Raw genomic sequence first — 115,343 nt, forward strand, 5'->3', positions numbered from 1 at the left:
ACCATCCATTCATTAATCTATCTAAACCAGCTATATTGCGGTTAGTCTATTAACTATTCTAATAGCTAATTGTAACATGAAAAATGGCGATCCGTGATATATTCATGCTTATCAACTTTACTCATACAATTTTTTATAAAAAAAGTCGAGACAATAGGAACTGGATTGTTCTACTGAGCACCGCTTTTTAGCGTTGCCATGTAAGAATACCATCTCACCTATTGTCTCAAACCTCTAATATTGATCTAATACTATTAATGTTTGTTGTGTGTAGTCAATTAAATCAAGTAAGTCTTCTAATTGATCTTCTGTTATCAGTCTGTCAAAATTGACTACTATCTCTTGCGTCCATTCATTCTCTACCTTTATTAATCGTTGTTGAATGGTACGGCGATTCCCCCATTGTTTAACGACTTGCTCGTAAGCTGATTCTAACTTATTTTTTTCCTGTTTTTGCAGAATAAAAGAGATGGATAGATGAGCACCGATTTCATTTGTGAATGGGTGCGTAGGCTGCAATTCCGCCGTAATTTGTTGCAAATTGGCCTGTAAGGTAATTTTTGCTGATAAAGTGTTAGCAACGGTTGTATCCGTAAATGAGATGTCATAGCGTCGGCTAAATTTCGCTAGATTCATCCAATCATTTCGATCGATTATCTTCATTTCACCCGTTAAATCAAAATCATAAATATGCCCCTCTAAAACAACCTTCATATTATCAAAAGCTATTGGGTCAAACAATGTATCAATTCCCCTTTATATTGATTAAAATAATCCTTTCGCTTGTCCTTGTTGATCCACATCCATTTGCATCGCTGCGGGTACTTTAGGTAACCCAGGCATTGTCATAACAGCTCCTGTTAATGCCACAATAAAACCGGCACCTACAGAGGGCTTTAATTCTCTTATAGTTATTGTGAAGTCAGAAGGAAGACCTAATTTTGCTGCATCATCGGATAATGAGTATTGGGTTTTAGCCATACATATAGGGAGATGAGACCAGCCAAAGCGTTCAAAATCGGCTAATTGTTTCTTTGCTTTCGATGTAAACTCAACTCCGCTTGAACCATACACATTTTTAGCAATTGTTTCAATTTTCTCTTCTAAGCTGTCATGTAAATTGTAAAGTGGCGTAAACGATTGGTCTGTTTTTGCAATTTGCTCTAACACTTTCTCTGCTAACTGTAAGCCACCTGTTCCTCCTTCTGCCCATACTTCTGTTAGTGACCATAGTATATTTTGCTCTTCACACAACTCTTTAAAAGTCTCAATTTCATCTGCGGAATCACCATTAAAGCGATTAAGTGCAATAACGAACGGCAATCCGAAACTCTGAACTGTTTCAACATGCTTTTTCAAATTAGAAAATCCTTTTGCTAGTGCAGCCGTGTTCTCTGAGCTGAGATTTTCCTTAGCGACGCCCCCATGCATCTTAAGTGCACGAATCGTCGCCACAATGACAACTGCATCAGGACTTACACCCATATTTCTCGCTTTTATATGTAAAAATTTCTCTGCTCCTAAATCGGCGCCAAATCCCGCTTCTGTTACAACATAATCAGCTAACTTCAAAGCAGTGTTTGTCGCGATCACACTATTACAACCATGTGCAATATTCGCAAATGGTCCACCGTGTATAAGTGCAGGTGTATGTGCTAAAGTTTGTACTAAATTAGGCTTGATTGCCTCTTTTAATAAAAGGGTTAAAGCACCTTCAGCACCTAAATCAGCCACCGTAACCGGTTGTTTGTTAATATTATAAGCAATAATCATTTTGCCTAATCTTTTCTTCAAATCATGTAGGTCTTTCGCTAAACATAGTACTGCCATTACTTCAGAGGCCACTGTAATATCAAAACCATCTTCTCGCGGAATACCTTGAGCAGGACCTCCCAGACCAACAATGACATTTCTTAACGCACGATCATTTAAATCCATCACTCTTTTCCAAATAATTCTTCTCTGGTCAATTTTAAGATCATTTCCTTGTTGGATATGATTATCGATTAAGGCAGATAAGGCATTATTTGCAGTAGTAATCGCATGAATATCACCTGTAAAATGAAGGTTAATATCTTCCATCGGTACGACTTGTGAATATCCCCCTCCTGTCGCTCCACCTTTAATGCCCATTGTTGGACCTAGAGATGGTTCTCTCATGGCAATCATCGACTTTTTCCCTAACAGATTTAATGCATCACCTAAACCTACAGTAACAGTTGATTTCCCTTCGCCTGCAGGTGTGGGATTAATGGCTGTAACAAGAATTAATTTCCCATTTTCCTTACTCTCCACTCTTTTAAGTGTTTCGGCTGTAAGTTTCGCTTTATATTTACCAAATTGCTCTAAATCATCGGCCGTAAGTCCGAGCTTTTCCCCAATCTGGTGAATTGGTTTCATCGTTGTTTCTTGAGCAATTTCAATATCTGACTTCACATATTTCCCCATCGCTTTTCCTCTCCTCTATACCAGTTGTCATTGCAAGCGTTACTATTGTATCACTTCCTAAATCTAAATAATGATATGTGACAAGAAATTTTCAAATTAATGATAATTTTAAGGTTTTCAGGTTGCTCAATAAGTTAAACGTCTTTATAATAAGTTTATTGAAATTTCACACAGTAGGGGATGATCACTTGCCAATCACCATTCCACAAGGACTTCCAGCACGGGAAATTCTCGAGGAAGAGCAAATATTCATTATGGATGAAGGTCGCGCTAAGGGGCAAGATATTCGCCCATTAAACATACTTATACTTAACCTCATGCCGCAAAAAGAAAAAACAGAAACACATTTATTAAGATTATTAGGTAATACACCGCTTCAAGTCAATATTACCTTGTTGAAAACCGTTACACATCATTCAAAAAATACAAGCCACATCCATCTTGAGCAGTTTTATTCAACATTTTCTGAAATCAAACAAAAAAAGTTTGATGGCATGATTATTACGGGTGCTCCGATTGAATTACTCTCCTTTGAAGAAGTCGATTATTGGGAAGAGTTAAAAGAAATAATGGACTGGACAAAAACCAATGTCACGAGTACACTCCATATTTGTTGGGGAGCACAAGCAGCACTTTACCATCATTTCAATATTGATAAGTTTGAGCTACCGGAAAAATGTTTCGGCGTGTTTGACCATGATGTAGAAAATTGGTCAGAAAACTTATTACGCGGTTTTGATGACTCTTTTGTCGCACCCCATTCAAGGCATACGGATATATCATTAGAAGAGTTAAAGAATCATAGTAAGGTCAAGGTTCTTGCTGCATCACCTCAAGCGGGTGCTTTTATTATGAGCGCCAATGAAGGTAAACAAATTATGATTACCGGTCACCTTGAATATGAAGCAACGACACTTGCTGAAGAATATGAGCGAGATCGGGCAAAAGGATTGCCCATAGCCATTCCGAATCACTATTATCCCAATGATGACCCAACCAAGACACCAAAAAACAAATGGCGTTCGCACGCCCATCTATTATTCTCCAACTGGTTAAATTACTATGTTTATCAACAAACACCCTATGAATGGGATTAAAAATAGCCGATCCGTAGAATATACGGATTGGCTATTTTTTTATTTTGCATACATTGTGAATAGGAATTGATTTTGAAGAACTAGACAGTTGACAATTAAGAGGATTCTACTCGGACAAAAATGGTCACAATAGCAATTTCGGCAATAATTTTGATTACTCCGTTTCGAACAATAGTAGAACTATTATTGAGAGATTCCTTAATTCCTCTCCTTGGGAAACAGTATTTTAAAAACTGAGTTTCATTATTGCATTATGATCAGGTCAGTTTCCATAATCAAAAGCGGTGTTTTCCCCCTTTTTGCACTACTCCCTATAGTCACTTTCATCGCCCATGAGCAGCGCCTCTCTTTTGAGGCCCTTTTAAAAAATTCCGCTATACAAACAACCAATACATGTACACTAATTCTGCTGCACATAGCCACCTTCTTCATACGGTTGGACAACGACAAAACCTTCACCTGAAAATTTCATTTGCACTGAGTCACCGCTACCACGGCCTACAAATGTTTTGAATGAGACATCCGCAACGAATTCCGGTTGCAAATGGCCAGACCAAGCGACCGTTGCATGCGGATCTGTTAATACCGGTTTATCAGGAGTTACCTTTAGTGTTAATGGTTCATAATGAGTCGTTATTGCTGCCATTCCCTCCCCTTCTAAGCGAATATTGAATAGTCCACCTGAAACGATGCCAGCTACTTTTCTCATAAGCTTGACGTCCCACTTCAAACTTGGTTCAAACGCTAATAAATCATTGGCACTCACGCATAATGTATCATTATGAAAGCGGATGATGGAAATCTTCTTTCCTTGATCCGCTAAATAGAGTTTCCCCCTACCTGTTGCCTTCATAAGAGCTGTGCTCTCCCCAGAGAAAGCACGTTTGAACATTTTCCCAATTCCATGTTCTAAAATCCCTTCACGAACAAATTTGATTTGACCTTCATACGCAATCATGGAACCAGCTTTTGCCCAAATCTGCTGTTGTAAGTTCACTTCTAATAACCGGTCCGTTTCTAACTCAAATAGGCCCTGACCCCTATCTTCTTGCTCTGTTTTCTCTACAAACTCTGATAATGAGTACCTACTCATAAGCTCACTCCTTTTGAAAAATAAAAATCCACATAAAAGATAGTGCTTGTTGCAATGGAAGAGGTAATCCTCCTTTAGGTAACGACTCTGCAGCCTTTTTATAAACACCTTGCTCTGCCACTTTTTTCATTGGGAGCCCTTGCATTAGCTGTTCAAACTCCCATGGCATCATCGTGTTGCAAATGACCTTTTCTCCTAGTAATCTAGGAAAACTATTGTTTCTAGGTCCCGCAGTTGGTCCCAGTATCCCAAAACACCCATAACCACCCGGCTTCAATATTCTCACAGCCTCTTTCATTGCATTATACGGATTTTCTGTCCATTCCATAGAATTTATTGCCAACACCCCGTCAAAATGATGCTCAGCAAATGGAAGTTCTGATAAATCCCCTTTGATAAATTGGTTATCATTCGTTTGGTTCACCCGGTTTGCTTTTATAAGCATTTCATCAGATACGTCGACCCCAACTACATTGATGGCATGTGTTGAAAGCTTATAAGCTCCCATTCCATCACCACAACCAAGGTCACATACCTGATTATTCGCCTTTAGGTACTGAAGGAAGAAAGGGATAATTTCCTTGCGGCTTCCTTCATTCCACATACTTTCTGATCTTTCATGCCAACTATCCGACCGCTTATCCCATTCTGTAGCAGATGCCTTTTTCCAATCAAATTCAGCCATCAAATATTCACCTAACCCTCTTTATACCTATTTTTACATTATGTGATATAAAATATTTAATTTTCTGTCTATATTAATGTAAAAAAAGCAGAGTTATCCACCCTCCATAACTCTGCTTTTATTCTTCTTCATTTTTTCGTTGCACCACTCTTAATGACTCTACTCTATCTTTATTCTCTTCGAAAAACTGTACTAAATCACCAATGCGGTCAATAGCATCCCAACTTAAATGATGTTCAATTCCTTCAACATCTTCATATATATGTTCTTCTTTCACACCAATAATTCGAAGCATTTGCTCTAATAACTCATGGCGGTAAACGAGGCGTTTGCCTATTTTCTTTCCTTTTGTCGTTAATACTAAACCACGGTATTTTTCATATACGAGATATTCATCTTTATCTAATTTCTGCACCATTTTAGTGACTGAAGAAGGGTGGACAGATAGTGCTTCTGCGATATCAGAAACGCGTGCATAGCCTTTTTCTTCAATTAATAAATAGATTTGTTCTATATAATCTTCCATACTAGGTGTTGGCATGTGGATCCTCCCAAAAAAGGCTAACATCTATGATAAACGATATTTGTTACATACAGTATAGCCGCTTACTTGATCAAAAAAAGCATAATGATAGTGGTTTCATAAGCTGTTATAACGCAAATGAAAAACCACTACTTAAAATATTACTATAAGAATCCTCATGAAACAAGGAAGATATGGGAATAGACGGAAAGACTTAGGTTGGAAACTTAAATTTAATTTTATTTTCCTTTTTATCCCACACCAATGCTGCTGCAAACAATTTGTCTTTCCCTTGGAAACCCTCCAGCACATCAGTCTCACCACTTTTCAACAGTTGTTTCACTATTTTTTGTGTCATTGACTTACCGAGAATTTTCTTAGATAAGGTAAATGTACAATTCTTTTTCTGATAGTTGCTGCAACCAAAAAATTTACCCTTGTCTACCACTTGACCATCACATAATTGACAATTGCCTAATGGGGATTGTCGCTTTTTCTTAAATGTTTTTGGGATAAATTGTTGTTTATCTTCTTCAGAGAATATCCATTCATTCGTTACTTCCTTCGTAGCGGCAATTAAATGATGGACCATTTGACTTGTTTGATCCATAAATTGTTTAGGCGATGCCTCTCCTTTAGAGATTTGCTTTAAGCGTTGCTCCCATTTCGCCGTCATTTCAGGAGATGCTAATATCTCTTTACCAACCGCGATAATGAGAACCTTAGCTTTTGAAGTAGCATAGACTATATTCTTTTTCACATCAATATAACCACGATCTTTTAGCATCGTAATAATGCCCGCTCTTGTTGCTTCAGTTCCAAGTCCTTCTGTCTGTGTTAATACTTGTTCAAGTTCTTTATCATCGATATGTTTTCCTGCTGTTTTCATCAACGTTATTAATTGACCTTCAGTGTATCTTTTAGGAGGCTGTGTTTTACTCTCCTTTACTTCTGTTTTTTCTGTTATTCCTTTATCTCCTTTATCTAATAAGGGGAGATTCACATCTTTATCTTTCTCAACTGGAGAAATCACTTGGCGATAGCCTTGATCAACAATTACTTTCCCTTTAGAAATGAACATCGCTCGCTCATCAACCAGAGTTCTAATTGTTGAGTACTCGATTATTGCTTTCTTATGGTGGGCAGCGATGACACTTTTCGCAATTAGGTCATAAAGTTTTTTCTCCTCAGAAGCAAGTTTGGAGAAGTCTGGAATTTGCTCAGTCGGAATAATGGCATAATGGTCAGTCACTTTCTTTTCATCCACATAGCGCTTATTCTGAATGATGGAGGAAAACGGTAAAGGAAAGAAATCCTCATAATCCTTTATTTTTTCATAACGAGCCAAAATTTGTGGCAATGTGTTGGCCTCCTCCGTGGTAATATGCCTTGAATCGGAACGAGGATAAGAAACCCACCCTTTTTGGTATAACTTTTGAACAATATCAAGTGTTTTCTTAGGTGAGAATTTATAACGCCGATTTGCTTCTGCCTGAAGTGCTGACAAATTATACAATTGAGGCGGTAGGAATTCTTTCTTTTCCTTTTTTATATCTGCTATTGTTGCTTCCTTCCCTTGGCAAAACAAAGCAATTTTCTCAGCTAATGCGCTGTCCATAATACGACTATTACCCTTATCTTCCCATTTCCCCTTATATTTTTTCCCGGTGATCTTGAAGGTTGCTTCTACTTCCCAAAAAGGTTCAGAAACAAAAGATTCAATTTCAAGCTCCTTTTTTACAATCAATGCTAATGTAGGTGTTTGTACTCTACCAACCGAGAATACATCTGAGAATCCTTTTTGTTGTAATAATAACGTATATAGTCTAGAAGCATTCATTCCGACAATCCAATCGGCACATGACCTTGTATAAGCTTCGAAAAAAAGGTTTCTCGTATCTTCTTCATCTAATAGCTGTTGAAACCCTTTTTTAATGGCATTCGGCGTTAATGAAGAAATCCATAATCTCTTCATTGGCAAATTTGATTTTGCTTGACGCAATATATTTCTTATTATCAGTTCCCCTTCTCTCCCTGCATCTCCCGCATGAATAACTTCATTCACCTCTGGATGTGATAAGAGTTTTTTAATGACCTGGAATTGCTTTATTTTATCTTTGGAGACTTCGTGCTGAAACTGGTTAGGTAGAAGAGGGAGTGTATCTAATGTCCATTTTTTCCAAGTTGTATTATACACTTCAGGAGGAGAGAGTTGACATAAATGCCCGATAGCCCATGTGATAAAGCCACCATCTGTCAAAATAGGATTAGGAAGAATTTCGATATAGCCTTGGTGTTTCTTTTTGGGGAAAACAGAAGCGAGTGTAGCTCCTTGGTCTGGTTTTTCTGCAATAATTAGTTTCATTCTTACTCTCTTTTCTATCAAAATATTATGTTTCTATCTTACTAAAAAATGTGAAGAAAGCAAGAAGTAAGAGGTCGATATCTTAAGATGGATTACTAAAAATGATTTATACATTCCCGTTCGTAAACTTTTATTTAACAAAAGTAGAATAAAGGCTGCTATTTTAAATAACAGCCTTTATTACATATGAACACGATTTAAGGAGCAGTATTTCCTGATCGAAAACGTTTATGATTCAGCTTTTTACCTAACAGTCCTTTTGTTGGTGAAAAGATAAACACGAGAGCGAATAGTACCCCACTCATCATCGCCATTGAACCAGAGATTGAACTGTCAATCCAGGTAGCTACATAATAACCACTAATCGCTGCTATTACTCCGAAGAATGCACTTAAACACAGCATATGACTTAGTTTATTGGTTAATAAATAAGCAGAAGCACCTGGTGCTATTAACATCGCTACGACAAGTATGGCACCGACACTATCAAATGAAGCGACAGTTGATACTGAAACCATGCCCATCAATAAGTAATGAATAAACATAACTGGAATACCGATAGAAGCAGCAAGTGCAGGGTCAAAAGATGTAATTTTTAGTTCTTTATAAAATAACATCATCAAAATAATATTTAATATCAGTATACTCATTAACATGATGAATGCTTTTGGAAGCGGTGGTAAAAAACCGATTTCCACCATGTCGAATGGAACAAAGGCAATTTCACCCATTAAAGCATGGTCGACATCTAAATGAACACTATCAGCAAACACTGTGATAAGTATCACGCCAATAGCAAAAAAGAAGGTAAACACGACGCCAATTGATGCGTCTTCCTGAATGCCCTTATGATTAAGAAATTGGATAAGCATAGCCGTAAATAAACCAACTATTGCAGCACCGATGAGCATATAAATTCCATTCATTGATTGACTGATTAGAAAAGCAAGCACAATCCCCAACAAGACTGTATGACTAATTGCATCAGCAAGCATCGCCAACTTCCGTAAAATGAGGAAACAGCCGATTACACCACAAGTAATGCCCACTAATGATGCGACAATAATAATCCAAATTTCATAACTCATCTACTTCACCTGCCCTTGTTCACGAAGAAGCTTTTGATTGGTCATTCTCCGTTTGATTTTAAGTGTGATGATACCACGGGCAGGTGCAAATAGAATGGATATAAAAAAGATAATCGTAGCAGTTACTACGATAAAGGGGCCAGTTGGAATCCCTCTATCTAGTGAACTAATCAAAGTACCAATCACACCTGATATCGCTCCGAATATGCCAGAAATCATGACCATTTTACTAAGTGAATTCGTCCAATAACGGGCAGATATCGCAGGTGTAATAAGTAATGCCGCCATCAGAATGACACCGACTGCCTGAATACCGATTACAACAACAGCTACTAAAAGGGTCATAAACAAAAAGTTTAACGCGCTAACCGGTAAACCTAAGCCTTTAGCGAATTCCACATCAAAAGTAATTAGTTTAAATTCTTTAAAGAAAATAATGGTCACCATAAGTAATAATGCCGCTGCCCCTGCCATTAATTTCACATCACTACTAACCATTCCTGCTGCCTGACCAAAGATAAAAGAATCTAGACCGCTCTTATTGCCAGAAGGCATTTGCTGTACTTTCGTTAATAAGACAATACCTACGCCGAAAAACGTGGATAGAATTAAACAAATGGCCGTATCTTCTTTTAAAATAGACGCGGAGGCAATGTATTGAATACAATAAGCAGCTAGTAAACCTGTAAGGGTCGCTCCTATTAAAAGGATGATGAGCGACCGCTCTCCTGTTAACATAAACCCTATACATATTCCTGGTAATGCAGCATGTGCAACAGCATCTCCGATTAAGCTTTGTTTTCTTAGTAAGGCAAAACTCCCTAAAATACCGCTAGCTAACCCTAGAAGAAGCGTACCAATTAACACCCACTGCGTATTTGCTGCTAGTAGCATTTGCCCTATTTGTTCCATCACTCATGTCACCTCTTTTGTTCCACCATTACTTTTCCTTTATCTAAAAAAGCTAGCTTGCCCCCGTATGTTTGGTGTAATTGTTCTACTTTAAAAACCTCTTCAGTGACACCAGATGCAATGACTTCTTTATTTAATAAAATACAATGGTCAAAGTATTCTTCAACTGTTTGTAGGTCGTGATGAACAACAATTACCGTTTTCCCTTGATCTTTAAGGTCTGTTAATAATTGTATAATCGCTTTCTCTGTTGCTGCATCCACACCGACAAAGGGTTCATCCATAAAGTAAACTTGTGCATCTTGAACGAGCGCTCTTGCTAAGAATACCCTTTGCTGTTGCCCACCGGATAATTGACTTATTTGCCTATTGGCGTAGGAATCCATTCCCACTTTCTTCAAACTTTCTTTTGCGAGTGCCGTATCCTCTTTACCTGGTCGTTTAAACCAACCGATATGGCCATACCTTCCCATTAAGACAACATCTAATGCACTTGTTGGAAAATCCCAATCCACTGACCCTCGTTGGGGCACATAACCCACCAGACGATCTTTTGCTTTGTAAGGTTTTCCGTATATTTTAATCTCACCTGACACTTTAGGAATTAGGCCCAATATCGCTTTAATCAAAGTAGATTTTCCGGCACCATTTGGTCCAACAATTCCGGTTAAACTGCCTTTTGGTATTGAGAATTGAATATCCTTTAGTACTGCCGTTTTATCATAGGCTACAGTTAAATTTTTTATTTCTATTGGATTTGTCACTATAATCACTCCTATATACACTTACATAAAAACAATCTTTATTTTAATGATTGAACAATCGTATCTACATTATGTTTATACATACCAACATAAGTGCCTAGTTCAGTGCCCTCTTCTCCCATAGCATCAGAGTATAGTTCTCCACCTATACTTACCGTATGGCCCTTTTCCTTCGCTCCTTCAATCACTGCATTAATTGATCGTTCGGATATACTTGACTCTACAAAAACGGCATTGATTTCTCTATCAGCAATTGTATTCACTAAATGTTGCACATCACCTAAACCATATTCAGCGTCTGTACTTAACCCTTGTAAACCCATAACTTCCATATCATAAGCATTACCAAAGTAATTAAACGCGTCATGAGCAGTGACTAGAACACGTTTCTCTTCAGGAATTGAATGAATTTGTTCTGTGGCATATGCTTTTAATTCTCTCAGCTCTGTAAAATAGGCTTCTGCATTCGCTTCATAATCATCTTTATTTTCAGGATCAACTTCAATCAATGCATCCTTTGCTGTAGTCAATGCCTCTATCCACAAATCAATATCGAACCAAATATGTGGGTCTACCGCATTTTGATTATCTTTATCAGCTAGTAAGTTGGATTCTTCTAATGAATCGCCTACTGCCACAACAGTAGTTTTCTCGCCCATTTTCTCTAACACTTCAAGCATCTTGCCTTCTAAGTGCAAGCCATTATACATAATTAAATCCGCATCTTGAAGCAGACTAATATCACTTTGCGTAGCTTTATATAGATGTGGATCTGTGCCTGGTCCCATCAGACTATTTACTTCCACATGTTCACCACCGATATGCTCAATACCATCAGCTATTTGAGCAATAGTCGTTGTTACTTTCAATTGATCATTTTCGGTATTTCCTGCTTCATTACTTGAACAAGCGGCAAGCACCATTAAACTAAACATAGTAACTAATATTCTTTTCATCTCTACCCTTCTCTCCCTTTATATTCCTTATTTGATTATATGCATACTTTTTTAATCGATACACTTTTTTTAACTAAATCTATAAAAGTTTCCTATGTGCAACATTTTAACTCATGGTGAAAAAACCGTCAATAAGTAAACATGACAAAACAGAAAAAACCCGCAAACAGCGGGTTTCTCAATTTCTATTATAAACTGCATCAAACTAAGGTTCGTTTATCAACTTCAGGAACAATTTTTTTCTCATAAGAGACTAAAGAATCACTAATGCTGATCTTTTTTCCTCGAAACGATGCCATTTTTTATTTGGAACCAATCGACTTCATTTATAATGTTAGCAACGGTGAGGATATATGATGGGATCGTCTCAATTGAAAAAATGATCGCACCGATATCTTTGTCAAATAAAATAAAGGAATCCCCATGATTATAGTGTAAAATCTCATGTCCCATTTTAACAATCGATTGAAAAATAATATTCTTTTCTATATCATCAGCATCCACATTAATAGCAAAACGCAAAATCCACTCCCTCTCATTGATGCGAAAACGATACATATGGCCACCTTCTTTGATTGATTTACCTATCATATGAATGCCGCGATTAATTATGACACTTTCTTCCTAATAACCATAATAGAAAAACATGTATCTAAGCTTGTCATTCTTACTTTGAACCAATCATTTAGGATGGTTATATTCTTCTAAATAAAGCTACTTCTATCACCAAAATATCCATTTGATAACCCAACTTAGTAGCGCCACTCCACACCCTGGAGAAAAAACTGAAATTTTTACAATATTTTAAAGAAAAAACTTTCAGATTTCTTGACGGAATTCGATTAGTATTGTATATTTAATACATCATTTAACAGAATATATTTCCTATATTCCATGATAATATTGCAGTATGTTTATGTTGGATGAAAATTTTTTCTGAAGGCTTGGAGCCTTCAAAGTTTTAGGAGGAAAAGTTCACATGCAAAACGGTAAAGTAAAATGGTTTAACAATGAAAAAGGTTTCGGTTTCATCGAAGTTGAAGGTGGAGACGATGTATTCGTACATTTCACAGCTATCACTGGCGAAGGCTTCAAATCTTTAGAAGAAGGTCAAGAAGTTTCTTTCGAAATCGTTGAAGGTAACCGCGGACCTCAAGCTGCTAACGTTGTAAAACTTTAATCTGTATATAATCAAGGCTGGCAAAATTGCCAGCCTTTTATTATGTAAAATTTTTGCCAATACTTTGGATTTTTTCTCCCACAGTACATTTGGTTATACAAAATCGGTGAGCAAAGTTTCGTCCATATTCTTTACGATGATATTTGTATAAGAAACAATCCTCACAATAAAAATCAATGACTTGATCAACCTCTTTTACTAATTTCTTTTTCTCATCCACAATAAACCTTCCTTCCTATAACAACTGCATTTTACTATAGATTCTTTTCCCGTTTAAACTTTGTGTCGCTAACTTATGTGCTTCCTGATTATCTTTTCTTACAATAGGAGTGTACGTTACATTTAATGATAATAGGCTCAGCTTTTCCTCAATCCGATCTAACCAATCATTTAATACTTTCTCATAACAAGGCCATTCGCCAGCTAATTGCATTAATAGTCCTTTTGCATCTCCTCTTATTTCACAACTCTGCCGACTGACATTTAATTCTTCTAATTGTGAAAGAGCAAAGAAAAGGGCAGCATATTCCGCTTCATTATTTGATTCTAACTCGTGAAAACATTCATTGGCTCTTATACGATACTTTTTCTTTCCTTGTCGATAGTAGATAACAGCACCTAAGCCTGAGGTCTTCGTTTCGTCATGAAAGCCACCATCAAAATAAATCACTAAATCATGCGGTTCTTCCTCTACTTCTTCTAATAGCTTATTTAATTCTTTTATGGTCCAAGATGTACCGTTTTCATCCAAACACTTTATTTCTGTCCATTTAGGATGATGAGAAAACTCTTCTCCCATATCAAGAGCAGACTCACCATCTAACCATTCGGAAGAAAATAAATAGCTTTCGTTATTTTTTAGTTTATAAGCTGCAATCAATTGATATTTCATTTATTTTAACACGCCTTTTAATAAAATGATGATTCAAAAATAAGGTGCTTGTATGCTACACTTACTTGTAGTTTGTATTTTTCATCATATGTCTTTCTGTAGCAAAATATCTCTTTAATGTATACGATTATTATGAACATTTCTCCTTCATCGCATTACAAAGAACTCCCACTATTTTATCACAAAAGGAGGAATTGCATTGATTGAAGTATATATAGACGGTGCAAGTGCTGGTAATCCTGGTCCGAGTGGTGCAGGAATATTTATAAAAGCGAACGGAATTGTAGAGAGGCATAGTATTCCACTTGGAAATATGGAGAACCATGAAGCGGAGTTTCAAGCATTGATTTTAGCATTAAGAATTTGCATAGAAAATAATTATCGAACCGTTTCCTTTCGCACGGATTCACAAGTGGTAAATGCGAGTATTGAAAAGGAATTTGCCCGTAATAAAAAGTTTGCTCCACTTCTTGATGAAGCACTTGAATTAAGTAAGCAGTTCGACCTTTTCTTTATGAAGTGGATACCAAGTATACAAAATAAACCTGCGGACGAATTGGCAAGAGCGGCTATTCGAAGAAATAAAAAATAATGTGGCAGTCAACTAAAACGGCAGACTTCTCTCTTCTGCTTGTCGCGTTCATTTGGGGAACTACTTTTGTTCTTGTACAAAATGCTCTCCAATCTCTTAGCGCCTTTTCATTTAATGGTATCCGCTTTCTTATTGCTGCATTTTTCTTAACAATAATGGCGATTATTTTTTATAGGAAGCAGTGGGAAAGACTAACTAAACGTACACTAATGGCAGGTATCTTGTTAGGTTTATGTCTCTTTATCGCCTATACATTTCAGACAATTGGGCTTCATTATACTTCTTCAAGTAAAGCAGGTTTTATTACTGGTTTGAGTGTGATTCTTGTCCCTATATTATCAATTTTTATATTAAACATAAAGATTACTCGTAATGCTTTTATTGGCGTATTTGTCGCTACCTTAGGACTTTACTTACTAACAGCACAAGATATCTCTGCATTTAATAAAGGTGATGGTTTTGTATTCATTTGTGCATTAGGCTTTGCTTTCCATATTATATTAACAAATTTATTTGCACAGGCTCATTCAGCTATTATTTTAACTATTATACAAGTAACAACTGTGGGTTTACTCTCTATTTTATCAGGTTTTGTCTATGAGGGATGGTCTTACGATAGTGAATTATTATTCAGGCAAGAGGTTATATTCGCCTTACTCATTACAAGTATTTTTGCTACAGGGCTGGCCTTTTTAGCACAAACACACTTCCAGCAATTCACCTCTCCAACAAGAGTCGCTGTTATATTTGCAATGGAGCCTGTTTTCGCTGCACTGACAGGCTATATCTTTGCTGGAGACCGTTTATCGATCATCGCCATGTTTGGTTGCCTATTCATTCTACTTGGTATGATATTAGCTGAGTGGCCGCAAAAAAAATCGTTTTACTGAGAATTCAATCGAAAAAAATGAACTGTACCTCCAATTGTTAGCTCATATGTCTAAAATTTGGGGCGCAGTTCAGCCTCTACATCATGCTTGTTCATTTTTTATTTTTTAAATAGATATATGCAAACTCGTTTTCATATAGTTAATTGCTTCCTTGCGGTTCGGTATATTATTTCCCATAAAACGCTCTAACAGTGATAAATAAAAACTGCCATCAAATGTTTTTTGCGCCTTTAATGTCATCTCTATTGCTGTATTAACTAATTCATCTGGTGCATTTGTGTAATGTTTACCGAAGTATATAAAGCCTATACTATCTTCTTCAAGCTGAAATCCTTTACCTTCTAAATGGCATAAATATTCTTCTAACGATTTCAATGGTCGCGCCAGTCCCCTCTTTTTCTCCTACTCAATACCTATATTTTAGCTTATTTTCCGACAAGTTTCTACAATATTAAGTGAAGTATTCTAACTTTGCTTCAGGAAAGAATTTTACCATATATTGATAGAGCGTCTCCTTTATATCTTCCTCTTCTTCTTTTTTATAAACATATTTTCCAATTCCATACTTTCCCCATTTATATCGTCTTTTTTCCTCATCTAGTTCAAGTTTTGTCATTGGATAGTTTTTTTCAATTACTCGTTTCGCCGGCTTAGTAAAACGATGTTGAATAAATTCAAAAGTTAAATCTTTTTTTGCTTCAATCGGCAACTCGGCTTCTAACCGTTCAAACATTTCATAATATCCTTGTTGCCAACCGTCATGTAAATAAATAGGTGCCACAATAAACCCGAGTGGATAACCAGCTCTCGCCACTTTGCCAGCAGCTGCTATACGATCTTTCAATCTTGATGTTCCAGGTTCAAAAAACTTAATTACATAATCAGCATTCACACTAAAGCGAAAACGTGTTTTACCATTATGGTTCGCATCTAATAAATGATCGACATGATGAAACTTTGTCACAAACCGCAATTTACCATATTCTGATTGCCCAAAATGTTCAATCGCTCTTTTTAATGTGTGAGTAATATGGTCAATGCCAACAATATCAGATGTACAAGATGCTTCAAATCTTGTTATTTCTGGTGCTCTTTCCGCCATATATTCATCAGCAGCAGTTAGAATCTCGTCTACATTTACATATGTGCGAATATAAGGTTTACTTCCCATTGTTGTTTGTAGATAACAATAATGGCAATGTCCCATACATCCAGTCGCGAATGGAATCGCATATTCTGCTGAGGGTTTTGATGTATCAAACTTTAACGTTTTCCTTATACCGACAACTAACGTAGATTTAGCAACACGATATTTTTGAAAATCATTGTCCCCTGGTAAATTTCTGACTTGATTATGGGATGTTGTATATCTAATTTCTACATCAGTATTTTCAAACCGCTTCTTTAATTGTTGGCCAAGTGGATAATCCAGCGCGTTCGGTTCAAAATAAACAAGTTTTGGCTCGAATGGCTTCAATCGTCTATCCCTCCTTGAAGGGTATCATCAAAATAGTTTCCATATGTTTCATATGCTTCTGCTTCATTTGAGAAAACAGCCACTTCCTCTGTTAATGGATAATAATTTTCATATAAAAACAATGCTAACTCACCTGGTCGCTCTGGGTTATTGACGACAGCAGCAGCCTGAATATTAGCTACATCTTGTGTATGCGGATTACGATAAAATACATAAACAATATCTCCAGCATTATAATTCATCATAACGTCTCCTTTTAATGAATGATCTATCATACATTTTGTGTTAGTTCCCTAAATACTTGCTATAATAATTTTGGTAAATTTATTGAGAGGAAGTGCAATATACGATGAACTGGAAGGTGTAGTTGGGGAAAACGTAATTTAGTATAACAAAAAAAAGCCATCAGGAATGACCATTCCCAATGACTTAAACGTTATATCACTGCAGGATGACGCAGTAATTTAGCAATACCTCTTAGTTCAATTTCTTCTAGCTTCTGATTAACTTTATTTACGTTATATTTCCATTCAGCTTCTACTAAAGTACATTCAACAGGAACATCACATTTAATTTCTGCTAATTGTCTGCTTAAATGTAGCATGTCCAAATCTTGCTCGATTTTAGTTTTTTGCCCTTTTGTTAGTGCTTCAATGTTCTCTAATACGCCTTCTATGTGCTCGTATGTTTGTAAGAGTTTTAGTGCAGTCTTCTCACCAATCCCCTTTACCCCAGGATAATTATCGCTTGGGTCACCCATAAATGCTTTTAAATCGATTAACTGCCTTGGTTGTATCCCTTTCTCTTCATAAAAGCTATCTGGTGTGTGGACTTCATAATTACCCATCCCCTTTTTCAAAAGGGCAACCGATACATTCTTATCTAATACCTGTAAAATATCACGATCCCCTGTAAGAATCACAACCTCTGCTTCTTCTTTTAAAACCTGTGAAAGCGTGCCGATACAATCATCTGCTTCATAACCTGTAACACCGATATTTGGAATATCAAAGCTCGCTACCATATCTTTCGCCAGCTCAAATTGTGGGACCAATTCAATCGGTGCTTCCGGTCGATTTGATTTATACCCGTTATACATATCTGTTCTGAATGTTTTACTGCCCATATCCCAACAAACGGCAACATGGCTAGGGTTAAAATGGTTCACACCCATTAAGAAATGCTTCATAAATCCATATATGCCATTCGTTGGCGTTCCTTTAGAGTTATACATAAATTGACCAGTTACAGCTGTTGCAAAATAAGCTCGAAATAATAAAGCCATCCCATCTACAAGAAGGAATCGCGGGTTTTGTAGTTGTTGATTTTCGTTCAAAGTTGTTCCTCCTCCATCTAAAGTATCATTATTATAACATAGATATAAAAAATGTATGGTTTTCGCTCTGTAACTGATTTATTGCTGCAAAAAAAAGAGGAAAATCCGTTGTCATCGCAACCAGTTAAGGTGACAAAGAGTTCGGTTTTCCTATAAAATTATTTCTCTTTCGTTGCAACCGAATGCTCCTCATAAGAAATCCAGTCACTAAAGCTACCAGGATAGAGCTTTACATTTTTGTAACCTGCTTCTTTTAATGCTAAATAATTGGGGGAGGCCGTAATCCCTGAACCACAATAAACTATAATCTGCTTGTCTTTCTCAATTTCTGAAAACCGTTGCTTTTGCTCATCAATTGATTTAAACTTGCCTTCACTTAGAGTGTCCATCCAAACTTTATTCATTGCTCCAGGTATATGACCTGCTTTCTTATCAATCGGTTCAATCAAACCGAGATATCTCTTTTCTTCTCTTGAATCAATTAACACCACTTCATTATTCGGATGCCCAATTGCTTCTTTTACTTGTTTGTAATCGGCAACCATGTCCGTTTGAATGGTTGCTGTGAATTCACCGCGTCCAAATGACTGAACCTTGCTTTCAGTAGGATGACCTGAAGCTAGCCATTCTTTAAAGCCGCCATCTAAAATATATACTTTCTCATGACCAAAATAGTGAAACACCCACCAACAACGAGCAGCAAATGACCCTTCCCCGTTGTCATAAACGACAATTTTTGTATCATTCGTTAAACCGACCGCTTCTGCCTTTTCGACAAATTGCTCTGTTAAAGGCAGTGGATGTCTACCCCCATGCTTTTCTACTTTTGATGATAGATCTTGTTCTAGGTGAAAATAAACAGCGCCGGGAATATGACCGGTGCGATACTGCTCAAATCCTTCTTCAGGATTAGCGAGGTTAAATCTACAATCAATTACTCTCACATCATTTAGATGTTGGAAGAGCCATTCTACGTTAACTAAGCTGTTCATCCCCGTCACCCTTTCTTTTTTCAATGAGTCTTTTCACATGATCCTTAGGCTCCCAGCAATTAAACTTGTAATTAGGCTTCGTTTCATAACCTAAACGTTCACAAAAATATCTCATTCCATTTTCATTTTTAACGGCTAAGAAGTTTATACAAGTTGCACATACATGAAAGGTATTTACATCTTTCAAGCATGTCACCTCCAATGCCTTAATAGGCCCTCAGACGTTCTTCTGTTGCAACTAACTGTTCAATTGGGAAGTCTTGAGATAATGTTGCTAACAACCCTTTATAATACTCTTCTGATTCAGCAATTAAATCAGACAGTAGTTGTTGATAAACGGCTGAAAGTTTCTCATCATAATAATCTTTGAGTTGTTTAGATGATTCTTGTAAATATACATCTGTTGGTTCTTGCAAGCTTTCCTCAAGACTTTCTGCCAGTAATTTTCTTTCATTCTTCTCAAAGAAGTTCTTAGGGTTTTTAAAATAACTCATTGCTTTTTTAAATGTAGTGCGATCCACGTTACTGAAAGCAGACTCAAAATTCACCCCTTCAAAAGAAGGATTTTCTGGACGACTAAAGGTTACATCGCGATTCAATTGGTTTACTTGGTTACTTCGTTTCTCGTATGTTTGTTGTAATAACTTTCCTATAAATACTTCTAGACGAATGGTCGTCGCTCGCAATTCTTGGGCAAAGTCAAATCCGAAACTTTGTAAAAAGTCCTCTAAAGCTACTTGGAGCGCTTTTTTCATATCACGGCCATCCTCTTTTAATTGTCCTGGATTAAAAGATTCTTTTAAGAAATCATTAAATCGTAAGAAAACTCTTTGTTTGATATAAAACACTAGTTCGTCCGCTTCTTGATTTAATGCTTGAGTTAATAAATCAAGATCATCTTTAGCAATCTTCTCTTTAATAATCGCTAGTTCATTCGTTAGAAGTTCTCTTTTTGCTAACTTTGCTTCTTTACTTTCTTTAGAAGATTCAATAAATGTACGCAATTGGTTCATTACTCGATTCCACTCAAGTTCAGCAGCAGATAATGAAAGTGACATCAAATCGTGATTAATGAAACGATAGAAACTTTCTTCAAAATCCTTCATTCCAGAAGAATGTTCTTCACCTGATTGTTTTTCGAATAATGCCTGTAAACTCGATAACCCATGTAAGGTTGGTCTTCTAATGCCGTATTGAATGAGCTGATCATGAACATATTGCAAGACATCGTTTTTCTCTTCTTCATCACTTGCAAGGTCAATAGCGTTGACAACAAAGAACATTTTATCAAGTTCAAACGCATCTTTAACCCGGCCCAACTGTATAAGGAACTCACGATCGGCTTTGGAGAAAGCATGATTATAGTACGTCACGAAAAGAATGGCATCTGAGTTTTTAATATAGTCAAAAGCTACTCCTGTATGACGTGCGTTAATGGAATCCGCACCTGGAGTATCAACGAGTGTAATGCCTCTGTCAGTCAATTCACATTGATAAAATACTTCAATCATCTCAACAAAACATGATTTTTCTTCTTTAGCAACATAATCTGCTAGTTCTGTGAGGTCTGTTATCACTTCTTTACCAAACTTTTCTTGAAAATTATTATACCCTTTGGCAAAGGCCGCAAGAAAGGCAAAGTGCGTTTTTTCATGCGCATCAAAATCATGATGCTCTTTTAAAATCACATCTATCTTCCCTATAGCTTCAGTAAATGATTGTGCTTGTTGATTAAAGACTTGTAGCGAACGATTAATATCTGCAAACATGACTTTTTCACTTTTTACAAATACCTTAACGGTACCATGAGGGTACTCTGCAGTAACAGGCATAATTTTATTAATGGCAGCAGTTGTTGGATTTGGCGATACCGGCAAGATTTTTTCACCAATTAATGCGTTGGCAAACGAAGATTTTCCAGCACTAAAGGCACCAAACAAAGCAACAGTGAAACTGCGTGATTGTAGTCGGTCAGCTTTCTCTAATAGCTCTGCTGATATTTTGTGGAAACCTGGGATATCTCGTAACTCTTTTGCGGTATGCTCGAGCTTACTAATTAGAGCCTCGATATCAGCTTCATGATTATTTTCTTGGTTCATTTCTTTTTCAACAATTGAATGAGTACTCACTACTTGTTTAGTATCAACAAACTCTTCTTCACCTTCACGAATAATTTGGACATCTTCATCCTTTGGTCTCATTAACTCTTGGACGGAAGCTGAAACTTTTTTATGGTCTAGCTCTCCTGCCAATAGTTTCTTAATTTCTGCTTTTTGCTCTGATTGTTTTGCTTTAATTTCCTTTAATATACTAAGTGCCTCACCGAAACGAGCATAAGCATCCCATTCATCTTTCATTGCGAGAATTTTTTCATTAGCTAACTCTTCTAACTCTTTCAAATACAACTCTTTCCAGTTAATTATTTGTTTCTTCGTTTCTTTTTTTACAGCATCAGACACATCCCGTGTATATTGCAAAACATAATCACCTGAGAGCCTCGCCCCTTCTTTAATAGCTGTCTTTAACAGGCTTTCTGGTATATTGATATTAATGTTTTGAGCTTGTGACTGTAACTCATTATGATGTATGTGATCATCTTTTAATTTTTTTAAGAATAACTCTTTCACATGCCATTCAATTTGCGATTGGACTTTTTCCTTTAAATCGTTATATAAAAGACTTAGCCTTGTACTTCGTTCTTGTTCAGTTTTAGCCTTCGCAAATAATAGGCCCACTTTAAAGCCAGGTTGCATTGATTCTAAATAATTTTCAGCTAATTCTCTCGTTTGAAACGGCATTAAATAAGCATTATTTAAGATATCTTCCATATCATGATTCAAATCAATTTCTGCCTGATATTTTTTTTGCTGCAATGCTTGTTTATGTGACTGTAATTGTTCAATCTTTTCAAATACGAGCGCTCGTTCATCTTCAGGCAGAGCTGCTAAAATTTCCTCATTAGCTGCTATGTCATGAGCGTCTTTTTCTTCTAAGAAGATAAAATGTTCTTCAGTTAATTTCTGTAATGAGTGAAGAACAGATTGTGGTAAGAGCCTATCTTTTTGGCCAATTTGCTCGTAGATGAATTTCTGAAGAGCAGAAAAATCATTATGTGGTAACTCTGGTTTCTTCAACGATGTATAGAAGATTCTTTCAGGTTGAACGCCCCACGAGGCGAAAGAATCCTTTACACTTTCAGTAAAATGTTGAAAACTTAATTCTTCTTCTCGATGCTTATCTATTTGATTGATAATTAAGTATACTTGTTTACCCGCTGCAGTTAAGTCTTTAGTGAATAAGAAGTTGAGTTCTGATTGCACATGATTATAATCCATCACATAAAAGACCATATCAGCTAAATGTAGAGCCGACTCAGTAGCAATTCTATGCGCATCATCTGTTGAATCAATTCCTGGTGTATCCATAATAACCGTATCTTTTGGCAAATTTGTTTCCGAATGGCTAATTTCTACAGTATGAATGAGGTCTCCATCTTTACTATATTTTTTAATTTTTTCATAATCATAAGGTGCAGGATAGAGCTTTGGCATCCCTTCCTTAAGATACACCTTGGCATAATCCTCTCCAGATTTCACTTTAACTAAATTCGCACTTGTTGGGATAGGGCTGGATGGCAGTAAGTTTTCTCCCACAATTTTATTGATCATGCTCGATTTACCCGCAGAGAAATGTCCACAAAATGCAATCGCGTATTGTGAATCTCGTAATTTATAGACGAGGTCTCTTGCTCTTGAAGCAGAAACATTATCTCCATTTTGTTCAAAAAACAATGATAATGCTGCTATTCTTTCAATTAATTCATTTTGACTAAGTTGTTTACCCACTGTTTGAACCATAATTAATCCCCTTGTCACATCAATTTACTACTATTATAATTGCGCAAGCTTTTTTCCTATATAGGTATTAATATATTATAAATATGGGGTAAAGTGAACCTTTCGTTATGAAAATTGGTATTTTCACCAAAAAAAAGAAGAAGCCTCACTCACTAAGGCTTCTTCCTATATGTAATAAAGGGGTAAACGCTAATTTAAGATTTTGCTTCTGACTTTGTAACACCATTCAACACATATTTCATTACTGCACCATAAACAGCGATAGTGCCAACCACAAAAAGAGCTGTCAAATGTATCACGCCTTTCATTAATTGAGAATAAGTATCATCTTCAATTAATAATTTATCATAATCGAGAATGATTTTCAATACTAAAATAAACCTTTTTCAAATTTTTCCTATTTCTTCATCTCTCTTCATAGGAAACGCTTCTTCATATTTCGTTAATGCTTTTAATGCTTCTTCCTCAACTGGAATACGAATGGCTAAAATAAAGAAATTTAACAGAGTGAAAACCAGGGCAGTATAGTAAGCTTGAAACAATAGAGGCATAATAAGAAACTCCATTGCAACGACTGTATAGTTTGGGTGCTTTAGCCAACGGTATGGTCCTTTAGTTACCACTTTTGCTTTGGGTAAAACAATAATCTTTGTATTCCAGAACCTCCCTAAGGAAGATAACGCCCATATTCTTATCACTTGTGTGAGTATAAATAACGGCAGTAAATAATACCAATAAGGAGATAATCCTTTACCGAACACAATTACCTCAACTGTTAAAACAATAAAAAACAAACTATGTACCATAACGATTAGTGGATAATGACTTTGACCAAATTCAATGCCACCTCTTTTTTTCATCCAATCCTCATTGAATCTTGCGACGATTAACTCGATACACCGTTGAGAAATAACAAATAGAAGAAAATAAAAAAACATTTAATTCACCTCCATTTTAATAAAAGTAATTCCGAGCTAAAACCCGGCCCTAAGGCAGTTGCCAAACCTATATCATCCTTTTTTCCAAGGAGAAAAAACCTTCGCAAAACATATAATATTGTGCTTGATGACATATTGCCGAACTCCCTTAGAACGTCAAGTGAAGTGGCGGTCATCTCAGCAGGAATTTGTAAAGACGCTTGATAAGCATCAATCACTTTTTTTCCACCTGGATGAGCAATAAAATGTTGCAAATCGGTTATTTGTAATGAGAATTGATTTAAGAATGTCTGTACATTTGGCTTCAGCCAGCCTTCAATAATTGTGGGAATATCTCTTGAGAATATGACATATAAACCATCATCCTTTACGTCCCAACCCATTACATCAAGCGAATCCTTTTTTGTCGTTGATTGTGTCCCGTATATATGGGGGATGGCAGGCAATTTCTGATATTTTTGATAACCACTTTCATCACCAGCGATTAATGCACAGGCAACACCATCAGCAAATAAAGAAGTACCAACAAGATTACTCTTAGAGCGATCATTTCTTTGAAAAGTTAAACTGCATAATTCAATTGTTAATACTAAAACCTTTGCTTTTGGATAAGCTAAGCAATATTCATAAGCCCTTGATAAACCCGATGCACCACCTGCACAGCCTAAGCCCCATATTGGGATCCTTTTTGTTTGCTCAGAAAAGGGTAATAGATTCATTATTCTTGCCTCAAGCGATGGTGTAGCTAAACCTGAGCTAGTAATCGTAAAAATCGCATCTATCTCTTGATACTTAATAGGTTGATTTAGAAACTCCCTCGTTGTTAAACACTTTTCAATCGCCTCACACCCAAGTTTTACTCCCGTTTCAATGAAGGCATCATTTTTATCAGCAAAGCTATGGTCCTCTTTAAACCAATCTAGTTCTTTGGCAAAATGACGTTTTTCAATTTGTCCGTTTTGAAATACTTTTAATAAACGATCGATATCTTTGAAAGATTGCCCAAATAAGTGGCGTGCAAATGCTACCACTTCATTTTGAGTAATTTCATTTGATGGGGGTACTTCTGAGATAGATAAAATAGCTGGCATAAGGAACTCCCTTTCTGTCTATGTACGGGTATTTTTTCCTTAATAAGGATATTTATGCATTGATGGTTTTTAATCTTTCTCGTTCATTTTTTGCATAAAAAAAAGCCGAATGAGTTATCTCATTCGGCTCAGAAAGATGTGTTTTGAAGGAGTTGCTGTGCCCTTTTATCATATCTTAAAGTGGCTCTCTTGGCATTACGCAAACTTTACCAATTATAATTGCTTATTTATTGCCTTGCTTATGCACATCAATGATAATCGTTTTATCAATGATTTGACCACAGACACGACAAACTCCTTGTTCTTTATATAGCGTTTTACAATAATCACAATAATATTGCTGCATTTGCTCACATCCAATATCTCTAATAGATTATTTTATGTAAGCTATGATGAATGTGCTTCTATTATGAAGCTTTTTTCAACTGAGATTTTGTTTCATTTTTTGGTTTATAAGAGACAAAGTAAGCTAGGCCAACAAACACAGCCCCTCCAACTACATTACCTAAAAAGGCAGGTATTATATTGCCAATGAAATCTACCCAAGTAAACGAACCTGCAAAAATCGCAGCTGGAATAACGAACATGTTGGCAACAACGTGCTGGAATCCAATCGCAACAAATGCCATCACCGGGAACCAAATAGCCAAAATTTTACCTGCAAAATCATGAGCACCATAAGCTAACCAAACAGCTAGGCATACGAGCCAGTTACAACCAATCGCTGAAACAAATGTTTGTAAGAATGTATCATCAATTTTTGCACCAGCAATCGCTACTGTTTTATCAAGGTATGGACCTGTCTCTGTTAATCCAACGACATGTCCAAAGAAATAAGCAACAAACAGTGCCCCTACAAAATTGGATAATAACACCCAAAACCAATTATTCAATAATTGCCCAAGACTAATTCTCTTTGAGAACAAAGCACTCGCAACTGACATCATGTTACCTGTAATTAATTCAGCCCCAGCCAATACTACTAATACAAGGCCTAAAGGGAAAACTGCTGCACCTAAAAACGATCCGAAACTTCCCCACTCTGCCGGTAAATTCCCAATAACACGAATGTCTAATAAAAATCCTAGTGCAATAAATGCCCCACCTAAAAAGCCTAAAACCAACAGCGACAAAAGTGGTATTTTCGTTTTTGCAACACCTGTTGCAATCGTCTGTTCCATAATTTCTTGCGGTTTACTAAATCCCATTCTAACTACCCCCTAAATAAAAAAGGCAGCATTCAGACATCCCTTACTTTTGTAAAGGATTTCAAAGAATGCTGCCTAACCCTTCTGCAATCCCCTACAGAAGTATCAGTCATCATATTTATATTGTTTGTAAAAAGAAATAAAACAGTGCTTGCCTTACTTCCATTTACCCATTGCAAACTATATGCTACCAAAAAACAAAAAATTTTACTAGACTATTTTTTATTTTTTTCGTGTAGCGAAGTATTTCTTTTTATAATAGGATTCGTTCAGGATAAGTATATATATTCATGTTGCCATTACGAATAAATCCAACAGTCGTAATTCCTAATTCCTCTGCTGAGCGCAAAGCAAACTCTGTTGGTGCAGATTTTGAGAGAATCATTTCACAACCAATTTTTGCTACCTTTAAAAGTATTTCTGAGGAGATTCTTCCTGTGAAAACAATAATCTTCCCTTTCATGCTGATGCCCTCTCTTAAACTATAACCATATATCTTATCAAGCGCATTATGCCTACCAATATCCATTCTGCTTAATAATATCCCATTTTTGTCACAAAGCGCAGCGCTATGTACACCACCTGTTTGTTTAAATGTAGTCGCAGACGCTTGTAATTGTTCCATTAACTGATTACATTCATTGACAGTTAATCGAATATTAACATCTTCCATTTTCTTAGCTGTTAATGCATCATTAACAAAAACAAAGCCTTGTCTACTCATACCACAACAAGAAGTAATATATCTTTTATTTTGGAAGTTTTGTATATAAGGATTTGTACGATCTGTTGTAACATGAACGAACCCTTCCTTTTCTTGTACCCATATATCTTTAATATGCTTGTAAGATCTTATGATACCTTCTGATGCAAGATAACCTATCACCATGTCCTCAATATATTCTGGTGTACATACCATTGTGACTAGCTCTTCTCCATTCAGCTTAACCGTTACTGCATATTCGGTAACAATGGTATCTTCCATTTTTTCAACTTTATTTCCAGTCACTCGTATGATTTTACGACTCGTTTCCACTTGCTTCATCTTTTCTCCTCTTTCTATGAATCTATGATATTTTTATCGAATACAAATACAGATATCGCCATATTCTCTTCCACTTTAATATCAGAAAACAAATGTAACAGCGTCGCACCGACCAATTCTTCCATTCCTTCTGGCGTACCTTCTGCATATACATCTTGAATCATTTTTGTTCTTGCTGAATGCACCATTTCTTTGCCATCTTCTGTACGAGAAATAAATTGTTCTGTCGGTGTGAGATTACCGTATAAAGTCGAAACGGCCATATTCTCTACAAACACTGTGTGGATTTTCTCCGGTCCCTTACCAAATAAGTCTTTTCTTAATTTACGAATGATATCATTAAACTCATGCACCATTTTTGACATCTTCTTTACCCCTTTATATAAGATTCTGTCTCAATTGTATAATCATAGTACATGCTTAAAAAAAATGAAAGGGGCTGCAAATAGGAAAAAAATTGCACGATGATTGCTTCACTGTTTCACAATACCAAAATTACCCTATTGGACTGTAATCGTTATAAGATTAAATTCATTATTGTTAAATTTAATTTTTAGCGCTATAATAACTAGTGGAATTGTTGGAGGGGTAATATTTTCATGTTGTCTCTCTATCAATGGTACTTTCTACATACTAAAAATGGTATGGATTGGTATAATAGCAAGCGTTGTTATTTAACTATTCCACCATGGATTATGCTCGCTTTTTGAAAGCGGTATAGTACATGGTGGTTTTTTTATTGGTTTAAGCAGAAACACTCACTTTATTCTCTTTAAACCATTGTTTGATCAAGTGTAAGGGGGAAACAAAATTGACTTCCAATGTAAACATTACAATTAATGGTGTGGATTATGAGGGGCATGAGGGGCAAACCATTCTCCAAATCATTAATCAAAATCAAATTGAACATCCACAGATTTGTTATTTACCAGAGGTTGACCCAATACAAACATGTGACACATGTATTGTAGAAGTAAATGGTCAACTTATGCGCTCATGCTCGACTGTAGCAGAAAGTGGTATGAGTGTTAGCTTAAGCTCCAACCGTGCCAAAGAGGCACAAACAGAAGCAATGGACCGTATTTTAGAAAACCATTTACTGTATTGTACAGTTTGTGATAATAATAACGGCAACTGTAAAGTCCATAATACAGCTGAATTATTAGAGATTGAGCATCAAAAGTATCCTTATACGCCTAAAGAAGATAAATCGGCTGTCGATATGTCGCATCCTTTCTATCGTTATGATCCAAATCAATGTATTGCCTGTGGACAATGTGTTGAGATTTGTCAAAGTCTACAAGTAAATGAAACACTTTCAATTGATTGGGAAAGAGAAAGACCAAGAGTTATTTGGGACCAAGGTGTATCCATTGATGAATCGTCATGTGTTTCATGCGGACAATGTGTAACGGTTTGTCCATGTAATGCCTTAATGGAAAAATCAATGCTCGGTAATGCAGGTTTCATGACAAAGATTGATGATGAGATCATGACACCAATGATTGACCTTGTAAAAGAAGTAGAACCGAACTATGGCACGATTTTTGCTGTATCAGAAGTTGAAGCTGCGATGCGTGAAGAAAGAATCGAAAAAACAAAAACCGTTTGTACTTTCTGTGGTGTAGGTTGTTCGTTTGAAGTATGGACAAAAGACCGTGAAATTTTGAAAGTGCAACCAAGCCACGATGCACCAGTAAATGCAATTTCCACTTGTGTCAAAGGTAAATTCGGTTGGGATTTTGTTAATTCTGAAGAGAGAATTACAAAACCATTGATTAGAAAAGAAGGTCGCTTTGTAGAAGCTAGTTGGAACGAGGCATTAGACCTTGTAGCTAGTAAACTAGGAAGTATTAAAGAAGAATTCGGCAAAGATTCAATTGGCTTTATTTCTTCTTCAAAAATTACAAATGAAGATAGCTATTCATTACAAAAATTAGCTAGACAAGTATTTGAAACGAATAATATCGATAACTGCTCTCGTTATTGCCAATCACCAGCCACTGATGGCTTATTCAGAACTGTAGGTATGGGCGGTGACGCTGGAACCATTAAAGATATTGCTGAAGCAGGTCTTGTCATTATTGTTGGTGCAAACCCAGCAGAGGGTCACCCTGTTCTTGCTACACGTGTAAAAAGAGCCCATAAATACCACGGTCAAAAGTTAATTGTCGCAGACTTGCGTAAAAATGAGATGGCTGAACGTTCTGATATATTTATAAGTCCGAAACAAGGAACAGACCAAGTTTGGTTAATGGCTGTAACCAAATACATGATCGATCAAGGTTGGCATGATGCTGAATTTATTAAGGAAAATGTCAATTACTTCGATGATTTTAATGAAGTTTTAGAGAAATATACGTTAGCATATGCTGAAGAAACGACTGGTTTATCACAATCACAAATCATCGAAATTGCCGAAATGATTCGTGATGCTGACGGTACTTGTGTCCTTTGGGGTATGGGCGTTACGCAAAATACTGGTGGTTCTGATACTTCAGCTGCTATTTCTAACCTGTTATTAGCAACAGGTAACTATCGTCGCCCAGGTGCTGGAGCTTATCCATTGCGTGGACATAACAATGTACAAGGTGCATGTGATATGGGTACCTTACCTACTTGGTTACCAGGCTATCAACATATTACCGATGATATCGCTCGTGCGAAGTTTGAGAAAGCTTACGGAGTTGAAATCTCAGGTACACCAGGTTTAGATAATATTCAAATGTTACAAGCGATTGAAAAAGATGAAATGAAAGCAATGTACCTTGTTGGTGAAGACATGGCACTTGTTGATTCGGACGCGAACCATGTAGATAAAGTACTTTCTAGTCTTGACTTCTTTGTTGTTCAGGATATATTCTTCTCTCGCACAGCTCAATACGCTGACGTTATTTTACCTGCCGCACCATCACTAGAAAAAACAGGTACATTTACAAATACTGAACGTCGTGTACAAAGATTGTACCAAGCGTTACCAACATTAGGAGACTCTAAACCTGACTGGTGGATTATTCAAGAAGTAGCTAATCGCCTAGGGGCAAATTGGACATATACACACCCTAGTGAAATCTTTGCTGAAATGGCGAGTCTTGCACCACTATTCTCTCAAGCAAGCTATGATGTACTAGAAGGTTGGGGTAGCTTCTTATGGGGAAGTCTTGATGGAGCAAGCACACCATTGTTATATGAAGATGGTTTTAACTTCCCAGACAAAAAAGCGCGTTTCGCCTTATCTGATTGGGCAGAACCTGCATATTTCCCTGAAGAATATGACCTCCATATTAATAATGGGCGTATGCTTGAACACTTCCATGAAGGAAATATGACCAATAAGTCAAGAGGCCTGACTGCAAAAGTACCAGATGTATTTGTGGAAGTATCAGAAGAACTAGCACAAGAAAGAAAACTTTCAGATGGCTCGACAGTAAGACTCGTCTCTCCATTTGGTGCAGTTAAATTGAATGTTCTAATTACAGACCGAGTGAAGAAAAACGAACTGTACTTACCAATGAATTCAGTTGATAAGGATTCTGCTATCAATTTCTTAACTGGTCCTTTATATGATAAACGAACGCGTACACCGGCTTATAAACAAACGAAAGTTCGTATGGAAATTTTAAATAACAAAGCCGGCGACAAACCATTACCAAAAACGAACCCGCGTAATAAAAAACGCAATCCACAAAACGGTGTGGAAGTTCAACGTAAATGGAATCGCGAAGGGTATGTTCATTTAACAGATCAATAAAGATTGGAGAGGTGATTCATTATGGCAGCGCCTATTACTGAAATTCATCGTGAGAGAAATGAAGCACTTGAACAAGAGCAAAAGCTTAACGAATTAAAATCATTACTCACTGAAAATGATCAAGCAGTACAAAGTATCATGGCTCTTATTGGCGAATTACAACAAGCAGGTATGCTTGATGCAGCCAATTCCATGTTAAAAGGGAAAGAACAAATTGCTAAAGTAGCACTTGGTCAAGTCACAAAAGAACCTGTAACCAACTTGATTAACACATTAATGGGTGCAACTGGTGCACTTATGCAAGCTGACCCTGAACAAACAACAAAACTCATTAAAAGTGCAGTATCAGGCATGGACGAAGGAAAAAACTTCTTACATGAAGAAAAGAAAATTGGTATTATGCAATTGGCCAAAGTTTTAAATGACCCTGATATTAATCGCGCTATTGGATTCGGTATTCATTTCCTTAAAGGCATGGGTAGGGAATTAAAAGAAGATAAATAATGCAGTAAACCTCCCACTCGATTGTTGTGGGAGGTTTTTCATTATCATTCACCCTGAGCAATATAAAAGTTATACAAAGAAAGATTCTCCCCCCTCTTCCTCTGGCTACATATAAAACCTAACTTATCGAGATAGAGGACTTCATCATCCTCCTTTCTTTTCTAGTTAATCGTTCACTTCCTAAAGCTATTCTTATACCATGACTTAATCTCATAGATGAGTGTCTATTTTGGTGCTCGATCTTCATTTCTGTTTTTTTCCTAAATGCTGCTAAGATTATCTACCCTATACAGCTTTGATGATCAATCATTAATCAAATACGACCGTTAGTTATCCCCCACGCAACCTCAACAAGCCCGTAAAAAAGGCTAACCCTATCAAGCTTTCAAGCCTGATTCTCTCATATGGAATCAATCCCCTTCAAATGTTTGTCAAGGTCCGTCACAGCAATGGTGGCCTTCTAAAAGGAGGTTTTATACGAAACGGGGTTTGCGCTATTTATCTTGTTGGTTCTTCTCTTTTATAGCGGGAATTGGGTTGCCCTACTTATCTTGTTGGTTCTTCTTTTTTTAGTAGCAGGGGTTAATTTCGCGCTACTCATCTTGTTGATTCTCCTCTTTTTAGTAGCGCATATTGGGATTACCCTACTTATCTTGTCTCTTCTTCTCTTTTTAGTCGCGCATTTTGAGGTTACCCTACTCATCTTGTTGATTCTTCTCTTTTTAGTCGCGCATTTTGATTTTGCCCTACTTATCTTGTTGGTTCTCCTCTTTTTAATCGCGCATTTTGAGGTTACCCTACTCATCTTGTTGATTCTTCTCTTTTTAGTCGCGCTTTTTGATTTACCCTACTCATCTTGTCGCTTCTCCTCCTTTTAGTCGCGCATTTGATTTTGCCCTACTCATCTTGTCGCTTCTCCTCTTTTTAGTAGCGCATTTTGATTTTGCCCTACTCATCTTGTCTCGTGCCCTCTTTTTTTAGTAGTTTTATTGATTTACGCTACACTCACTTTACCCTCACGTTCATTTTAAGTAGCTCAGCTTGATTCTAATTATTGGCTTCCAAATCCAATTTACGAGGCGCTCAACTCTATTTTCTAATTTGAGTGACTTTAAAAGATACACCCATTTTTTATCCCTACTTGGATATAAGAGCAGTTTTGTAACCTTCCATTATCTCTACTATTTTTATATCCACAATTAGTTATTTTTTTATAAAAGGCAAAATTGATAGTCTTAAATTTAGCATATCTCTCTCTTTTTCTTCATAAGCATTTTAATAGAAAGGATGGATGATATGCAAAAATCACAAGGCTATCAGTTATTTCTATTTATTAACACTACTGCTCTCTCCATTACTATTGCTTGCATTTTTTTAGCAAGTACCGTCGCACTCGTCACAATAAAGATGTCTTCTGATATTGCTAGTTCTGTCATCAATGGACCTCAATCGCATTCCATTTATCTACACTTATTAAAAAGTGCTAACCAAAGTTTTATTAGTGAGGATGCGATTGAAGAAGTGGCTATCTCTGACCTTGCTTTTAAGTTTGCAACAAGTATTACACCTGAGGATCCACGAACATTCCTTGGTAGAGAACTTCCTTTATTCTCCTTTTTCGATGGCAAAATTCACATCGCTGGAAAAGGAACAGATTATACAACTTTACCAATTGAGTCAACAAACGTACCAATGGATAAATTAATAAAAGACAAAGAGACTATCGGAAACGATGATGATAATAACGATGACGAGCAGGAAGGAACAACTTCACCTAAAGAAAAAAATGTGTATATTTATCATTCACATAGCTATGAATCTTACCTTCCATTTATAAAAGAAGCACAAACAGCAGACGACGCTGTAAGTAATGATGAAAAGTATAATGTGATCTCAGTTGGTTCTAAACTACAAAAGGATTTACATGCTGAGGGTATCGGCGTTGAACATAACAGAACAAATATGACAGAAGCATTGCATAGTCAAGGATTACAGCATAATGATGCTTATACAAGGGCAAGAGATTTCGTTTCTGAGGCATTGGCTAGTAATAAAAACTTAACTTACATTATTGATATTCATCGAGATTCACAGAGAAAAGATGTCACTACTATTGACATTAATGGTAAAAGTTATGCTCGACTCTTCTTTGTTGTCGGTGCAGAGAGTAAGAATTACGAAAAGAATTTAAAACTGGCAGAAGATCTTAATAAAGCTGTAGAGGAAAAATACCCTGGTCTAAGTAGAGGAGTCTTAAAGAAAGATTACTCAGTAGGCAATGGTGTCTACAACCAAGACTTATCCGATCGCGCCATCCTTCTAGAAGTCGGCGGTGTCGACAATAACCGTGAAGAACTTGATAATAGTACAGATGCCTTTGCCGATATTTTTAGTGAATATTACTGGAAGCAAAAAGAAGTAGAATCTCAGTAATTAAACAGCGACTATTCATTTTGAGTAGTCGCTGTTTACTGGGGATATATTTAACTGTCACATTTCACCCTACTTACAATTGATATAGATAAAGAGATCAAAGGAATTTATAGTAGGGTTGATATAAACTTAATTATTGGGGAGATTATAAGATTCAAGTTCCGATTGGTGCAAGTGGAACGAACTCGAATTTTTAATTAAGTTGGTTAAGTAAATCGCTATTAAGCATTAATTAGTTTCTTTCATTCTTTTTTCTTAATTGACTTCATACTTATTTTAAATTTTACAAATCTGTGATGCAAATCTAATGTAATATCCCTTATAATGATAGTTGGAAACAATCGACTAATTATATTACAGAGGGGCGTATTTGAATGTTTAAAAAAATTGCTTCAGATGCATTAGGCTTATCAGATATCGGAAAAATTATAAAACCAGAGGATTTTGATAAAACACAATCAGATGATTTTGTACGTCATGAAGATAATGAAAAAATCTATTTTCTTATCATGACGAAAAGTGATGAATATTGCTTTACTAACTTAGGTTTAATTCATATTGATGGACAAAACGCAATCTCTTCAAAAAGAGTCATGAAGCGTTATCCTTACTTCCAATTTGACGTCAGTGACGTAAAGTTAGAAACTGCTGGTAAAATTGACTTAGATGTAGAGATTAAATTTAATCTTGGTAGTATCCCATTCAGTATTGATGTTGATAAAAAACAAGTAGATGAATTGAAAGATTTATATAAAGCCTTATTATATATTGCTGAAAAAGTGTATGAAAACAAAATTATGTTAAAAATGGCCAATGATAGTCTTGATAAAGCTGTGCAAGTTCTACATAATTCGAGAATCGGTGAACAAGATCTAGCAAAACAATTCCAAGCACTCACGGAATTTTCATTTAATTGGCTTGACTCAAGTAAAAATCAACTACATGAAAAAGACTTCGGTTCAGTGTTCGAAAAATACATTAATAACTAAACAGAAAAGGTTCTTGCCGATTATAGATGAAACAAAAGGCAAAGGCATGTCGTTTATACTTTCTTATGTATCAGCAGTTCGTAGTACATATCTAATAAAACGAGTTTTGCTCGAATATCTTGCATTTCCTTTAGATGTACGAGCAAATCCCTTTTGACGATTTCTCTCTCGATGAACGAGCAATCCTTTTTTCCTCTGCTATCATCCATTTTTATATCAAAGACGAATAATCAAATCGACTTTTAATGAATCGGATTTGAACCGCCTTTTTTTGAAGAAAAGAAAAGCAGCTGACTTGAATATCAGCTGCTTTCCATTACCTATTAAGAAGCTTTCGCTTGCTCAACTTCCTCTTCATTTACTCCATTCTTTTTGCCAAGCATATTAAAAACGATATTTAAAATAATTGCCGTTAAACTACCAACCACAATTCCGCTTTCAGTAATTATACGGATATTTTCTGGTAGATTCGCAAAGATCGTTGGAACAAATGTAACCCCTACACCTAGCCCAACAGAACAAGCGATAATGAGTAGATTTTCTTGTGAGTTAAAGTCTACTTTGCTTAACATTTTAATTCCTGATGCTATAACCATACCAAACATAGCAAGCATGGCTCCACCCAGCACAGAAGATGGGATAACTGTTGTTAAGGCACCGATTTTAGGTACTAACCCTAAAATGACTAAAAATGCACCAGCAACATAAATAACATTTTTGGTCTTTACACCTGATAATTGAATTAAACCTACATTTTGCGAAAAAGTTGTGTATGGAAATGCGTTAAAAATACCACCAAAGACGATCGCTAATCCTTCTGCACGATAACCGTTTGCTAAGTCTTTATCTTTTAATTTTTTATTCGTAATATCACCTAATGCGAAATATACACCCGTAGATTCGACAAGGCTGACCATTGCCACGAGAATCATTGTAAGAATCGGAATCAAATCAAATGTAGGCATTCCGAAATAAAATGGCTGTGGCATATGGAAGAATGACGCCTCGCCAACCGCTGAAAAATTCACTTTTCCCATGATAGAAGCAATAATCGTTCCGACAATAATACCAATTAAAATCGAAATAGCACGTACAAAGCCTTTTGTAAACTTATACAAAACTAAGATAACAAGAAGCGTTGTAAAAGCTAAGATAACATTTTCCGTTGAACCAAAATCTGGGCTACCTTCCCCGCCAGCCATATTATTCATAGCTACAGGAACTAAAGTTAATCCGATAATTGTCACAACTGATCCTGTTACAACAGGAGGGAAAAATCTAACCAATTTACCAAAGAAAGTAGCAACCAATATTACAAACAATCCAGAAACAAGAATGGCACCATAAATGGATGTAATACCATAGTTTCCGCCGATTGTAATCATCGGCCCTACTGCTGTAAATGTACAACCTAGGACAACAGGCAAACCGATACCAAAAAATTTATTCTTCCAAACTTGCAATAATGTCGCAATCCCACACATCATAATATCAATTGATACAAGATAGGTTAATTGCTCTGCTGTTAAACCTAGGGCACCACCAACAATCAATGGGACAATAACTGCTCCAGCGTACATGGCCAGCACATGTTGTATTCCTAGGGAAGCTAATTTCAACGGATTTTGATTCATTTTGAGGATTCCTCCATCTCTTCAACTTGTGTAAAAGTAACCTTGCTATTCGCAAGTGATTGAACAATTGCTAAAGATTCAACTTTATAACCTTTTTCGCGTAATTGTTTTCCTCCATCTTGGAATCCCTTTTCAATGACAATGCCCATACCAGCGATAGATGCTTTCGCTTGGTCCACGATATCCGCTAAGCCTAGAGCTGCCTGCCCATTTGCTAAGAAGTCATCAATAATTAACAGACGGTCATTTTCACTTATAAATTTTTGCGATACTGAAATCTCATTGGTTTCTTGTTTTGTAAATGAATACACCTCTGCAGTTAACAAATCATTAACCAATGTCAAGGATTTTCTCTTCCTAGCAAAGACAACAGGTACATTCAAATATAATCCAGTCATGACAGCTGGAGCAATTCCTGAAGATTCTAATGTAAGTATCTTCGTCACGCCTTCTTCTTTAAACCGAGCTGCAAATTCTTTGCCTATTTCTAACATAAGCTCAGGATCAATTTGGTGATTAAGAAAAGAATCTACCTTCAAAACAGTATCTGAAAGTACTTTTCCTTCTTGTTTGATTTTTTCTTTAAGCAGCTCCATAATTATCCCCCTTGGCTATAATACAAAAAACCTAAAAGTCATCCGCTTCACTTTCAACTTGAGTGCAGCAAGGACCTTTAGGTTTTAAAGGTGTGGAAACAAGAGCAGATAAAGACTACTCCTCCACTTGCTCACCCATAGTCAAATAATTTACGGTTATTCGGTAGAAACTCGCGGACCATATTTCCGCTATTATATGAATGACAACTATTAAGTTATTTAATTTGAATTACTATCATTATATCATGCGACTTCAAAAATTCAATAGGATAATGATAGAAAAAACGAACAATAGAGAATTTCATGTAATTATCATTCGTATATTATTGGTAATTTTCTAAAATCTCATTTTCCGTTACTCCGTTTATATAAAGAAATAACCATGATAAAAATGTTCCCTTCCCTTAAAATCATCTTTACTCTTGATATTTCTGCAAACAATATCATTTCTAACAAAAAAACATCTAAGCCTACTTCAATGAATAGGTTCAGATGTTTAAATATCTTAATAATCGTCATTATTGGGTGATTTCATCGCTTGTATAGCGCTTCCTTTTCTTTTGCGGTAAGTTCACCACAACAACTGAACTGACAATAAACAGGGCACCCACTACTTGTAACCAAACAAGGCTTTCATTAAATAATAATACACCCATTATTGTAGCAACCACAGGTTCAACTGTGGAAATGACTGCGGCTGTACTTCCTTCTGTTTTCTCTAACCCTTTTGTATAAAGAATATAAGCAAGTACTGTTGGTATAAGCCCTAGGCCAACACTTAAAAGCATGACATCAGTTTGCATGAAGAGTGTACTTTTCTCCCACAAACTTGTTATTGGTATAAGCACAACAGCTGCGATAATAAAAGTAAAAAATGTTACGGCAAACGGAGAATAGCGGTTGAGCGCAAATTTACCAAATATTGTATAAAGCGCATAACCAATACCTGAGCCTAAACCAGTAATTATACCTAAAATGGTTATTTGACTCTCTCCTAAAGCTAAGCCTGCAATTAATATACAACCTGCCATTGTCATAAAAACGGCGATAATTTTATTTATTGTCATTTTCTCTTTTAAAAACATAAATGATAGAATCGTTACAAATGCAGGTGCTGTATAAAGAAATATAACTGCCATGGAAATACTCATCTCACTCATTGTCGTGAAATAACAAAAATTGAATAACACGATGCTACAAATGCCTGTACCCAGGAAGTACCGTACATCACCTACAGCGTGTAACTTCATCTCTTGGCGATAATGGATAACACCTATCAGCAATAAAAATAAAACAGCAAAAATAGCGCGAATCGCTACGATTTCCATTGAAGTGAAACCAGCAGAAGCTAATCCCTTCACAAATAAGCCAATAATTCCCCATAAACTTGCTCCAGCCGCAATCATTATAAAGGGCAGAATACGTTTCATCTTCCACTCCCCGTTTCTAGCGATATCTAGTTTAGTTGATAAATTGCACGATACTTATCTGTTAAATAATCAATAAGATATTGTATATTTAAGCCTTCTCCAGTTGCTGATTGAATGATTTCTAATGGCTCTTTCATACGCCCGTAGCGATGGACATTCTCAGTTAACCACTCTCTAATAGGGGTAAGATTGCCCTCTTCTAACAATTGATCAAACTCAGGTATACTCTTCAACATACTTTGTTTTAATTGTGCTGCGTACATATAGCCTAACGCGTAAGATGGGAAATATCCAAAGCTTCCGCCTGCCCAATGAACGTCCTGCAACACACCCTCAGCATCAGTTTTAGGGGTAACCCCTAAATATTCTTCATATTTTTCATTCCATAGCTGTGGTAAATCCTTCACTTCTATTTCATCATTAAATATTGCCTTTTCTAATTCATAGCGAATCATAATATGAAGTGGGTAGGTTAATTCATCCGCCTCAATACGAATCAAAGATGGCTTAGATTCATTAATTGCACGATAAAATTCATCTAAGGTAATGCGGTCAAATTGGTCTGGGGCATATTGATTGAGCAGTTCAAAATTATGTTCCCAGAACCCTTGATGACGACTAACAAAATTTTCGTAAAACAGTGATTGCGATTCATGGATTCCCATTGATGCGCCATCACAAAGAAGTGTATCTACCAACTCCTTAGAAATATTTTGCTCATATATGGCGTGTCCACCTTCATGAATCGTACCAAATACAGCCATGCGAAAATCATTCTCGTCATATCTCGTTGTAATACGGACATCTCCAGGATTAATACCAGTGGCGAATGGATGTACCGTATCATCTAGACGACCTGCATCAAAATCATAACCCATTTGATCAAGAATTTGCAGTGTGAATTCCTTTTGTTTTGCCTTCGGGAAAGTATCATAAAGGAAATCTGTACTTGGTTTATTCAGTGAGTCAGCGATGTCTTTCACTAATGGAACAATCGATTGACGTAACTTACCAAACACTTCATCTAAGGTTTTTACTGTCATCCCTGGTTCATATTGATCTAATAATGTATCGTATTTATGTTCTTTATATCCCCAGTAACCGATAAAACGTTTATTATAATACACAAGTTTTTCTAAATAGGGTAAAAATATTGCGAAATCAGACTTTTCTCGCGCTTCTTCCCAAATCGTTTCTGCATGTGCTTGAATTGTAACATATTCTTTATATTCATCTGCAGGTATTTTCTTGTTTAAGTCATACTCTTTCTTACATTCTTCTACCAATCTATTTGTCCGTTCTGAAAGACTCTCCTTTGCCTCTTTATTACTTAGTTTTCCTATGTATGCTGCCATCTCCTCGCTCGTTGACATTGCAAATAATTCAGAAGATAACATACTGATCGTTTCAGATCGTTGCTCGGCACCTTTTCTCGGCGCACCGGTTCTTAAATCCCAGTACATGAGTGAAACAGCCTCTTTATAAGCCATCATTTTTTTAACAAACGCTAAAAACTCTTTTTCAATGCTTAACATCGTCGCATTCATCTTCGTCTTTCCCCCTTCTTATTTCTAGGTTTATTTTAGCATATTCCTTTCTATAAAACTTGTTGTTTAATATCACTATATTGGCCTAACAGCGCTTCATTCTCAATTAACCATTTGTTTTTTCGCTTAATTTTAAGAAAAAAACTATTCATATATAATAAAAATCAACCAGTAGAATCAAAAAAAGAGAGACCAGACAAGTCTCTCCTTTTTCATTTTTACCGTATATTCACTTCCACAGGAAGTATTTTAAACACTTTATCTTTCACATCTCCAGGTTGATCATCTTCTAGTAATATATGCACTGTACCATGATCCTCATTTGTACGAATAAGACGGCCAATTCCTTGTCTCATGCGCAACAACATATAAGGCATGTCCACCTCTTCAAAAGCCTTACTTGTTTGTTCTCTTTTTGATTGGAACACTGGGTCATTAGGTGGAAAAGGTAATGAATAGATAAAGACATTTTCAAGCGATTCACCAGGAATATCCAGCCCTTCCCATAAATGAACCGACGCAAGAATGGACTGCTCTTCATTTTGGAATTTTGAAACGAGCGTACTGATTTCTGCTTCACCTTCAAAATAAATCGGGTAGGTAAGTTTTCCTTCTGCATAGTCTTTAAACAATGCTAACTCTTCTTTCTTTGAAAAAAGAAGTAAACTACCACCTTGCACTTTATTTAATTGCGCAATCATATAATCCATTTTTTGTTGATGGTCGCCTGTCTCAAAGAATGGTGCCAAGGCAGTCATATTATTTTCGTAATCAAATGGTGATTCTACTGTGAAGGAAAGAAAATCATCCACACCTAAGCTTTTCGCAATATAGTTAAACGATTGGTCTTCAGATAAAGTTGCTGATGAAAAGATAAAAGGAATGTTCTGAGAGAATACTTCCTCTCTCATAATTTCTTCTACCAATCTCGGCATAATGATCAATGTTCTTTCTTCTTTTTCTTCTTCAAACCAGGCGATACCACTTTGGTCTTTAATAAATAGTGATAAAGAATAGGATATCTGCTCAAGATACTCTTCAACAACCTTTAGTTCGTATTCATTAATGACATACATTTCACTCTCAAACACGAGTTCTTCTTCTAGCTGACTAATATGGGCAAATAGTTTTTTCGCCTCGTCTATTAAAGCTTTCTCTCGTTTAATCATTTGTTTTTCAGAGCCTGTAATTTTCTCAGTCGTTTGTGATAGTATGCGAAAGAACATTTCACTTTGGTAAATTGTATCTTCAATTGTATGCAATGTTTTTTCACGTACATCGTTCGCCATTAATCTCGTTAATAAAGACTCTAAAATTTGTTCAGTTAGTCGATAAGTTAAAGCTTTTTGAGCAGCATATTCTAACAAATGTCCTTCATCAAAGACAACACTTGAAGCTTCTGGCAATAGTGGTAGCTGTCCTTCTCGCTTCCTTGATTCCTTTGTCCAAATATGTTCCATATAAAAATCATGCGAGCAAATAATGATGTCTGTTGATTGGCGATAATGGTCTCGATGCAATGTTTGTCCACAACGGTGACGTTTTTCACAAGTGAAACAATCTTGCAAAGAGTCCCAACCAATCTGCTCCCATTGATCATCAGTCAGCTCCGGATAGCTTTTGCGATCACCATAAGGAGTAAACTTTTTCATCGAGACATTTTCCTCAACAAAAGATGGGAGGCTTTCGTGTACATCCATAAAGATATCATCACTATCAATCGATGCTAGCTGTTTATCCAGCTTATTCAAACATAAATATTGCTCTCTTGATTTAGCTAAACGAACATCGATATTTAAATTTAAAGCTTTCTCTAACTTGGCAATATCTCCTTCTGGCTTTACTAACTGTTCAATTAACGTTTCATCAGCACAAGCAATAATCGCAGGCTGGTGGCGGTACCGCGCGTAACAAAGGGCATATAATAAATAGACTATGGTTTTTCCTGTTCCCACTCCTGCTTCAGCAAATACGACCTTTCGATCTTTCATCGCATTTTCTAATTGGAAGGCCATATAAATTTGTTCATCGCGTATATCAAATCCACTCTCTGGAAGTAGATCATAGAATACATCACCAATCCAATCCCCAAGTTTCTCGTAGAATGATTCTGTTTTTTCAACCGTAAACGGCATCTGACTCTGTTGCATGACGTTCCCCCGTTTTCTTCTTTTATGAACCCTATTGTAGCAAAAAAAAGTCGAAACCCCTCAATCATACAAGGTTTCGATAAGCGATTACTATCTCTTTAATTTATTTTTGATAATGAATACGATAATGCATGCCTAATTTCTTGTTGGGCAGATTGCAATTTTTTTAGTGCATCACTATCTTTCATTTGATCTGTTGATATCGCTTGTATAGATCCATCAATTGCTTGCATTATTTTGTGAAAATCAATTTGCGTATCTTTCATTATCATGACCTCCATGAACCATTCGATATATGTATTCTATTCACTTTTATGGCATCATATACCTGCTTTAAAAAGAGAAATACAATCATAAATCTCATGGAGAGTCCATTAATTATTGCGTGGAGGTCGCTTGCCCCAATATTGATAGTAGTCTGTTTTAATAAACCCATTAAAAAGTTTTCTTTTCTTTGTTGCAGGTTTTCCAAACACTTGTTCAAATTCTTCATCAGAAGTAAGGATATAAATAGACCATGTATCAAGTAAAGACAAAGCTTCACCCATTTCTTTATACATTCTTTGGACTGCTGGTTTATCACCTAACCGCTCACCATATGGCGGATTTCCTACAATGACACCGTAGTCCTTTGTTGTTGTAAAATCACGTACTTGCATCTGTTTAAATTGCACAAGATCGCCAAGTCCCGCTTCAAAAGCATTCTCTTCAGCAATTTTCACCATTCGATGATCGATATCCGTTCCAGTAATGTCTAGTGGTTGATCATAATTAGCAAGATCCTCCGCTTCCATTCTTACCTCATCCCAAACTTTAGTAGGGATAATGCCCCAACCTTCTGAAACAAATTCTCTGTTAAAACCAGGAGCGATATTCTGACCTATTAAAGCAGCTTCAATAGGTATCGTTCCTGACCCGCAAAAAGGATCGACAAATGGTTTGTCTGGATGCCAATTAGTAAGCATGATCAGTGAAGCTGCTAAAGTTTCCTTTATTGGCGCTTCACCTTGTCCAGTTCGATAACCTCTTTTATGCAATCCACTTCCACTCGTATCGATTGTTATTGTTGCTACATCCTTAAGAAGAGCCACTTCAATCTTGTACAATGGGCCATTCTCATCTAACCAACCATTTGTTTTATAATGATGCCTCAATCGTTCGACAATCGCTTTTTTTACAATTCCTTGACAATCAGGAACACTGAATAGTTTGGACTTAACGGATTTACCCGAAACAGGAAACTCTGCATTTTCCGGAAGAAATGCTTCCCATGGTAAAGCCTTTGTTTTCTCAAATAATTCATCAAAAGTTTTTGCTTTAAATTCTCCCACTTTGATTTTGATACGATCAGCAGTTCTTAACCACATATTGCTTCGTGCAATCGCATGCGCATCACCTTCAAAAGTGATTTTTCCATTATCAACTTGACATTCATAGCCAAGCGCACGAACTTCCTTGGCTACAAGTGCCTCTAGCCCCATTGCAGAGGTGGCAATCAATTGAAATTTAGACACAACGTTCATCCTTTTATCTCTTATTCGGTCTCGCTTAACAGCAAGTTTATTAAGTCTAAGCATATAATTTCGTTTATTAAAGTACACCTAATTAACTGATTTCTATTCTTTAATTGAAAGAAAAGCTCTCCTTATAATAGGAGAGCCTATAATTTCTTTTTTTACATTAATTCCGTTCTGTAAGCCATGTTTTGTTCTACGTACTACAAACGGCAATGTATTGCCTCGTACATAGTGGTAATCATCTATCTACAGACGAATACGCCTGTCCTTCCTATCAGTTCATTTCCTTTAGGAAAGTGCCCCTACCATAATTTGGGTTTCTCACTCGCGGGGTTTACCTCGTTCCACTCTTCTCATTTCTGAGAAGACTTCGTCACTGTGGCACTTTTATAGGTATTCATACCCTATCTTTAAAAAGACTTAGGTATTTTCCCTGCCGTCAACTGTTAAAGTTGCCCTAGCTTATGTCTTCGCCAGGCACGAACACTACTGGCATCTCAGCCTGTGTGAGCATGGACTTTCCTCTACAATTTAAAAAATTGCAGCGATTACCCGAACGTTATTAATGATACAACGAATATTATATGTAATATTCTTATGAATAGCAAGGGCTTTTTTGAAAGTCACTAATGTTTAATTAATCGTACAATTTACTCCCAAATACATGCTTCTCTAAATTTGATAACCTTTTAAGGATATCAAAATTTGTTGTACCAGCTGGTTGAGAAGCTGCTTGAGGTCTTTTATTATTAGACTCCTCAAGTTCTTTTCTTAATTTCAAGTTTTCATGTTGTAATTCTTCAATTTCAGTGTGGAAGGTTTCATAATCTTTAATAATTAAATCTAAAAACTTATCTACATCTTCAGGTTTGTAGCCTCTCATGGCGGTTTTAAATTCTTTTTCTAATATATCCTTACTCGTTAATTTTACTTTATCAGATAGCATTATACTCACCTCTAGTATCGCCAATAGTATTCTTTATTTTTTCAAATAACAACACTTTTGTCAATTTAATTTATCGGTTTCACGCGTTAAAATCCATCTTGGGTCATTTGATCTTCTTCTACTATTAATTGTATATCATAAAACGAGATTTGATGTATGGAGTAATTTTTTTTATTTTGATAATTAAGTGCCTCTTCAAATAAATATTTGGGAGACCCTTCTTTTTCCGTATCATAAAAAAGGATAAGACAATCACTCTTCGATAGATGAAAAATGTTTTTCATTTTAAATTGATTAGGATTTTCATAAGGCTTACGCGAAACTGCATCAACATAATCAGCACTTGCTACAATTGATTCATACCATTCCTTATTATCTTCTTTCCAATTCCCCTCTACATTTAAAAAAGGCGTAATCACACCTAACTGTAAGTGTTCAAATCCTTCCTCCTGCAACTCGTACACGACCTCTGCAGCCCATAGCTCCGTTCCAAGCTGTCCACTAATGAGCACCCACTCTAATCCTTCATCAAGTAATGAAAGCAATTGTTTTTTTATGGCTCTTTTAATATACGTCACTGCTTGTTCATCTTTTTTAAAAATTCCTAATTCGAAAGGCTTATAACCTGATACAGTGGTTACTTTTACCAATTTTAACTTCTCCTTGCGTCTATTTCAAATACTTATTAGCCTAATTTTAACATATTCCCTTATTTAAATCGAAAGATTATAAAGAGAGGACAAGATATCTTTAGTTTTAACGTGATGATACCTGGAAATGATAGAGTTTCTCTTCCCTTATATGTCGAACCAATCTTTTCTAATAAGTGAACTTTTTAAACCAGCTTTATTTTTATTCCTACATTAATCGTATATTTACGAGCAAGTTTCTCAGCTTTCTTTCCTCACTTTGCTCATTATTGAGAAAGTTCGGATAGCAAACCGAAATTCAATCATAATATGCCCTTCAAATACATGTTGTATATTCTTTTTCTCACGCTATTAGTGAATAATTAAAAAAGGACCCATACAATATTATGAGCCCTTTAGTGATTCATGTTCAATATCTTCTAAACCTTCTGTTGAAAGGATGAACTGGCAAAGGGCGATACGGTACTTGCCCATGTAAAGCCGGTACTTCTGAAGAAGGATGATTGAAATGTACATGCTGATAATTAATATGTTTCACTGTTGTCGTATGACTGGGATGAAAATGTGGAATAATGATGGTCTCATAAACATGGTTAACATGATGATTAGTTGGATGAACAATCGGTTGCAAGTCATTTGGTTTAGGTGGAAATTGGTGCATAAAAATCTCTCCTCTCAATCGATAAAAAAACCTTTTTTTCATTCTATGAGAAGTTAGGAAATCTGCCCTGAGAAATTCACCTATAATCGCACCCAAATTATTTCATTATATAAATAGTAAACTATAAAAACTATCCTTCATCGTGGTCATAAACACGGCTGTAATAATAACGACAAAAAAGAAAATATATAAAATAGCTCTGTACATTTAAATATCATCCTCGCAATTAGCATTCATTTCATACACGGAATATTGTACAAGGAAATATCTTATAAAACAACTAAGAAAGTTGTCCTTTTTAGTGGTGTTTTTTTACAAATACAAATCCGAATGTCGCAAACGAAGTAAGTCTAAAGTCTTATAAAATTTCAGACAGCAATCTGTCGGCAAAGAACCTTTCCTCTTTCTATAATAGGATTGAAGAAAGAAATGGAGGTTTTCCAATGACAAAGATATGGTCAAACGGCGCAGCTGTTGCTCAAGTAAGAGTCGCACGTCCGACAAATCAACTAACAGAAATAGAACGGTTTTATTGCAGCGGTTTAGGGTTACAAAAGATAGGGTCTTTCCAAGGTCATAGTGGATATCAAGGTATAATGATTGGTTTACCAAATGCTAGTTATCACTTAGAAATAATCCAACACGAATCTGGACAGCCTGTTCCTTCACCTACAAAAGAAGACCTATTAGTTTTTTATATTCCTCAATTATCAGAAATCCTAGAAATAAAAAATAGGTTGCATAGCTTGGGATACCACTCTGTTTTACCAGAGAACCCGTACTGGGAGGAGAAGGGTTTCACATTTGCAGACCCTGATGGCTGGGGAGTCATTTTAATGAATACTTCAGGTATATAAACAAAGCTTTCCACCGGGACAATTACTCATCCTGGTGGATCCTTTTCTGTAATTTCCTTAAGAGTCTTTCACGCCGTTTATACAGACTCTCTTTATGCTTTTTATATTTCTCTTTCGTTTCAATTTGCTTTAACGCCTTATCTGTATATTGTATCGCTCTCATGAGATCAGGCAGCCTGTGTTCATATATTTTTGCCAATTCAACACATGCACTAAATTTTTCTTGGTCATCACCATCAGAGGAAACCATCTGCCATAACTCTGCTGCTTTAACCCATTGCTTTTTCTTTTTTAACTGCCAAGCCAGCTGATGTTTCGCTTTTATACCTGCCACATCATTCATTTGTGCTAATTCTTCATACCCCTCTTGCGCTTTTTTGATTTCACCAATAGAGCTAAACCACCTTGCTGTCTCATAGGCTTCTCTTGTGGTTTGCTCTTTATCTAACCCTAGTAATTGGTTAGACAAGTGGATATATAATGTGATCAGTGAGAGGATGTCTATTTCATTATGTTTCATTATACCTAGCATGCCTTCAGGGTTTTTAGTATCTAAATAATCAAAGTAAATCATCGGCGCAAGATAACCTGGGATATCATCCTCTCTTTTTACTCCTAATACTTCTCTTTCAACAATAGATAACTTCGTCCGCTCAAGTTTATGTTTCCATAACCTTCTTGAAGCATGATATAAATCAAAATGACCGAATGGCGGTAGTTTGGGTAAATGTTCTCGAATTAATGTATGCCGTGTTTGTAACTGGGGCCAATCAAACGCTTTACCGTTATAGGTCACCATGGTTGTATAATCAATTGATTCTAAGAAGCTTTTATATAGAGCGATTTCTCCTCCAGGGTCAGGTAATATATGTTGTTTTAATGTGACGCCTTTTCGACTCACGCTCGCATACCCTAATAAGAAAATCGTATTGCCTACTCCACCTCCAAGCCCTGTCGTTTCAGTATCAAAAAAGAACAAATCCTCTGCTTGATGGCCTCTCGCTGTTAATGGGTGACTCTCGGTAGTTTCGTTCCATTTTTCAATGACCTTATATAATTCTTGAAAGCGGTAATTTCCATGTAAGTAATCTAAGGGATAATGAATTTCTCTAATGAGACAAGTACTACCTTCTATATCATGATAAGGAGAAACATGGTGTTGTTGCCATACGTCTTGGAAAGGGAAAACGGATGGGGATTTCTGCTCTACTTCTACTTTTTTTTCGGTAGTATGAGACATATGTGATTGTAAACGATTCAATTTATTTTTTAATGACACACTTCTCACCTACTCCTTATAGCCATGTTTGAAATAACTTTAACACATCACCTTTAGCCGTCTCAGAAGAAAGATCTGTTCCAATACAAGAAGGACAACCTGAGTCACAAGGGCATCTCTCAATCATTGAGATGGCTTCTCTTATTAGTTGATCAATTTCATCGTAGACTTTCTCACTTAATCCTACACCGCCAGGGTATTTATCGTAGAAAAATAATGTTGGTTTTTCATTATGAATAGCTTTTACTTGCGGAACGACATGAACATCCGTCTGATCACACATAACGAATAATGGCACGATTGCTTTAAGGGCATGAGCGGCACCTATTAAACCTTGCTCCAGTCGTTCTTTTCCGAACATCAATCCTTCTGCAAAAAAGGTCACCCACGTAGCACTTGTATGCAATTCTTCTTCTGGTAAAGAAATGGGTCCAGAGCCGATGTTATCATGCGTATCAAATTTAATTTTTTTGAATATCGTTGCCATTGCCGTTACACTCACATCACCATAGCCAATCTGTTCGTTTCCTATTCGCTTTGTTTTATCTTCCTCTAATACTTTTAATTCGACGGCTAAGTTGGCGTCTGTATAATAATCGACTGCCACTTCTCGTACAAAAGCTTTTTTCTCTTCCCAATCTAAATACTCAACTTGAAATTGAGTACCTTGGTGGAGATAGATGGCTTCATCATGTAACAATGTCATCGCAGAAAAACGGTCCATCTCACCAATCACCTTCACATTCGCCACATCTGATTGATCGATTATGACAACATTCTCTTGCGATGCGGACCGTAAACTGACATTATGAGCTGGAAAAGAATCATTCATCCAATAATACTTGTCTAGATTTTCGTGCAGTACCTGTTCTTCAGATAAATATTCTAATACTTCTTCAGTTTCAAAGCGACCAAATGACTCTCCTTTCTTAAAAGGCAATTCATAGGCAGCACATTTAATATGATCAATGAGAATGATTAAGTTATCTGGATTGATTCTTGCTGTTTCTGGATTTCGTTTAAAGAAATAATCAGGATGATCAATGATATATTGATCTAATGGGTTTGAGCTAGCAACCATAATAACGAGTGATTCACTATGTCTACGCCCAGCTCTACCAGCTTGCTGCCAAGAACTAGAAATTGTCCCTGGATAACCAGTCATAATACAAACTTGCAGCTGACCAATATCGACGCCAAGTTCGAGTGCGTTTGTACTGACAACTCCATATATCTCTCCATGACGCAAACCCTTTTCAATCGATCTTCTCTCAGATGGAAGGTAACCGCCACGATAACCTCTGATTGCTTTCGGTCCAATCTTATGCTTGACTAGCTCTTGTAAATACTTAAGTAATACTTCCACTCTCACACGGCTTTTAGCAAAAATAATCGTTTGTACTTTGTTCATTAGCATTTCACTTGCTAGCCTTCTTACCTCGAGTGTCGCACTTCTCCTTATATTTAATGGCTTATTGACAAGCGGTGGATTATAAAACACAAAATGTTTACGGCCGCTCGGCGCACCATTATTGTCAATTAATTTCATATTTGTTTCTGTTAGCTCCTCTGCAAGTTCAAGGGGATTGGCAATAGTCGCAGAAGTGCATATAAAAACGGGTTTACTTCCATAAAACTCACAGATTCTTAATAACCTCCGTAGAACATTGGCTACATGAGAACCAAATACACCGCGATAAATATGTAATTCATCAATAATAATAAAACGAAGATTTTCAAATAATGATACCCATTTCGTATGATGTGGAAGAATTGCTGAATGAAGCATGTCCGGATTAGTCATAACAATATGGCCAGCTCTTCTCACTTTTTGTCTAATATTTGAAGGCGTGTCACCATCATATGTATAGCTATTAACGGAAAGAGATGACTCTTCAATCAATTCATTGATTTCCATTTTCTGATCCTGAGCAAGTGCTTTTGTAGGAAATAAATATAAGGCCCTTGCTTGTGGATTATTTATGATAGTCTGCAATACTGGCAAATTGTAACATAAGGTCTTTCCCGACGCTGTTGGTGTAACAGCAACAATGGACTGATGAGCCATAACGGCATCGTAACTTGAGCGCTGATGAGTATACAGACGGGATATTCCTCTTTTTTCTAAGGCGCTCATTAAATGAGGATCTAGTCCAATCGGCATATCCGCTACTTGCGCTTCCTTCTCTTCCAATGTATGCCAATACGTTATTTGTTCTCCAAATTTATCGGATTGTTTGAGCTCTTTAATCAGTTCTTGTAAATTCTTTTTCACCTTCACGTTCTTCACCTCATCACTTTATTCTAGCGAATAAACGTTCGCAGAAAAAGGTTTTTTTACGATTTATTTATTAGAATATTATTCCATCTAGCCTATTTGAGTTTTAAAATCACCCAAACTTTATCGAGTGCATAGAATAAAAGGAATGTTTGATTTATTTGGGAGGGAGTTACATGAGTGAAAAAAGAAAGGAGCCGTTCGGAGATTTAATGAAATCCATGAATCAGTTTTTTCATGATAAACCTGTAAAAAACTTCATGCAGACAATGGACGACTTTTTTAAAAATCCGTTTCCTTTCGCTACTTCTTTTCATGTAGAAGTAAATGAAAACGCCGATGATTATATTATAAAAGCGGAACTACCAGGCATAAACCGTGAACAAATTGAATTGAATGCCATTAATAATTATATTAAAATTACGATTCACCGACTCGATATTGAGACAAGTGAAGATGACTTACAACAAATATATCAAAAAAAACAGGCATTCCAACAATCAACTAGGACGATCCCTTTACCTTTTATTATCGATGAAAGCACCATTCAAGCTTCTCACACAAATGGCTTACTCATCGTAAAAGTGCCTAAACCAAAAGGTAAAAGGATCAGCTTACAATAATATAATGACTGTAAAGCAAGTAGTAAATCTATTTTCTACTTGCTTCTGTATTTAACCACTGATTAAAAGCTCCTGAAGGTACACTGAAGTAGTCTCGTGTAAACTGAAGGAAAATTTCAGTATCTACTTCTCTTCCGGCAAACTGTTCGTAAAAGGAAGATAAATATTTCTCACCTACTTCTTCGGGACTAATCCCTCTATAAGCGTAATGTTCTTCGATTAATTCGATTATTTCCCAAGCAGGTTGTGCATTTAATATGGCTTCATGTTCAACCTCATTGATATTGGTATTGGATACTTGGCTTCCATTCACATGCTTTTCTAATGTCCCTAATTCTTCTTGTAAGTAAGCCAAAGCCTGTTGCTTACTTTCCTCACCTTGATCAACGCCGTATTGATAAGCAGCTAAATGCGATAGACCCGATCCAATCCAGCTATCATTTTGAGGATCCTGACTGATAGCCGATGCATAATAGAGAGCAGCCACCTCTTTAGCTAATATATATGGATTCCGAGCTTCTTCTGGATTCAGCATGACCATACCAGGCACACTCTCAGTTTCCAAGGAATCGCTAATAAAAATATCTGCTTGCTTAAATGGTAGAGGTGCTATCGCCTCTTCAAAATAATCAAAAACTGCCATGATCTCTTCTTCAGCTAAGTCCTTCCGTGATGAAGATTGATGCAAAAAGCTAACCTGCGTATCCTTTTGTGTAATCCTTTCACTTTTCTCCCAATTATCAGATACAATAGAAAAGGAGAAATTCTTCACATCATCGATGGAAACCTCTTCCTTGTCATTCTCAATAGCAGAAGATATAAATGTATATCCTGGTTGAAGGTCATAACTCACTTTAAATGAAGACAATAATGCATGATGATGATGAATATATGGATTATCTTTTGTCGCTTCTGCCCATCTTCCGTTTTTATATAGTGCTAAGGTAAAATACCAGTCTTGGAAAATATCAGCATCCTCTATTCCTCTCATTCTATAGTTAAATTGCACATCAAATTGACTCTCGCCTTGCCATTTTTTAGGTAACGTAATGTAATAAACGTCATCCTTTATTTCATATGGTAGATTTTCCTGGTTTACAATGATTTCATTCAGTTCTAATTGAGCTAAATTTCTCGGTGCAAAAAAAATGAGCTCTTTCCATTTATCTTCTGATTCGTTCTTAACTGACACTTCTTCTTTCACTGTAAACTCATTTGCACTTTCCATGGAAAGCTCTAAAGAATAGTCTCCTTTATTTTCATTTGTTACACCAATTTTCGAATCACTATATTGATTAACAAATATACCACCTAAAACAAATAATAGTAAAAGGATAGCAAAACCTACTTTATGTAAACTAAAGTTTAAAAATCGCTTTTCTCCTAATCTTTTTCGTGTTGGTCTCCCTTTTGGTTTAATTCCAGTTTTGATCCAAGGCATTCTAGCATAATCTGTTTGGAATTTATTTTTTAACCCCGCGGTTAATAAGCTAAAAGATATCGTGGTTATTAACAAAATGATAAGTGGCACCATTAAAATATATTGATTGCCCATCAAATTCTCTCTCGCTTGTCCAACAAGACCAGATAATTCTTTTGTAACCGATAAATAGATAACAGGATCATTTCTAACAATCGTTCCACCGATAAAAATATTTAATAAAGCTAACTGTCCCATGATTGTAATCACATAAACAATTTCCATTGTGAACATCACAAGTAAAGATTCTTTTAATTGGGGAAACACGTTACGCCATAACAGCCTCCACCTCTTTGCACCAAGAGTCATTGATGCCAAAACAAAATCTCTTTTATAAATTTCAGCTGTTTTTTGCCGAACAGAAGATACGATACTAGGAGTACCAATAAGTGAGGCAATAACGATGAAATATGCTATAAGAATAGGCGTTTCCAATATAGAACCAAAATTAATAGGCAACAAGCAGAAATATAAAATTAAAAATGCAGGTACATAACTCCAAGCTCCTTCAAAAGCGATAATGAAAGACGGTGTTTTTTTCCATGTACCAATAAACATCCCCAGTACTGTACCGATTATCATCTTTATCGTAGCAACTGCAATGGCAATCCACACCGTATATCGCAAACCATAAAGTATCATTGATAATAAATCGTACCCCCACCGATCAGTCCCTAAAGGGTAAGCCATTGATTCAAATGGTTTTAATGGTGGTGAAATGACATCGCCATCAATATACTTCACCTCTAAGGCCATGAAGATGGAGTGTGGTGCTATTTTCGGACCAAATACCGTAAAAAATAAGACAATCGTTACACTAACTATACCTAAATACAATGCGTAATTTCGATTATATATCTTATTCATAAATAAACCCTCGTTTAAATAAATAAAGTAAAAGTCTAATAACTACAAAGACAAGTAGAGAAATGAATAGCATGCCAAATAGCCCGATGGCAATAGGCTGAGGATCACCAAAACTTTGAAAAACAAACTTGGTTAGACCTGACACGTTGAGCAAATATTCCACAATAAATAAATTACCGATGGCAAGGGATAAAACTTTCACCAAATCAGCTACGAGAAACGGCTCAATATTTTTATACACATGCTGAAAATTAATACGATCAACTTTCAAGCCTTTTGCTACAGCTGTACGAATATAATCTTCTCCAGCTATTAAAAAGTACCTCTCAGAAATCAATTTAAATAGATAAATAGAAGGAGCAATCGCAACAAGAACCATCGGGAACCAAATATTCAATGCACCTCCATTCGGTAAAAAGGAGACGACTCTAAAGCCCGTCCATTTATAAATATTCACCGCAAAGAGTAGAGCAAAAATAATAAAAATAAAATCTGGAATGGTTGAGATAATATTCATCATGACACGGAAAATTTTTGTTAAGTAAAATCGACTTAAGAAAATACCGAATAATAAACTTAATAGAATTGAAAGTAATACACCCACAAAAACAATATAAAAGGAAGTGAAAAAATTATCTCCAATTTCTGAAGCAATCGACCTTTGCTCCATCCCTACATAATATGTACCTAAGCTGCCGGTGCTCAACTCTTTAAAGAAATTTCCTACCATTGATGGAAATTGAGCAAAATTCAAACTAACCGTACCATTAGTAGGGTTAACTAAAACGATTGATGGTAAAGTTGCTAGAAATAAAATAAGAAAGATGACGATAATCATTTGCTGGATATAACGAACCATTTCTTTCCCCCTTCTGCTTCTTTCGTCATGCTAACTATTTTTCATCTTTCCTACATTATTGTCAATATTTTTTTGATAATTCCCCCATTTCCGAATACAGGACCTTTCATTCAGATTTATATTTATTAAATAGCCTTTCAAATGGAAGAAAAAAGGGCGGCCAAATATTACTGTGCATTACCTCTTTTTTATGATGACATGTCTGAAACAAGTCATCATAAAAAGCCATGTGATTTTTTGCGGTCACATGGCCAAAGTAAGTATATGTCTGCATTAATCCAATTAATAATTGCCACCTTAAAGAACATTGCCTTTTACTTATTCATCAATGAACCTTATGATCATCTTATTAGCATTTAAACCCTACACCTTAAAGAAACCACCGACCCCTTTTACCATTGATGACACTTGGTTTACAGCATTCATCATTTGTCCCGCTGTATCCATCATTTTATTAAAATCGAGTGAACCATCTTGTGACTTAAAGCTATTCATAATCGATTGAACATTACTAGGTTGTTTCGCAACAAAAGATTGTTTTGGATAAGGGTTCATGGTGTTATATTGGCTTTGCATATTATAAGATTTATTTACCGGCTGTTCATTGGGCTCGAGTGGATTGTGAAAATAATTCGGACTATCCTGTAAAGGGTAGTTTGGTTGGTGATTATTTACATCATGTTGAGGTGGATACATATTCCCATATGGAATTGTCTGATAGGGATAATTATTCGTGTAAGCATAATTCATTTGAGATTGATTCCATAATGGCTGTTGTTGTCCATTCATTATTGGGTGTGGAACGGACTGCATTACCGGCAGTTGTCTTATTTCAGCAGGGTAGGACATATTAGATTGGTAAGGTGCATAATATGGATTAAAGCTCCATGCAACAGGCATATTTCGTTTACTTTTCTCATTTCTTTTACGGCCAAACATGGGCAAACATCCTCCTTATTCATCATCATTATACTGTATGATGAATAGGCGAATTAGGTGATTATCCTCAATAATATTTCCATTTTAAAAAAGATATCCTTACTTTTCAATCTGTCATTAATTGTTGAACTTTGTCGGAAGTTTAAATTTTTGAAAAATAAACAATCTATTTATTTCGTGTTACTATAAATTTAAAGATTTGTTTTTTCCTACATTTCTTTAAAACTTCATATTTCATCGCATGATTGGATGAGTATCCTTTTAAGATTATTTCATTATTTGGGGGAGGAAGATTCAAATGAATATTCACGAGCTAAAGCAGAAGTTTCAACAAGTGAAGGAAGTTAAGCCAGATCACGCGAACCAACTACTAGATTTCTCTAAACGAGCTTATATCCACAATGAAATTTCCATTTTGGATTATCGAAATCTTGTTCGTGAATTAGAATCATTAGGTGCTGTCATTCCTGAAAGTTTTTTTAAAGACGGATCCCTAATTACTATGAAATAGGAAAAAACATTCATAACTCAGAAGGAAAAAGGAGTCACTTTTTTAGTGACTCCTTTTTCCTTCTATAATTTATACTGAAGCTTGCTCTCCCTTTCCACTCATTCTGTGTAAGAAAAAGTCGCTCAATTATTTCATTCGCCCGAAGTTAGGAGCTTTAAATCCTCTGTCTTAGGCTTGTTCACACTTCACTTTCTTCTACGATTCTTAACAACGTCTCAACAACATATTTTGCAGACTGCAATTGATTTGTAAATCTCGCTTTACTTGTTTCAGGGTAAAAGGCTTGAATGGAGCATGTTTCAATTTGGTCATAGGCGGAATTAATTTGCATCGGCCACAGCTTCTTTGTTGCTTTGGACTGTAAAAAATGAAGTGCTTCTTCCTTCCATACATCCAACTCTTGTTTCACCTTGTCTGCATACGGCTTAACTTCGCCGAAAAAATCCGCTTTTTTATTTTCTTTTCTACCATCTATATAGCGCTTCTCTATCCAATCCAAATGCATTAACATCTCTTTTGAGTGTTTGGCTAGCTTGTTCATCATGTTCATCTCCAGTCATTCTGTAAAAATCATAGATGAGCTAACCTTATTGTAGCTTACGACTATACTACTCGTAAATGATTAGCGATAACCAAGTTTGTATTTCACAAAATGTGAATCCGTCGTATCTTGTTGATGAAGCTCGTCCATCGGAAACTTTTCTAATTCCTCTAACTTTTCATGACACGCTTCTACTTTTTCTATTTGTTCTTCTTGTTGATTGAACTTTAATTGTTGTAGATTCTTTTGCACAGCTGTCTCTAAAGCCTCCAATTGATTATAGATATCCTCTAGCATGAGTAACAATTCTTGTTTTTCTGTCATATTGGGTTTCATTGACAAGTCATGCCTCCTTTAAGGTCGCGTCTTTGATATAATGTACATTCGCTTTCCTATTTCTTTCTCCTTTGCGATTGACAAAACTAGAACTGATTCGGCAAAGAAAGAAGGATTTTTTATATAATGACCTTCTTTCGACAGCATATGAATAAACGTTTGAAAATATGACTAAACGGCAACACTGAAAAGAAAATGAAACATTTTTGCCTTCTATTACGTCAAATATTACAAAACAAGTACACCTTGTTGGATTAGTGCTTTTTGACCACCCGATTACATCTTGCTTCTGGTATGATAAGGTATAGTTTGTGAGGTGAAGTCTATGGCATTTCATTACCCGAACGGGAGGAAATACGTACCTGCAGAAAAAAGCACATTAGAAAAAAGTAAACGCAAGAATCCGTCATATGGTAAAAGAGGTATGACATTGGAGGACGATATTAACGACAGCAACCAATATTACTTAGATAGAGGGATCGCGGTCATACACAAGAAACCAACACCAGTACAGATTGTTCAAGTGGATTATCCTGCAAGAAGTGCAGCCGTTATTAAAGAAGCATACTTTAAACAGGCATCCACAACTGACTATAACGGCATTTATAAGGGTAAGTATATTGATTTCGAAGCAAAGGAAACTAAAAACACTACTTCATTTCCTTTTAATAACTTCCATTTACATCAAATTGAACATATGAGGAACATCATTAAACAAAGGGGCATTTGCTTTGTCATTTTACGCTTTTCGACAACTGACGAGTTATTTTTACTAGAGGCTAAGGAATTACTCGTTTTTTGGGAACGTATGGAAAATGGTGGAAGGAAATCGATGACAAAGGATGAAGTGAGAGAAAAAGGGCATCGCATAATACTTGGCTTTCAACCAAGAATTGATTATATTAAGATATTAGATAACATTTATCAGCTTGATAGCTCAACATAAGGTTTGAGATAGAAAGGAAGGACTTATATGTCAGAACAGTATAAATCTAGGGAGGAGCGCCGAAAACAACAACAGCAATCACCTAAACCGAAGAAGAAAAAATCAGGGAAAACGCTATTCAAGAAGATTTTTCTCACATTAATTGCACTCGGTATTGTTGGGATGATTGCAGGCGCAGCTACATTTGCCTTTATGGTTAAGGATGCTCCCGAGCTAGATCCAGCACTATTAAAGGACCCTATTCCGTCGGTACTTCTCGATATAAATGGAGAAAAAATTACGGAAGTCGGTGCTGGAAATTTAGATTATGTTGAATATGAAGATATACCCGACCTTGTTGAAAATGCTTTTCTAGCAACAGAAGATGTTCGCTTTTATGAACATAATGGCATGGATTTAATTCGATTAGGTGGAGCAGTTATCGCCAACGTAACAAAAGGTTTTGGTTCTGAGGGCGCTAGTACGATTACACAACAGGTCGTAAAGAACTCATTCTTAAATAATGAAAAAACAATTAGCCGTAAAGCACAAGAGGCTTGGCTTTCATTCCAATTGGAACGAAAATATACAAAGCAAGAAATCTTTGAAATGTATGTGAATAAAATTTACATGTCAGAAAATAGTCACGGTGTTTTAACAGCATCACGTTTATATTTTGGTAAAGATTTGGATGAACTGGAGTTACATGAAGCCGCATTACTTGCAGGGATGCCGCAAAGTCCAAACAACTATAACCCGTTTACTCATCCAGAAAATGCTGAAAAACGACGTAACATTGTTTTATCTTTAATGAACCAACATGGATTCATTTCCGAAGAGCAAAAGACTGAAGCACAATCTATTCCTATCACTGAAGGGTTAGTTCCTGAAGGTGAAAGAGAAATAGAAGATGATACACCATATGATTCATTTGTCGATGTTGTCATTGATGAAGTAACTGAAAAATACCCTGACCTCGATATCTTTTCCGATGGTTTAACAATTCATACAACAGCAGACAAAGATATCCAAAAATATGTTTCAAATATCTTAAATAGCGAAGATGTCATACAATATCCAGATGAAGAATTCCAAGCAGGGATTACTTTATTAGATTCAAGTAATGGTGAAGTTCGGGCGATTGGCGGCGGACGGAATCAAGAAGTAAAACGTGGCTTCAACTTTGCCACAGACCAAAAACGTCAAGCAGGTTCAACATTTAAACCGATCGCCGGATATGCACCTGCCATTGAATTTAATCAATGGGGCACTTATCATACACTTGTTGATGAGCCATATAAATACAGTGAAGGAACCGAAGTAAATAACTGGGATAACTCGTTTAAAGGGACGATGACTATGCGCCAAGCATTGGCAGAGTCACGGAATATACCTGCTGTTAAAGCTATTCAAGAAGTGGGCACTGAGCAATCAATGGAATTTGCTAATCGACTAGGCTTTAACTTTAAAGATGAGTATTATGAGTCATCTGTACTTGGTACAAAGGCCGTTTCTCCAATGGAAATGGCAGGTGCTTATAGCGCATTTGCCAATGAAGGTTTCTATACAGATCCTCATACTGTCAAAGCCATTGAAATGCGTGATGGTACGAAGATTGACACCACACCTGAAAGTGAAGCGGTGATGAATGATTACACTGCCTTTATGATTACAGATATGCTGAAGACAGCTATCTCAAGCGGTACCGGTACAACAGCAAATATCCAGGGATTACCTGTAGCTGGAAAAACAGGAACAACAAATTATACAGCAGAAGAAAAACAAAAGTATGATATCCCTAACGGTGCAACACCAGATGCCTGGTTTGCTGGTTATACAACGAATTATACGGCAGCAATTTGGACCGGATATGAAAGTAGGAAGACTTACCTACCATCAAACGGTTACGATCAGAAGATTGCCCAAATGCTCTTTAAAAACATTATGCAATATGCTTCAGAAGGGAAAGAAACAGCTGATTTCAAAATGCCTAACTCTGTTGAAAAAGTGGCGATTGAAAAAGGTAGCAACCCTGCAAAACTAGCAAGTGAATATACACCAAGTGATCAAATTATTACAGAGTACGCTGTCAAAGGAAATGCACCAAAAACAGTCTCTGAAAAGTTCGATAAGCTTGAAGCACCGAATGGTTTCAATGCCAAATATAATAAAGAAGCCAATACGATCGAACTCGTATGGAAACATAAAGACAAAGATAATACTCAGTTTGTGGTAACCGGCGCTATTAATGATGGCGGAGCCCAAGAGCTCACGACAACATCTGAAACATCACTTACGATTGAAAATCCTGAACCTGATAGCACATATACCTTCACTGTAAAAGCGGTTCAAGATGGTAAGGAAAGTGATGCTGCCCAAACATCTGTTAACATACCGGCCAATGAAGAAGAGCCAGAAGAAGTCGAACCACCTGAAGAAGAAACGCCAGGTGATGGACAACAACCACCTGGAGACGAAGAAGGTGGCAATGATAACGAGAATGGCAATGGTGACGGAAATAACAGCGAAAATGGCGATGGTAATGGAAATAACAATGGTGAGGGCAACGATAACAACAATGGTAATGAGAATGGTAATGAGAATGGTAATGAAGATAATAGTGAAGAAGAAAATCAATCACCTGAAGAAGAACCATCACCACCAGATGAAAATCCTGAGGAATAATCGTTATTTTAAAAGCAGAGAAGCTATCTTCTCTGCTTTTATCTTACCTGTGTGATTTTCTTCAAAATATTCAAGCAGGCATTTACTTAAGTTTCTGCATAAGAAAAAAACACTCTTCGCATTTTTATTGCTTCGAGTGTTTTTTTCTTATCCTATTCTTAGCATCTAATTTAATCACTTCATTTATGAGTTCAATTAATTGAATAAAAGCTAAATGAAGTGCAGGTTGCCCCATAATAAATTGTAATCGATCGGCAAAGTTGAATGGGAGATGTACCAAGCCATCACCTATTTGTTGTTCATCCAATGATACTGGTTTTTCATTTAACCAATAAACATATTGAACTAAAAGGGCAACTCCCAAAACCATGAGTTGCTCTGCTTCCTGCTTATTTCTTTGTTGATGGGCTGATTTTAGCCTGATCTTTAATTGATCCCATTCTTTAAGAATCATTGCGATGAATCGCTCTGACTCTTCCCAAGGTTTTTCAGAAGCTATTCCTTGATACAACTTTCTTTCGTAATAAAATGGGACAAACTCTCCTACTTGATCCTGTATATTATTAAAAAAAGGATGTTGTAACCTTTTTAACCGCTCATTCATATTATTTTACGCACCTAAACTTTTCATTCTCTTTTTACCTTCTCTACAAATATCAAGAACGGGACATTCCTGACACTTTGGATTTTGTGCTTTGCAATGGTAGCGCCCAAAGAAAATTAAGCGGTGGTGGGTCACAGACCACTCTTCTTCTGGTATTTTCTTCATAAGTGCTTTTTCGACCTCTAGAACTGAATCCTTCCATCTACAAAAGCCAAGACGTTTACTTACCCTCTCCACATGTGTATCAACAGCTATTGCAGGGACATTAAAAGCCACTGATACAACCACATTCGCTGTCTTCCTTCCGACTCCTGGTAACTTTGTTAATTCATCCCGATCAGCAGGAACCACACCATCATAGTCATCTATTAACATCCGACATAGTTTTTGAATATTTTTTGCCTTATTTCTATATAAACCAATCGAGCGGATATCCTGTTGTAATTCTTCAATGGATACATTTAAATAATCCTCTGGTGTTTTGTACTTTAAAAAAAGCTTGCTCGTCACTTTGTTCACTAATACATCGGTACACTGCGCTGATAATGCCACCGCAATTACAAGTTCAAAAGGATTCTTATGAACGAGCTCGCAGTGAGCATCGGGAAACATTTCTCCCATCTTATCTAAACAATATCTAATGTCTTTCTTATTTAACATATATCATCACCATTCATACTATTGTTCTAACCAATTATAAAAAGGTAGCGACTCATTTCTCTTATCACTATTCTCTACACTTTTCATTCTCTTCACTTGGTTTTGTCTAAATTTCTTCCCTTGATTCGTTGCTTGTTCTACTGTTTTTATACCATTCTTTTTCCATTCAAACAAGATACGATCAATATAGCGGAAATTCAATTTACCAGATATGACCGCTTCTTTTAATGCTGCCTTAATGATTTTCACCTCATGATGGTCATCATCTAACCAAAGCGCTAGAGTTTCACATTCAAAAGGAGAGAGCGGCCTGCCAAATTCACTTTCAAACACTGAATACAAATCAATTTCGTCTTGCTGATTTTCTTTTGCTTCATTTCTTTTATCTGCAATTAAAAAAGCATCTGCTAATTTTTCCCAAAAATTATCTAAACAGTATTTTTCAAAGCGAATACCCTCTTCACTATAACCCTCATTTATAGTGATTAACCCTTTTTGTATTAAACGGCGAAGCATCCCCGCACAGTCCTCTGCTGAATAGGTCATTACTTCTGCAAGTTCAAAAGGTGTCGGGAAGTCATTTCCCTTATCACTAATTGAAATCAAATGGAGGATAAGGACTACTTCCTCTTCTTTTAGGTTCATTGCTTTGTACTGCGTTAATAAAGCTCCAGGAATTGTAATGTCTTTTTCCTGTAACCATTTTAATAATATCTTCTTTGGCATCATACACACCTCCATACAAGTATATCATGAACCCTTTTAAGAAAAGTATAGAAATGTATTCAAATAAAAGGTGTAAAAAAGTGAAAAAGAGCCACAAAATGACTCTTTTTCGTTTGTTATTGTGTGAAAAGCTTAAGGATATAAACGGTTTAGAAGTCTTGGGAATGGAATCGACTCTCTCACATGCTCCACACCACTAATCCAAGCAACTGTTCGCTCTAGACCTAATCCAAAACCAGAATGAGGAACTGAACCGTATTGTCTTAATTCTAAATACCATTTGTATGCATCCATGTCTAATTCATGTTCTGCCAATCTTTGTTTCAATAGCTCGTAATCGTGGATACGCTCTGATCCGCCAATAATTTCTCCATATCCTTCTGGCGCTATTAAATCCGCACAAAGGACAACATCTTCTCTTTCAGCATCTGGCTGCATGTAGAAAGGCTTGATTTTTGTTGGGTAATGTGTAATAAAAACGGGTTTATCATAGCTCTCGGCAATCGCTGTTTCGTGTGGCGCGCCAAAGTCTTCTCCCCATGTAATATCATCAAACCCTTTTTCTTGTAAAAATGTAATGGCTTCATCATATGAAATTCTTGGGAATGGTGCTTGAATTTTCTCCAATTTAGACACATCTCGGTCTAATGTCTTCAATTCAACTTGGCAGTTTTTCACAACAGCTTGGACAATATAGGAGACATATTCTTCTTGCACTTTCAGATTGTCTTCAAACTCATAAAAAGCCATTTCCGGTTCAATCATCCAAAATTCGATTAGATGGCGTCTCGTTTTTGACTTCTCAGCTCGGAATGTTGGCCCAAATGAGAAAACTTTCCCTAAAGCCATCGCCGCAGCTTCCATATATAATTGACCGCTCTGAGATAAGTATGCATCTTCATCGAAATACTTGGTAGCAAATAATTCAGATGTTCCTTCAGGTGCACTACCTGTTAGAATCGGTGGATCAACCTTTGAGAAACCATTTTCATTAAAGAATTCATATGTAGCACGAATGATTTCATTACGAATTTTCATCACAGCATGTTGTTTTCGTGAACGTAACCATAGGTGACGGTGATCCATCAAAAACTCTGTTCCATGATTTTTCGGCGTAATTGGATAATCAGTAGATTCATGAATCACTTCTACATCTGTAACGAGTAATTCATAACCTAAAGGTGAACGATCTTCTTTTTGTACTTTCCCTATTACGTACACACTAGATTCTTGTGTAACCGATTTTGCTGCTTTAAATACTTCTTCAGAAACATCTGCTTTTACAACCACACCTTGGATAAAGCCAGACCCATCACGTAGCTGTAGAAAGGCAATTTTCCCACTGGAGCGTTTATTTGCAATCCATGCACCTATTTTTACTTCTTGATCAACATATTTATACGTTTCAGCAATTGTCGTTTTAATCAATTTAATACCCCTTCCAAAAACATTTACCAATTAGATTCAAGTCGCCTTTATTATACCCTTCTCTGATTCTCGAGGCAACTTTTCATCATACATAACTCTAGCATGAGAAAAGGAAGTGAAGGGCTCCACTTCCTTTAACGATTACTGCAGTTTTTGATTCACAAATTCATGTATTCGACGAACAGCTGCTTCTAATAGGTCAAGTGATGTCGCATACGATAAACGAATATTTTTCGGAGATCCAAAACCAGAACCAGGAATAACAGCTACCTTCGCTTCTTCTAATAATCCTTTTACAAACGCATCAACATCTTCATAACCTGTAAGCTTTGCTGCTTCTTCTACGTTAGGGAATAGATAAAAAGCACCTTGTGGTTTAATACATGTGAAACCTGGAATAGCTACTAATTGTTGATAGATAATATTTAAACGTTCTTCAAACGCATTTTTCATTTCTTCTACAGGTTGCTGTGAACCATTATAAGCTGCAATCGCTCCGTATTGAGAAGGAGTAGTTGGATTAGATGTACTATGACTTGCAAGGTTTGTCATTGCTTTTATAATGGCTGTATTTCCGGCAGCATAACCAATTCTCCACCCTGTCATTGAATGAGACTTTGAAACTCCATTGATGATAATCGTCTGCTCTTTCAATTCTGGACTGATTTGTGCGATCGAAATATGCTGATGTCCATCATAAGTCAACTTTTCATAGATTTCATCAGAAATAATTAAGATATTATGTTTCAAACAAAATTCACCAATCGCTTCTAGTTCCGGTTTGCTATAAAGCATGCCTGTTGGGTTACTAGGTGAATTAATGATGACGGCTTTTGTGCGATCTGTTATAACGGTCTCTAACTGCTGAGGCGTGACCTTATATTCATTTTCTTCAAGACCATCAATAAATACCGGCTTTCCGCCTGCTAGTTTAACTTGCTCTGGATAACTTACCCAATACGGAGTTGGAATAATGACCTCATCACCTTTATTCAAGATGACTTGGAATAAAGTGTATAACGCATGCTTAGCACCACTTGTAACAATAATATCCGACGCTGGAATATCAATCCCTTGATCTTGTTTAAACTTGTTAGAAATGGCTTCTTTGAGTTTAGGAAGTCCTGCAGCTGCAGTATACTTCGTATATCCTTCATTCATAGATTGAACAGCTTCATCAATAATATGCTGGGGTGTATTAAAGTCTGGTTCACCCGCACCTAAACCAATAACATCAATTCCTTGTGCCTTCATTTCTTTTGCCTTAGCTGTAATTGCTAAAGTTGTAGATGGTGTCAGTGATTGCACTCTTTGTGCTAGTTCAAAGTTCATTATCCTAATCCTCCAGAATGTGTAATCTATCTTTATATATATAAGCTGACCATGGAATAGTCAGCCAAACCACTTATTTAAAGATTTTCTAATATTTTTAATTCTTCGTTACCTGTCTCATAATCTATTACATAATAATTCAGAAGGCCTTCGCCAGTTTTATAGGAAATCTCCCACAGAGGGATAGATTTTTCCATTCCAAGGTTGACAGAAATAATATCATTGGGATTTTTTTTATTCTTTACCTTTTCGATTGCTTCTTCTTTTGAAATCCCATCTTCTTTATTTTTTATAATCACTTCATCCTCAGAATCGGCTGAAACCCATACATACACCTCTTCATCTTCTTGTGTAATGCCATCAATAATGTAATACGTTTCATTACCATTATATAGAGTTACTCTTTTTACGGTCTGTAGATTCGCCTCATTTTCCGCTTTTTCTTTTGCCACTTTTTCCGCTTGATTTATCGGCTCCATCGCTTTTATATAAACTTTTGCCGAAAAACCGATAATGACAACCATAATGGCTAGTACGATGATTAGTATTTTTTTCATTCTTTTCACTACCTATGTACGATATATTGTAAAAACAGCTTTGCTATCATCATCCTTATCCAATGCTAAGCCGAACATTAAATCTTTTTCTTTTAATGTTCTGTTTAAACTATCAACAACTTTGTATAAATCTGGACTATTTTGAATCGTTACTGTTGATAAGATCTCAATCTTGCTTTCCATCTGTATTTCCTCCTTGACAAGTAAGGCCGATTTTCTCTGTTACGTCTAATAGTATACCAGTAAAAATGGTTTGCATAAATATTAGACGATTAGTTTTTAAAAATTATAACCATTCTTCAATGATATGAATCGTTTCATTCAAATCACACTCTTTTGCTTCAACAGACGGTATCGATTGTAGAAAAGCTTTTCCATAACTTGCAGTTTTAATTCTTCTATCAAATACAATCACAACACCCCTGTCGGTATTCGAACGAATTAAGCGGCCAAACCCTTGTTTAAAACGAATCACAGCTTCCGGTATAGCAAGCTCTTTAAAAGGATTTCCCCCATCTCTTTTCATCTTTGCAGCTTTCGCACTAGCTACAGGGTCATCAGGCGGTGCAAATGGTAGGCGAACGATAATCAAGCATGATAAGTCTTCTCCAGGAATATCTACACCCTCCCAAAAACTACTTGCGCCTAATAATATCGCTTTATCAAACTTTTGGAAATTTCTCGTCAATCGCGAGCGACTACCTCCTGAGATTCCTTGAGCAAAGATCGCGTACTCACTAAGAAAGTCCGATTCCTTTATGAGTTGATACGTTTCTTTAAGCATTTCAAATGAAGTGAATAAAATGAGCATGCGCCCCTTGGTTACTTCAGCAACGGAAATAATTTGCTCTGCAATACTGGCAATATACTCTTCCATTTTCACCGCTTTAATATCTGGTAAGTCTTTCGGTATAATCATTTTCACTTGTCTTTCATATTGAAATGGTGAAGGGATTTGCTGACTAGTACAAGGTAAACCTTCTAGGCCTAATTCTTTCTCCATATATTGAAACGACTGGTTTACGGTCATTGTAGCAGAGGCTAAAACAACACTTTTTTTCTTGGTAAAAAAGGACTGACTTAGCCGTTCAGAGACATCTAATGGTTCCGCATAAATAGAAGTGACATTCTGAATTGCACGTAAATCAACTTCTACCCATGATGCTAAGGGAGAATCTTGGCTGTTTTTAAAAAAGAAGTCCAACGAATTGACATAACCTTCTAATTCCCTTACAGCAGATGCGACATCTTCTAATAGAGGCTGTGACTTTTCCGCAATAGGAGATGGTCCATTTTGAATAGCATGTAGCCTTGCTGTCAACATTTGAATAACCTCTTTTAGAATAGAAGAAAACCTCTCCACTTGGATATCCATTTGACGCCCATATTTAGCGATTAGGTTTTGGACATTCATTTTCACTCGCACTAATTTACTCTTCTTAGGACTAGATTTTTGCACAAGCTTCGAAATTAAGTAAAAGAGCTCATCCATTTCTGTATGTAAGCTCTCCATCATCTCATTTACCTCAAATGAATGAATAACCTCATTTGAAACACCGACTTCTTCTAGCAATTGCTCAAGCTGAAAGATCCACTCTTTTTGTTCGAATAATCCTAATTTATTAATCGTGAGCCGAACAGTCATAAAATCTAGCATGCGTCCAAAATAAGGAGATGCAGCTTTTACAAAATGATGAGCCTCATCAATAATTGCATATTGATATGATGGCAAGATATCATAATCACTGATTGTATCAGAAAGTAACATACTGTGATTCGTAATAATCAATTGTGCTGACTCAGCTTGCTTCTTTGCACGATTATAAAAGTCTTTTTCTCTAAAGTCCTTGTCGTTAATAAATAACATGCGGTTATTTTTAATTTGATTCCAATACAATTGACCGCCACTAGATAAATTAAGTTCGTCGACATCGCCTGTTGTTGTTTCCGTTAACCATACTAAAATTTGCATCTTCGTTAAGCATGTATCATAGTTATCATCATGACTTCTAAGTGTATGAATAAACTTTGCTAAACTAATATAATGATTTCTTCCCTTTAGAATACTTGCCTTTATTGGCATTGGTATCATTTGCGTTAGTAAAGGTAAGTCTTTCTGAAGCAATTGATCTTGAAGTTGAGTTGTGAAGGTACTAATCACAATTCTTTCGTTTTCCTGCAAAGAAAAAATAATAGAAGGAAGTAAATAAGCCAATGATTTACCTACACCAGTTCCCGCTTCAATAAGTGAATGTTGTTCGGAAATAAATGCCTTATAAACTGCATCCATCATCTGATATTGTCCCTCTCGTGATTCAAAAGGTTTGAACACTTTTTGCAAATAAGCTTCTTTTTCTTCTTTTGTATAAGGATACAAGATACCAGATTTGTTTAATTTACCTTCTTGCTTGTTTTGACTTTTACGAAGAGCGATTCCATGATCAATTTCTAAATTGCTAGGAAGGGATTGATGGCTCTCCTCTTTCCATTGAATCCAATCATCTAAATATAAATCTAAGTCACTTTTTAAGCCAAAGGAAATATCTTTTAATTGTTTCAAAGTAAGCAATGGTAAGCTTTTCATTTTCTGTTCTAATATTAAAAGTAATTCTGCTGTTACATAAGCATCGCTATCCGCTTGATGTGGTCTCACATGAGAGAGACCTAAGTTTAGCGATAAATCAGATAGCTTATAGCTATCCTCACTTGGTAAAAAAATCCTTGCCAGTTCAACTGTATCTATAATTGGCCCATAAAAACCGGCTAAACCAGCCATTTTAAACTCTTCCTGTAAAAACGATAAATCAAAAAGGACATTATGTGCAACGAAGTAGGCACCTTCAAGCATTTGCTCCACTTTCTTGGCAATCTCTGAAAATTTAGGTGCTGTGGCCACCATTTCGTCTGTTAGTCCGGTTAGTTCTTCTATAAATGGAGGAATACTGTGACTTGGTTGTACAAGTGAAGCGTACTGTTCAGTTATCTGTCCATTTTCAATCACTACTGCTGCTAATTGTATAATTTGATCACCCTTTTTAGGTGAATTTCCTGTTGTTTCTAAATCTACGACAACATATTTATTACTCATGGTTACACCTCGAACATTCTGTCACACAAAACGTTATCATAAAAAGGATAAAAGAGAAAGTTATCTTTCTTTATTTCGCAAATGAGGAGTTTAATCATCAAAAAGATACCCTTCGTTTATAGTAAATAATTCTAATAAATTTGCATAACCCTATCAATTTACACCTAACCAAATGAGCTTTTCTTCTCTTCTGAACACTTTTGCAAATTGTACATTCTATCTTCTTATTCACTCACGTTTTTTAAGAATATCTCACTAATCTCTTCCCAGTTATCAAGAAATGATTCCCTGTTCAGTTGATCCAGTTCAAGATAAAGATTACGTGCTTCTTTATCGACTTGTAAATAGTATGCCCGATAGTTTTCATCTAAGCGTAAGAAAACATCGGTATCTATCTTGTTTTCCTCATTTAAATAATTGATAGCCAATTGTAGATTTTTACGCTCTCTATTCATCTTTTCCTGCTCTTTTTGATGCCAGTCATTTAATTGTTTTTGCACCGTTTTATTAAGATTATTAATGGCATCATTGCTATTTCTATGCCATTCTGACCATACTTCAGCCATTTCCGTGGTTCGTTTAAATTCTGCCTTTAAATCCTCTCGATTTTGGACATTAATAAACTGCCCATTTGCAGCCCTTGCCATTTCTTTCAACTGCGTTAAGCCATCGTTATTAACTTGATAGCCAATGATTTGAACGACTGGACTTAAGTTAGAATCACTCAGTTTTTCCATTGCCTGTACAGGATTTCCTCCACAAGTTTCGATTCCATCACTCACAAGATAAATAATATTCGTATTCTCTGAACCATCATGTGATTCTAAATTAACCATTGCTTGTTCAACTGCTTTTGTCATTGGTGTCCATCCAGCTGGATTAAATTTACCTAGAGCATTTGTAAACTCTTTACTATCATAGGCTGAAAGAGAATACACTTCTTCTACAGTACTGCATGAAACTTCTTTATCTGCTTCATCTCCTGTTCCTTTATGTCCATATACAGTTAATGAAACTTTCGCTTTTTCTGGCAAACTATCAACAAATTGATTAATCGCTTCTTTTGCAAGTTCCATTCTTGTTTTTCCATTTTCTAGGGCACCCATACTACCACTAGCATCAAGTAATATAGCTACATTATAATTTTTCTTTAATTGGCTTTCCTCATCTGTAACGGTTGGATCTGCAAATTTCATTGCTTGCCATTGATCAATCGGTACATTTGGCATACTTAAATTCTCTTTAAATAGGGAAAAGATGTCACGTTCATAAGCATCAATCTCTTCTTCTGTAGCCTCCATCGTAATAGAGGGTAGCTGATCAAGTGCCGACTTTACTTCATTGGAAAAATCCTTCATCGCCCATTCCCCTGTGTAACCATAGTCAACTGATTCCTTAAACGATTGGGGAATAGGTAACGAAGTTTGAGAAACTGGATTTTCTTCATCTTTTATATCATTTGCTTTATCTGCTACAGCCTCAATTGATTCATCCTCATCTAAAACTTCTTCTTTTTTTGTCTCTCCGTTACTACACGCAACAATGATGAATATCGACAAGACTGCTAATGCTAATAATAAAGCTGTTTTTTTCACCTTGACCGTCTCCTTCAATGGTTTATTTCTCTTTATCCCTTCAAACTCATACGAATTATTTTACCATTATTAACTAAAACTGTTGTCATTTTGTGCAAAAAGAAACTATGAATATAACAAGTCTGCAATGACCCCTATCTGCTTAGTAACTATTTGTATCGATAAACACAATAAAAAGCACAAACAAATCCTTTTTTAAAACAGAATTTGTTCGTGCTTATTCACTCAAGCATTTTTCTCAAACAGTTCTATAATTTTACAAAATCGTACTAGCTGGTTCCTGGTGAAGCATATCAATGATTTGATTATCTGCTCCCATAATCGCTACTTTTGGTTGATGACCTTTGAGTTTTTCCTCCGCTACTTGAGCATATGAAATGATAATCACAATATCCCCTTGTTGAACGAGACGTGCGGCAGCGCCATTAACACAAATAACACCACTCCCTCTTTCACCAGGAATAATATACGTTTCGAATCTTGCTCCATTATTGTTATTAACGATTTGTACCTTCTCATTTGGTAACATATCAACAGCATCTAAAATATCACTATCAATCGTAATACTGCCGACGTAGTTTAGGTTCGCTTCTGTTACTGTTGCTCTATGAATTTTGCCATTCATCATTGTTCTGTACATATTAAACCCTCCTCTATGACCTCATGCTGTGATGATGATATTATCGATTAAGCGGGCCTTGGTAAATTTCACGGCCAACGCTATAATGATTACACCATTAACTTCATCGCTTGGTTGTAATTCTGGATAAGAAAGAACCTCAATATAATCGACTTCACCACTTGTCTTCTCATGGAGCATTGTTTTCATCACGTCAATGATACGTGCTGTATTTTTTTCTCCTTCTGTGATGATTGCTTCCGCTGCCTGTAAACTCTCAAAAAGCACAGCCGCCTCTTTGCGCTCTATTTCTGTTAAAAATACATTTCTTGAGCTCTTTGCCAACCCATCACTTTCTCTCACCGTATCCACTGCAATAAGTTCAATCGGAAAATTTAAATTTTTCACAAGCAAATCTATTACAGCAAGTTGTTGTGCGTCTTTTTTACCGAAGTAAGCTCTTTCCGGCTGAATTATATTAAATAATTTAGAAACAACCACGACAACACCGTCAAAATGTCCAGGTCTAGAAGCACCACAAAGTCTTTCTGTTCTTTCTTCAACATGCATTGTTATTGCTTGCTTCTGCGGATACATTTCTTCTGCTGCTGGATGAAACAGGTAATCTACCTTCACTTCTGCTGCTAATTGCATATCTCTTTCTAAATTTCTCGGATAAGTGGCCAAATCTTCATTTTCTCCGAACTGTAGCGGATTTACAAAAACACTCATGACGACTATATCATTTTGTGAACGTGCTTTTTTAGCTAATGTTAAGTGGCCTTCATGCAAATAACCCATAGTCGGGATAAGCCCAATTGATTTTCCTTCTCGTTGGAAGCCTTTGATGATTTTCTGCATTTCTTTGATGCTTGTCACTTTTTTCATTTCTTTCCTCCGTAGAGACTTAAAAGTTCTTCTTCTTTCATATTAAAAGAATGGCTATCCTCTGGAAATTGTCCACTCTTAACCTCTTTTACATACGAAGAAATGGCTTCTTCCATCATTTCTCCACTATTTAAATAGCGCTTAACAAACTTTGGTACGCGCTCCACGCCATATGTGAGAATGTCGTGGTACACAAGTACTTGGCCATCTGTATGCACACCCGCACCAATCCCAATTGTCGGGATATTTAAGATTAATGATACTTCTTTAGATAGCTGTTGCGGCACACATTCAAGAACAAGAGCAAAAGCCCCCGCTTGTTCACATTTTCTTGCATCATTGATTAGTTTTTGGGCTGCTTTTGCATCTTTACCCTGTACTTTGTAACCACCTAACACACCAACGGATTGTGGTGTTAAACCTAAATGTGCGACAACTGGTATACCTGCATTTGTCATTGCAGTAATTTTATCTATTACTTCATCTCCACCCTCAACCTTAACTGCATGAGCACCAGTTTCTTGAATCAGGGTTCTCGCATTTATGAGCGCGTCTTCCATGGAAATATGGTAGCTCATAAACGGCATATCTACCACGATAAAAGTGTCTTTTGCCCCGCGCTTCACAGCTTTAGCATGGTGAATCATATCATCCATTGTGACCGGAATCGTTGAATCATAACCTAATACAACCATTCCTAGTGAGTCGCCGACAAGAATCATATCGACATTAGCTTGCTCTGATAATTTAGCCTGTGGAAAATCATATGCCGTGAGCATGGCTATTTTCTCACCTTTACTTTTCATTTTCAAAAAATCAGTCGTTTGTTTCATCCTACTTCCTCCTTTTTTAATAGGAAGAGGTGATGAACTACTGATAATGAGAAAGACATAAAAATAACCTTCTACAAAAAAGTGCAGAAGGATAGTGTGTGTTCTCATTATTAAACTCATCCCTCTGTCCTGGTCCTAAATGGATCTAGGCAGATTTCGCGTATAAATGATGGTCAAACAGGTGCAGTTCTTACCGATACTGCCCAAACAAAGTATATCAATAATTGTGTTAACTTTCTATAAAAAATATATATTATTCTAAATCAATGTCTGCAGAATAAATTTGATGTCGCACACCAGCCTCATCTTCTAATAGCAATATGCCTTCATCTGTAATTCCTATCGCTTTGCCCACTATGGTACCAGATAGTGTACGCGCTTTTATATTCTTCCCTATACTAATGGCATAACTTTCCCATAAAATTCTTATCGGTTGAAAACCATTCTGTAAATACAGTTGATACAGTTTTTCGAGCTTGAATAAAAGGGTTTGAATAATCTGTGCGCGCGAGATTTCTTCTTTCTTTTCAATTGCAAGGGAGGTGGCGATAGGTTGAATCTCCTCGGGATAGTCTTCTAATTTCTGATTCACATTAATACCAATCCCCATAATAATAGAAACGATTCGATCTGCATCTGCTTGCATCTCTGTTAATATCCCTGTTACTTTTTTGCCATTAATCAACACATCATTAGGCCATTTAATTTCAGCTGTTAAACCGGTCACTTCCTCGATTGCCTGAACAACAGCAACAGCTGCAATAAGTGTTAATTGCGGTGCACGATGAGGAGGAAGCTGCGGCCTAAGAATGACACTCATCCAAACACCTGTATATTTAGGGGATATCCATTTTCGATCCATTCTCCCTCTACCGCTAATTTGCTCTTCTGCTACTACAATCGTACCTTCACATGCACCATCTGTTGCTAATTGATGGGCGACTTTTTGTGTGGAGTCCACTGATTCTTCATAATGGATATGACTACCAAGTATATTTGTTTTCAACCCATAACGTATTTCATCAGCAATCACTTTTTTGGGTGTAGCAACGATGCGATATCCTTTTCGTCTCACCGCTTCAAATTCAAACCCTTCTTTACGAAGATTCTCTATATGTTTCCACACTGCTGTGCGTGAACAACCGAGTAAATCTGCAATAGCTTGCCCTGACAAATAATCATCTTGGTGAGTCGTGAAGGCATTTAATAACTTCTTCCTTATTTCTGATTCCATTGAAACAGCCACTCCCTGATATCTTCTTTATTATTTTGTAATTCTCCAAGTATAATTGCTTCCTCCACTTTTGCTAACAATTCCTTTAGCCAAGGACCAGCTGATTGCTGACTCCAAGTGATAATATCATTGCCATTGACTGCTAATTGTTTTCTTGAAGTAATCGCCAATTTGCTATACATTTCTACTAAATGATCAGGATATTCTACTCTTTCATGATTGTAAACTTGATGAAGTTTTTCAGCACTCACTGCTACTGATAAACCACTTTGGTAAATTGTAGTAGCTTGAAAAGGTGTTGATAGTCTTTTTTGGAACCATTGATATAGATTGAGTATTTCTTTCATGTCTTTACTTGACATCTTCCATTCTTTTAATCCTATCTTTGCTTCATGCTCATTTAATTGAAAAACCTTTAAGAGCAGAACCCATATTTCAAGCAAAGATAATGATTGAAGAGGATAAGTGACGAGCTGATTAAGTCCCTTCTCCTTTTGCGAAAGCATTGGTAAATAGTGATGCAAGTTTGAGTCTTGCAGAAGCGTCAAGGCATCTACTCGATAGTCTCCTTGTAATAATTTATTAAATTCAACGAGCTTCCTTTCAACTGCCACATGTTGCAGTAGATGCACTTTCTTTTTTAATGCATCATATGTTCCTTCTTCGAGCAGGAAACCTAATTGACTTTTAAAGCGCAGCGCTCGCATCATTCTTAAGGCATCCTCATTAAAGCGTTCTTCACTTGAACCAACGGTCTTTATTTCTCTATTTTTGATTGCTTCCCTTCCAGCGAAGGGGTCAATTAATTCACCATTTTTATCCATAGCAATGCTATTCATAGTAAAGTCTCTTCTCTGTAAATCCTCCTTTAAATGACGGATAAAACGGACTTCATCCGGTCTTCTAAAGTCACTATACGTTGACTCTGCCCTATATGTTGTTACTTCATATGCTTCACCTTTTAGAAGAATAAGTATGGTACCATGCTCAATACCTACATCAACCGTTTTAGAAAAAATCGCTTTCATTTCAATCGGTGTTGCAGATGTAGCGATATCTACATCTGCTATTTCACGACCAATTAGAAGATCCCTCACTGCACCACCGACAAAATAGGCTTCATAACCTGCTTCCTCAAGCTTTTCAATAATCGGAATAGCTCTTTGAAATATTGGTTTCATCATTTCGCCTCACTTAATAGATCAAAATAAAGCTGCTCGTATTGTGAAACAATCTTATCGGCATGGAAACTTGTCAGTACAGATTCTTTTGCTTGTAATGATAATTTTGTATGTAATTTTTCATCTTGTAAAATATCTAATGCGACTGCTGCAATACTTTCAATATCACCCAGTTCACAAATATATCCATTTACACCATCTTGGATAACTTCCGGAATACCTCCAACATTAGTCCCTATACACGGTACATTGCATGCCATTGCTTCAAGTGCGACTAAGCCAAAGCTTTCCTTTTCGGACAATAAAAGCATCAAGTCACTAATGGAATAAAGTTCCGCTAAGTTGTCTTGTTTGCCAAGAAATATAACTTGGTGTTTTAAGGATAATTGGTCTACTAATTTTGAAATATCACTCATCTGTGGACCATCACCTACAAGTAGGAGCTTAGCTTTTATATGTTCGGCAATTTTAGCAAACGAACGCACGACGTCATCTACTCTTTTTACACCACGAAAGTTAGACACATGAATAATAACCTTCTCGTCTTCAGCTATTTGAAATTCTTCTTTCAAGTAATCTACATCTTTTTTTACATATTCACGCTCATCAATAAAATTGTATACGGGAATAATTTTTTTCTGTGGATTGATTAAGTCGTAAGTTTGTGCGATTAATGCATTGGAAACAGCAGTAACACGATCCGATTGTTCAATTCCAAACTTTATCGCATCAGTTAACGATGAGTCATAACCAAGAACCGTAATATCTGTTCCATGCAAAGTTGTAACGATTTTAACATCTCGCCCGCTCATTTGCTTCCCTAATATGGCACAGATCGCATGTGGCACTGCATAATGTACATGAAGTAAGTCAAGATTTTCTCTTTTAATGACTTCTGCCATCTTGCTTGCTAACGCGATGTCATAAGGCGCATATTGAAAAACAGAGTATTGATTAACCTCTACTTGATGGTAAAAAATATTATGATATATCTTATTTAAACGAAAAGGAATGCTAGAAGAAATAAAGTGAATTTCATGTCCTCTTTCTGCCAGCATTTTTCCGAGTTCTGTGGCAATTACCCCTGACCCACCAACAGTCGGATAGCAAGTAATCCCTATTTTAAGTTTTCTATTCATTCTTACACTCCAAATAAATCGTTTTCGATCATCAAAGGTTTTTTCACCTTAAAACCTTCTGCATATTTGACACCAACTTGCTGTCCAAATAGGCGTTCTCTAGCTTCAACCATTTCCACATAGCCATTTGTTAACGGAGTATCGACAGCTCCCTCCGTTTTCGTGAATTGACTTTGGTAAGCATTTAAACTGGCGATCTTTTTGTCTATTGTTGATGTAATATCTATCATAAAATCAGGTTGGTGAAAACCATTAATCATATAATAGTAAAAGCTTTTCACTTTATGATCCGTTTGATACTCATTTGTTTGATATTTACGAATACCTGCAGAGAAGACTGCTTCTTCAACAATTTTCGTTGCATTCGCATGATCCGGGTGCCTATCTATTTCATATGGTGCAAAGACAATTGTCGGCTGATACTTCCTAATCATTTCTACTACCTGTTTGATACGCTCACTTGTTAAAAATAACTGTCTATCACCTAAATGAAGTCCTTCTCTTACAGACACATTTAATATTCGCCCTGCTGCAATTGCTTCTGTTTTCCTCAGAGTAGGATTACCGTTAGAAGACAGCTCGGCTTCTGTTAAATCGCAAATCCCTACTTTATAACCTTTTTCCACATACTTCGCTATTGTTCCTGACATGCCGATTTCTACATCATCGGCATGCGCTCCGAAAGCAAGGATATCAAGCTTTATTTCGTTCATTTCTATTCACTCTCTTTTATAATTTCTCTCCAGGAAAAATCTCCTCGTTCAAGTCCTTTAATTAGGACTTCTGCTGTGCCCATATTTGTCGCTAATGGTACAGCGTAAACATCACATAATCGGATTAACGCCGTAATATCTGGTTCATGTGGTTGTGCGGTGAGCGGGTCTCTAAAAAACAAGACGAGATCCATTTTATTTTGCGCAATCATACTTCCAATTTGCTGATCCCCACCAAGTGGTCCAGATTGAAAACGATGCACAGTTAGATTAGCTTCCTGCTGTAACCTTAAACCCGTCGTACCAGTTGCAAATAATTGGTGCTGTGAAAGAATAACTTGATACGCTTTAGAAAAATTCACAATATCATTCTTCTTTTTGTCATGAGCAATTAATGCAATGTTCATCGGCACCACCTCCATACTTACTCGATAATATTTTCTAATCCGTAAACTAACGTATCAATTTTAACTACAGTATCGACAGCTAATGCAACACCACTCATGAATGATTCGCGATTGTATGAATCATGGCGAATTTGCAGTGTTTGTCCACTAGAACCAAACATTACTTGTTGATGTGCAATTAAGCCAGGAAGTCTAACGGAGTGGATATGCATTCCATCAAAATCAGCCCCACGAGCTCCAGCTAGCGTTTCCTTTTCATTAGGATGTCCTTGTTGCTTACTCTCTCTTACATCACGAATCATCTCAGCTGTTTTAACAGCAGTGCCAGATGGTGCATCTAGTTTTTGATCATGGTGCATTTCAATAATCTCTACATCATTAAAGTACTTAGCTGCCATTTGTGAAAATTTCATCATAAGCACAGCACCAACTGCAAAGTTTGGCGCAATAATCGCACCTAAATTAGTTTCATGACATAAATCCTCTAGTTCTTGTAAGTTCTCTTTGGTAAATCCAGTTGTACCAACAACTGGTCTCACTCCATAAGTAAGCGCTGTTTTCGTATGATACATACCAACTTCAGGCGTGGTTAAATCAATAAGAACATCACAATCTTCATTTTTAAAACATTTTTCTATATCAGAATAAACAGGAACATCGATTCCCTCAAAGCCTTTAAAATCACTTAAATTACCACCATCATTTTTATGATCTACAACAGCTACTAATTCATATTTATCTTTTTTCTGAACTAACTTAATTGCCTCACTCCCCATTCTACCTCTTGGACCTGCAATCACGACCTTAATTGTCTTCATTATTTTTTTCCCCCTTCTTCAATACGTGTCCATCTATCTTTATCGCGCGTTTGAAACTTATGCATCACTTGGTCATGCGCTTTTGCTAAATCTATATTTAGAGAATTAGCAAGACAAATTAAAACAAAAAGCATGTCTCCCATTTCTTCTTCTATTGCTTTTTCTTTTTCTGTACTCTTTTTTGGTTTTTCACCATATGTATGATTGACTTCTCTTGCCAGCTCCCCTAATTCCTCTGTTAATCTTGCCACCATAGCAAGTGGACTAAAATACCCCTCTTTAAATTGCCCAATATAGGTATCTACTTCCCTCTGTAATTCTTCCATCGACTTACTCATTGTTTCTCACCTCATATACATACCTTTTCAAATCATTTTATTCACACTCTCCATGTTAGCTAAACATAACCATTTTTACAATTCCTATCGTTTAATTCTTTATTTCTGTCCCATAAAAATAGTATATGTATGCGAGAATCGGCTGCCATGCTCCCCTATTAATGTGTGATTGCTTATCCTCTATTGAATCTATATAATGAGATGGCAAGTAATATATGTCATTATTTCGGAGGGCACAGTGAATGTTTGGATTGAAAATTAAGAATATTATCCTTATTCTGTTTGGCGCTAGTATATTCTCTTTCGGTATTGTTCACTTTAATATGCAAAACAACTTAGCAGAAGGTGGCTTTACAGGTATCACGCTCTTATTGTATTTCTTATTTGATTGGAATCCATCTTATACGAATTTGATTTTGAATATTCCTTTATTTTTCATAGGATGGAAACTACTTGGTAAAAAAGCCTTTATCTATACGATTATTGGTACGCTAGGCGTTTCTCTTTTCCTTGAAATATTCCAAAGATATCAAATACATATGCCATTAAAGAATGATCTTACTTTAGCTGCACTGTTCGCAGGTGTTTTTATCGGTGTTGGTCTCGGTATAATTTTCAGATATGGTGGAACAACGGGTGGCGTTGATATAATTGCACGACTCGTTAATAAGTATACCGGTACTTCTATGGGTAAAACGATGTTTGTATTTGACTTTTGCGTGATTGCATTATCACTGATTTTTTACCTCAAATATTATGAGGCAATGTATACTCTAGTTGCCGTTTTTGTTGGCGCGAAAGTAATCGACTTTATCCAAGAAGGAGCTTATTCTGCAAGAGGTGCAATGATTATCTCTGAGAAAAATGAAGAGATATCAGCGAAAATTCTCTATGAAATGGAGAGAGGTGTCACAGTTTTAAAAGGTCGAGGGTCATTTACTAAGCTGGATCGTGAAGTATTATATTGCGTAGTGGCTCGAAATGAACTAACTAAATTGAAGAACCTTATCCATTCAGTTGATCCTAATGCATTTGTCACCGTATCACAAGTGCACGATGTCTTAGGAGAAGGATTTACATTGGATGAAAACAAAAAACCTTTAGAACGCTGAGATTACTAAAAAACTAACAAAAAGCAACTACCTCAAGTGAGCAGTTGCTTTTACATTTAAAATATATTAATCATCATTGTTCATGCCAATAAAAGCCAGAACAAAACGCAGTAATTCCATAACAGCGATAACTGTTGCCGCTACATAAGTTAGAGCTGCTGCATTTAATACTTTTTTAGCGCCAGACTCTTCATCATTTCTAATCACACCAGAGCTTACCATAACATTGAGTGCTCTTGATGAGGCGTTAAACTCAACCGGTAATGTAATTACCTGGAATAATACCGCTGCTGCAAAGAAAATGATACCTAGTAACATCATACCAGTAAATTGAAACAATAATCCTCCTAAGATGAAAAAGAAGGATAAGTTAGAGCCAATGTTCGCAACTGGAACAAGCGCATGTCTAAAGCGTAAGAAAGCATAGTCTTCAGCATCTTGAATGGCATGACCCACTTCGTGTGTCGCCACTGATACAGAAGCAATGGAAGATCCATAATAATTATCCTCAGATAACCTCACGGTCTTATCTCTCGGATCATAATGGTCTGAAAGTTGCCCCTTTACTGGTTCGATAGAGACATTATAAAGCCCATTTTCATCTAAAACTTTTCTAGCCGCTTCTGCTCCAGTCATATTTGAAGAAGTAGATATTTGTAAATGTTTCTTATACGTCTTCTTCAAGTACATTTGAATAGCAATCGGGACAATCATAATAATGATAAAGTAAATCAAAAACGACATAGGTGAACCTCCTAATAAAGTATAAGCTTATCATCTACATGTGCATCATGTAGACAAACACTGGAAGAAATATTCACATACTAAGTTAAAGCTTTTAGTTAGTCTCTTAGTATGACAGAATGGCCTTGTAAATAGTGAAAACACGACTTTACATGGATACTTGTTTCTAAAAAAACTTGATTATTGGTCCATTCTTGCTTACAAACAATTCAAAAAAAAATGGGTAGCTTCGTCTCTAGATGCCTCAAGATGAAAGTCCATTTTTCCTGCCATCTCATTCTCCCATTACCTTTTCCTTCTTTAATTTATCTAAAGGAAAAGCTTATCATGTTTATGCTTTGATTTTATTTTACCTTTTTCTTATAAGACAATTCAAGCGTTTAGCCTTAGCTCTCTGGATTTTTTTCTTTTTTCTTTCCGCCCTTATATTTTTTAAAACCGACATACGAAAGCGTTAAGATAATTATACTTCCAGTTGAAATAATTACCCACCATAGTGATGGATCAGCTTCATCATCCGTAATTGTATCAAAAATGTCTTCTAGCTCACTATTCAATAATTCTAGTTCCCTTTTACCTTCTTCTTTCACCATTACATCTCGACGATATTGATCAATATATTGAATGCGTGTATGCAATTGTTGAATAGTTGCTGGCTCTACTTCTAATTTTAATGAAGGATAAATCGTATCATAAAGAGAGAGAAAGGTATTATACTGTGTATGAAAGCTCTCGCTATCACCCGCTTCTATTGACTCCCTTACTTCCCCAAGTGTACTTAACATCGGACCTTTCATTTCATGCCACATCGGTTCTTTCGCAGGAGATAGGGCGTCCATTAATATCCGAAGTTTTGTTGCTTTTTGTACTTTCGTCTCATAAGAGCTTTGTTCTTTATTTATTTCTTCAACTACTTCTTGGTGAACAGATGTGACAGTTCTCAAACTTTCCCTCGTCATCGCAGTTGATGTGCTTGTAGCCAATACAAATTGGTCTGTGAAATAATTCAACATTCTACTAGCATCTTCATATTTTTGGGCTTTAACCAAGTGTAGAACTTCATCTGATAATAGATCCAATTGATTCATCATACCATCGTCATTTTCTGTCTCTGCTACTATCATGTAAGGGAAAATGAGTGCAATAACTAAAATAATAGCCACAACTCTCCATTTCATACGTACCTGTCCTCCTTATCGGATTGCTAATAGCATTGTATGACAATGTGGACAAGGTTAGACCATTAATCAATAGATTTATCTACGAAACACTAGAAGCAATATGGCAATAATGAGGAAATAAAGCTAGAAGGCTTCTATAAGGAAGTTCTAACTTTATTTTTTTATTGATAGGCTATGTTAATCTTTGTTGTTGATATTTGTTTTTATCGAACAAACGAGCTATGAATAGCGAGGTTGGTGATGAATGTGAAGGTAACTGATATTTTAAAAGCAATCCATAAACTAAATCCAGCTGAGAAACACCGATTAAGAAAATATCTAATTGAAAAACCAACTGCATCATCTAAGGAGATAAAAGGAAGAAAGCCTCGTAAGTGTGATGCTGCAAGGAAACGTGGCATAAGCAAAGAACAAGTATGTGTTCTAGTCGCAAGAGGCCGTGATAAATTAATAAATTTCACGTACATTGGGTATGGGTAGAATAACCAAAGGGAAATTAGATAAAGCAATTGGACATAAGCTTTCAAAAGGTAATATATAATGTACTGATGCCTGAAAAGCTTTTAAAGTTTACGCGAATGAAAAGGGAATGGAAATATATCAACTCAAATCAGATGGAAAAGTACGCACAAGCACAAAAGGTCTTTATCATATTCAGAACGTAAACAATTATCAAGGAATGCAAAAAGGTTGGATACAACGATATCACGATAGACAATTACTTCTTGGTTTCAAGTCTTAGAAAGCATACAGTATCAGAACAATGTAGTTACTATAAAAGACTTGATTATCCAAGGGAACCTTACACAAAATACAGAAGCATATATATGATACATTAAAGTTAAGAAAATTCACGATATAGAAATTATTTTCATACGGCAAACGGCCTTTAAGGGAGAAAGGATTGTTTGTACTAATAATCGAGACTGGAGAGTGAAGGTGGTTTAATTGTTTAGGTCAGCAGTATATTTGGTACACGTATTAATATTCATATTAGTAGCTCTTATTGGTATAGGTCCAATGTTTAGCATTGCTGCACCAGACCCACACCGAGCCCCAATTTATAATTGGGGTTGGGGTTCATTGATTGGTATTTTTATTTTTCTTGTGTTGGTATCTGCTTATGTACAGTTAAGGATAAAAAAAGTTTGGGTGTTTTTAATATCCGTAATAGGCTTGATTGCTTTTTTTATTCTCACTTTACTATACTTATACCCTTTCGTTATGAATTTTTTTTAGAATTAACAAGGTAACAAGTGTTTGATTAAAGATTGCGATAATAGAAGAAGCAAATATTAAGCAAAAGAACTTCCATAAATCGGAAGTTCCTTTTTTCTATAAATATAAACATTAATTTTTAACATAGCTTATTGATAAAAGGTTATTGATGAATCGAAGGCATTTTCAGCTGAAATCGCCCTTTTCGAATACATAATAGATAGGTCAAGCCTAAAGAAAATATGCTAAGCCAGAAAGTAAAATAACCGATTTGAGGAATATATTCATTAAGTACAGAATATCTCGGTAACATAAAGAAAACGTAGTCAATCACATCATTATGCAAAGTCCAGATAGTAGCAATTATAAGATGCCAAGCCTTTATGCGATAAAAAGGGGCATAGAGCACACCTTGTACAGCCATAGCACCATGGGAAATAATAAGCATGAGCGCCGTTATCTCCACTTCACCAGTCACTTGAAACACAAGTAAATTCATCACAACTGCCCAGATACCGTATTTCACGAGTGTAACAATTGCGAGTGCTTCAAAAATAGGCCAATTTCTACCTAATAAAAAGGCAATAAGAACAATAACAAAAAACAAACTAGCAGTTGGACTATCAGGAACAAATGGAAGGAATATTGCTGGTGTATCAACTAATTGCCACATATACCAATCGTAACCATATACAGTCCCGGCAATATTGATGATTAATAGAAGAATTAAAAAGCTTCGATTACCCAATATCGTATATATTTGTTTCATAGACTACCTCACTTACTACTTTTTATGTACGATACGAAAAGAAGCTGACAACTGCTGGTCAGCTTCTTTTTCACTTTATTCAGATTCTATACTGTCGATAAATTCGACCACTTTATCAAGTTCTTCATCACTACCTGTGAATATACCTGCTGGCATAGCTCCACGGCCGTTTTGAATCACATCTTTAATTTCTTCAGGTGATAATTCAACATCGATTAAAGCAGGTGCACCTGCACCACCTTGCAATTCATTACCGTGGCAAGTTAAACAAGTATTCGCTTCCATGAGCTTATACCCCTCTGCCTCGGTATCGACTTCAGCATCAGCAACGATTTTCCCTTGTTCTGCTGCAGCCTCCCAGTCATGGTGAGCAACTGATTCCCATGTAAGGAAGGTAACCCCCGCCAATGCAAGTAACATAAAACCTGTGGCAAAAGGACGTTTTGAAGGTCTACGTTCAGGACCGCGATCGATAAATGGCGCCAATGCAAGTGCACCAAATACTAATCCTGGAATAATAAATGCACCAATAACATTATATGGTCCTGATGCATATGTGTATTTTAGCAATTGATATAAGAATAAGAAATACCAGTCTGGTAGCGGAATATAAGCTGTATCACTCGGATCCGCGATTTTTTCAAGCGGTGGTTCGTGCGCAATTGTTAAACATAAGAAACCTACTAGGAAAACGGCTCCTACCATCCATTCTTTCAGTAAGAAGTTTGGCCAGAAAGCTTCTGTTTTGCCTGGATATTCCGAATAATCTTTCGGAATGAAAGTCTTACGTTCAGCAGATATACGGGAATCACCTACGAATTTCATTCCTTTTCCGCGATGCATGTAATAATTCCCCTCCTTTTAATAGAAGATTTCATTTTACAATGGACCAGAAATACCTTGTTTACGAATCATAATAAAGTGAGCAGCCATTAAGCCAAATAATACTGCTGGTAGGAAGAAAACGTGAATGGCGAAGAATCGTGTTATCGTTTGAGCTCCGACAATAGATGCATCCCCAGCAATAAGTGTTTTTAACATTTCACCAATAAATGGAGTTGATTCGACAATTTGAATGGTAACTTTTGTTGCAAATAAAGCTTTCATATCCCATGGTAATAGATAGCCTGTTAATCCAAGTGCTAACATTACAAAGAATATTCCTACTCCAACGAGCCAGTTTAATTCACGTGGTTTTTTGTAAGCACCTTGGAAGAATACGCGTAAAGTATGTAAAAACATCATAACAATAACTAAGCTAGCTCCCCAGTGATGCATGCCACGAACAATTTGTCCGAATGCTACATGGTTTTGTAAATAATACACAGACTCCCAAGCATTTTTGATATCTGGAACATAGTACATCGTTAAGAACATTCCAGATAAGATTTGAATGACAGTTACAAAGAACGTTAGACCTCCGAAGCAGTAAACAAACGCCGAAAAGTGATGCCCTGGGTTTACATGCTCAGGTACTTCGTGGTCAGCAATATCTCGCCAAATTGGCGTAATATCCAAACGTTCATCAATCCAATCATAAATTTTATTGAACAATGATTACGCCTCCTTATCGCGGTTCTGCCTTACCTAAGTGTAAGAACCCATCTACTTCTTTTGTTGGAAAAACATCAAGTGCTGCAATTGGTGGTGTACCTGGAACATTTGTACCATCTTTTGTATAAAGACCTCCGTGACAAGGACAATAGAAATGATTTTCATTTGCCTTATCTCCATTCCAGTTAACTGTACAACCTAAATGTTTACATACAGGTGATAATGCGACAACTTTATCATTCTCATCTTTGTAAACCCATGCAGTTCCAGTTTCTTCCGAAGAATACCAGCCATCTTGTTGTTCAAACGAATAGTCAACCCTAGTAGGCTCAGTTGTTAGGTCAGCTACCTTCTGATTTGTTGCAATAAAATCGCTTTCACCTTTCTTTTGTAGGACCGGATCTACTGCAAACCGCACCATAGGTAACAACATTCCTGCTGCCATGAATCCGCCTACACCTGTGAGTGTGTAATTAAGGAATTGACGTCTTGTCACACGATTTTTGCTCATACTTTTCCCCCCTCTATTATGAAGTTAAGTCCAACGGACAAAGTTCAACACAATATAAAACTAGGACATACCAATGATATATCAATCTTTATGGAAGGTCAATATAATCCTTCACTGAATCATCACAACTATGAGATTTATGTGACTCTTCAATCATTATTCTGCCATTTTTTCACAAATACATTCAGTAATTGTTTTACCTGATCTTCTAAAATTGAAAGCTTGTACTGATCATCCATGTTATCAAGCGGAATTGAAGGCATCCAAATTAACCCTCCATCTAACTGTTCTTCTACAGTTTTCCAATCACTATCAGAAGTTATGTAAAAAATATGTTTAAAATCTTGAGAAATTAATTCTTTTTCCCATTCTATTAAATCCGCAAGCCGTTTTTCCTCAGAAATTGTCTTTAGATAGCTCATTCCTGGTAACATAAGAATTCTGCCTTTAAATTGCTTTTCAAGTTGCCCAGATAAGAGGTTAATAAATTCGGTCATTGCTACTGTTTGCTTTATATCATCTGCAAAAGATACCGGATAAAGAGGAAGTATGACTGTATCAATATAATCTCTTTCTTTCAAAAACAATTGTATATCCTGTGTATGCCACTTCATCCTAATCACTCCAATTACGCCTTAATATTCCTTATTTATCATACCACGGAAATGACCTTCTATCAAAAGGCAACAGTGTCTATTTTTTGAACATTTCAGAATTAATTAAATATACTTTTTATACTTAGACGACGATGGAAAAGGGATTATAAATATTCCTAAGATTCATTAGCCTCTTACATGCCCATTGTTTTAATTAAAACCTTAAAACTCTAGAATTAAACTCAAAAAGCTTGGTGCTTTATTAGGACTTTCCGCATTCGCTTTTCACAAGAATAATATGCCCCCTGTTTTCATTTCATCATCTATTCGTCTTAACATATAATGAAATCAAAAAAAAAAGATATGACTCCCTTGAAAAACAGGAAGCATATCTTTTTTATCTGTACTTTTCTATAAATATAAAGAAAAAACCTATGTTTGAAGTTTATTCAATTTTGTTGTTAATTGAATAAATCTTTCTTTATCTTGTTTATCTAATGCCTCATCAATTTCTTTGAGTAATTTTTCCTTTTGAAAACGCGCTAAGCTCTCTGTTAAGAATCTTTCAGCTATCATACGGTCTTTTTCACTTATTCTTAATGTCTTTGGCATAAAAGGATTTTCTTCTAACACCGCTGCATATTGATGAGCTTTATTGGCAGCATGGAAGTTCAACTGAATAAATATATCTTCTTCTCTATTTAAGCGGATATCATGAAATGACTTTTCTGCGTCAGTTGTCATTACATTCTCTTTGTAAAAACGAAAAGGCGCTTCATCGACACAATGTGTAGACATAATTAATCCTCTCGGACAATACTGAGCCTGTTCCACAAAATGAACCTTCTCCATTAATTGATCATGACTCATTAAGTAGTTAAGAATCCAAACACACTCTCTTCTTTTTAACTGATAATGATTAAGAAACCAACGAATAAAGTCTTTCTTTTCATTGACAGATACAGGGGCCGTCATTTTGATTCCCTCCTCTGCTGCAGCTTTAATTTTTTTTACTTAAGCTTCAGGTAGACTTTCTGATGATGCAAACCTCTACGACTCATCTGAAAGCCGCTGCAGGATATCCTGATATTCTTCGTTGTGAGGTTCCAAACGAGTAAGCTTACTAAAAAGTTCGGCAGCCTCCTTTCGTTTTCCTTCTTCAATTAGAAAATATCCATAGTCTGCCAAGAAATCCGGCTGCTGTTTAAAATAAGTATATGCTTCATTGTATTTGTTTAATGCCTGTGAATATTCTTCTATTTCTTGATAACTTTTTGCTGCATCCCATAATAGTTGTGGATCAATCACTTCTGCGCTTTGCATTAATTCTGCAATTTCAATTACATCATTGAAACGCTCGTTATTCATAAAAACTTTATTTATCACAATAGCAGCATCAATATATTCTGGATCAATCGCTAACGCTTCTCTTAGGAGGTCAACTGCTAGTTGTTCATCTGGAATTTTCAAGGCTAGCTTACCACCATAAAAATAAAGTTCTTTATTATATTCATCTTGTTTAATTCCCAGTTTTACTGTTGCTAAAGCTTCTTGAACTTGTTCTTCACGTTCATATGCCTTTGCCAGATGCAAATACAGCGAGTGAAATTCTGGATCTATTTCTTTGAGTTCATTAAATTTCTCAATGGCTACTTGATTATAACCAGCTTGTAAAGCTGTGAATGCATAGCTAAATAGCGTATGTATTTCCAACTTTTCTTCAAGCGCTTTTTCATAATAAGGCAATGCTTCCTCAAAAGCTCCACCTGCACTTAAACTTTCAGCCATTCTTTGGTTAACGTTAACACCGCCAATAAGCTCCTTTTTTGTCAGTACTTTTTCATATAATTTAACTGCTTCTAAAAATTTTCCTTGCTCTGCACTCAACTCACCTAAGGCAAAATCGATAATTGGCTCATCGGGAAGTATCGCTTTCGCATCTAATAACTTCCTTTCACTGACCTCATATAAACCTTCCATCTGATATAAGTCTGCCAACAATAATAAGGCTTGGGGATAACTAGCATCTTGTTGATTTACTTGCTCTAATACGAGCACTGCTTCTTCTTCATTTCCTAGATCAATGAAGATTTCTGCTTTCATTACAAGCAGTTCGCCTTCCTCAGGGTAGGCATCTAACAGCCTCTCTATTAGTTGGTGTGCCTCCTTTAGAAACCCATATTGCATCAGTTCTTCCGCTAAAACAAACCTTTCTTCATGTGTACCGTGAGAAAGTATTTCTTTATATTTTTCTAATGCCTCATCATGTAAACCATTTTCTAACAAGGCAATAATCTTTTTTACTTTATCCATATCTATATCCTTTCAATACTATTATGATAGCTGGTAGTATGATGGTGTCTTAATCATGACTCTCTTACCAAATCCTTCAAGCGGATGATGCCAATCACCTGCCCGTAAGACTCTCCCACGTAAGCATGAGATGACCAGCCTCTCTCTATGATAATGATATACATCTAATTCTTCAATATTTGTGATTTCCCTGCCTCGTTTGTAAAAATTATAATTCGCTTCTAATCCAGGTTGTAATTGTGTTTTAAAAGGGTATATACCGATTGTTGCTTGCGTTTGCTCATTGATTAATTCACCATTTCTCAATGGATGAGCCACATATGGCAGGCGATGCTTTTTCATATAATACACCCACTTTTGTTGCAGTAAACGGTAGTCTTTTTCATTATCAACATGCTTAAAAATAGGGATTAAGGTACTAAAGTAAGGAAAGAACGCTTCTTTCACCCATCCCCATGGCATATCGTCTAAATCATTGATTCCCGTTATTTCCACAAAAACAGCAGGAATTTTTTCTTTTCTTAATAATCTTATCATGTCTGGTTGCAGTGAAGCCAATGGCAATTGCACCCCTAACAAATAATCAATTGGAGAAATTTTCAGCTTATCATCCAACAGTTGGATAGCTGACTTTAATTGATGTTTATAGCTTATTTCCACCTTCGTCATAAACACTAGACATCCCTTTAAAATCAGCTCAGAAAGAAAGAAGTTAGGCATATCGTCAGGTATTGTCTCAACATACTTAACAAGGGGAGGAGAAATCACGTACGGATCTCCGTCTATTTTCATATACGTATATTGCCTAAAGGGTGCTTCTCTAACGGCAAGGATTTTCTCATTACCGATAACGTAAGAGGTAGGAACATAGGCGCCCTTGCTTTTATTCTGCCGATAAACGTTCTCAATCATATATACCATTTATCATCATCCTTATCTCATCTTTTTAGACAAGCTATGATGAAAACAAGAATATATGATTAGTTTTTACATTTCGCTCACAAAAAGAAAAAATTGTGGTGCATACCGTATGTCATCATTGGCATGTACCACAAGCGAATAGATATGAATTATTTTACTAATAAATGATCAATATGATCAAAGAAGCTTGGATATGAAACAGCGATAGCATCTGGCTGATAGAGTTCTATATCCCCGTCTGAAATTAATGAAGCAATGGACAGCATCATACCAATACGATGATCACCATAGCTCTCGACAGTTCCTCCCGATAGAGAAGTTTGACCTTCAATAATCATCCCATCATCAGTTGCTTCAATATTTGCACCTAGTTTTTTCAACTCATTCACAACTGTATCAATACGATTCGTTTCTTTTACTTTTAATTCTTGCGCATCTTTAATAATCGTTTTCCCGGTAGCTTGTGTCGAAAGTAGGGCAATAATTGGTATTTCATCAATTAATCTCGGAATCTTATCTCCGTCAATTGTCACACCTTTAAGTTCAGATGTTTCAATAAAGATATCACCCGCAGGCTCCTCGTGACCGTTACTCTCATATGGCTCAATCGTCATTTTTGCACCCATTTCTTTTAGTACATCAATGATACCTGTTCTTGTTGGATTTAAACCCACATTTTTAAGGATGATTTTACTATTAGGTACGATAGCTCCTGCTGCTAGGAAAAAGGCAGCTGAGGAAATATCTCCTGGTACAATAAGATTCGTTGCTGTAAATGACTGACCACCTTCAACTGAAATCGTTCCATTATCATTTGAAACATTTCCACTGAAGGCATGAATCATTCTTTCTGTATGATCTCTCGTTTTTTCAGGTTCAATAATCTTTGTTGTCCCTTTTGCTTGTAATCCAGCAAGGATGATGGCAGATTTCACTTGAGCACTAGCTACTGGTAAAGTGTAGGTGATTGATTCAAGCTCACCACCAGTAACAGATAAGGGAGTGAACTCACCTGATTGACGTCCCTCTATTTTAGCACCCATCTCCTTTAAGGGTCCAACCACTCTTGTCATAGGACGTTTACCAATGGACGAATCACCGATTAAAACACTATGAAAAGGGCGCCCAGAAAGGATACCCATAATGAGACGAATGGTTGTTCCTGAATTACCGACATCAAGCACTTCTTCTGGTTCTTTTAGGGCGTCAATACCTTCACCATGAATAATAACTGTTTGATCTTCATGCTCTATTTTAACACCAAGTTTTCTAAAACAAGCAATTGTACTAAGGCAATCTTCACCAGCTAAAAAATTCTTAACGACTGTTTTACCTTTTGCAATTGAACCGAACATAATCGACCGATGAGAAATCGATTTATCACCAGGGATATGAATCTCACCAGATAATCCATTATGTGTAAAATTCAAATTCTTTACACTCACACTTAATCACCCTTTTTTTTAACATAGTTACATGCCAATTGTATGTTCAAAAGATGTTTGTCTATTTATGCAATCTATTGCACGATCACGATCCTCTTCTGTTTGAAAGCTAATCACAAGCACGCCAGTTATTTCTTCTCTCGTTTCTCTAATACTAATATTTGTGATACTAATCTCTTCTTTTGCTAAATAACCAGTAATTTCCGAAATGACCCCTGGATAATCAGGGACATCGACAAATAGGTCATAAAAGGCCGGAATGGCTCCTTTTTGTTTTTGTGGCATTTCATCACGAAAGGTTTTGGCAGATTGAAAATATTGAAAGATCTCTTCATTATCCGCAGTAGTAAGCATTTCATAGACATAGTTCATTTCTTTTTTCCAGTCTTCTAATAAACCTAATAACACCTCATTATTTTGCAAGAGTATATCACGCCACATCGCTGGGCTACTAGAAGCAATTCTTGTGATATCCCTAAAACCACCTGCAGCAAGACGAGGAATGAGCTTTTGTGTTTGACTACTCTCTTCTGCTCGACGAACGAGAGAAGCAGCAATAATATGCGGGAAATGACTAATCACACCTGTTAAGTAATCGTGCTCATGTGGTGTCACTGTAATAAACTTAGCCTTTGTACTTGTCAGCCACTCTTTTAAACGATCGATTTTCTCTTCCGTAATATGTGGTTCAGGTGTTAAAAGATAGAAGGCATTCTCAAATAAAAGTCGTCTGGCTGCAGATACACCACTCTTATGTGAACCGGCCATCGGATGACCGCCAATGAATGTAAAACCTTTTTGTTTTAAATAATTGGCAGATGATATAATTTCTTTCTTCGTACTTCCCGCATCGGTTATAATTACATCTCTTTTAAGATTCATGTGTGCGAGTTCTTCTACTATTCTTTTTGTCTCATTTACTGGTGTAGCAATAATAATCAGGTCAGCCTTCTCAGCACCTTCACGAATAGTTGAAACTGACTCATCAATTACACCCAGCATCTTACCGAGTTTTAACTGTTCTTTATTTACATCATAACCGCTACATTTGGCTTCAAGATGAGTATGCTTAATTGAAAGTGCAATAGAACCACCGATTAATCCTAGACCAATAACAAATACTTGTCCATTCATGTTTTAACACACCTCTTGTTAGAAAACTCATTGATTGACGAAGGTATGAGGGTAAACTATTAAATAGAAAAACACCACTACCCTACAAATACTTTTTCGTGTAAAACAATTTCAGAGACGAATTTCGCCTCTGAAATAAAAAATTCCTAATTAAGATACTGTCTTGATTTCAGATAGAAATTGAGACATCGCTTGTATAACACCGTCATTTTGTTCCTTTGATCCAACTGTTACGCGAACAGCTGTAGGAAACCCTAAGGCTTGACCCGATCTAACAATATAGCCCTTTTCTAATAGTGATTGAAACACGCGATTTCCCTCCACAGCAAAGTCGATCAAAATAAAATTTCCTTGGGATGGGTAGTAATCTAATCCGTTTTCCTCACAAAATTGATAAAATTGCGCTAATCCACTTCGATTTTCTTGTCTACATTTTTCAATGAACACATCGTCAGATAATGCTTGTATAGCTACCTCTTGACCGAAGCGGTTGGCATTGAATGGTTCCCTGACTGGCTCTAACGCGCGAATGAGTGGTGCTTGAGCAATCCCGTAACCAATACGTAGGCTAGCAAGTCCATAAATCTTAGAGAAAGTACGAAGAGCGATGACATGTGGAAAAGCCTCAACAATTTTAATGGAATCATGATAATCTTCTGCTGTCGTATATTCACAATACGCTTCATCTAGTACAACTAATACATCTTCAGGAACTTTACTTATAAACGCCACTAGTTCATCGTTGGGAATATAGGTGCCAGTTGGGTTGTTCGGACTACAAACCCAAACGATTGCTGTTTGCTCATCAATTTGCGCTAACATATTCTCTAGATCATGTTGCCCTTCTTTAAGCGGTACCTCACGTACCTCCGCTCCTTCAATGATTGCATTATGTTTATATTGAGGAAAGGTTGGTGTAGCCATAACAGTATTTGTTTCAGGACTTAATAATGCACGAGAAAGCATCATAATTGTCTCATCCGAGCCATTTCCAAAGATTAATTGATCCTGACTCACACCAAGATGACTAGCTAGGGCTTCACGCAAATTTGTAGCATAGCCGTCCGGATATAAAGCAAAAAATGCAGAAGGTTGCTGAATTGCCTCTGACGCTTTTGGTGAACAACCGAAGGGATTTTCATTAGAAGCAAGTTTTGTTATTTCACTTAGGCCATATTGTTTTTTTACTTCATCTATAGATTTTCCAGGTTGGTAAGGGGTCAAATTTAATATTTGCTGCTTCCACTTCATTTTCCTCATACTCCTCTTCTTTATCTATTTAATTCTTGTTGTAAATCCGGTCGTAATGATAATGCATTTCCTAAATAAATATGAGAAATTTTTTCTTGAGCAATCTCCGTGTTCACATGCATCATTACCCGAATACATTTTGTTAAACCTTTTGGAACAGGAATTTCTCTCATACACATGACTGGCACATATGTCCATCCCTCAATTGCCCGGAGCGCCTTTGCTGGAAAGGATTCTGTGATGTCATCTGTTACAGAAATAAATACACTTACGACAGAATGTGCGTCTATATGATTCTCCTTAATCATTTCCCGTAGCAACTGCTCGGTAGCTGCCACTATTTCTTTTTCTTCATTCTTTTCAACAGTAATCGCACCTCTCACCCCACGTATCACCTTTATCCCCCCTTATGAAAGCTTGCCAATTCTTCTAGTATGATTTCATCGGAAATATCCTCTAAAACTGGTTTCCCGATTCTGGTTAACAACACAAACTTTACTTGGCCTGCCACACTCTTTTTATCTTGTTTCATTCTTTTTAATAGTTTTTCATGACTTATATGATCGGGAATCGTGGTTGTATATCCTAAAATCTGTAACCATTGTGTGAAATCTTCTACATTAAATGAAAGATTTAATTTTTTCTGACTTAATTTAAGAGCAAAAATCATTCCAACTGCGACCGATTCACCATGCGTCCAACCGCCGTAGCCCATTTCAGCCTCAATCGCATGACCTAATGTATGACCAAAGTTTAAATATGCTCGCACACCTTTTTCTTTTTCATCCGCTGCGACAAACTCTCCTTTTATTTCTATGCCTCTTGTTAAAAAGGATGAAAGTAACGTAGGAGAAAGTTCTTCTAGCGTATGGAGTTCACTACGCATCTGTGCATAAAACACTTCATCATGAATGAGTCCATGCTTAATTACTTCAGCGAACCCTGAGCGTTTTTCTTGCAAGGATAGTGATTGCAAAAATTCTAAATCATAAAAAACTGCTTCCGGCTGATGAAAAGAACCAATCATATTCTTTCCTAAAGGATGATTGATGGCTACTTTACCACCTACTGCACTATCGTGAGCAAGAATGGTAGTTGGTATCTGTATAAAAGGGATACCTCTCATGAATGTAGAAGCAACAAACCCTGCCAAGTCACCAATTGCCCCTCCACCTATTGCAATAATAAGCGATTTTCTATCGAGCTTTTTCTCAAGTAAAAAGCCGGTAATGTCATAATAGACATCAAAAGTCTTGGCATTTTCTCCGCTAGGTGCAATGTAAACGGAGAAGGGCAGCTCACTAAAAGCTGCCTTTAAGTCGTTCCAATAAATATCCGCTACCTTTTCATCAATAATGATGCCAATATTGGTGACTTCCTTCATATTTTCTTGAATGAATGCTTGTACACCATGAATAGCACCGCTACCAATAACGACTGGATAAGAGTGATGTTGAGTTGAAATTTGCAGCTGCACCATCTTTAAAACTCCTTTGCATACCGTTTTTGATCGGCAATTATATCCTTTAACGTCTCAAAGCGATCTGCATAGAATTGTTCAACAATCGCGCTTGCTAACTCCCAAGCAATTACATGCTCTGCCACTACTGCCGCCGCTGGTACTGCACAACTATCTGAACGTTCAATACTAGCATTAAAAGGCTCTTTCGTATCAATATCTACACTTTCTAATGGTTTATATAGTGTTGGTATAGGTTTCATTACACCTTTAACAACAATCGGCATACCAGTTGTCATGCCTCCTTCAAAACCACCAAGATTATTCGTTTTACGATAATAACCTTTCTCCTCACTCCAAGCAATCTCATCATGTACTTGACTACCTGGCTTTCTAGCGGCTTCAAAGCCAATACCAAATTCAACACCTTTAAAGGCATTTATACTCAACATCGCATAAGCAAGTTTTGCATCTAGTTTACGATCATAATGAACATAACTACCAACTCCCGAAGGCATACCTTCTACAACTACTTCAACGACACCACCAATAGAATCACCATTCTTCTTGGCATTGTCAATCGCTACCATCATCTCTTCTGCTGCTACACTGTCTAAACAACGAACTGGAGACTCTTCAGTTATTGTTTTTAATTCTTCCATTGAAGAATAACTTTTCACATTTGAGACGATTCCACCGATCTCCACAACATGCCCCACAACTTCAATGCCTAAAGATGATAATAACTTTTTCGCTACAGCACCCGCTGCAACTCTCACTGTTGTTTCTCGAGCTGATGAGCGCTCTAATACATTTCTCATATCTCTATGACCGTATTTTACAGCACCATTTAAGTCCGCATGACCAGGTCTCGGTCTTGTTATTTTTCTTTTTACTTCTTCTAATTCCTCCGGTTCAATTGGTGCTTGCCCCATAATCTTAGTCCAATGCTTCCAATCATCGTTCTCAACGACAAGGCCAACCGGTGATCCTAATGTATATCCATGTCTAACGCCGGATGTAATCTGAACAGTATCTTTTTCAATTTGCATTCTACGGCCACGACCATATCCTTTTTGCCTTCTTGCAAGTGACTCATTAATATCTGTTTCTAGTAATGGCAACCCTGCAGGCAAGCCTTCAATAATTGTTGTTAATTGGGGTCCATGTGATTCCCCAGAAGTTAAATATCTCATTACTCTTTCCCCCTTCAACGCTTTAAAGGATTATGTATCAATATAACATATGAACATCTATAAACATAGTATAAATTTAAAAATAATCTTTTATTTCTATAAAAATTATGTAACTAGTTAGGTTGAAAAGCCTATTTATTTTATTAACGGCAGTCCGCTTGTCTTTTTATAAAAAAAAGATTGCTGATTTTTCAAGTCATATAGAGAGGGATTAAATATTTGTTCCGTACTTCCGACAAATAAGTAACCACCATTTTTAAGTGCTTTACTAAATTTGCTATAAATCATTGCTTTTGCTTCTTCGGTAAAATAAATAAGGACATTTCGACAAATAATTAAGTCATAGTCTTTTAAAAAAGAATCGGCAAGTAAATTTTGCTTTTGGAAGACTACTGTTTGTTTAATCTCATCTGATAGAATATATTGTTTTCCTTCTTGAAAAAAATACTTCTTTTTCATTTCATCAGGTATCTCCTGAAGAGAACGTTCATGGTAAATGCCTGTTTTCGCTCTCAGTAGTGCAGATTCATCAATATCAGTAGCAAAAATTCGGATTTTTGAAAGAGGTAAATATTTAGATAAGATCATCGCTAGTGTGTATGGCTCCTCTCCTGTTGAACAGGCAGCACTCCATAGCTTCAATGGCTCTTTCTTCTGTAACAATGGAGGTAGTATTTCTTTTTCTAACACTTCCCACCTCTTTCGATTTCGGTAAAACTCAGAGACATTAATCGTCATACGATCTAAAAACTCAGCCAACAGCTTTTTGTCTTTAACCATCGCAAGATATAACTGGTTAAAAGATGTATACCCCTTTTTATCATAGAAAGCTTGGAGTCGCCTTTTCATTTGTGTTTCTTTATATTGAGCCAAATCAATACCCGTATATTGTTTAACCTTTTCAATAAATTGCTCATATTCATGTTCGTACATGAGGTGTACACCTCCCTTATAAAGCTACATTTTCTATCTAGTATAAAACAAAAGTGCAAATAATGTTGAAATTTTTTTGAATTGCCGTAAATAATTCGATCTACTTTATAAAAAGTATACAAAAGGTCAACGGAGAGTTTATCATTTTCTCTCTACTCTTGATAAAGCAGCTTAATGAATTGTCCTTAACGACTTTGCTCAGCTTTCTTTTTTCTCTTCATAGATGCGTTATTCCCTTTGGCACGCTATCTTTTTCGTTTTTTAATCCAGACGGATGCGTAATACCATTTTGCTACGCCATCTTTCTCTTTTTCACTCCAGATGGACGCGCTAATCCCTTCTCCTCAACTGTATATAAACACCAAAATTATTAGAGCCATTATTTAAGCAAAAAAAACGCCTGGCAATTGCCAGACGTTTTTAGAGTGAATAGATTAGTTAGACCAATCGTTAATTAACTTTTTGTATTCGACAATCTGCTCTTCTTTAAAGAACAGACCGATTTCACGTTCTGCACTTTCTTTTGAGTCTGAACCATGAATAACATTCTTACCAACAGTTACTGCGAAATCGCCACGGATAGAGCCTGGTACAGCATCTTTAGGGTTAGTTGCACCCATCATTTGACGAGCTGTGGCAATCACATTTTCACCTTCCCAAACCATTGCAAAAACGGGTCCAGAAGTAATGAAGTCTACTAATTCACCAAAGAAAGGACGCTCTTTATGCTCTCCATAATGCTCTTCTGCAAGCTCAGTAGGAATACTCATTAACTTTGCGCCTTTTAGTTGGAAGCCTTTCTTTTCAAAACGAGAAACGATTTCTCCAATTAAATTACGTTGTACACCATCTGGTTTAACCATTAAAAAAGTTTGTTCCATTTTCAAACACTCCTCTTGCTCTATGTATTATTTATCATCCATAATCCATCAAAAATATTATCATTGTTTTGACAATTTAGCAACTTCCAATTGATAAAATGACAGTTTCGATTAAAACTTTCTTTTACCAATTGTTTTCGCAATATCTCGCAGTAAATTTTTTGCGCGGTTTTGTGGAAGCTCAGCAATCAATTTTAGCGCTTTTTCAAGGTATAATTCACTTAATGTTAGGCTACGATCAATCGCATCGGAATTTTTTATCAATTCTAATGCTCGCTCAATTTCTGCTTCTGTTGAATGGTCAGTTATTTTTACTAAATTGTCTTTAATAGCAGGTGTTTCCATAGCAAGTAATACAGGTAAAGTAATATTCCCTTGCTTCAAATCACCACCAGCAGGTTTCCCTAGCTCTTTTTCTGTCCCCACAAAATCAAGCACATCATCAATAATTTGATAACTCATTCCAATATAATAACCTATAAAATATAACTTTTTATGTAACTCATCCTCTACATCAGCTGCGATCGCTCCTAATTGACAGCTCGCTGCAATGAGGATAGCGGTTTTTCTTCTAATTCGACGTAAGTATTTTCGCAAATTTTGATTAAATTGAAATTTATCCTCAATCTGTTCAATTTCACCTAAACATAATTCCACAAGCGTATGAGCTAAAATTTGGTGCGCAATCGGCTTATTAATGTTAGAGAGAACATCCAGGGCTCTCGCAAAAATATAATCACCGGTATACATAGCAATCCGGTTATCCCACCTAGATTTAATTGTCGGCTGTCCGCGACGCAAATCTGCATCATCAATTACATCATCATGAACAAGTGACGCCATATGGATGAGTTCTAATGAAACTGCTACATTTTTTATGTTATTAATATCATAGTTGCCAAATTTACCACCAAGTAAAACAAATACTGGTCGTAATCTTTTTCCACCAGCCTGTAATAATGAAAGGGATGCCTCATGAAGCAAAGGCGATTCAGCCTGTATAGTGTCCTCTAATTCTTTTTCAATAATATTGATGTCAGCATTCAAAAAAGAATAGATCATCTTTAATTTCATATCGATACTCACCCAGCTTTAAATCCTTCATGCACATTCATACTTGTCAATGATGAATTACATTTCAGAACAAATTATTATTTATGTCCAATATGGACCGCCGCTACGCCACCAGTATATGGCTTATACTCAACATCACGAAAACCTGCTTTTTTAAACATTCCCGCTAATTCTTTTATACCAGGAAAATCTTTAGCAGACTCTTGTAACCATGAATATTCCTCATAGCTTTTTGCAAAGATTTTACCAAATGCCGGCATAATAAAACGGAAATAAAAACGGTAGCCTTGTTTAAAGCCAATCATTGTTGGTTGAGAAGTTTCTAAGCAAACAGCTATCCCACCAGGCTTCACTACACGATACATTTCCTTTAAGACTTGCATATAATCAGGAACATTCCGTAAGCCGAATCCGATTGTTACATAGTCAAAGCTATTATCAGGGTATGGTAATTCCATCGCGTTTCCATGGACTAATTCTATGTTCTTGATTGGGTGGTTGCTCACCTTCTCTTCACCAATCTTAAGCATATTTTTGCTAAAATCTAAACCAATGACTTCCCCATTTTCACCTACAGCTTCTGATAATGCTATCGTCCAATCGCCCGTTCCACAACAAATATCGAGCGCTTTTGCCCCAGGCTTTACATCCATTCGTTTCATCGTATCTTTCCGCCAGCGCAGGTGCTGTTGAAAACTAATGACTGAGTTCATCTTATCGTAATTACCATATATTTTTTCAAATACTTTATGCACACGTTCTTCTTTCGATTGTACCATGTATTTAACCTTCCTCTACAAATGATTGAACAGCTTCTTGTTGCTGGCTTTTCATCCATTTTAGTTTTTCTCTAAATAGCTCTGTATGTTCGCATTTATCAATGGATTGCTCAATTTCTTTAAAGGATAAGGAGACGTATTTATCACAAATATGAATAAGACTTTGTTTATTATTATGCAAAGTAAATGGTACACTTTGCTCTGTCTCAAATAATTTAGATAAAGCGTCAAATAAAATGGACGGTTTACCAGCTAAAAATTGCTTTTTCTCGAGTAACACTCTATTAATAAAAACAAGATTTGCTGCTAATTCACCAAGCTCACCTCTATTGTAAAAGTGAGTAATACGATCAAATAAAGAGGACTCCGTCTTTTTTAAAGACTCCATTAACGATTCTACAGTAACTCTGGCATGGCTATAAACAGAAACTTTATGTTCATTTACTTCCATAATTCCTTCAGCTAAAGTACGTATCATAAAAATATCATCTATTTCAGCTAAAATTTGGTAGTATAATCCACTATAATAAGTTCCTGCTAAAATGGTGAGCTGCCTTCCCTTTAGACGCTCTAATGGAAGAGGTTCATTTTGAACGCTTTCGTGTGTATCAAGGGCGATTTGCACAAGCATGGTCGTTATGATATATTTATCTGCTTTAGATTTCGGTATTTGCAGGTTATCGACAATAAACATGATTAAAAGAAGCTTGTCTTCGTCAATATATGGTTGTTGAATGATCTTTGACATATAAGGTTGACGCGTTTTTTTCTGAAGAACTTCCTTTAAGTTCATTAATCGTGTATTCATATCTTGTAGTTTGGCGTTCTTGTTTGCATTCATTATATATTCCCCCGATACGGGCAATCCTTATGATCGACATATGAACCAATCATTTACTAAAGATTATTTATAGTAGCACTTCCCTTTTACATTGCCCAAAAAGTGACTTAATTGTTCTCCCTTAGACATAAAAAAAGCCTCTCACTTTTATAAAATCATTGCGTCCATTCCTTTTTTAAAGCTTATTTAACTTGAATGGTAGAGCGCTTGACTTCAATGATAAGCCAGTGACAATTATATCATAAAACAAAGTGACTTGTTAGGGGAATATAAAGGAAAGGCATATAAATTCATGTCAATCGATCATACCTTTAAGCTTTCTTTTCACTTTCTACTTCTCCATATGCTGTTACGATGGACGCATGCCCCCGTATTTTAATAGCAGAAGTATGCTCTGTAAATTGAGCAATCATGACTTCTCCCTCATCTAATTTCTCCGAATGATGAAACCTCGTGTCTGAGCCTCTTGTTAAACCAATCACATTTACGCCATCTTCTTTTGCTTTAATGACGACATATTCATTGCCAGGATTTGTTCTCTCCATTTGAGTCACCTCTATCCTATTACCCTTTTATAAATGACAACACTTCTGCTCTTGTATTTCCATCTTCCGCAAAAACACCTCTAACCGCAGAGGTGACTGTTTTACTACCAGGTTTTTTCACACCACGCATGGTCATACACATATGTTCCGCCTCTACGACTACCATCACACCATGAGGATCTAATTTATGTAATATTGCATCTGCTACTGTAGCTGTAATGCGCTCTTGAAGTTGCGGTCTTCTTGCAACAGTTTCTACAGCCCTTGCTAACTTGCTTAATCCCGTCACCTTACCATTTCTAGGAATATAAGCAACATGCGCCTTCCCAAAGAATGGGACAAGATGATGTTCACACATTGAAAAGAATGGAATATCTTTTACAAGGACAAGTTCTTCATGGTCTTCACCAAAAACGGTTTCAAAATATTCTTCAGGGTCCTGGTGTATGCCCGAAAACACCTCTTCATACATTTTTGCTACTCTTTTTGGTGTATCTAATAACCCCTCTCGGTTCGGATCTTCTCCAATAGCGTCTAATATAAGCCTTACAGCTTCTTCAATTTGAGCGCGATTTACTTCTGACATTCAGCTACCTCCTATTACGGAACTATAAACTATTATCTTACATGCTAGCATAATTATTTCCTAACAGACAAAAAGTTATAGAAAAATAAAGGATAAACTTTCTTCCTTTTAGGATACTATTATATAAATGAACACAAGTACCGTCAAACTCCTATGATGGTTTTGAGAAAGAAATCTATATGTTAAGTACAAATAGTAGTAAAAAACATAGTTTTTTATAACTCATTCATAAAATGGTCATTCACTTGATATGGTGGAATGTGCATTGATTTTGTAAAGAGAATGAAGATCAAGAATCATTCATTTTGTTGTAAGTCAGTTATTGGGGTCTTCTTAATCATTTAACGAAGAGAAAAAAATCCGTAGTCTTTAGCCCCTTTACCTTTGTGGATTGCACTACTGTTGTATGGGACTAGGCAATGTTTGAAATTAATCGTAAATTTATAAGAAAAACCGCGAAAAAAATTCGCGGTTTTTCCTTAAGCAATTAATTATGTAATTAATTACTTTACTGCATCTTTAAGCGCTTTTCCTGGTTTGAAAGCAGGAACTTTGCTTGCAGCGATTTCGATTTCTTCGCCAGTTTGTGGGTTGCGGCCTTTACGTGCTGCACGTTCACGAACTTCAAAGTTACCAAAACCAATTAGTTGTACTTTATCACCATTTTTAAGTGCATCAAGCACTGTATCGAAAACAGCATCAACTGCTTTAGTAGCATCTTTCTTAGAAAGCTCGCTAGCTTCTGCAACTGCATTAATTAGTTCAGTTTTGTTCATTACTTTCACCTCCTCCCAAAAAATATCGTAAACCCAGTAAAATAAAGATTCCTTACATTCATTTGTAAACAAAATTACTGAATTCTATACGTTGTAACGCATTTTTGTTGAAGCAGAAACTTATCATATCTCAAAAAAAGAAGAATTTCAACTTTTTTGATGCAAAAAGCCTTATTTCATAAGGGTTCTTACCGTTACAACGTTAATTCTGCTTAAAAGATTATCATAATCAATTGAGCATATCAAGGATATTTCATGATTTGATGGCAATCTTTTCTTATTTGAAACAAATTTGTAATAAGGGGAGAGAAAACCCGTCAATCTAGGCTTAAAGCTTGACAAATTTGTAGAGATAAAAAATGTAAGCTCTTTCATTTCCATAGTGTAATTCTTTATAAAGAACAAACCAAAGTAACCATACTGTATTTTTATTCGTTTCTATGTTACGAAAGGTTGATTGGTCTTTTTATAGGGTAATTCAAATAAGACTTCTACCGAAATTCCACGCTTCTGTCATTTTAGATAATACTTTATTTATCAACAAAAGTATACTAATCCGTTTTATACTTTTATTACCCATAAAAAAAAGACAACTTTTCATCCGAATAGAATGAAAGTCGCCTTTTATTTCTACAAAATAATGGCAATGAGTCCCCCAGAGCCTTCGTTTATAATTCTTTCTAAAGTCTCTTTGAGTTTATATCTAGCATTCTCAGGCATCAATGATAACTTTGCTTGGATTCCTTCTCTAACAATCGAGCTAAGCGATCGACCAAAGATATCTGAATTCCAAATTGAAAGCGGATCATCTTCAAAGTCTTGCATTAAGTAACGAACTAATTCTTCACTTTGTTTCTCTGTTCCGATAATCGGAGAAAATTCAGATTCAACATCAACTTTGATCATATGAATCGACGGTGCAACAGCTTTCAAGCGTACACCGAACCTTGAGCCATGCCTTGTTATTTCAGGCTCATCTAAACTCATATCAGACAGTGATGGAGCTGCGATGCCATATCCTGTCTGTTTCACCATTCTAAGCGCATCTGAGATTTGATCATATTCTGATTTTGCATGGGCAAATTCTTGCATCAGTTCAAGAAGATGATCTTTACCACGTATTTCAACACCGACAATTTCTTTTAATACCTCATCATATAAATCATCAGGCGCATATAAATCAATTTCAGCGATCCCTTGACCCATTTCTATACCGGCTAAGCCCGCACGATCAATAAATTCGAAATCACTAAACTGATGTACAACACGATCAACATCTCTTAACCTCTTAATATCTTTGACAGTCTCTTTTACGGCTTCTTGATAACTCTCACGTAACCAATGATCTTCGTGAAGGACCATTACCCAACTTGGTAAGTTTACATTTACTTCTAAAACAGGGAATTCGTACAACGCTTCTCGCATCACGCTATATACATCAGATTCCCTCATTCCTTCTACACTCATAGCAAGTACAGGGATATCATATTTCTCTGATAGCTTCAAACGAAGGTCCTCAGTTGCCGGATGGTGTGGTTGCACACTATTGATGACCATAATAAATGGTTTTCCTACTTCTTTAAGCTCTTCAATTACTCTTTCTTCAGCCTCGATGTAGTTTGCACGAGGAATTTCTCCAATTGTACCATCGGTCGTAATGACGACACCAATTGTAGAGTGTTCTTGAATGACTTTTCTTGTACCGATTTCAGCAGCTTCGTGAAATGGAATCGGCTCCTCATACCAAGGAGTATTAATCATTCTTGGACCATTTTCATCCTCATATCCTTTTGCTCCTGGGACTGTATATCCAACACAATCGACAAGACGGATATTAACCTCCAATCCTTCATCCACATGGACATTAGCAGCTTGATTCGGCACAAACTTCGGTTCTGTAGTCATAATTGTTTTTCCTGCTGCACTTTGAGGGAGCTCATCCTGGGTACGTGCTCGATCAGCCTCATTGTCCATATTTGGGAGGACTGCTAGCTCCATGAATTTCTTAATAAATGTCGATTTTCCAGTACGGACTGCACCTACTACTCCAAAATAGATATCACCGCCTGTTCGTTCGGCAATATCTTTAAAAATATCTACCTTTTCCAAGTGATCCCCTCCTGAATCATGAGTTAGTGGGATAATATTATCCAATAATTTATATTTGTACACTATATATCTATGATGTTGTCCGATATGAATATGCCAACTTTTTAAAAAAATCCCCTTTCTCACTTTTTCTTTATGCAATCAATAGTTGCTTTTCATTATTGTATTAAAAGAGAAAAAAAACCCTCCCTCTACAATATATTTTGTAGAGAGAGGGTTATGACTAATTCACTAAAAATATTGGTTCATTCTTTTTTTCATCTATTGTATACGGTAATGAATAAGATGGTACAAAAGGTGAATCTTCGACTAAATGGAAGCGTATATCATTGTTTTCAGCTTTAATATCCCCAGCCTCCATTAATTGCATTAAGTCGGTACGATAATCAACGAATACTTCTCCGTCGGTTGTCACCACATACGATAGTTCGTTACCACTAAACGGGCTAACAGCTTTCGGTTCATCATTATAACCGATTTTAGAGAAATCTAATGAGTATACATTTTCACCGATATTATCCTTATATGGTGGATATCCTTCCATGCGAATTCGGAGAGTAATATCTCTTATTTCATCAGCAATACGTAAATCAGACAATTTCACTTTCGGATCATCTTCAACATCAATCAGTACATATTGAAAAACGCCTCCAGATTCAAATGCATTGCTAGGATACTCAGCCATGTATTTTGGTACAAGTTTCTTAAAATCAATTGGATATTTTTGAAAAAGCGGTGTATCTTCTTCGGTCGTTTTTATAGGTAATAGACCACCTGTCTCATCTTGATATTGCTTGATGGCTGTTTGTACGCGATTAATTTCATCCTCGTAAGGAATTTGATTTTTTGCTCTTTCTTCTTCTGGGTACATACATCCAGATAAAAGAAGGGTAATGAGTATAAATAAGCTAGTTACATAGCTCTTTTTTTTCATATACATCAACCTTTAATTATGTATTTTCAGGGAGAAACCCCTTGCGATGTTCTATTCTGAAACGGGACCGCTAAATACGACTAGAAAAATAATGAGACCACTTACTACCATAAAACTATAGGCAAATAGAGCAGTTACCCCTTTCAATACCCCATTTTTCAACTTAAAACGACTTAAATAAATAAGTAAGATAGCAATAAACATAAAGCCCATTGAAGCAAGGGCAATCCACATTTTCATTAAACCAGGTGACATCTCATTCACTCCTTTTTCCGAATTGTATTATACCATACAGTTCGTTCGCTTTGACAGCATTATCAGATAATTTTATGTATTGCAGTAAAAGGCAAGCAATTATTGGACTACTCTAATATTCTCAATATCCATTTTAGGAATCCCCTAATTGACTTCTTATTCTCCATATTAAATGAATTGTAACATAGCAAGTAAAGTACAAAAAAATAACCGAGGAATAAGAAGGGGCTTCCTTATCCTCGGCAAATGACTAAAATACCCTATTCACCCTGTTCATTTTACCAGTTTGCTTCAAAGGCATTGTATGCAGAGGATAAGCCGCCCGTCTCCTCATATGCCTATATTTTTATAAACAGCACCAAATTATTAGTTAATCTTGATTTTGAGCCATAAAAATATCCGCAATATCTTCCATTTCATTTGTTTTTGTACGTGCCATTAGACGGTCAACTCCATCTTTAGCATCGATATCATTAAATAAAATGTCATATAGAACAGATGTTATGGGCATTTGCACATCGTATTTCTCTGCTAATTGATAGGCTGCTCTTGTTGTTCGAACGCCTTCAACAACCATACCCATATTTTCTAATACTTCGTCTAAGTTTTTGCCTTTGCCTAGAAGATTCCCTGCACGCCAGTTTCTCGAATGAGTACTTGTACAAGTCACAATCAAATCACCTATGCCAGCTAGACCTGAGAAAGTTAGCGGACTTGCGCCCATTTTTACACCTAGTCTTGTGATTTCTGCTAATCCTCTAGTTACTAGCGCAGCTTTAGCATTATCTCCATAACCAAGTCCATCTGAAATGCCAGCTGCTAATGCAATAATATTTTTTAAAGCGCCACCAATTTCAACGCCAACAATATCAGGATTAGTGTATACTCTAAAGTTTTGATTAATAAATAAATCTTGGACTTTTTCAGCTGCCTTCATATTTTTAGAGGAGACAGCTACAGTTGTCGGGTGGCGCAAACTAACTTCTTCTGCATGACTAGGCCCTGATAGTACAACCACATCTTTTAAAAGGGATGTAGGTGTCACTTCTTCAATCATTTCGGAAATTCTTTTTGAAGTATCTGGTTCAATCCCTTTACTCACATGGACGATGGTCAACGGTTCTTTTCTCACTTCAGCTATGCTCTGTAAAACTTCTCTAATCGCTTTCGTAGGTACAGCTAAAATGATTGTTTCGATACCTTCTAATACTTGATCAAGCTTTGTATAACCTACAATATTTTTTGGTAAAGTAATCGCAGGTAAATATGCTTCATTTGTATGGTTCTCATTAATTTCTTTGATTTGTTTTTCCTTGTGACCCCATAAACGCACTTCATGGTCATTATCTGCCAGCACCATCGCAAGGGCTGTACCCCAACTTCCGGCACCAATAACAGCTATTTTATCTTTTTGACTCATCTTGCATTCACCTCATTTCAATTCATTTCGCCTATTTAAAAGAAGGAAAGGAACCGCCAATCTGAGAAAAACATTAGTCGAGCAGATGAATAGTCATTTTTTTACCTTTACTAATTGGCATATACTAAAGAACCGGTGGTCCCATAAAGCTAGAAACATAATTATGTAAGAGACAGCTTATTATGAAATGATGAGTCATCAAATCATACAGCTGTCCGCTTTTACTATGCTAATAGTGAATAGTTTATTTTCGTTCTCTTGCAATAATTTTAATTGGCGTCCCTTCAAATCCAAAAGCATCTCTAATTCTGTTTTCAAGAAATCTTTCATAAGAGAAATGTAGAAGCTCAGGATCATTAACAAACACAACGAAGGTCGGCGGTTTGATTGCTACTTGGGTAGCATAGTATATTCGCAGCCTTCTTCCCTTATCTGTTGGTGTTGGGTTCATAGCTACTGCATCCATTATAACATCATTTAAAACATTTGTTTCCACGCGCATCATATGATTTTCACTAGCAATGTTCACCATTGGAATCAATGTATGAATTCTTTTCTTTGTCAATGCTGATAGAAAAACAATCGGTGCGTAATCAAGGAATTGGAAATGATCCCTAATATTTTGTTCGAACTTCTTCATCGTTTTCTCATCTTTTTCAACAGCATCCCATTTATTCACAACAATAATGACAGCCCTACCAGCTTCATGTGCATAGCCTGCAATTCGCTTATCTTGTTCAATGATTCCTTCTTCTCCATCTAGTACAATGAGAACCACGTCAGAACGTTCAATGGCCCTTAAAGCACGTAACACACTATATTTCTCAGTTGTTTCGTACACTTTACCTTTTTTCCGCATACCCGCTGTATCTATAATGACATACTCATCACCGATATACTTAAGCTGTGAGTCAATCGCATCTCTTGTCGTTCCAGCTACATTAGAAACAATAACGCGATCTTCTCCTAGAATAGCATTTACTAAAGATGATTTCCCCACATTTGGTCGGCCTATAAGCGAGAACTTTATGACATCATCATCGTATTGATTTTCCTCATGATTAGGGAAGCTTTTAGCTGCCTCATCTAATAAATCACCCAAACCTAAACCATGTGATCCTGAGATTGGAAACGGTTCACCAAAGCCCAGGGAATAAAAGTCATAAATCATTTGTCTCATTTCTGGATTATCAATTTTATTGACCCCAAGAACAACAGGCTTTTTTGCTTTATACAAAATTTTCGCTACTTCTTCATCCGCAGATGTCACACCTTCACGACCGTTTACTAAGAAAACGATCACATCAGCCTCGTCGATAGCGATTTCAGCTTGTTGACGAATTTGTTCTAAAAAGGGCTCGTCCCCAATATCTATGCCACCTGTATCAATAATATTAAAGTCATGAGTTAACCATTCTGCAGAACTATAAATGCGATCTCTTGTAACGCCAGGAATATCTTCAACGATTGAAATTCGTTCACCAACAATTCTGTTAAAAATAGTAGATTTTCCTACGTTTGGACGTCCGACAATTGCCAGTACTGGTTTTGTCACGAACATCACCCCTCAATTTCATTAAAATACTTGCTTATATTAATTTAATGTAAGCAAATTTGATTTAAAAGAAACCCTTCAACTAATGAAGGGTTCAACTATAATATATTACCAAACAGCCACCTTCCTTACAAGAAGAAGCTGCATATTCATGATTAATGGCGGACAATCACGTACATTTCTTCAGTCAGCATATGAGCGATTCCGTCTAAAATAGCTTCTAAATTTGTAGCAATCACTTCCATTTCTTTTTTATCCTCACAATGAAACACGGCTGCACCACTAGGGACTTTCTTTGGGTTTGTTGTTATAACTGCAAGTACAAATTTATTGATTTCCATCATTTATCCCTCCCTATTATTTTGGCACATGCATTTCTTTTGGCATTTTTATTGCATTTTCCAGGGTTGGTACACCACCAATTACTTTAATTGCTTTTTCAACTGTTCTTTCCTGTGGAAGGATGAATACCCCTACTCGCCCATCATCTAAATCCCGTTTAGCTAATGGCACAAGTGCTGGGGCACCAGAATCCGTCACGACCCCTAGAGCCGTTGAAACATCATGTAATATCGCTTGTCTTTGCCCTAAATTTGCAATTGTCGTATTTACATTAAAATTTTTCGGAACCAGAATAAAACCCATCCCATACTTTAAAATTTCTTCTTGTCTTTCCGGAAGTCCAATGTTCATAATATAAATGTTGTCAACATATAATCCGGCTCCGTCGAAATGCGGCTTCACATATTTGATTTCCACAATATCTGATAACTTACCACCACTCATCATTACTTTTGATAACACGACGGCAATAGCAGCAGCGATAATTGCTACCCAAAGATTAAATAAGAGGTAAAATAATGTAGTAATAAGAGATGTAAACATGACTAAATAATTCCTGCTTTCAAAGGCAATAGCAATTCCTTCTATATAAGTCCTACCCCGTGGAACCATTTCATAACTATCTAACTCAGTTAACGTATTTCTTTCCATATTCCTAACCTCACGGAACTGTGAAGCAGCCACGGTTAAGAAGGTGATCGCAGTAAAATCCTCCTCCATGATCGACGGGATGGCCACACTGCCTAATCCAGCAGCAATAAAACCTAAAGCAATATGAATAATCTTCCCATGTAGATAGGTTGGGTACTGTCGATAATCTGTTCTTAACATATAAATCCTTGTTAATGTGCCAACAATTACACCTAAAACAACTGGATAGATATATTCATTCATGATAATTTTGCTTCTCCTTTACTAATGGATTTAAGTTTCTTTCTAGGTAAGCAGCCAAATATTCAATCATATTCCATCCAGAAACAACTACAAATGCCATACTTAGGACATCAAGAAAACGAAAAGATCCAATTTGGAAAGGAAATCCATACTTTTGAATAATAAGGGCAAATATTACCTCCCCGTTTAATGCAGCAAATATTAATATACAAATACGGCTTAACGCTTGCTTATGAAGAAGTATGACTAAACACGCTAACATACCGGCTAACATCCAGTCACGGTTAAAAACAACCCAGATTGGATCAAACATCTCAAAGCAGAGAAAAGCACAGTAAGCAAATGAGACAATGAGCATACATGTAACCAAATAGAGAGGATGACCACATTGCGATTTTACAAAGAGAAAACTAGCGGCAATGTAGAGAAGAAAGAAACTCACACCAATTTCTGTCGTTCCAATTGAAAAATGATAAGGCGTAATGATAATAAGCAATAATAGTGCGAATGACGCTAAATAACGGTATGTATTTGCTTTACTTACGAAAAATGTGACAATAATCCAAAGTGACCAACCAATCCAATAAAAGAAAAGACCTTCCAAATAAATACACCTCCTACTATCCCCATTATGGGTAGAAAATATGTAGTTTAATCTATTTGAATAAAAAATGTCTGATTTCTTATCTTAATAATTAGGAGGTGTAGATATGGGAAAAGATCGTCAGGAAAAAAAACTAAAAAGCAGTAAGAGAGTAGAATCAGATCGTGACCAAAGTATTCAGTACGACGGGGCAACAACAATGCAAAGTCCAGACAATGCACGCAAATTAAATAATAATAAATAACTTAAAAGAATTGTGTAAACCTCTTAGTAACGGGATTACTCTTTATTTAACTGTTTTACTTTAAATATTTTTGTCCTATTCGCGTGTTAGCGCGACTTTTGTTTCGTATTCAGTCAACAAAGTCGCGCTCTTCTTTTTTTTGACTTTGATTAATGATATAGTTTAAAAATCAATAGTTTTTAACGTAATAAAAGAGACTACCTTTGTAAGCAGTCTCTTATTTTAAAGATTATTTTGCATGAATCATTCTTGTACTGTATGTATGTGTATTAATTTGTCGCTGTTGCAGCCACTCAAGTACTTCTCCCTTAAAAATCAGGGGGGCAAGTTGTAATTCGTTAAGATTGCTTGCACCTATAGCTGTCATAATTATTTTTAATTCTTCATGAAGGGAAGTAACTTCTTTTACTACTGCTTCATAACCAGAATCCACTAATATCTTCAAGAAGTACCCTGCCATTCCTACACCGTTAGCACCAAGCGCAATAGCCTTTGCAATATCCATACTTGTCTGAATTCCACCAGATGCAAGTATCGTTATATCACTATTATGTGATTGTGCTTCGACAATTGAAGTAGCAGTTGGAATCCCCCATCCATCAAAGAATGACAGTACCCTCTCTCTTCGTTCGTTTTCGATTTTAGAGAAATTAGTGCCACCATAACCACCGACATCTACGATATTAACGCCAACACCTTTTAGCTTTTCTACAGCTTCGCGACTCATACCGAATCCTACTTCTTTAACGATAATTGGCACATCTAAGTGATTTACAATCTTTTCGATACGCATGAGGGCATGCGAAAAATCACGATCTCCCTCTGGCATCGTTAACTCTTGGACGACATTTACATGAATTTGTAATGCGTCTGCTTGTATCATCTCTACAGCATCTTTTGCTTGGTTTACCGTGGCTTCGCTACCTAAATTGGCAAATATCAATCCATCTGGATTTTCTTTCCTTACAATTTCATACGAAAAGCGTTCTTCTGAATTTTTTATTGCTGCCATCTGCGAGCCTACTGCCATCCCTACCCCTGTCTCTTTAGCCACCCGCGCGAGCAGGCGATTAATTTCAAGTGTCTTTGCACCACCGCCACCGGTCATTGCATTGATAAAAATAGGCGAACTGAGTTGTAGTTCGCCTATTTTCGTTCCCAAATGAATCTTTGAGAGAGATGTGTTAGGTAAGCTTTGATGTACAAAAGAAACACAATCAAATCCAGCGTTATTCGTTTGACCAGTTGTTAGCGCATATTGAATATGATCCCATTTTCTCTTTGCTCTCGTCACTATACTACCACCATTATTTATTTAATTTCTTTAACTGTTCACCAATCATTTCACCTAATTGGAACCCCTTAGACTCTTCAGGCAGTTCATAATCAGTTGGTTCTTCTTCTTTTTCAACAAGATCTTTAATACTTAGAGAAAGTCTTTCATCGCCTTCATTCACATCAAGGACTTTCACTTGTACTGCTTGCCCTTCTTTTAATACTTCGTGCGGAGTGGCAATATGTTTATGTGCAATTTGAGAAATATGAACAAGCCCTTCCACTCCAGGGAATACTTCTACGAAAGCACCATAAGATACAAGTCTTTTCACTGTGCCTTCTAACACACTACCTTTAGGGGCTTTTTCAGCAATACCATCCCAAGGACCAGGCAAAGTATCTTTAATAGATAGTGAAATTCGTTCATTATCCTTATCTACACTTAGTACTTTTACTTTGACAGATTGACCTTCTGTAACAACATCTGAAGGCTTAGCAACATGCTCATAAGAAAGTTGTGAAATATGGACTAAACCATCAACACCACCGATATCAACAAAAGCACCGAAATCTGTAATACGTTGTACAGTTCCATCAATCACGCTTCCAGCTTCAAGCGATCCAAGTAACTCTTTCTTTTGTTTTCCTTGCTCCTCTTCAACAACTACACGATGAGAAAGAATTAAACGATTTTTATCTTTATCTAACTCTACAATTTTAAAAGCTAATGTTTGACCTTTATAATCTGAGAAATCTTCAACAAAATGTGCTTCAACTAAAGAAGCTGGTACAAATCCGCGAACTCCAAGGTCAACGACTAATCCGCCTTTAACAACATCTTTGATTTCAGCATCAAAAACTTCACCGTCATTAAATTTTTGCTCTAGTTGTTCCCAAGACTTTTCAGCATCTACTTTGCGCTTTGATAGTACAAGCGCTTCTTCTTCTACTTTTAACACTTCTAATTGTAGTTCATCACCTTCTGCAACAGCATCGCTAGCTGTTTCTACATGAAGACTTGATAGTTCACTAATTGGAATAATACCATCTAATTTGCTATTTTCGATATCGACAATCACTTGCTTCTCTTCTACTTTTGTCACTTTACCATTTACTTTATCGCCAACTTCAAAATTTGCTACTTCAATTTCATTCATTTCTTCTGACATATGTATTCCTCCTTAATCCAATGGCTAATTTCATTTTCCACTTATAAAATGCAATCTTACAAAGTGTAAATTGCACTAAATAAACTAGAGTTGTAAAACCACTTTGATCCTGAAATATAAAATGCCTTTTTATAAACTTCTTACAAATAGCACCTTTTGTCAAGTAAGAAGGTTTAGCGATTCTGTTCGATTAATTTTTTGATTTCATTCATAATGATATCCGTTGTTTCTTCTGCATTGACTTTGTTTGCACGGATTTCATCCATTGGGATAGGCTTTCCGTAGACGACTTTTAATTTCTTAAAAGGCTTATACGGGCCAATGATGGCACAAGGTACGACTGCAGCATTAGAACGAAGAGCAAAGAACCCTGCACCGGCAAGACCTTTACCAACTTCTCCGGTTTTACTCCTCGTCCCTTCTGGAAATAAACCTAAAACATGCCCTTCTTTAAGAACCTTCAACCCTTTTCTCAATGCTTCACGATCACTCATTCCTCTTTTTACAGAAAAAGCATTCAGATGTGGTAATAACTTCCCTAAAATTGGCACGTTAAACAACTCTTCTTTTGCCATAAAGTGAATGTCTCTTGGCGCTGTTATCCCTACAATTGGTGGATCCAGGTTATCAATATGATTGCAACATAAAAGGACGCCACCTTCTGCTGGGACATTCTCCCTACCTTTAACATCCATGCGATAAACGGGCTTTAATAAGCCGTATACTAAAGAGCGTGCAAATGTATATACACTCATATTATTGAATCCTTTCCTCAACCAACTTCATAATTCTATCAACAACTTCGTGAATGCTTAGTGATGTTGTATCCAATTCTACTGCATCCTCAGCTTTTTTGAGTGGTGCAACTTCCCTTTCCGAATCTAACTTATCTCTTTTAGCAATTTCCTCTTTTAAAAGAGCTAAATCTGAAGGAAAACCCTTTTCTAAGTTTTCAGCATGGCGCCGTGCTGCTCGTTCATCCACTGATGCTAAAAGAAACACTTTTACCTCTGCATCAGGTAAAACATGTGTACCAATATCACGGCCATCCATCACTACACCACCTTCTTGACCGAAGCGTTGTTGACGGGCAACCATTTCTTCTCTTACCTGCTTATGTTTAGAAACCGTAGACACTGAATTAGTTACTTCAGCTGTTCTAATTTCCGTAGAAACATCTATCCCATCTAAAAGAATACGTTGGCCTGATTCTCCAGGATTTAAGACAATCTCTGTCTCTTTTAACAAAGGAATTAATGATTCTTCATCATTTATATCTATTTCTGACTGCAACGCTTTAAATGTTAACGCGCGATACATCGCCCCTGTATCTATATAAATATAATGAAGCTTCTCAGCTATAATCTTAGCAACTGTACTTTTCCCCGCTGCTGCAGGTCCATCGATGGCAATTGATATTTTATTCATAAACCCTCCTGAAATACCTATACAAATATATTCTTTACGTTTTATATTCTATCATAAATTCACTTAATTAGTTGTAATGATTATGTGTTATTAATAATCCCCTCCCCTAATAGGGAGTCTTTTTATTAGTTAAAATAATACGATAATTTTTAAAAAATAAGAAGAAACACTAAAAAAGGATGTTCTCAGGAAGAACAATCCAAAAGGTCTGTAAAGCTATTATTTCTATTGGCCTGATTTTCATCATAAAATCAAGTTAAGGCCTCTTTATGTAGAATACCTCCTCATCATTGTTTTCTAAATGATGATTCACTCCTTCATATCTTGTCACTTCATTAAAATGCGGAAATAGGTGTAAATAATGAAAAACGGTTTGAAATAATAGTAACAACCCAAGATGAAAAATGATTAATAGTATGAGCGTGCGTTCGAATACTTTCATCCTCCCACCTCCATTAATCATTATGGAGACACAAAAGAGATTTTATGCTGTTCTGCTTAAGATTGTTTACTTTTCTTCATATGAAGTAACTGTTGTTCGAAGCAAAACCTCATCATTGCTTGTCTATCTTCTGCATTTATTTGTGGAAATCTAAATGATATAACGAGACGCCCATCTGCTAATGCCTCTTTCCTTACATATTCTGACGCTAAAACAAAGGAACGCTTTTTACCTTCTATCACAAGTGTAAAACGCAATAAATAGGGCGATGGTTTA

At 36.3% G+C, this 115,343-nt stretch carries 115 protein-coding genes, 1 other RNA gene, 1 pseudogene and 1 riboswitch (1 of these 118 cut by a window edge); of the genes and pseudogenes, 16 read left to right on the plus strand and 101 right to left on the minus strand.

Features of this window, described 5'->3' with window-relative positions; all coding sequences use genetic code 11:
- Positions 1–234: 234 nt before the first annotated feature.
- Together MKX83_RS14755 and MKX83_RS14760 are read right to left on the minus strand one after the other, a co-directional pair.
- Positions 235–741, minus strand: a complete 507-nt coding sequence (locus MKX83_RS14755; protein ID WP_095372845.1) for a hypothetical protein — start codon at positions 739–741, stop codon at positions 235–237.
- Between the two features lie 24 nt (positions 742–765).
- Positions 766–2,448, minus strand: coding sequence for a formate--tetrahydrofolate ligase (locus tag MKX83_RS14760; protein WP_341056067.1), 1,683 nt, complete (start codon positions 2,446–2,448; stop codon positions 766–768).
- 188 nt (positions 2,449–2,636) lie between these two features.
- Here MKX83_RS14760 and metA point away from each other — a divergent pair, with 188 nt between their 5' ends.
- A complete protein-coding gene (gene metA, locus MKX83_RS14765; RefSeq protein ID WP_095372843.1) occupies positions 2,637–3,545 on the plus strand; it encodes a homoserine O-acetyltransferase MetA in 909 nt (302 codons plus the stop codon).
- A 400-nt stretch (positions 3,546–3,945) separates the two neighbouring features.
- Here the strand turns inward: metA and MKX83_RS14770 are convergent, their stop codons facing one another.
- From MKX83_RS14770 to MKX83_RS14810, 9 genes are all read right to left on the minus strand, one after another.
- Positions 3,946–4,638: an AIM24 family protein gene (locus MKX83_RS14770; RefSeq protein ID WP_095372842.1), complete on the minus strand. Its 693-nt coding sequence runs from the start codon at positions 4,636–4,638 to the stop codon at positions 3,946–3,948.
- A gap of 4 nt (positions 4,639–4,642) precedes the next feature.
- Positions 4,643–5,323, minus strand: a complete 681-nt coding sequence (locus MKX83_RS14775; RefSeq protein WP_095372841.1) for a class I SAM-dependent methyltransferase — start codon at positions 5,321–5,323, stop codon at positions 4,643–4,645.
- 118 nt (positions 5,324–5,441) lie between these two features.
- A complete protein-coding gene (gene mntR / locus MKX83_RS14780) occupies positions 5,442–5,864 on the minus strand; it encodes a transcriptional regulator MntR (RefSeq protein WP_095372840.1) in 423 nt (140 codons plus the stop codon).
- 196 nt (positions 5,865–6,060) lie between these two features.
- Positions 6,061–8,211: a DNA topoisomerase III gene (locus MKX83_RS14785; RefSeq protein WP_095372839.1), complete on the minus strand. Its 2,151-nt coding sequence runs from the start codon at positions 8,209–8,211 to the stop codon at positions 6,061–6,063.
- A 197-nt stretch (positions 8,212–8,408) separates the two neighbouring features.
- Complete coding sequence (locus MKX83_RS14790) at positions 8,409–9,299, minus strand: metal ABC transporter permease (protein WP_341056070.1); 891 nt, start codon at positions 9,297–9,299, stop codon at positions 8,409–8,411.
- Positions 9,300–10,211, minus strand: coding sequence for a metal ABC transporter permease (locus MKX83_RS14795; RefSeq protein WP_307313741.1), 912 nt, complete (start codon positions 10,209–10,211; stop codon positions 9,300–9,302).
- A gap of 8 nt (positions 10,212–10,219) precedes the next feature.
- Positions 10,220–10,975, minus strand: a complete 756-nt coding sequence (locus MKX83_RS14800; RefSeq protein ID WP_445293164.1) for a metal ABC transporter ATP-binding protein — start codon at positions 10,973–10,975, stop codon at positions 10,220–10,222.
- Positions 10,976–11,013: 38 nt separating this feature from the next.
- Positions 11,014–11,931 carry a metal ABC transporter solute-binding protein, Zn/Mn family gene (locus tag MKX83_RS14805; protein WP_095372836.1) on the minus strand — a complete coding sequence of 306 codons (918 nt, stop codon included), beginning with the start codon at positions 11,929–11,931 and terminating at the stop codon, positions 11,014–11,016.
- Between the two features lie 264 nt (positions 11,932–12,195).
- Positions 12,196–12,522, minus strand: coding sequence for a hypothetical protein (locus MKX83_RS14810; RefSeq protein WP_095372835.1), 327 nt, complete (start codon positions 12,520–12,522; stop codon positions 12,196–12,198).
- Between the two features lie 388 nt (positions 12,523–12,910).
- On the opposite strand from MKX83_RS14810, the gene cspD reads away from it, so the two are divergent.
- Entirely contained in the window at positions 12,911–13,111 is a 201-nt protein-coding gene (gene cspD / locus MKX83_RS14815) for a cold-shock protein CspD (protein WP_053476725.1), read from the plus strand.
- Positions 13,112–13,151: 40 nt separating this feature from the next.
- Here cspD and MKX83_RS14820 read toward each other — a convergent pair whose 3' ends face one another.
- On the minus strand, positions 13,152–13,331 hold the full coding sequence (locus tag MKX83_RS14820) for a zinc-finger domain-containing protein (protein ID WP_095372834.1): 180 nt from the start codon (positions 13,329–13,331) through the stop codon (positions 13,152–13,154).
- Positions 13,332–13,346: 15 nt separating this feature from the next.
- Positions 13,347–14,003 (minus strand): reverse transcriptase-like protein, encoded by a 657-nt coding sequence (locus MKX83_RS14825; RefSeq protein ID WP_095372833.1) that lies wholly within the window; start codon positions 14,001–14,003, stop codon positions 13,347–13,349.
- A gap of 199 nt (positions 14,004–14,202) precedes the next feature.
- Here MKX83_RS14825 and MKX83_RS14830 point away from each other — a divergent pair, with 199 nt between their 5' ends.
- Complete coding sequence (locus MKX83_RS14830; protein WP_095372832.1) at positions 14,203–14,595, plus strand: reverse transcriptase-like protein; 393 nt, start codon at positions 14,203–14,205, stop codon at positions 14,593–14,595.
- The gene (locus MKX83_RS14835; protein ID WP_095372831.1) at positions 14,595–15,485 is read left to right on the plus strand and encodes a DMT family transporter; all 891 of its coding nucleotides are present in this window, start codon (positions 14,595–14,597) and stop codon (positions 15,483–15,485) included. Before MKX83_RS14830 ends, MKX83_RS14835 begins: the two co-directional genes overlap by 1 nt.
- Positions 15,486–15,590: 105 nt before the next feature.
- Here the strand turns inward: MKX83_RS14835 and MKX83_RS14840 are convergent, their stop codons facing one another.
- From MKX83_RS14840 to MKX83_RS14900, 13 genes are all read right to left on the minus strand, one after another.
- Positions 15,591–15,860, minus strand: coding sequence for a DUF6123 family protein (locus MKX83_RS14840; RefSeq protein WP_095372830.1), 270 nt, complete (start codon positions 15,858–15,860; stop codon positions 15,591–15,593).
- 76 nt (positions 15,861–15,936) lie between these two features.
- Positions 15,937–16,962 carry a spore photoproduct lyase gene (gene splB / locus MKX83_RS14845; RefSeq protein ID WP_095372829.1) on the minus strand — a complete coding sequence of 342 codons (1,026 nt, stop codon included), beginning with the start codon at positions 16,960–16,962 and terminating at the stop codon, positions 15,937–15,939.
- Positions 16,959–17,207: a transcriptional regulator SplA domain-containing protein gene (locus MKX83_RS14850; RefSeq protein WP_095372828.1), complete on the minus strand. Its 249-nt coding sequence runs from the start codon at positions 17,205–17,207 to the stop codon at positions 16,959–16,961. Before MKX83_RS14850 ends, splB begins: the two co-directional genes overlap by 4 nt.
- 191 nt (positions 17,208–17,398) lie before the next feature.
- Complete coding sequence (locus tag MKX83_RS14855) at positions 17,399–18,298, minus strand: 5'-3' exonuclease (protein WP_307313135.1); 900 nt, start codon at positions 18,296–18,298, stop codon at positions 17,399–17,401.
- Between the two features lie 158 nt (positions 18,299–18,456).
- Entirely contained in the window at positions 18,457–19,290 is an 834-nt protein-coding gene (locus MKX83_RS14860) for a sulfurtransferase (protein WP_095372827.1), read from the minus strand.
- Entirely contained in the window at positions 19,274–19,477 is a 204-nt protein-coding gene (locus MKX83_RS14865) for a hypothetical protein (RefSeq protein WP_095372826.1), read from the minus strand. Before MKX83_RS14865 ends, MKX83_RS14860 begins: the two co-directional genes overlap by 17 nt.
- A 19-nt stretch (positions 19,478–19,496) precedes the next feature.
- The gene (locus MKX83_RS14870; protein WP_095372825.1) at positions 19,497–23,147 is read right to left on the minus strand and encodes a dynamin family protein; all 3,651 of its coding nucleotides are present in this window, start codon (positions 23,145–23,147) and stop codon (positions 19,497–19,499) included.
- A gap of 194 nt (positions 23,148–23,341) precedes the next feature.
- The gene (locus tag MKX83_RS14875) at positions 23,342–23,515 is read right to left on the minus strand and encodes a hypothetical protein (RefSeq protein ID WP_157733949.1); all 174 of its coding nucleotides are present in this window, start codon (positions 23,513–23,515) and stop codon (positions 23,342–23,344) included.
- 18 nt (positions 23,516–23,533) lie between these two features.
- Positions 23,534–24,085 (minus strand): isoprenylcysteine carboxyl methyltransferase family protein, encoded by a 552-nt coding sequence (locus MKX83_RS14880; RefSeq protein WP_095372824.1) that lies wholly within the window; start codon positions 24,083–24,085, stop codon positions 23,534–23,536.
- A gap of 5 nt (positions 24,086–24,090) precedes the next feature.
- The gene (locus tag MKX83_RS14885; RefSeq protein ID WP_095372823.1) at positions 24,091–25,176 is read right to left on the minus strand and encodes a type III polyketide synthase; all 1,086 of its coding nucleotides are present in this window, start codon (positions 25,174–25,176) and stop codon (positions 24,091–24,093) included.
- Between the two features lie 407 nt (positions 25,177–25,583).
- Positions 25,584–26,384 carry a formate/nitrite transporter family protein gene (locus tag MKX83_RS14890; RefSeq protein WP_095372822.1) on the minus strand — a complete coding sequence of 267 codons (801 nt, stop codon included), beginning with the start codon at positions 26,382–26,384 and terminating at the stop codon, positions 25,584–25,586.
- A 253-nt stretch (positions 26,385–26,637) separates the two neighbouring features.
- A complete protein-coding gene (fdhD, locus tag MKX83_RS14895; RefSeq protein ID WP_095372821.1) occupies positions 26,638–27,429 on the minus strand; it encodes a formate dehydrogenase accessory sulfurtransferase FdhD in 792 nt (263 codons plus the stop codon).
- Between the two features lie 14 nt (positions 27,430–27,443).
- The gene (locus MKX83_RS14900) at positions 27,444–27,794 is read right to left on the minus strand and encodes a DUF2294 domain-containing protein (RefSeq protein ID WP_095372820.1); all 351 of its coding nucleotides are present in this window, start codon (positions 27,792–27,794) and stop codon (positions 27,444–27,446) included.
- 446 nt (positions 27,795–28,240) lie between these two features.
- On the opposite strand from MKX83_RS14900, the gene fdhF reads away from it, so the two are divergent.
- The 4 genes from fdhF (at position 28,241) to MKX83_RS14920 (ending at position 35,106) form a co-directional block, all read left to right on the plus strand.
- The gene (gene fdhF / locus MKX83_RS14905) at positions 28,241–31,180 is read left to right on the plus strand and encodes a formate dehydrogenase subunit alpha (protein ID WP_095372819.1); all 2,940 of its coding nucleotides are present in this window, start codon (positions 28,241–28,243) and stop codon (positions 31,178–31,180) included.
- 21 nt (positions 31,181–31,201) lie between these two features.
- Entirely contained in the window at positions 31,202–31,684 is a 483-nt protein-coding gene (locus MKX83_RS14910; RefSeq protein WP_095372818.1) for a DUF1641 domain-containing protein, read from the plus strand.
- Positions 31,685–32,980: 1,296 nt separating this feature from the next.
- Complete coding sequence (gene spoIIP, locus MKX83_RS14915; protein ID WP_157733948.1) at positions 32,981–34,117, plus strand: stage II sporulation protein P; 1,137 nt, start codon at positions 32,981–32,983, stop codon at positions 34,115–34,117.
- Positions 34,118–34,491: 374 nt separating this feature from the next.
- Positions 34,492–35,106 carry a PH domain-containing protein gene (locus MKX83_RS14920; RefSeq protein WP_095372815.1) on the plus strand — a complete coding sequence of 205 codons (615 nt, stop codon included), beginning with the start codon at positions 34,492–34,494 and terminating at the stop codon, positions 35,104–35,106.
- Between the two features lie 323 nt (positions 35,107–35,429).
- On the opposite strand, the gene MKX83_RS14925 is transcribed toward MKX83_RS14920, so the two are convergent.
- The 11 genes from MKX83_RS14925 to MKX83_RS14975 form a co-directional block, all read right to left on the minus strand.
- The gene (locus MKX83_RS14925) at positions 35,430–36,740 is read right to left on the minus strand and encodes a nucleobase:cation symporter-2 family protein (protein ID WP_095372814.1); all 1,311 of its coding nucleotides are present in this window, start codon (positions 36,738–36,740) and stop codon (positions 35,430–35,432) included.
- Positions 36,737–37,336, minus strand: a complete 600-nt coding sequence (locus MKX83_RS14930) for a xanthine phosphoribosyltransferase (RefSeq protein ID WP_095372813.1) — start codon at positions 37,334–37,336, stop codon at positions 36,737–36,739. Before MKX83_RS14930 ends, MKX83_RS14925 begins: the two co-directional genes overlap by 4 nt.
- Positions 37,337–37,454: 118 nt before the next feature.
- Positions 37,455–37,556, minus strand: a riboswitch (purine riboswitch).
- A gap of 298 nt (positions 37,557–37,854) precedes the next feature.
- Complete coding sequence (locus MKX83_RS14935; RefSeq protein WP_095372812.1) at positions 37,855–38,766, minus strand: DMT family transporter; 912 nt, start codon at positions 38,764–38,766, stop codon at positions 37,855–37,857.
- Positions 38,767–38,792: 26 nt separating this feature from the next.
- Positions 38,793–40,313, minus strand: a complete 1,521-nt coding sequence (locus tag MKX83_RS14940; protein WP_341056085.1) for a carboxypeptidase M32 — start codon at positions 40,311–40,313, stop codon at positions 38,793–38,795.
- Between the two features lie 218 nt (positions 40,314–40,531).
- A complete protein-coding gene (locus MKX83_RS14945) occupies positions 40,532–42,463 on the minus strand; it encodes an ATP-dependent DNA helicase (RefSeq protein ID WP_322909545.1) in 1,932 nt (643 codons plus the stop codon).
- 98 nt (positions 42,464–42,561) lie between these two features.
- Positions 42,562–42,729: a hypothetical protein gene (locus MKX83_RS14950; RefSeq protein ID WP_157733946.1), complete on the minus strand. Its 168-nt coding sequence runs from the start codon at positions 42,727–42,729 to the stop codon at positions 42,562–42,564.
- 108 nt (positions 42,730–42,837) lie between these two features.
- A complete protein-coding gene (locus MKX83_RS14955; RefSeq protein ID WP_285840841.1) occupies positions 42,838–43,986 on the minus strand; it encodes a THUMP domain-containing class I SAM-dependent RNA methyltransferase in 1,149 nt (382 codons plus the stop codon).
- A gap of 166 nt (positions 43,987–44,152) precedes the next feature.
- Positions 44,153–44,540, minus strand: an RNA gene (gene rnpB, locus MKX83_RS14960) — RNase P RNA component class B.
- 77 nt (positions 44,541–44,617) lie between these two features.
- On the minus strand, positions 44,618–44,926 hold the full coding sequence (gene gpsB / locus MKX83_RS14965) for a cell division regulator GpsB (protein ID WP_095372809.1): 309 nt from the start codon (positions 44,924–44,926) through the stop codon (positions 44,618–44,620).
- A gap of 86 nt (positions 44,927–45,012) precedes the next feature.
- Positions 45,013–45,576 (minus strand): DUF1273 domain-containing protein, encoded by a 564-nt coding sequence (locus tag MKX83_RS14970; protein WP_340975371.1) that lies wholly within the window; start codon positions 45,574–45,576, stop codon positions 45,013–45,015.
- 409 nt (positions 45,577–45,985) lie between these two features.
- The gene (locus MKX83_RS14975) at positions 45,986–46,237 is read right to left on the minus strand and encodes a CotD family spore coat protein (protein WP_095372807.1); all 252 of its coding nucleotides are present in this window, start codon (positions 46,235–46,237) and stop codon (positions 45,986–45,988) included.
- A gap of 443 nt (positions 46,238–46,680) precedes the next feature.
- Between MKX83_RS14975 and MKX83_RS14980 the strand changes: the two genes are divergently transcribed.
- Positions 46,681–47,094: a VOC family protein gene (locus MKX83_RS14980; protein ID WP_095372806.1), complete on the plus strand. Its 414-nt coding sequence runs from the start codon at positions 46,681–46,683 to the stop codon at positions 47,092–47,094.
- A gap of 22 nt (positions 47,095–47,116) precedes the next feature.
- Here MKX83_RS14980 and MKX83_RS14985 read toward each other — a convergent pair whose 3' ends face one another.
- Together MKX83_RS14985 and MKX83_RS14990 are read right to left on the minus strand one after the other, a co-directional pair.
- Positions 47,117–48,373, minus strand: a complete 1,257-nt coding sequence (locus MKX83_RS14985) for a ribonuclease H-like domain-containing protein (protein WP_341056092.1) — start codon at positions 48,371–48,373, stop codon at positions 47,117–47,119.
- A 16-nt stretch (positions 48,374–48,389) separates the two neighbouring features.
- Positions 48,390–50,654 carry a DEAD/DEAH box helicase gene (locus MKX83_RS14990; protein WP_328197624.1) on the minus strand — a complete coding sequence of 755 codons (2,265 nt, stop codon included), beginning with the start codon at positions 50,652–50,654 and terminating at the stop codon, positions 48,390–48,392.
- Positions 50,655–50,827: 173 nt separating this feature from the next.
- Here MKX83_RS14990 and MKX83_RS14995 point away from each other — a divergent pair, with 173 nt between their 5' ends.
- On the plus strand, positions 50,828–51,274 hold the full coding sequence (locus MKX83_RS14995; RefSeq protein ID WP_095372803.1) for an Hsp20/alpha crystallin family protein: 447 nt from the start codon (positions 50,828–50,830) through the stop codon (positions 51,272–51,274).
- Positions 51,275–51,302: 28 nt separating this feature from the next.
- Here the strand turns inward: MKX83_RS14995 and MKX83_RS15000 are convergent, their stop codons facing one another.
- The 3 genes from MKX83_RS15000 to MKX83_RS15010 all read right to left on the minus strand — a co-directional run bounded on the left by MKX83_RS15000 (position 51,303) and on the right by MKX83_RS15010 (position 55,419).
- Positions 51,303–53,621 (minus strand): ABC transporter permease, encoded by a 2,319-nt coding sequence (locus MKX83_RS15000; RefSeq protein WP_341056098.1) that lies wholly within the window; start codon positions 53,619–53,621, stop codon positions 51,303–51,305.
- A complete protein-coding gene (locus MKX83_RS15005; protein ID WP_307313084.1) occupies positions 53,614–54,480 on the minus strand; it encodes an ABC transporter permease subunit in 867 nt (288 codons plus the stop codon). The genes MKX83_RS15000 and MKX83_RS15005 overlap by 8 nt, the downstream gene beginning before the upstream one ends.
- Before the next feature lie 363 nt (positions 54,481–54,843).
- Positions 54,844–55,419 (minus strand): YppG family protein, encoded by a 576-nt coding sequence (locus tag MKX83_RS15010; protein WP_233435226.1) that lies wholly within the window; start codon positions 55,417–55,419, stop codon positions 54,844–54,846.
- 298 nt (positions 55,420–55,717) lie between these two features.
- Here MKX83_RS15010 and MKX83_RS15015 point away from each other — a divergent pair, with 298 nt between their 5' ends.
- Entirely contained in the window at positions 55,718–55,930 is a 213-nt protein-coding gene (locus MKX83_RS15015; protein WP_095372800.1) for a YppF family protein, read from the plus strand.
- Positions 55,931–56,108: 178 nt separating this feature from the next.
- Here MKX83_RS15015 and MKX83_RS15020 read toward each other — a convergent pair whose 3' ends face one another.
- Positions 56,109–56,471 (minus strand): DUF1798 family protein, encoded by a 363-nt coding sequence (locus tag MKX83_RS15020; RefSeq protein ID WP_341056103.1) that lies wholly within the window; start codon positions 56,469–56,471, stop codon positions 56,109–56,111.
- 81 nt (positions 56,472–56,552) lie between these two features.
- The gene (locus MKX83_RS15025) at positions 56,553–56,813 is read right to left on the minus strand and encodes a hypothetical protein (RefSeq protein WP_307313076.1); all 261 of its coding nucleotides are present in this window, start codon (positions 56,811–56,813) and stop codon (positions 56,553–56,555) included.
- A gap of 319 nt (positions 56,814–57,132) precedes the next feature.
- Here MKX83_RS15025 and recU point away from each other — a divergent pair, with 319 nt between their 5' ends.
- Positions 57,133–57,753 (plus strand): Holliday junction resolvase RecU, encoded by a 621-nt coding sequence (gene recU / locus MKX83_RS15030; protein WP_095372797.1) that lies wholly within the window; start codon positions 57,133–57,135, stop codon positions 57,751–57,753.
- Between the two features lie 27 nt (positions 57,754–57,780).
- The gene (locus MKX83_RS15035) at positions 57,781–60,417 is read left to right on the plus strand and encodes a transglycosylase domain-containing protein (protein WP_341056106.1); all 2,637 of its coding nucleotides are present in this window, start codon (positions 57,781–57,783) and stop codon (positions 60,415–60,417) included.
- Positions 60,418–60,541: 124 nt separating this feature from the next.
- Here the strand turns inward: MKX83_RS15035 and MKX83_RS15040 are convergent, their stop codons facing one another.
- From MKX83_RS15040 to MKX83_RS15130, 19 genes are all read right to left on the minus strand, one after another.
- Positions 60,542–61,021, minus strand: coding sequence for a YpoC family protein (locus MKX83_RS15040; protein ID WP_095372795.1), 480 nt, complete (start codon positions 61,019–61,021; stop codon positions 60,542–60,544).
- 6 nt (positions 61,022–61,027) lie between these two features.
- Complete coding sequence (nth, locus tag MKX83_RS15045; protein ID WP_095372794.1) at positions 61,028–61,681, minus strand: endonuclease III; 654 nt, start codon at positions 61,679–61,681, stop codon at positions 61,028–61,030.
- Between the two features lie 18 nt (positions 61,682–61,699).
- On the minus strand, positions 61,700–62,407 hold the full coding sequence (locus tag MKX83_RS15050) for a DnaD domain-containing protein (protein WP_307313069.1): 708 nt from the start codon (positions 62,405–62,407) through the stop codon (positions 61,700–61,702).
- 132 nt (positions 62,408–62,539) lie between these two features.
- Positions 62,540–63,832, minus strand: a complete 1,293-nt coding sequence (asnS, locus tag MKX83_RS15055) for an asparagine--tRNA ligase (RefSeq protein ID WP_157734009.1) — start codon at positions 63,830–63,832, stop codon at positions 62,540–62,542.
- Between the two features lie 144 nt (positions 63,833–63,976).
- Positions 63,977–65,167: a pyridoxal phosphate-dependent aminotransferase gene (locus tag MKX83_RS15060; protein ID WP_095372791.1), complete on the minus strand. Its 1,191-nt coding sequence runs from the start codon at positions 65,165–65,167 to the stop codon at positions 63,977–63,979.
- A gap of 77 nt (positions 65,168–65,244) precedes the next feature.
- Positions 65,245–65,724 carry a cell wall elongation regulator TseB-like domain-containing protein gene (locus tag MKX83_RS15065; RefSeq protein WP_095372790.1) on the minus strand — a complete coding sequence of 160 codons (480 nt, stop codon included), beginning with the start codon at positions 65,722–65,724 and terminating at the stop codon, positions 65,245–65,247.
- Between the two features lie 12 nt (positions 65,725–65,736).
- Entirely contained in the window at positions 65,737–65,907 is a 171-nt protein-coding gene (locus MKX83_RS15070) for a YpmA family protein (RefSeq protein ID WP_095372789.1), read from the minus strand.
- Positions 65,908–66,010: 103 nt separating this feature from the next.
- Positions 66,011–68,812, minus strand: coding sequence for an ATP-dependent DNA helicase DinG (gene dinG / locus MKX83_RS15075; RefSeq protein WP_341056112.1), 2,802 nt, complete (start codon positions 68,810–68,812; stop codon positions 66,011–66,013).
- 224 nt (positions 68,813–69,036) lie between these two features.
- The gene (locus tag MKX83_RS15080; RefSeq protein ID WP_341056115.1) at positions 69,037–70,407 is read right to left on the minus strand and encodes a vWA domain-containing protein; all 1,371 of its coding nucleotides are present in this window, start codon (positions 70,405–70,407) and stop codon (positions 69,037–69,039) included.
- Between the two features lie 256 nt (positions 70,408–70,663).
- Positions 70,664–71,047 (minus strand): aspartate 1-decarboxylase, encoded by a 384-nt coding sequence (gene panD, locus MKX83_RS15085; protein ID WP_095372786.1) that lies wholly within the window; start codon positions 71,045–71,047, stop codon positions 70,664–70,666.
- 21 nt (positions 71,048–71,068) lie between these two features.
- The gene (gene panC, locus MKX83_RS15090; RefSeq protein WP_307313061.1) at positions 71,069–71,914 is read right to left on the minus strand and encodes a pantoate--beta-alanine ligase; all 846 of its coding nucleotides are present in this window, start codon (positions 71,912–71,914) and stop codon (positions 71,069–71,071) included.
- Positions 71,911–72,747 carry a 3-methyl-2-oxobutanoate hydroxymethyltransferase gene (panB, locus tag MKX83_RS15095; RefSeq protein WP_307313060.1) on the minus strand — a complete coding sequence of 279 codons (837 nt, stop codon included), beginning with the start codon at positions 72,745–72,747 and terminating at the stop codon, positions 71,911–71,913. The genes panC and panB overlap by 4 nt, the downstream gene beginning before the upstream one ends.
- A 253-nt stretch (positions 72,748–73,000) precedes the next feature.
- On the minus strand, positions 73,001–73,981 hold the full coding sequence (locus tag MKX83_RS15100; RefSeq protein WP_095372783.1) for a biotin--[acetyl-CoA-carboxylase] ligase: 981 nt from the start codon (positions 73,979–73,981) through the stop codon (positions 73,001–73,003).
- Positions 73,966–75,162 (minus strand): CCA tRNA nucleotidyltransferase, encoded by a 1,197-nt coding sequence (locus MKX83_RS15105; protein ID WP_095372782.1) that lies wholly within the window; start codon positions 75,160–75,162, stop codon positions 73,966–73,968. Before MKX83_RS15105 ends, MKX83_RS15100 begins: the two co-directional genes overlap by 16 nt.
- Entirely contained in the window at positions 75,162–76,301 is a 1,140-nt protein-coding gene (gene bshA / locus MKX83_RS15110) for an N-acetyl-alpha-D-glucosaminyl L-malate synthase BshA (RefSeq protein ID WP_095372781.1), read from the minus strand. Before bshA ends, MKX83_RS15105 begins: the two co-directional genes overlap by 1 nt.
- Before the next feature lie 2 nt (positions 76,302–76,303).
- Positions 76,304–77,014: a bacillithiol biosynthesis deacetylase BshB1 gene (bshB1, locus tag MKX83_RS15115; protein ID WP_095372780.1), complete on the minus strand. Its 711-nt coding sequence runs from the start codon at positions 77,012–77,014 to the stop codon at positions 76,304–76,306.
- Positions 77,015–77,016: 2 nt separating this feature from the next.
- Positions 77,017–77,421 (minus strand): methylglyoxal synthase, encoded by a 405-nt coding sequence (mgsA, locus tag MKX83_RS15120; protein ID WP_224937444.1) that lies wholly within the window; start codon positions 77,419–77,421, stop codon positions 77,017–77,019.
- Between the two features lie 17 nt (positions 77,422–77,438).
- Complete coding sequence (gene dapB / locus MKX83_RS15125; protein WP_341056128.1) at positions 77,439–78,239, minus strand: 4-hydroxy-tetrahydrodipicolinate reductase; 801 nt, start codon at positions 78,237–78,239, stop codon at positions 77,439–77,441.
- The gene (locus MKX83_RS15130) at positions 78,239–78,577 is read right to left on the minus strand and encodes a nucleotide pyrophosphohydrolase (protein WP_341056132.1); all 339 of its coding nucleotides are present in this window, start codon (positions 78,575–78,577) and stop codon (positions 78,239–78,241) included. The genes dapB and MKX83_RS15130 overlap by 1 nt, the downstream gene beginning before the upstream one ends.
- Before the next feature lie 242 nt (positions 78,578–78,819).
- Between MKX83_RS15130 and MKX83_RS15135 the strand changes: the two genes are divergently transcribed.
- On the plus strand, positions 78,820–79,689 hold the full coding sequence (locus tag MKX83_RS15135; protein WP_095372776.1) for a YitT family protein: 870 nt from the start codon (positions 78,820–78,822) through the stop codon (positions 79,687–79,689).
- A 66-nt stretch (positions 79,690–79,755) separates the two neighbouring features.
- Here MKX83_RS15135 and MKX83_RS15140 read toward each other — a convergent pair whose 3' ends face one another.
- Together MKX83_RS15140 and MKX83_RS15145 are read right to left on the minus strand one after the other, a co-directional pair.
- Positions 79,756–80,433, minus strand: a complete 678-nt coding sequence (locus tag MKX83_RS15140) for a zinc metallopeptidase (RefSeq protein WP_095372775.1) — start codon at positions 80,431–80,433, stop codon at positions 79,756–79,758.
- Between the two features lie 386 nt (positions 80,434–80,819).
- Positions 80,820–81,611 (minus strand): sporulation protein YpjB, encoded by a 792-nt coding sequence (locus MKX83_RS15145; RefSeq protein WP_095372774.1) that lies wholly within the window; start codon positions 81,609–81,611, stop codon positions 80,820–80,822.
- 348 nt (positions 81,612–81,959) lie between these two features.
- Between MKX83_RS15145 and MKX83_RS15150 the strand changes: the two are divergent.
- A pseudogene (locus tag MKX83_RS15150) lies at positions 81,960–82,476 on the plus strand (IS1595 family transposase); the annotation flags it as partial.
- Between the two features lie 519 nt (positions 82,477–82,995).
- Here MKX83_RS15150 and MKX83_RS15155 read toward each other — a convergent pair.
- The 30 genes from MKX83_RS15155 to MKX83_RS15300 form a co-directional block, all read right to left on the minus strand.
- Positions 82,996–83,601 (minus strand): DUF1405 domain-containing protein, encoded by a 606-nt coding sequence (locus MKX83_RS15155; RefSeq protein WP_341056136.1) that lies wholly within the window; start codon positions 83,599–83,601, stop codon positions 82,996–82,998.
- A gap of 75 nt (positions 83,602–83,676) precedes the next feature.
- The gene (locus tag MKX83_RS15160; RefSeq protein ID WP_095372771.1) at positions 83,677–84,444 is read right to left on the minus strand and encodes a menaquinol-cytochrome c reductase cytochrome b/c subunit; all 768 of its coding nucleotides are present in this window, start codon (positions 84,442–84,444) and stop codon (positions 83,677–83,679) included.
- Between the two features lie 36 nt (positions 84,445–84,480).
- A complete protein-coding gene (qcrB, locus tag MKX83_RS15165; protein ID WP_341056137.1) occupies positions 84,481–85,155 on the minus strand; it encodes a menaquinol-cytochrome c reductase cytochrome b subunit in 675 nt (224 codons plus the stop codon).
- A gap of 13 nt (positions 85,156–85,168) precedes the next feature.
- Positions 85,169–85,666, minus strand: coding sequence for a ubiquinol-cytochrome c reductase iron-sulfur subunit (locus MKX83_RS15170; RefSeq protein ID WP_095372769.1), 498 nt, complete (start codon positions 85,664–85,666; stop codon positions 85,169–85,171).
- Positions 85,667–85,815: 149 nt separating this feature from the next.
- The gene (locus MKX83_RS15175; RefSeq protein ID WP_095372768.1) at positions 85,816–86,280 is read right to left on the minus strand and encodes a YpiF family protein; all 465 of its coding nucleotides are present in this window, start codon (positions 86,278–86,280) and stop codon (positions 85,816–85,818) included.
- Between the two features lie 414 nt (positions 86,281–86,694).
- The gene (locus MKX83_RS15180) at positions 86,695–87,237 is read right to left on the minus strand and encodes a ReoY family proteolytic degradation factor (RefSeq protein ID WP_095372767.1); all 543 of its coding nucleotides are present in this window, start codon (positions 87,235–87,237) and stop codon (positions 86,695–86,697) included.
- Between the two features lie 75 nt (positions 87,238–87,312).
- Positions 87,313–88,575: a tetratricopeptide repeat protein gene (locus tag MKX83_RS15185; RefSeq protein ID WP_095372766.1), complete on the minus strand. Its 1,263-nt coding sequence runs from the start codon at positions 88,573–88,575 to the stop codon at positions 87,313–87,315.
- A gap of 21 nt (positions 88,576–88,596) precedes the next feature.
- Positions 88,597–89,496: a hypothetical protein gene (locus MKX83_RS15190; protein WP_328197590.1), complete on the minus strand. Its 900-nt coding sequence runs from the start codon at positions 89,494–89,496 to the stop codon at positions 88,597–88,599.
- Positions 89,497–89,645: 149 nt separating this feature from the next.
- Positions 89,646–90,941 carry a 3-phosphoshikimate 1-carboxyvinyltransferase gene (aroA, locus tag MKX83_RS15195; RefSeq protein WP_340975397.1) on the minus strand — a complete coding sequence of 432 codons (1,296 nt, stop codon included), beginning with the start codon at positions 90,939–90,941 and terminating at the stop codon, positions 89,646–89,648.
- Between the two features lie 27 nt (positions 90,942–90,968).
- Entirely contained in the window at positions 90,969–92,075 is a 1,107-nt protein-coding gene (locus tag MKX83_RS15200) for a prephenate dehydrogenase (protein ID WP_341056144.1), read from the minus strand.
- A 150-nt stretch (positions 92,076–92,225) separates the two neighbouring features.
- Positions 92,226–93,326: a histidinol-phosphate transaminase gene (gene hisC / locus MKX83_RS15205; RefSeq protein ID WP_322909557.1), complete on the minus strand. Its 1,101-nt coding sequence runs from the start codon at positions 93,324–93,326 to the stop codon at positions 92,226–92,228.
- A gap of 20 nt (positions 93,327–93,346) precedes the next feature.
- On the minus strand, positions 93,347–93,721 hold the full coding sequence (gene aroH, locus MKX83_RS15210) for a chorismate mutase (protein ID WP_341056148.1): 375 nt from the start codon (positions 93,719–93,721) through the stop codon (positions 93,347–93,349).
- A 2-nt stretch (positions 93,722–93,723) separates the two neighbouring features.
- A complete protein-coding gene (gene aroB / locus MKX83_RS15215; RefSeq protein WP_095372761.1) occupies positions 93,724–94,806 on the minus strand; it encodes a 3-dehydroquinate synthase in 1,083 nt (360 codons plus the stop codon).
- 2 nt (positions 94,807–94,808) lie between these two features.
- Positions 94,809–95,981 carry a chorismate synthase gene (gene aroC / locus MKX83_RS15220; protein WP_095372760.1) on the minus strand — a complete coding sequence of 391 codons (1,173 nt, stop codon included), beginning with the start codon at positions 95,979–95,981 and terminating at the stop codon, positions 94,809–94,811.
- 135 nt (positions 95,982–96,116) lie between these two features.
- Positions 96,117–96,914: a CheR family methyltransferase gene (locus tag MKX83_RS15225; RefSeq protein WP_095372759.1), complete on the minus strand. Its 798-nt coding sequence runs from the start codon at positions 96,912–96,914 to the stop codon at positions 96,117–96,119.
- A gap of 434 nt (positions 96,915–97,348) precedes the next feature.
- Complete coding sequence (gene ndk / locus MKX83_RS15230) at positions 97,349–97,795, minus strand: nucleoside-diphosphate kinase (RefSeq protein WP_095372758.1); 447 nt, start codon at positions 97,793–97,795, stop codon at positions 97,349–97,351.
- Positions 97,796–97,906: 111 nt separating this feature from the next.
- Complete coding sequence (gene hepT, locus MKX83_RS15235) at positions 97,907–98,869, minus strand: heptaprenyl diphosphate synthase component II (protein ID WP_095372757.1); 963 nt, start codon at positions 98,867–98,869, stop codon at positions 97,907–97,909.
- 77 nt (positions 98,870–98,946) lie between these two features.
- Positions 98,947–99,648: a demethylmenaquinone methyltransferase gene (locus MKX83_RS15240; protein ID WP_095372756.1), complete on the minus strand. Its 702-nt coding sequence runs from the start codon at positions 99,646–99,648 to the stop codon at positions 98,947–98,949.
- Between the two features lie 4 nt (positions 99,649–99,652).
- Entirely contained in the window at positions 99,653–100,489 is an 837-nt protein-coding gene (locus MKX83_RS15245; RefSeq protein WP_095372755.1) for a heptaprenyl diphosphate synthase component 1, read from the minus strand.
- Positions 100,490–100,800: 311 nt separating this feature from the next.
- On the minus strand, positions 100,801–101,034 hold the full coding sequence (gene mtrB, locus MKX83_RS15250) for a trp RNA-binding attenuation protein MtrB (RefSeq protein ID WP_095372754.1): 234 nt from the start codon (positions 101,032–101,034) through the stop codon (positions 100,801–100,803).
- Positions 101,035–101,053: 19 nt separating this feature from the next.
- Positions 101,054–101,620 carry a GTP cyclohydrolase I FolE gene (folE, locus tag MKX83_RS15255; RefSeq protein WP_095372753.1) on the minus strand — a complete coding sequence of 189 codons (567 nt, stop codon included), beginning with the start codon at positions 101,618–101,620 and terminating at the stop codon, positions 101,054–101,056.
- 503 nt (positions 101,621–102,123) lie between these two features.
- Entirely contained in the window at positions 102,124–102,396 is a 273-nt protein-coding gene (gene hbs, locus MKX83_RS15260) for a non-specific DNA-binding protein Hbs (RefSeq protein WP_066200607.1), read from the minus strand.
- A gap of 630 nt (positions 102,397–103,026) precedes the next feature.
- On the minus strand, positions 103,027–104,505 hold the full coding sequence (gene spoIVA / locus MKX83_RS15265) for a stage IV sporulation protein A (RefSeq protein ID WP_095372751.1): 1,479 nt from the start codon (positions 104,503–104,505) through the stop codon (positions 103,027–103,029).
- 223 nt (positions 104,506–104,728) lie between these two features.
- On the minus strand, positions 104,729–105,439 hold the full coding sequence (locus MKX83_RS15270) for a hypothetical protein (RefSeq protein WP_095372750.1): 711 nt from the start codon (positions 105,437–105,439) through the stop codon (positions 104,729–104,731).
- 51 nt (positions 105,440–105,490) lie between these two features.
- Positions 105,491–105,694: a DUF2768 domain-containing protein gene (locus MKX83_RS15275; protein ID WP_095372749.1), complete on the minus strand. Its 204-nt coding sequence runs from the start codon at positions 105,692–105,694 to the stop codon at positions 105,491–105,493.
- Positions 105,695–106,064: 370 nt separating this feature from the next.
- Positions 106,065–107,114 (minus strand): NAD(P)H-dependent glycerol-3-phosphate dehydrogenase, encoded by a 1,050-nt coding sequence (locus MKX83_RS15280; RefSeq protein WP_340975410.1) that lies wholly within the window; start codon positions 107,112–107,114, stop codon positions 106,065–106,067.
- Between the two features lie 244 nt (positions 107,115–107,358).
- Positions 107,359–108,669, minus strand: a complete 1,311-nt coding sequence (der, locus tag MKX83_RS15285) for a ribosome biogenesis GTPase Der (RefSeq protein ID WP_341056162.1) — start codon at positions 108,667–108,669, stop codon at positions 107,359–107,361.
- Positions 108,670–108,824: 155 nt separating this feature from the next.
- A complete protein-coding gene (locus tag MKX83_RS15290) occupies positions 108,825–109,010 on the minus strand; it encodes a capping complex subunit for YIEGIA (protein ID WP_095372746.1) in 186 nt (61 codons plus the stop codon).
- Positions 109,011–109,026: 16 nt separating this feature from the next.
- Positions 109,027–109,905: a YIEGIA family protein gene (locus tag MKX83_RS15295; protein ID WP_095372745.1), complete on the minus strand. Its 879-nt coding sequence runs from the start codon at positions 109,903–109,905 to the stop codon at positions 109,027–109,029.
- Complete coding sequence (locus MKX83_RS15300) at positions 109,898–110,509, minus strand: YphA family membrane protein (protein ID WP_095372744.1); 612 nt, start codon at positions 110,507–110,509, stop codon at positions 109,898–109,900. The genes MKX83_RS15295 and MKX83_RS15300 overlap by 8 nt, the downstream gene beginning before the upstream one ends.
- Positions 110,510–110,615: 106 nt before the next feature.
- Between MKX83_RS15300 and MKX83_RS15305 the strand changes: the two genes are divergently transcribed.
- A complete protein-coding gene (locus MKX83_RS15305; protein WP_095372743.1) occupies positions 110,616–110,753 on the plus strand; it encodes a YpzI family protein in 138 nt (45 codons plus the stop codon).
- Between the two features lie 229 nt (positions 110,754–110,982).
- Here the strand turns inward: MKX83_RS15305 and fni are convergent, their stop codons facing one another.
- The 6 genes from fni to MKX83_RS15335 form a co-directional block, all read right to left on the minus strand.
- Positions 110,983–112,047: a type 2 isopentenyl-diphosphate Delta-isomerase gene (gene fni / locus MKX83_RS15310; RefSeq protein ID WP_307313035.1), complete on the minus strand. Its 1,065-nt coding sequence runs from the start codon at positions 112,045–112,047 to the stop codon at positions 110,983–110,985.
- A 13-nt stretch (positions 112,048–112,060) separates the two neighbouring features.
- Complete coding sequence (gene rpsA / locus MKX83_RS15315; RefSeq protein WP_095372741.1) at positions 112,061–113,197, minus strand: 30S ribosomal protein S1; 1,137 nt, start codon at positions 113,195–113,197, stop codon at positions 112,061–112,063.
- A gap of 173 nt (positions 113,198–113,370) precedes the next feature.
- On the minus strand, positions 113,371–113,952 hold the full coding sequence (locus MKX83_RS15320) for a lysophospholipid acyltransferase family protein (RefSeq protein ID WP_095372740.1): 582 nt from the start codon (positions 113,950–113,952) through the stop codon (positions 113,371–113,373).
- Between the two features lies 1 nt (position 113,953).
- Positions 113,954–114,625: a (d)CMP kinase gene (cmk, locus tag MKX83_RS15325; protein WP_095372739.1), complete on the minus strand. Its 672-nt coding sequence runs from the start codon at positions 114,623–114,625 to the stop codon at positions 113,954–113,956.
- A 256-nt stretch (positions 114,626–114,881) separates the two neighbouring features.
- Positions 114,882–115,067: a DUF5359 family protein gene (locus MKX83_RS15330; protein WP_095372738.1), complete on the minus strand. Its 186-nt coding sequence runs from the start codon at positions 115,065–115,067 to the stop codon at positions 114,882–114,884.
- Positions 115,068–115,123: 56 nt separating this feature from the next.
- Positions 115,124–115,343: the final stretch of a flagellar brake protein gene (locus MKX83_RS15335; protein ID WP_095372737.1), read on the minus strand. It continues 434 nt past the right edge of the window; only the last 220 of its 654 coding nucleotides appear in the window; its start codon lies off the right edge, out of view; the stop codon is at positions 115,124–115,126.

It is taken from the genome of Cytobacillus sp. FSL M8-0252 (assembly GCF_038007345.1).
Taxonomy (GTDB): Bacteria; Bacillota; Bacilli; order Bacillales; family Cytobacillaceae; genus Cytobacillus; species Cytobacillus kochii.

Excerpts from the sequence above, each read along its gene's own strand:
- MKX83_RS14760 (WP_341056067.1), bottom strand. The coding sequence starts at position 2,448 with ATGGGGAAATATGTGAAGTCAGATATTGAAATTGCTCAAGAAACAACG.
- MKX83_RS14770 (WP_095372842.1), bottom strand. The coding sequence starts at position 4,638 with ATGAGTAGGTACTCATTATCAGAGTTTGTAGAGAAAACAGAGCAAGAA.
- MKX83_RS14775 (WP_095372841.1), bottom strand. The coding sequence starts at position 5,323 with ATGGCTGAATTTGATTGGAAAAAGGCATCTGCTACAGAATGGGATAAG.
- mntR (WP_095372840.1), bottom strand. The coding sequence starts at position 5,864 with ATGCCAACACCTAGTATGGAAGATTATATAGAACAAATCTATTTATTA.
- MKX83_RS14785 (WP_095372839.1), bottom strand. The coding sequence starts at position 8,211 with ATGAAACTAATTATTGCAGAAAAACCAGACCAAGGAGCTACACTCGCT.
- MKX83_RS14790 (WP_341056070.1), bottom strand. The coding sequence starts at position 9,299 with ATGAGTTATGAAATTTGGATTATTATTGTCGCATCATTAGTGGGCATT.
- MKX83_RS14795 (WP_307313741.1), bottom strand. The coding sequence starts at position 10,211 with ATGGAACAAATAGGGCAAATGCTACTAGCAGCAAATACGCAGTGGGTG.
- MKX83_RS14805 (WP_095372836.1), bottom strand. The coding sequence starts at position 11,931 with ATGAAAAGAATATTAGTTACTATGTTTAGTTTAATGGTGCTTGCCGCT.
- MKX83_RS14810 (WP_095372835.1), bottom strand. The coding sequence starts at position 12,522 with ATGATAGGTAAATCAATCAAAGAAGGTGGCCATATGTATCGTTTTCGC.
- cspD (WP_053476725.1), top strand. The coding sequence starts at position 12,911 with ATGCAAAACGGTAAAGTAAAATGGTTTAACAATGAAAAAGGTTTCGGT.
- MKX83_RS14825 (WP_095372833.1), bottom strand. The coding sequence starts at position 14,003 with ATGAAATATCAATTGATTGCAGCTTATAAACTAAAAAATAACGAAAGC.
- MKX83_RS14835 (WP_095372831.1), top strand. The coding sequence starts at position 14,595 with ATGTGGCAGTCAACTAAAACGGCAGACTTCTCTCTTCTGCTTGTCGCG.
- MKX83_RS14850 (WP_095372828.1), bottom strand. The coding sequence starts at position 17,207 with ATGATGAATTATAATGCTGGAGATATTGTTTATGTATTTTATCGTAAT.
- MKX83_RS14860 (WP_095372827.1), bottom strand. The coding sequence starts at position 19,290 with ATGAACAGCTTAGTTAACGTAGAATGGCTCTTCCAACATCTAAATGAT.
- MKX83_RS14870 (WP_095372825.1), bottom strand. The coding sequence starts at position 23,147 with ATGGTTCAAACAGTGGGTAAACAACTTAGTCAAAATGAATTAATTGAA.
- MKX83_RS14880 (WP_095372824.1), bottom strand. The coding sequence starts at position 24,085 with ATGTTTTTTTATTTTCTTCTATTTGTTATTTCTCAACGGTGTATCGAG.
- MKX83_RS14885 (WP_095372823.1), bottom strand. The coding sequence starts at position 25,176 with ATGCCAGCTATTTTATCTATCTCAGAAGTACCCCCATCAAATGAAATT.
- MKX83_RS14890 (WP_095372822.1), bottom strand. The coding sequence starts at position 26,384 with ATGGGATTTAGTAAACCGCAAGAAATTATGGAACAGACGATTGCAACA.
- fdhD (WP_095372821.1), bottom strand. The coding sequence starts at position 27,429 with ATGAAGCAAGTGGAAACGAGTCGTAAAATCATACGAGTGACTGGAAAT.
- MKX83_RS14900 (WP_095372820.1), bottom strand. The coding sequence starts at position 27,794 with ATGTCAAAAATGGTGCATGAGTTTAATGATATCATTCGTAAATTAAGA.
- MKX83_RS14910 (WP_095372818.1), top strand. The coding sequence starts at position 31,202 with ATGGCAGCGCCTATTACTGAAATTCATCGTGAGAGAAATGAAGCACTT.
- spoIIP (WP_157733948.1), top strand. The coding sequence starts at position 32,981 with ATGCAAAAATCACAAGGCTATCAGTTATTTCTATTTATTAACACTACT.
- MKX83_RS14920 (WP_095372815.1), top strand. The coding sequence starts at position 34,492 with ATGTTTAAAAAAATTGCTTCAGATGCATTAGGCTTATCAGATATCGGA.
- MKX83_RS14925 (WP_095372814.1), bottom strand. The coding sequence starts at position 36,740 with ATGAATCAAAATCCGTTGAAATTAGCTTCCCTAGGAATACAACATGTG.
- MKX83_RS14930 (WP_095372813.1), bottom strand. The coding sequence starts at position 37,336 with ATGGAGCTGCTTAAAGAAAAAATCAAACAAGAAGGAAAAGTACTTTCA.
- MKX83_RS14935 (WP_095372812.1), bottom strand. The coding sequence starts at position 38,766 with ATGAAACGTATTCTGCCCTTTATAATGATTGCGGCTGGAGCAAGTTTA.
- MKX83_RS14940 (WP_341056085.1), bottom strand. The coding sequence starts at position 40,313 with ATGAATGCGACGATGTTAAGCATTGAAAAAGAGTTTTTAGCGTTTGTT.
- MKX83_RS14945 (WP_322909545.1), bottom strand. The coding sequence starts at position 42,463 with ATGCAACAGAGTCAGATGCCGTTTACGGTTGAAAAAACAGAATCATTC.
- MKX83_RS14950 (WP_157733946.1), bottom strand. The coding sequence starts at position 42,729 with ATGAAAGATACGCAAATTGATTTTCACAAAATAATGCAAGCAATTGAT.
- MKX83_RS14955 (WP_285840841.1), bottom strand. The coding sequence starts at position 43,986 with ATGAACGTTGTGTCTAAATTTCAATTGATTGCCACCTCTGCAATGGGG.
- gpsB (WP_095372809.1), bottom strand. The coding sequence starts at position 44,926 with ATGCTATCTGATAAAGTAAAATTAACGAGTAAGGATATATTAGAAAAA.
- MKX83_RS14975 (WP_095372807.1), bottom strand. The coding sequence starts at position 46,237 with ATGCACCAATTTCCACCTAAACCAAATGACTTGCAACCGATTGTTCAT.
- MKX83_RS14980 (WP_095372806.1), top strand. The coding sequence starts at position 46,681 with ATGACAAAGATATGGTCAAACGGCGCAGCTGTTGCTCAAGTAAGAGTC.
- MKX83_RS14995 (WP_095372803.1), top strand. The coding sequence starts at position 50,828 with ATGAGTGAAAAAAGAAAGGAGCCGTTCGGAGATTTAATGAAATCCATG.
- MKX83_RS15000 (WP_341056098.1), bottom strand. The coding sequence starts at position 53,621 with ATGAATAAGATATATAATCGAAATTACGCATTGTATTTAGGTATAGTT.
- MKX83_RS15005 (WP_307313084.1), bottom strand. The coding sequence starts at position 54,480 with ATGGTTCGTTATATCCAGCAAATGATTATCGTCATCTTTCTTATTTTA.
- MKX83_RS15010 (WP_233435226.1), bottom strand. The coding sequence starts at position 55,419 with ATGTTTGGCCGTAAAAGAAATGAGAAAAGTAAACGAAATATGCCTGTT.
- MKX83_RS15015 (WP_095372800.1), top strand. The coding sequence starts at position 55,718 with ATGAATATTCACGAGCTAAAGCAGAAGTTTCAACAAGTGAAGGAAGTT.
- MKX83_RS15020 (WP_341056103.1), bottom strand. The coding sequence starts at position 56,471 with ATGAACAAGCTAGCCAAACACTCAAAAGAGATGTTAATGCATTTGGAT.
- recU (WP_095372797.1), top strand. The coding sequence starts at position 57,133 with ATGGCATTTCATTACCCGAACGGGAGGAAATACGTACCTGCAGAAAAA.
- MKX83_RS15035 (WP_341056106.1), top strand. The coding sequence starts at position 57,781 with ATGTCAGAACAGTATAAATCTAGGGAGGAGCGCCGAAAACAACAACAG.
- MKX83_RS15040 (WP_095372795.1), bottom strand. The coding sequence starts at position 61,021 with ATGAATGAGCGGTTAAAAAGGTTACAACATCCTTTTTTTAATAATATA.
- nth (WP_095372794.1), bottom strand. The coding sequence starts at position 61,681 with ATGTTAAATAAGAAAGACATTAGATATTGTTTAGATAAGATGGGAGAA.
- MKX83_RS15050 (WP_307313069.1), bottom strand. The coding sequence starts at position 62,407 with ATGCCAAAGAAGATATTATTAAAATGGTTACAGGAAAAAGACATTACA.
- MKX83_RS15060 (WP_095372791.1), bottom strand. The coding sequence starts at position 65,167 with ATGAACTTTGAACTAGCACAAAGAGTGCAATCACTGACACCATCTACA.
- MKX83_RS15065 (WP_095372790.1), bottom strand. The coding sequence starts at position 65,724 with ATGAAAAAAATACTAATCATCGTACTAGCCATTATGGTTGTCATTATC.
- MKX83_RS15070 (WP_095372789.1), bottom strand. The coding sequence starts at position 65,907 with ATGGAAAGCAAGATTGAGATCTTATCAACAGTAACGATTCAAAATAGT.
- dinG (WP_341056112.1), bottom strand. The coding sequence starts at position 68,812 with ATGAGTAATAAATATGTTGTCGTAGATTTAGAAACAACAGGAAATTCA.
- panD (WP_095372786.1), bottom strand. The coding sequence starts at position 71,047 with ATGTACAGAACAATGATGAATGGCAAAATTCATAGAGCAACAGTAACA.
- panC (WP_307313061.1), bottom strand. The coding sequence starts at position 71,914 with ATGAAAAAAGTGACAAGCATCAAAGAAATGCAGAAAATCATCAAAGGC.
- panB (WP_307313060.1), bottom strand. The coding sequence starts at position 72,747 with ATGAAACAAACGACTGATTTTTTGAAAATGAAAAGTAAAGGTGAGAAA.
- MKX83_RS15100 (WP_095372783.1), bottom strand. The coding sequence starts at position 73,981 with ATGGAATCAGAAATAAGGAAGAAGTTATTAAATGCCTTCACGACTCAC.
- MKX83_RS15105 (WP_095372782.1), bottom strand. The coding sequence starts at position 75,162 with ATGAAACCAATATTTCAAAGAGCTATTCCGATTATTGAAAAGCTTGAG.
- bshA (WP_095372781.1), bottom strand. The coding sequence starts at position 76,301 with ATGAATAGAAAACTTAAAATAGGGATTACTTGCTATCCGACTGTTGGT.
- bshB1 (WP_095372780.1), bottom strand. The coding sequence starts at position 77,014 with ATGAACGAAATAAAGCTTGATATCCTTGCTTTCGGAGCGCATGCCGAT.
- mgsA (WP_224937444.1), bottom strand. The coding sequence starts at position 77,421 with ATGAACATTGCATTAATTGCTCATGACAAAAAGAAGAATGATATTGTG.
- dapB (WP_341056128.1), bottom strand. The coding sequence starts at position 78,239 with ATGAAGACAATTAAGGTCGTGATTGCAGGTCCAAGAGGTAGAATGGGG.
- MKX83_RS15130 (WP_341056132.1), bottom strand. The coding sequence starts at position 78,577 with ATGAGTAAGTCGATGGAAGAATTACAGAGGGAAGTAGATACCTATATT.
- MKX83_RS15135 (WP_095372776.1), top strand. The coding sequence starts at position 78,820 with ATGTTTGGATTGAAAATTAAGAATATTATCCTTATTCTGTTTGGCGCT.
- MKX83_RS15140 (WP_095372775.1), bottom strand. The coding sequence starts at position 80,433 with ATGTCGTTTTTGATTTACTTTATCATTATTATGATTGTCCCGATTGCT.
- MKX83_RS15145 (WP_095372774.1), bottom strand. The coding sequence starts at position 81,611 with ATGAAATGGAGAGTTGTGGCTATTATTTTAGTTATTGCACTCATTTTC.
- MKX83_RS15155 (WP_341056136.1), bottom strand. The coding sequence starts at position 83,601 with ATGAAACAAATATATACGATATTGGGTAATCGAAGCTTTTTAATTCTT.
- MKX83_RS15160 (WP_095372771.1), bottom strand. The coding sequence starts at position 84,444 with ATGCATCGCGGAAAAGGAATGAAATTCGTAGGTGATTCCCGTATATCT.
- MKX83_RS15170 (WP_095372769.1), bottom strand. The coding sequence starts at position 85,666 with ATGAGCAAAAATCGTGTGACAAGACGTCAATTCCTTAATTACACACTC.
- MKX83_RS15175 (WP_095372768.1), bottom strand. The coding sequence starts at position 86,280 with ATGAAGTGGCATACACAGGATATACAATTGTTTTTGAAAGAAAGAGAT.
- MKX83_RS15180 (WP_095372767.1), bottom strand. The coding sequence starts at position 87,237 with ATGACGGCCCCTGTATCTGTCAATGAAAAGAAAGACTTTATTCGTTGG.
- MKX83_RS15185 (WP_095372766.1), bottom strand. The coding sequence starts at position 88,575 with ATGGATAAAGTAAAAAAGATTATTGCCTTGTTAGAAAATGGTTTACAT.
- MKX83_RS15190 (WP_328197590.1), bottom strand. The coding sequence starts at position 89,496 with ATGGTATATATGATTGAGAACGTTTATCGGCAGAATAAAAGCAAGGGC.
- MKX83_RS15200 (WP_341056144.1), bottom strand. The coding sequence starts at position 92,075 with ATGAATGGACAAGTATTTGTTATTGGTCTAGGATTAATCGGTGGTTCT.
- hisC (WP_322909557.1), bottom strand. The coding sequence starts at position 93,326 with ATGAAGTGGAAGCAGCAAATATTAAATTTGACCCCTTACCAACCTGGA.
- aroB (WP_095372761.1), bottom strand. The coding sequence starts at position 94,806 with ATGGTGCAGCTGCAAATTTCAACTCAACATCACTCTTATCCAGTCGTT.
- aroC (WP_095372760.1), bottom strand. The coding sequence starts at position 95,981 with ATGAGATATTTAACTTCTGGGGAATCACATGGACCCCAATTAACAACA.
- MKX83_RS15225 (WP_095372759.1), bottom strand. The coding sequence starts at position 96,914 with ATGTACGAACATGAATATGAGCAATTTATTGAAAAGGTTAAACAATAT.
- ndk (WP_095372758.1), bottom strand. The coding sequence starts at position 97,795 with ATGGAACAAACTTTTTTAATGGTTAAACCAGATGGTGTACAACGTAAT.
- hepT (WP_095372757.1), bottom strand. The coding sequence starts at position 98,869 with ATGAAATTAAAGATGATCTATTCTTTTTTGAATGCTGACATCAATATT.
- MKX83_RS15240 (WP_095372756.1), bottom strand. The coding sequence starts at position 99,648 with ATGGTACAATCGAAAGAAGAACGTGTGCATAAAGTATTTGAAAAAATA.
- MKX83_RS15245 (WP_095372755.1), bottom strand. The coding sequence starts at position 100,489 with ATGAATGCAAACAAGAACGCCAAACTACAAGATATGAATACACGATTA.
- mtrB (WP_095372754.1), bottom strand. The coding sequence starts at position 101,034 with ATGGAGAGAACAAATCCTGGCAATGAATATGTCGTCATTAAAGCAAAA.
- folE (WP_095372753.1), bottom strand. The coding sequence starts at position 101,620 with ATGTCAGAAGTAAATCGCGCTCAAATTGAAGAAGCTGTAAGGCTTATA.
- hbs (WP_066200607.1), bottom strand. The coding sequence starts at position 102,396 with ATGAACAAAACTGAACTAATTAATGCAGTTGCAGAAGCTAGCGAGCTT.
- MKX83_RS15270 (WP_095372750.1), bottom strand. The coding sequence starts at position 105,439 with ATGAAAAAAAAGAGCTATGTAACTAGCTTATTTATACTCATTACCCTT.
- MKX83_RS15275 (WP_095372749.1), bottom strand. The coding sequence starts at position 105,694 with ATGTCACCTGGTTTAATGAAAATGTGGATTGCCCTTGCTTCAATGGGC.
- MKX83_RS15280 (WP_340975410.1), bottom strand. The coding sequence starts at position 107,114 with ATGAGTCAAAAAGATAAAATAGCTGTTATTGGTGCCGGAAGTTGGGGT.
- MKX83_RS15290 (WP_095372746.1), bottom strand. The coding sequence starts at position 109,010 with ATGGAAATCAATAAATTTGTACTTGCAGTTATAACAACAAACCCAAAG.
- MKX83_RS15295 (WP_095372745.1), bottom strand. The coding sequence starts at position 109,905 with ATGAATGAATATATCTATCCAGTTGTTTTAGGTGTAATTGTTGGCACA.
- MKX83_RS15305 (WP_095372743.1), top strand. The coding sequence starts at position 110,616 with ATGGGAAAAGATCGTCAGGAAAAAAAACTAAAAAGCAGTAAGAGAGTA.
- rpsA (WP_095372741.1), bottom strand. The coding sequence starts at position 113,197 with ATGTCAGAAGAAATGAATGAAATTGAAGTAGCAAATTTTGAAGTTGGC.
- MKX83_RS15320 (WP_095372740.1), bottom strand. The coding sequence starts at position 113,952 with ATGAGTGTATATACATTTGCACGCTCTTTAGTATACGGCTTATTAAAG.
- cmk (WP_095372739.1), bottom strand. The coding sequence starts at position 114,625 with ATGAATAAAATATCAATTGCCATCGATGGACCTGCAGCAGCGGGGAAA.
- MKX83_RS15330 (WP_095372738.1), bottom strand. The coding sequence starts at position 115,067 with ATGAAAGTATTCGAACGCACGCTCATACTATTAATCATTTTTCATCTT.